This is a genomic window from Deltaproteobacteria bacterium (assembly GCA_019310525.1).
GTDB lineage: Bacteria > Desulfobacterota > DSM-4660 > Desulfatiglandales > HGW-15 > JAFDEE01.
In genome coordinates this window covers 1-88,407 of sequence record JAFDEE010000001.1, presented here as the reverse complement: position 1 = coordinate 88,407, position 88,407 = coordinate 1, and the positions used below count along the sequence as shown (strand labels likewise).

The window sequence follows — 88,407 nt, the reverse complement described above, 5'->3', positions numbered from 1 at the left end:
TAATGTCAGCATCTTGAATCTCCAATTTGCGCATAGCTGCTGCCCTCCTTATTTTTTCAGTATAGGATAACATAAATCAATACTATGCGCAAATATTTATGGCGTTATGTATAGAAAAGCAAATCTGCTGGTAAAGGCTTTAAGACGATGAAAACAAAGGGCAAACGAGGACTGGTCGCCGTTCTCTTGAACCCGGATCATGCATGACAAATTTTGAAAGAAGTCATTTATTTAATGATTGTAGGTTTTTGGACATCTTTCCGGGTCAGATTACATTCACCAAAAAGACGCCGTCAGGAAACATTGAATCTATTCAAAATTTATCACCCTGGGGGATTGCCGATTTTGCCGAATCTGCTGCGTTGTAAGGCGCTTGAAGTACTGAAAGTACGTCTTCGCACCTTGCGGCCTTGCATCTTCGGCAAACTTGGCAATTGCATAATCCGGGTTGAATTTTGACACAAAATTTAATCTTCTTGTGAAACAGGGCTTGCAAATAAGGGGAAAATATACTATGAAACTACCGCAGAATGTTCTCCTCTCAGAATCTTCCCGGTAAGCCGGGCTGAGGGGTTTTTGCCAGTAAAGAAAATGCTTCTCCATTATTGGGGATATACCGTAGGTATACGATATAAAACCATTTCCCCGTTTTTGAAAACGTGCTTCCTAAACAGTTGGCGCCCATCCATAACCAGGCTTATATTCAAGGCCATCCGGAAATTTTAACTACAAGGCTACATTAAGTATTTCGAGGGTTGTTTTTTTTGATGGGCACGAGTTAAGAACGCACGAGTACTTTTTTCAAGCTTTTCTTCTCTCCGTATAATGAAGTGATAAAGAAAAAGAACCGGAATATCCGGGAAGGGGGTGGTATATTCCCTGGAGCCGATCTTGGAGAAATGCTTGAGGGCCTTCCCAAAAGTGCGGGTGCTGTTATGACGTGCAGATTACGGCTTGGGCCTGCGGGTAGGTTTCCCGTTTTCATTTAACGACCGCGGCCGTTTCCAAAGGGTGGAGCATGGGCGATGAACCGACAAATGAAGAACCGGAGCAGAGGTAGAATAAATTGAACGAAAATGGCACTTTTTTCAAAGAAACTGATGCCGGCATTTTTTTTGAGAAAATCGGCCTTAAGGCCATACTAAATACTATAGATGATGGAATCGATGTTGTAACGGAAAAATTCCAGGTCCTGTACGCCAATGACAATCTGAAAAAGATGGTGGGGAGGCAGGAGCTGGAAGGCAGCATCTGCTACGAGGCCTTCCTGGGGAAAAAAGGACCCTGCCGGAATTGCCCTGTCCAAAGGGCACTTGCCAGCGGAAGGACCGAGAGCACCGAAATCAGGCTCCGGAGCGGCCTAATTCTCGAAATCCGTTCATCCCCCATAAACCTGCCGTCAGGGGAAAAGGGGGCCATCGAGATCTCAAGGGACATTTCTCTTCAGAAGGCCGCCGAAGAGGCCCTTCATAAAGAAAAGGAAAGATTCCAGATTCTAGTGGAAAAGGCCCCCTTCGGGGTGGTTCTCGTGGGAGAGGACGGAAGGTATCACTATGTCAATCCCAAGTTTACGGAGATCTTCGGTTATGATCTGGGAGATGTCCCTTCAGGACGGGAGTGGTTCCGCAAGGCCTTTCCGGATCCCGATTACAGGAAAAGGGTCATCGGCCTTTGGATCAAGGATCACCAGAAAGCCCGGCCTGGAGAGGCCCATCCACAAGTGCTCAAGATCATCTGTAAGGATGGCTCCAGGAAAATCATCCACACCCGCTCAGTGACCCTTGAGGGCGGCGAAGCTCTGGTGACCTTTGAGGACATTACAAAGAGAAAACGTCTGGAGGCCCAGCTGCTGCGGGCCCAACGCATGGAGGCCACCGGAACACTGGCCGGCGGAATCGCCCATGATTTCAATAACCTGCTAATGGGCATCCAGGGAAATATTTCGTTGATGCTTTTTGATCTCGACCCTACTCATCCTTACTACGAAAGATTGAAACAGATCGAGAATTATGTCCAGAGCGGAGCGGAACTCACCAAACAGCTTCTAGGTTTCGCAAAGGGCGGGAAATACGAAGTAAAGGCCAGCGACCTGAACCAGATACTCGGGAAGGCGGCCCGGATGTTCGGCAGGACAAAAAAGGAGATTTCTCTCCACATGGATCTGGAGAAGAATTTGCCCGCGGTCGAAGTCGACCGGGCCCAGATCGAGCAGGTGTTCATGAATCTTTTTGTCAATGCCTGGCAAGCGATGCCCGATGGAGGGGACCTTTATCTCTCCACGGAAAACGTGTTGCTGGATGAGGCCTATGTAAAGCCTTACGGCGTTCATGCGGGCCGCTACGTCAAGGTTTCAGTGACCGATACCGGGATCGGTATGGATGAGGAGATAAAACAAAGAATCTTTGATCCCTTTTTCACCACAAAGGGAATGGGAAAGGGAACCGGCCTCGGACTCGCTTCTGCTTACGGCATCATCAAGAATCACGGCGGCATCATCAACGTATACAGCGAGAAGGGAGAAGGAAGCACTTTCAACATCTATCTTCCCGTATCGGAGAAAAGAGTGGAAGAGGACGGGAGCGCCCCCGATGGGATCCTGCTGGGAGAGGAGACCCTCCTCCTTGTGGACGACGAGGAGGCCATTCTCCAGGTGGGGAAGGCCCTCCTGGAAACCCTGGGGTACGTGATCCTTGATATGATCATGCCTGAGATGGGCGGGGCAGCCACCTATGATGCCCTCCGCTCCATCGATCCGAACGTGAAAGTGCTTCTCTCCAGCGGATACAGCATGAACGGCCAGGCCATGGAGATACTGGAGAAGGGGTGCAAGGGGTTTATCCAGAAGCCCTTCAATCTCCAGCAGATATCCCACGAGATCCGCAAGATCCTTGACGAGGAGTGAAGACAGGGGACGAGGCGGTCCTTACGGAGGTTTCTCAATCCACTATTACCCGGACATCCAATACCTCTGTTTCTCCCCTATGGACAAGGACGGGGTTGATGTCTATCTCTCTGACCTTTGAAAGGCTTTCCATTATTCCCGACAGCTTGAGGAGCAATCTCTCCAGGGACTTGAAGGTCGCCGGGGACGCTCCACCAGCCTCTCGAAGAAGATTGTAGCCTCTAATGGCCCGGACCATCTGAGAGGCCTCCTCCGGGGACACCGGAACGACCCGCCATACCACGTCCCCCAAAAGTTCCACAAAGCGGCCTCCCAGTCCGAATAGGATGATGGAGCCGAATACCGGGTCCCGCTTGCCTCCAAGGATCACCTCCAGCCCTTCCTGCCTCATGGGCTGCACCAAGACTTCCACGTCCTTGCCGGTTCCGGTCTGGAGTTCTCTGAAGGCCTCGGTGATCTGCCTTCGGGAATCGAGGTTCAACCGGAGGGCATTGCCTCGGGCCTTGTGGTTGACATGGGGGCGATTGATCTTCATCGCAACCGGCGCCCCGAGTGATTTCCAAGCCGCGAGGGCCTGAGTTCGATTTTGTACGAGCCGATAGGGGGAAATGGGAAATCCAAAGGCTTGCAAAAGATCCATGCCTTCACTCAGGAGAAGATGACCCCTCTCGCCGGCCGATCGGACTATTTCTTCCGCCCTGCTCCCGCCTCTGCCCTTGAGCCGATAGGTTGCCGGGGGAGCGGGAAGGGTGTGCTTGCTCCAACGGTAGGAGAACTGGAGGGCCCGCATGGCATTCTCGGGGGCCCAGAAGATGGGGAGGCTGAGGTTTCTCCTCAGGTATTCTCTTTCACGGGTCTCGGTCAGGATCACGGGAACCACCGGTTTTTGGTATTGATCGACCAGTTGCTCCACGCGTTTGAGAAGCATCCTGGAAGGCTCCTGCTCTTTGCCCCGGAAATATGCGTGTCCAAGTAGAATGCCGTCCACGTTGCGTCTCTTGAGTAACTCTTCAAGAATGTAGACGTAGAAATCCAGATCGAACAGGTCCCCGAGATCCAGCGGGTTCTGCAATCGAATCACGTGGGCACGAAAACGGGTTTCGAATTTTTTGAGGAGCCCTTTGGGGAGACGGGCGAACTCGAAGCCGTAATAGGTGCAGGCGTCCGCAGCGATCACGGCATGCCCGCCCGAGCGCGATACGATGGCCAGGCGATTTCCTCTCAGGGGAGGAAGGGTGCGGGACTTGATATAGTCCATAGCGTCTTGAAGGGTATTGATTCGGATACACCCCGCCTGAGCCAGGGCGTGGTCTACAAGCTGGTCGTCCGCAAAAAGGGCCGCGGTATGGGAATGGGCGATGGATGCGCTTTCCTTGAAGCGGTTGGCCTTGTAAACCAGGATGGGCTTGCTCGACATTCTCGCCGTTTCGATGAACCGCCTGCCGTCGGAGAAACCTTCCAGGTATACCAGTATGATTCTCGTCCCCTCGTCCCGGATCAGGTAAGCAAGGAGATCGGTTTCATTTACGTTCAGCTTGTTGCCCATGGAGACGAACTTGTTGAGTCCGATATGCTCGTCTGCGAGGAATCCGATATAAGTAAGCCCCACCCCCCCGCTCTGGGCCAGCACGGAAACCGGACCCGGGAAGAGCCCTTTTTGTAACGCCATAAAGGACAGGGCCAGACCGTTTTCCATGTTGGTAACCCCGATGCAATTGGGACCGATGAACCGGATACCGTATCTTTGGGCCTTTTCTATGCAGGCCCTTTCCATCGCTTTCCCTTCCTCGCCGAGCTCGGAGAAACCTCCCGATTCGATGACCACGTTCCGAATCCCTTTGCGGCCGCACTGCTCCAGGATGCCCGGAATAGTCCGGGCCGGGGTCAGGATAACGGCCAGATCGATCTTTCCATCGATGACCTCGACGGACGGATATATCCTCTGGCCGAAAGCCACCCCGCCTTTCAACCCTACGGGCAGGATTTCCCCCTTGTACCCGAGAGTCAGGCAATTCAGGATGATGTTTTTTGCAAGATTATTTTCCTCGGGGGATACCCCGATTACAGCAATGCTATCAGGGTAGAAAAAACAGGAAAGATCTCCAGGACTATTTTGGTTCATTTCGTGATACCTCCTCTTGAAGCAGCGGGAAAGAAGAGCGAAGCATGCCTGAAAAAGGAAGAAGAAGCAAAAGGAAATCACTTAGTGCCCATCCATAAATGGCCAATTTCCGCAATCTTCCGTCTTCGCTATGGCTACGGCGTGACAAGTCCGTTTTTTATAAGGTTCAAGGATTCAAGGGGCCCAGGGTTCGAGTGAGAAACCGGGATTTAAGGTAAAGATGATTTTCACTTGACCCCTTGAACCCTCGACCCCTTGACCCCTAAGCTTACGGCTTCAGCCTCGGCGGGGCTCGATAACGGCTGAAAGATTCACCTCGAACCCGGAACGATGCAAAGCATACCCCAGCGATTTATTCCAAAGATGCCTGAATTCCTTTTACCCGTTTTTTCACCTTTTGTACATAGACCTTGATGTTCATCTCTTGGTCCATTAGAATCCCTTTGATCGGCCACCGAAGAAGGTTCGTTTCCATCCACAACGAAACGGTGACGGTGTTGTTCGACTGGAATGGGAGATAAAAAATGACCCAAGAAGAGACGATCAATAGATATGCAGAACGAGTCGGATACACCCATTCAGAAACAAAACAATTTTATGAAGGTGGACATCGGGTCCGTCAAGTAGTGCGCCTGTCCGAAGCGGCACCGTTATATTCCATAGAGGCGGAAGTCGTAAGGGCGAAACACTGCAACTCCGGGTACAAGGAGGGGGACAAATTCGTGCTTGATGTGGACGGGAATCTCATCGGAAAGCTTTGTCCCAGGCGTCTGTGTGTCTACCTCATTTCACAGTTGACGGTTCCGGTCGCCCTGATAAACGAAAGGTTGAGTGAAGGGTTGGATCCCAATGACTTTCACTTCATGCGGTATGTCCGATGTCCCGATACTGGTGTGGAGTGTCTGGGGTATGGCGAAGTAATGCTTCGCATTACTGTAGTTCCTCGAATAAAATCTACTGATCCAAGAGAAGAACTCAACACCGCCTGACCCCGGGAGCGTGTCACAACAGGCCCCTGAGGGGCAAACCCGTCGGTTGAAAGAAGCGCTTGCAGCGGGGAGCTTCATTATCAAGGAGGAATTTATCGTGAAGGATATCGTCATCATGGTTAGGGGGGCGGGAGAGCAGGCGAGCGGGGTCGCCCACAGGCTTTACGGGGCCCATTTCAAGGTTTTCATGACGGAAATTCCCAATCCCCTTTGTATTAGGCGGATGGTCTCTTTTTGCGAGTGTATTATCGAGGGCTCCTGGGAGGTGGAGGGGGTCCGGGCCAGACATGTTCCGTCTCCGGATGGAGTATGGACCGCCTGGGAGGAGAAAACAATCCCGGTGCTCATCGACCCTGAGGGAAAGTCCAGGGAAGCCATCAAACCGCACGTGATCGTCGACGCCATCCTTGCAAAGCGTAATACCGGCACGAGACGCGGTGATGCGCCCCTTGTGATTGGCCTTGGGCCGGGGTTTTGGGCCGGGAAGGATGTTGATATCGTGATCGAGACCAACCGGGGCCACAACCTTGGAAGAATCATCAGGGAGGGTCCGGCCGAGGCCGATACAGGGATCCCTGGTGTGATCGGGGGGGTGGGAGCCCAACGGGTCCTGCGGGCCCCTGCCGACGGGATATTTCATCCGGTAAAAGGTATCGGGGATCTAGTTCATGCAGGAGAGGTGGTGGCCCGGGTCGATGGAGAACCGATGGTAACTTCCATAGACGGCGTGATAAGAGGTTTGTTACGGGAAAACACCAAGGTCCATGCGGGGCTCAAGGCCGGAGACGTGGACCCCAGAGGTATTCTCGGTTATTGCCATACGATTTCAGACAAGGCAAGGGCCCTGGGAGGGGCCGTCTTGGAGGCGATCCTCAATCGTTACAACGTGTGAGATCCCATGGAAGGAAATTCCGACAAGGAAAAAACGTCCCCTTCACCAATCAGGGACGTTTCCTGCGCAGTTTTCTCGCCTCTTCCTTCCAACCCTTTCTCTTCTTGCCCTTGGTACGCCTCCCTGTGGCAGGATCCCTTCCTTCCTCAAGGACGAAGGTGCCCGCGAGAAAATCCGGCATCCTTTCCTGCAACTTCGCCGGTTCTGGAACCGGACTCTTGGGCGGCTTCTTGGGTAGGGGTGGGCCTTTGATGTAACGGGAGGGGATTTCCGCGGCCAGGAAGAGCCGGCCGAAGGCATAGAAAGGGAGTCCTTCGGTGGTTGCCATGCCTGAAAGGATTTCCAGAAGCACGGGCTCCCGGTCGCGGCGCCTTCCGATCCTGAGGGCCATGTCCTTTTCCGGGCTTAGAAGAAGGTATGGGCCTTGGGCGGCCCGAAGGCCTTTTTCCAGAGCGTGGGAATGGGCACGCCTCCTCACGGCGATATAGAGCAGCTTGGGAAGGGTTTCAGCAGGATGTTCAAAATCCATGCGCCAGCGTCTCTCAAGGGTCCTGATCCGGTTGTCATCCACCTCGAAAAGGTCCCTGTCTTTTCCGAGAAGTACTTCCTGGATATGTGAAATCCTCACGTAACCCCATCCGGGTTCCTCGTGCACTGCCCATAGCAGTTCCTTGAAGCCCACGAACCCCTCAGGGTCCGGGAGGAGTCCGAATTCATCGGGACTGTGCCCAAGGACATAGACCAGGAAGCGGGTGAAATTCTCGATCCTGATCCTCGACCTTCTACTCGTCATCCTTATCCTTTAAGACCTTTGAACCTGAATCTTGCAAGGCCATCCTGAACCCGCTGAAAAATTAATCCTCGAAACACTTAGCAGGATGTTTATCACTTTTAACCGTGCCCGGGGAAGCCGCCACTAATCCAAGGACCGGAAAAAAGGTCGAGACCTTTGAAAAACGCTCCCTTTTGCCCAATCTCGGCGTCAGGCTCAAATTTTAATCCTCGAAATACTTCAATGTATTCCTGTGGTTGAAATTTTCGCCTTCCTTGACCTTGAACAAAATTGAACGTTTTTCAAAGGTCTCAAAAGGTCCGCGGTGCCAAATAATCCAGTAGAGAAATCCCTCCCATATTGATTCATTAGGGAAGTGATGTCAAATGAAGGCAAGAAGGGGATACAAGGAGGGGAAAAGATCTGGTATAATTTTATTGATGAAACTGTCTTTGTTTCCTTGAAGAAACCGGCCCCAAACCATTAAAGGGAGAAACAACCCATGAAGATACGATGCCCGGAGTGCGATGCCGAGTACACGGTTCCCGATCAGAAGATCTTGGGAAAGGAAGTGAGGGCGACATGCAAAAAATGCGGTGCGAGGATGGCGATCCGTGGTGAGACGGGCGAGGTGAGGTTGACGGGAGAGGCCCCTGAACCCCGGAAGGACCCGGCACCTACCGTTCCCGGAGAAAAAGACACCCCTATACCGCCGCCTGACGCCAAAGAGAAAACTCCGTCGGTGATTTCCATGTCACCGGAGTATCCGCGATATCGGGATCCATTGATCTTCGGGGCCGCCGCCCTCCTCCTGGTAATCATTTTGGCTGCCGGATTCATCCTGCTGAAGGGAAGCTCCCTCCCCTCATTAAAAAACGCGGGGGGAAATCCCGTCGCTTCCCTGTTCAGGCTGTTTACGGGAGGGGCGGTCTACGATGCTTGCGGGGCCTTTGTCCGGGACAATGAAAGGCTTTTTAGCCCCCTGGGGAAGGATATCCGCCTCTCCCTCATTCGGCAGGAAGTAAGGTTCGTGAGCGGAAGGAAAACGGCGAGGGTTGTGGCGCGGGCCGAGGGGAAAAGGACGAGCGGCCAGATCTATTTCAGGCTCAGGAAAGAGGGAGAGACCTGGAGCGTTGTTTCCGCTGCCCTAAGGGTCGGAAAAGGAAAATTCGTAGCTGTTTACCCTCCATAGGATGCCCCCCCGGCGCCACTGATCCTCAAAGGTTTTCCATCAAAGGCCGGAGGCGATTTCCTCCGCCACCTTCCTGGCCGCCTCCTTTGGAGATTGTGCATCCCTGATAGGGCGTCCAACGACGATGTAATCTGCTCCGGATTGAACAGCTTTGCGTGGGGTTACAATACGCCGCTGATCGTCCCGATCCACCAAGGACCAGGCGGGACGAATACCCGGAGTCACGGCAATCAGGTCGGGGCATTCTCTTTTGACCAGGGAAACCTCGTGCCCGGAGCATACGATCCCCTGGCAGCCGGCATCCTGTGCGATCCGGGCCCGCAACAACACCAATCGCGAGGGATCCGACACATAGGCCTCTTTGTAACCCATTGTCTTGATGTCTTTAGTGTCGAGGCTTGTGAGCAGGGTCACGGCGAGGATCTTGGTGTTTCCCGGGTTTCGCTCCGCGATCTCCCGCAGGCTTCCTTCTCCCTGATCGCAATGGACGGTGATGAACTCCGGGCCGTATGAACTGGCGATCCGGAAGGCCCTTTTTACCGTGGCCGGTATATCGTGAAGCTTGAGGTCCAGGAAGATCTTGTTCCCGGCGATTTCCCTGATGGCCTGGAGAATCCCGGGGCCTTGGCTGATGAAGAGTTCAAGCCCCACCTTGAACAGCCCCACGTCATCCTTCAGGAGCATTACATACTTCAGGGCCTCGTCTCGCGTGGGAACGTCCAGTGGGAAGATGATGTAATCTTTAGGTTGCTTCATGGGTCGTCCTCGATGATGAAATTTTTCCGTATGATAGGGGAGATGGAGAACAAGGGCAAGACCTTTCCTTCTTCCGCGGGCAATGGAATTTAGTGGCAGGCCCCAAAATCCCTGCCCTATGAAACCGGCTATGGGGATCACCTGGATCAGCAGAAAAAAAGATGGACAGGGAATAAAAAAATAACTATATTGTGTGGCCTCATGGATGTGGGCCACCGTAGCTCAGCTGGCAGAGCACCTCACTCGTAATGAGGATGTCCGCGGTTCGATTCCGCGCGGTGGCTCCAAGAAATCTGAGACCTTTGAAAAACGCTCCCTTTTGCCCAATCTCGGCGTCAGGCTCAAATTTCAATCCTCGAAATACTCAATGTATGGATGCCTGTCCCGCTTAGCATTCTAAGCGGGATGGTTGAAATTTTCGTCTTCCTTGATCTTGAACAAAATTGAACGTTTTTCAAAGGTCTCTATGCAACTCAGGGGATGGGAGAAAAAACCTCGCCTTCAGGCAAAGACATTAAAAACACAGGGGCCGGGGATCCGGGGAAAGGGTAATGGCAGCACTGATTGGCTCTCCAAAGAAAATATTGATCGTTAAGCCGAGTTCCATGGGCGACGTGGTTCACACCCTGCCTGTACTGGATGTCCTGCGGACAAATCTGCCTAAGGCTCAAATCCATTGGGTGATCGCTAAGGGTCTTGAGCCGCTCCTGGAAAACCACCCCCAAGTGGATAGGCTATGGGTTATCGCCAAGGACGAATGGAAGAAACCGGGCCGCTTCCTGGAAACGGCCGGGGAAATAAGAAGGCTTTTCAGGGCATTGAAGGCGGAGTCCTTTGACCTGGTGATCGATCTCCAGGGATTGCTTCGAAGCAGCCTGATCTCGTGGGCCACACGGGCTCCCGTAAGGATCGGTTTCGGGGAGTCCAAAGAGGGAAGTCCCTATTTTTACACCCACAGGGTGGAATGCGGAATGGAGATGCATGCCGTGGAGCGGAACCTCAAGCTTCTCTCACCGTTGCGCCTCACAACCGGCTCCGTTCGTTTCCCCTTCCCCCCCTTAAACGGGAAGTCTTCAGTCCTGGGAGACCTCCCGGAAAATTACGCGGTTATAGCCCCTTCGGCGGGGAAACCGGCCAATCGCTGGTTCCCGGAGAGATTCGGGGAACTGGCCGCGCGCTTGCCTTGTCCCAGCGTGGTGGTGACGGGGCGGGGAGACGCTCAACTGGGGCAGGAAGTGGCCAGGGCATCCCAGGGCAGGGCCGTTTCTTTAGGCGGAAAGACCGGCCTTCACGAACTCATCCACATCGTGAAAAAGGCAAGGTTCATGGTATGTAACGATACGGGACCGATGCATATCGCCGCAGCCTTCAACGTGCCGGTGGCCGCCGTCTTCGGTCCCTCCAATCCTGTTCGTACCGGTCCCTACGGCCGCATTCACACCGTCGTGCAGGAGCAGTTGGACTGCTCACCATGTTACCGGAAAAAGCGGTGCAGGGAGTGGCGGTGCATGGAAGCTGTGACCGTGGACAGGGTCTACGAGGCGATCGAGAAAAACATCTTGAACAGGGGCGGCGCGGCATAAAAATTTCTTCTTCTGTTTGTTGCGCGGTTGATGCCTTGCCTCTTTGGGCAAACGCGACACTTGTAAGATTCAGGTCAAAGCCTCATACTCCCTGGGAGGCCGTCTTCAGCTTTACGGCCCTTAACGGAGTCAGGACGGTATCTGAAATGACTTCTCCCTTTCTGACCCTGGCTCCATCCCAGAGAATGCTTCTTCTTACCGTCGCGTGCTCTTCGATGAAGCAATCCGCCCCGATTACGGCCCAGCCCTCCAGTCTTGCCGTGGGATGGACCTGAGCGCGCGGTCCCGTATGTATGGATTTTCCGGAAAGGTCCCGGTTGGCACGAAGATAATCGTCGGGAGTGCCGATGTCGTACCAGTAGTGGTCCCTTGCCACAAAGGACTGGATCGTTTCCCCTGCCTGTATCAATCCCCTGTAACAATCGATGATATCTGAAAAGACCTCTCCGGGCAGATGGTTCAATAAACCCGGCCGGAGGATATGGATACCCGTGAAGGCCAGGCCGGAGGTTCCGTAAGTCCTGGGGATGTCCTTTACAGGGCCCCGGGAGTCGATACGGATCTTGTTGAAGGGTGGGTGGTCATGAAGGATCATGGTTGCAGGAGCCCCGGAGTCCACGTGGTGGGCATAAGCTTGATCCAGGGGGATGTTCGTAAGGATGTCGCCGTTTAGAACGATAAAGGATTCGTCATCCCAGAAATCCTCTGTATTTTTAATGCCTCCACCCGTCCCCAGTATTTCGGGTTCTACCCGGACACGGATTTCAACTCCTAGGGCCGAGTTCTTATCGAAGAATTCCAGGATCTGCTCATAGTGATGGTGGGCATTAAGGATGATGTTCGTTACGCCGTATCGCTTGAGATATTCGATGTTCCAAAGTATTGCGGGCTTGCCGACCACAGGCACGAGGGCCTTGGGTTTCTCATCCGTCAAGGGCCTGAGCCTCGTTCCCATGCCTGCTGCAAGGATCATGGCTTTCATGATTTGGATAACCCTGCCTCCAAACTGCTGCTTCTTTTCACCTTTATCCCGGACCTTTTCACCATGAAAGCATGGATATGACTCTACGTGTTCGTCAGGCGGTCGGCCAGGACCAGCAGGGCCTTCTCCTTCATGTTGTCGGTCTGGATCTCGTTGAAGGGAATCGCGTATTCCCTCCCGGACTGCACCGCCGGCATGAGGCGGGAGGTCCCCGCCTTGAGGTAGGAGGCCACGTTGAAGGCCATTCGCTGGGCAAGGGAGATATCCATATTGTTCGGGGCGGCGCCCCGAATGTCCCTGGAAAATGGCTCGCAGACGACCCGGCGCTTGATTTCAAGGCCTGTTTGGAGAAGTTCTTTGTAAAAGTATTCGGCCGCGTTCTCTGAACTTCCTTCCGCCTCCCTCTCCATTTTTTTGTACCCTTCTGCCACCACTATCACGCAGGAGTCCCTCTGATTAAGAGCTTCTACCACTTTGCGGTGATCGATGACGCTGTTGGGGAGCACAGCAAGATGGGCCCGGGCACCAAGGCAGGAATGGAGGGCATGAAAACCGCTGTTCGCCCCCATCATTTCTACGATGTAAGTCCTTTTGTGGGTCCTGGCATCGGCCATGTAACACCGGATCCTCTCAGCCCCCATTTCGACCCCCGTGTGCTGGCCGATACATTCCGTACCGGCCACGTCGCTGTCAATTGTGACCGGGATGAAGAAGGCCTGAATGGAAGTGGACAGCATTTCGCAAAGGGTCCGGATGCCCCGAAAGGTCCCGTTCCCTCCGATGGCGATGACGGCCTTGACCTTCCTCCTCCGGATCGTGGCCACGGCCTTCTTTTGGATTTCGGGCTTCAGGAAATCCCGGTAACGCTCGCTTCGGAGCTGGGCGCCGCGCCATTCACTCAAAGGCGCCGCGTGAAAAACACCCGGAATGTGATCCAGTCTCTTGTAAAGTTCAGGGTCGTAGACAAGCCTGAGGAAATCCTCGTTCTTCCCGGAAACCAGGGATTTAAACCCTTCCCTCGTGGCGAAGATTTCCCTTCCGATGGCCTCCAGGTGGTAGGTGATAAAGGCCGTAACCGGATTGTACCCGGGAGCGCAGCCCCCTTCCTGGATCAAGAGGACATCCATCTCCTGGAACATCCTCCGTGATTCCATCTCTGTCTTTCGCATCAGACCGACGATTCTCTGGGCCACTTTTGCCCGGGCCAGGAGTTCATCAGGTCGAACGGGTTTCAGGAGGTGATCATCCGCGCCGGCGTCGATGAGTCTCACCCGGTCCACCCCCTTTTCGCCTGAACTGATCACGACCACATAGGCACCGGCAGGCGTCGTATTCCCTTCGCCCTTGAGGCGGTTGCAAAGGGCGATACCCTCCATGTCAGGGAGATCCTGATCGCAGATCAGGAGATCGGGAGGCGTTTTCCCAGCCTTTCTAAGGGCTTCCTCTCCACTGCCCGCTTCATCGATCTGGAAAGCGCGGTCCTGTTCCAGGATTTCCCGGTAGTTTTTCCTTGTGGCAGGATGGGGATCCACGATCATGATTTTAAATTTTTCTTTCATTTCTCCCTCCTGAAAAGGAATCCCGCAGATTTACCCACCTTTGGCGGGTTGACGCCGCTTGTCACGCCGCAGCCGTGTCGAAGGCGGAAGATTGCATAAAAAGGCCACTTATGGATGGAAATCAGTTTAGAAGATCAACACGATGTAGGCAATGGAATTTTCAACTAATGCCCGTCCAAAAAATGGCCCTCTTTGCGCTCGCGTAACAACGACTCTCCACCCTTCGGGTCGTTGACTTTACCCGTCCCAGACGCCGGGGCGGGTGTATTGCTCTTCCAGCTTCCATTCCTTGATTTCATTGATCACGGGTGATTCATATCCGTAAATTTTGCTGTGCCCCCAGTTTAGTTTCTTCTTCAGACCAACCAGGAACTCGAGATATTTAAGGGGCGCCAGAACCGCATCAATGACCGGCACCCCCAGTTCCTGCTGTAATTGATCATAAAAACCGAATTCAATGGTGCATCCCAGGATGATCACCTCGGCGCGATCATGTTCTATCGCCTCCCGGGCGGCCGCTTTCAGCCTTTGTTTGGTTTCTGCCGGGTCTTTCTGGAAGTCCAACACGTTCATCTCGACCGGCTTGATAGAGGCCAGTTGGTCTTTGAACCCATAATGAAATACATTTCCGCGCATCTTTGGGATCCATTTTTTACGACCAACAATAATGGAAAAGGTGTTTCCCAGGGTAGTGGCTATGTGCATGGCCGCCTCAGCCGGCGCGGTCACAGCCAAACGAGTAGTTATCTCCCGTGCCTCCAGCAGGCCGGGGTCGTAAAAACAACCTATAACAGCCCCGTCAACACCCTGGTTTTCCGCTTTTTTTATTGCATGCAGGGTGTCGATTAGAACCAGGGCGTCATAATAGTGATACTCCAAATGATGCGGCCCTCTCTTGAGGGAAATCACCTCTACCTCGGTGCCGGCCTCCTTGGCCCCATTCAGGAAATCCTGGATGGGCTTGTCAAACAGATCGTGTCCCACAGGATTGATCCACAATATCCTGATTTTAGTCATTCCAACCCCCTCCTTTTACATAAAGGTTCAACTTTTCCTCCCGTTTATCGCCATACCCTGATCAGGACGACTATAACCACACCGACCACAACCCTTACGATGGCAAATCGAATATTACAAATAGTAAAATTTTTTTACCTTGACAAATAAATTTTGACTCTATAGAAAAAATTATCAACACAGTAAATCATTTATACTGTTGTTTTCTCCAGGTTGACAGCTCAAATTCAAACCAAAGGAAATGTTCATGTCCGCGAAGAAAAATGGGTCTGATACAAAAAAAATGAAGCCAGGGGTCAACATCGGGTCGGCTATAAGGGCCCGGAGGCGTCAGTTAAACCTTACCCTAAAGGAGGTAGGGGAAAAGGCCGGATTGTCCGTGGGCTTTCTGTCCCAGTTGGAACGCAATTTGGCCACCCCGTCGTTGTCTTCGCTTGTCAGTATCGCCAATGCGATAGACGTGGGCCTTGAGTATTTTTTAACCACCCCCCAGACGACGGGATTGGTCGCCAGGGCGGAAAACCGGAATTTTTTTTCGATCGACGGCTCGCCGGTACGATACGCCCGCCTGAGCAACGATCTGCCCAACTGCCGAATCAACGGCGTAATGACGATCGTCCCTCCCGGTTGGGACTCTGAAGTTGTTTCCCATGAAGGTGAGGACTTCGCCTTTGTGATAAGCGGGGTCTTGTACATCAAAGTCGGCGATGAAGAGTACACCCTCACTGAAGGCGACGCCATCCATTTTGATGCCACCATCCCCCACAAATACGGTAATCCCACAGACCAAGAGTGCGTTTGTCTGAACGTCGGCACCCAACCGTTGTTCGCCAAGGTCCACAGGGCCTCAGGCGAGAGTGACAAAGTTGAAGAAGACTGAGAGGAAAGGTTCATACATGGAAGTAATCGATGTCGCTGATGTTGAGGCCGAAAATAAACCCAAAGTGATCCTGAAAACACTATTCGAGGATGCCCTGGGCAACATGACCAGGTTTTCTTTTGGAACGGTGATCTTCGAACCTCAGTCCAGGGTGCCTGAGAGCGGGGATGGAGCCCACTCTGGAGATGAATATACCATCGTTGTTCGAGGCCGTATTCGAACCGTGAGTGGAGGGAAGGAATATCTTCTTTCCGAAGGACAGGCGGCATTTATACCGGCTGGCGAAAGGCATTATGCAATAAACGATTCGGACTCGGTCTGTGAAATAGTCTGGCTCCTGATTGAGCCTTAGCAAAGTTAGACAAGGCACTGAAAAATTCACGAGCACTTCGGAGGTTGAGTAGTATCTGCGAAAAAGCACGGCCGTTTTCAGGCAGTAAATGAGCATTTCGAGCCGAATAAAAACAATCCGTATGCGTAGCAGTTTTTCAACAGCCTGAAAGGGTGGCATCGGCCTTATAGGGTTCTTTGCCCGGCCCTTTCCGAGACGATGAAAAGAGGTTGAGGTTTGGGCGCCGGATATTCCTGCTGGGTTGAGGAGGAATGACCGGCCTCTTTAGAACCTTTAATTGCAAAAGGAGCAGGAGAAATGAAAACAGTAATCAAATTACTGGCATGCATCGGAATCATCGTCTTGGTCTCTTCAGGATCGGCCTTGGCCGCGGAAAGACCGCTACGAACTTCATGGGCCTGGCCGACTTACATCGACCCTGCAGTAGGCTCGGATTATTCCAGCACACACGCACTGGTGAATATTTACGACACCTTGGCCTTTCCCGACACCAACGGAGATCCTCAGCCACACGTAGCCACCAGTTGGAGCCTCTCCGATGACAATCTGGTCTGGACTTTCAAGCTTCGGCCGGGGATCAAATTTCACGACGGCTCGGAGCTGACCGCCGAGGACGTAAAGTTCTCCATGGAGCGACTTTTGGCCATAGGCCAGGGATACGCCCATATTTTCGTCGGGACCGTGGACAGGGTAGAGGCCCCGGATAAATACACCGTCGTTTTCCATCTGAAAAAGCCCTTCGGCCCATTCCTGTCCGCCTTGTATCGGCTCTACATCCTCAATAAAGACTTGGTAATGGCCCACATCAAGAAGCCGGGGCCTTACGGTGAGATGGGGGATTACGGAAAAAAATGGCTGGTCACCCACGACGCCGGCTCCGGCCCTTATAAAGTTAAGAAGTTCAAGGTTGAGGAGCGGTTGGTCCTGGAGTTGGTGCCCGACTACTGGCTGCCTCTTGATCCCAATGTCCCCGATGAATTCATCATGCTCGGGACCACAGAGGCGGCCACCGTACGGACCCTGATGTCCCGGCGGGAACTGGAGGTTTCCGACCAGTGGCAGACCGACGAGGCCTTGCAGGCCCTGGACAAGATCAAGGGAGTTGATGTCTTTCAAGGCTTCTCAGGCGGTGAATTCTACTTCATGATCCATACCAAAAAGCCCCCCACAGACTGCATCCATTTCCGCAAGGCCATGGCATACGCCTTTGATTACGAGACAGTGCCCAAGTACCTCTTCCCCGGCAGTGTTGTTTCACGGGGGCCGATTCCCCACGTGGTCCCCGGTTTCAACCCGAACGTCTACCAGTACAAGCGTGACCTTGCCAAGGCCAAGGAAGAGCTGAAGAAGTCCAAGTATTACGGCAAGCTCGACCAATACCCGATCGAGGTCCACTGGGTGGCCGAGGTGCCGGACGAAGAAAAAGTGGCCCTGATGTTCATGTCCAACATGGCAGAGATCGGCATCAATGTTAAAGTGGTCAAGGTCCCTTGGATGTCGGTCGTGGAGGAGACCGCGGCCATCGACACCAGTCCGCATATCGTGACCATCTTTGATCAGCCGCATTACCCGGAGGCGATTTCACTGCTGGAAGCCAGATACGGCTCTTCCTCGGCCGCCACCTGGGAGCAGAACGAGTGGTTGATGGACAAGAAATTCGACGAGATGATCAAGGACGCCCTGGAGACGGTGGATCGCAAAAAACGGTTTGAAAAATGCTATAAAATCCAGGACTACATAGTCGATCTTTGCCCTACCCTGTTCATCTTCGACCAGGCCCTCCGCCAGGCCTACCAGTCGGCCTATGTCGACTGGCCTGAGGCCAAAGGAGAGCGTATTCCCATTATGGGCTATTCATTGGTCGGTCGCCTGATGAAGGTCTTTCCTGAAAAACGGGCCGAGCTCTTGAAGTAAACAGGAGTGGATGGAAGGAGGCAAGGCCTCCTTCCAAAATTAGGATATGACTCTGCTTAAGTTCATCGCCAAGCGTCTGGGTTACGCCGCCGGGGTGCTGATCGGCCTGTCCATCCTGCTGTTCATGATCGCCCGGGTCATGCCGGGCAATCCGGCCCGGATGGCGCTCGGCCCAAGGGCACCTCAATGGGCCATTGAGAGACTTCAGGAAGAAATGCATTTGAACGCCCCAATCTATATTCAATATTACTACTGGATCAAGGGGGCGGTTCGCGGGGATTTCGGTGAATCCCTGATCAGCCGGCGGGATGTGGCCGAGGATATCAAGGAGTATTTCCCGGCCAGTCTTGAACTGGCCCTTTATGCGGCCGTTATCATGGGAGTGATGGGGGTCTTTTTCGGCGTCATCTCCGGCTGGTTCGCCAATACCTGGATAGACAATGTGGTCAGGGTGTTCGCCTACATTGGGGTGGTAACTCCTTCTTTTGTTTTCGCCATATTTTTTGTTCTTATTTTCAGTTATTGGCTGGAAATTCTGCCTACCATAGGCAGGCTTAGTTCAGGCATTGCCCCTCCGCCGGAAATTACCGGCATGTTGACAATAGATTCCCTGCTGAGCGGCAACTTCCAGGCCTTCTGGGACGGCCTGAAGCACGTCATTCTACCCGCCGTAAGCCTGGCCATGGGCCCCATGGCCCAGGAGGCTCGGATCACCCGCTCCTCGATGAGTGATAACGCCCAAAAGGACTTCATCGCCCTTGAGCGGACCTGCGGTATTCCAGAGAAGGTGATCATGTTCAAGTACCTGCTCAAGCCCTCCCTCATCCCGACCATATCCATCTACGGATTGGACATCGCCGGCTTGATGGGCAATGCTTTCCTGATTGAATTGATTTTCAACTGGCCGGGATTGTCCCGTTACGGCATGAACGCCATTCTTCAAAAAGATCTGAACGCCATGGTCGCATCGATATTGGTCTTCGGCCTGGTATTCATAACGCTCAATATTATCGTCGATCTGATCGTCGATTTTCTTGACCCCAGAATGCGTCACCGTGCCTGAAAGGATCCTGCCATGGGCCTGACAGATACAACCACCATCGATATCGATCAAGTGATGTCTCGGGCGAAAAGCGTCCGCTGGGAGAACATGCGCCGTTACTGGCACAGATTCTCTAAAAACCCGCTGTCCATCATCGGCATCATCACTGTGCTCGTCCTGGTCCTGTCCGCCGTATTCGCACCCCTGGTCGCCCCCCACCCGCCGTCGGCCGGCAAGTTCCTTAATTTTCCCGAGGCCAAGAAGCCGCCAAGCCTGAAGCATCTGTGCGGCACCGATATTTACGGACGCGATATCCTCAGCCGTATCTTTTTCGGGTTCCGGTACTCCCTGGCCATGGCCGGCATGGTCTTGACGCTGGTCGTTCCGGTCGGTGTCGTTTTGGGGCTGCTGGCCGGGTATTACCGACACAGTTGGATAGATACGGTGATAATGCGGCTCACCGACATCTTCATCGCCGTCCCGGCCCTGGTCCTGGCTCTAGCCATTTGCTCGGTCCTGACGCCCAGTCTTTTCAACGCCATGATCGCCGTCTGTCTTATGTGGTGGCCCTGGTACACCCGGATGATTTACAACGTCACCGCTTCGCTCAAAGGAGAGTATTTCGTTCAGGCTGCAGAACTTACCGGGGCCGGTAAGTTCCACATATTGTTCCGGGAGATCCTGCCCAACTGCTTGTCTCCCATTCTGACCAAGATGAGCCTGGACGCCGGCTGGGTCATTCTCATAGGCGCCTCCTTGAGTTACGTCGGACTTGGTGCCCAGGCACCCACTCCGGACCTGGGAAGCATGGTCGCCGAGGGCGGCAAATACCTGCCCGATCAGTGGTGGATTTCCATATTCCCGGCCTTTGCGATCATGCTGCTGGTGTTGTCTTTCAATCTGCTGGGAGACGGAATCAGGGATATGTTCGGTTCTGAAAGGGGATAGAGATCATTGGCTGATCCACTACTCGACATAAGGGATCTCAAGATCTGGTTCAAGGTTTTTGAAGGCCAGCTCAAGGTGATCAATGGGGTGAATCTGAAGATCTGGCCCGGAGAGAAGGTCGGCCTGATCGGCGAGATGGGCTGCGGCAAAACCACCACCATGAAGGCCGTGACAAAACTTCTATCACAACCTCCGGCCCGAATCGTTGGCGGCGAAATCCTCTTCAAGGGAAAAAACATATTGAAGATGGGTCGGCGCGAATTCCAGCAAATAAGACAAAGAGAAATATCAATGATCTTCGAGGATCCGACCGCAGCGCTGAATCCGGTCTTCACCGTCGGCACCCAGATAAGGGATGCGGTCAGATATTCAGGCGTTTTGGGTGAGAAGACAGGTAAGGAGGCGGTTATGGCCAAGGCCATACAGGCCCTGGAAGAGGTCTCCCTGCCTGATCCGGAAAGGGTGCTCAAAAACTATCCAATCCAGCTCTCCGGGGGTATGCGCCAAAGAATCTGCATCGCCCTTGCCCTGTTAAGCGCCAATACTCTGCTCATAGCCGATGAGCCCGATACATCCCTGGACGTTACCATCAAGGATCAGATTCTACGGCTGCTTAATGAAGTGGTCGAAAAAAAGGGGACTTCCGTTATCCTCATCACCCATTCCTTAGGGGCGGTCCGGAAAATGACAGACAGATTGTACGTCATGTACGCCGGGACTATGATCGAGAACGCCAGAACCAATGACTTCTTCTCTGATCCAAAACACCCCTATTCCCAGGTACTGCTGGCCGCCGCACCCCGCCTGACAGGAGGCGGCATCGGCCAGGGCATACAAGGGCGCATCCCCGAGTACCTCAACCCTCCGCCCGGCTGTCGTTTCCATTCGAGGTGTGAAAAGGCAACGCCCATTTGCAGGGAAAAAAAGCCTCCCAACATCCAGGTGGGTCCGGAGCACGAGGTGGCTTGTCATCTTTACTCCTGAAGGTATGCCACTTTGAAGAGCATTTTCGAAAATCGAGCAAGTGACGGTTGATCATGAGTATACTGGTCCTTGAAGACTTGAAAAAACATTTCCCCACCCAACAAGGCCTGGTCAAGGCCGCTGACGGCATCAGCTTCTCCATCAACAAGGGGGAAACTTTCGGGCTGGTCGGAGAATCCGGTTCAGGCAAAAGCACGGTCGCTTACACCCTGGTCGGCGCCTACCGGCCTACTTCCGGCAGGATCACTTTTGAAGGTGAGGATATCAGCCGGGAAAGCGCCAAGCGGACGTTGACCCAGAAGAAGAGGCTGCAGATCGTTTTTCAGGACCCGGGCTCTTCCTTGAACCCCGCCCGAACTGTGCAGCAGACCCTGGACATGCCCCTCAAGGTTCACAAGATAGGCAGAAACCGTAAGGAGCGCATCGAGAAGATCATCGAACTGCTTGAACTGGTTCAATTGCCGCCGGACTATATCTACAAATATCCTCCTATGCTTTCAGGAGGAGAGAAGCAGATGATCGGTATCGCCCGGGCCCTGGCAACGAGCCCTTCATTCATCATTCTGGACGAACCGACCTCGGCCCTCGACGTCTCGGTTCAGGCAAAAATCATCAACATGTTGAGGGACTTTCAAAAAAGGTTCCAACTGTCATATCTCTTCATCACACATGATCTGAGCCTGATGCGCAATGTCGCTTCCAGGGTGGCGATCATGTATCTGGGAAAGCTTTGCGAAATCGCGCCAACCAGGGAATTTTTTCGAAATCCTCAGCATCCCTACACTCAACTGCTTCTCTCTTCAATCCCGGTCATCACCGAAGAGGAAGAAGCGCTCAAGCCGGCCCAGGTCATCTCAAAAGGAGAAATCCCGAGTCCGGTCAACATGCCTCCCGGTTGCGGGTTTCATTTGCGGTGCCACAAAAAAATGGATGTGTGCTCGAAAGTGGATCCAGTGATCAAGGATCTTGGCGAGGGACATCTGGTGCGATGCCATCTCTACGAGTAGAGATTCCTGACAAGAAAAAAGTCGGGAGAGGGGAAAGAGTCGATCGTATTCGTTTGAATGTAATCGTTGACAAAGCCGAGATTTTTCAGGAAATGCATCACCAGAAAGACAATATGGAGGTAAACAGATGAGTTCCGGGGGAATTCTTCGTGTCGCCACCGATGTGGGCGGTACATTTACTGATCTGGTCTATCTTCAAAAAGACGAGGATGGAACACAGCGGATTGGAACGGCCAAATCGGACACCACTCCGCCGCACTTTGAGCAAGGGGTGATGGACGTACTGGATCAAAGCGGCCTGGATGTTTCGGCCATCGATTTTCTGGCACACGGTACTACAGTCATCATAAACGCTCTTACCGAGCGAAAGGGGGCCAAAACCGCACTGATCACCACCGAGGGATTCCGGGATATCCTGGAGATCGCCCGCGGCAACCGTCCCGACTTTTTCAATCTTAACTATCGCAAACCCAAGCCTTTTGTCCCCCGCTATCTTCGCCGGGAAGTGCCCGGCCGTATCTCTTATAAGGGTGAGGAGTTGAAGCCGCTGGACCTCTCCGGACTTCCAGCTATCCTCGACGACTTCAGGACGGAAGGAGTCGAGGCCATCGCCATCTGCTTCATCAATTCTTACGCCAACCCGGTCCATGAGCAGGCCGCTTCGGCCAGGATAAAGGAACTCTGGCCGGAGGTGGCGGTGGTGGCCTCTTACAAGATAACCCGCGAGTGGCGGGAATACGAACGGACCAATACAGCCGTTCTGTCGGCTTACGTTCAGCCGGTTGCCAGCCGTTATCTGGATCGGCTGATCGAGCGTCTGAACCGGGCCGGGTTCAATGGAAGCCCGTACATTATGCAGTCCAACTGCGGTGTAGACACGGTCGACAATGCCCGCCAGGTGCCGATTACCATGGTCGAATCCGGGCCGGCCTCGGGTGTTTGGGGTGCAGCGGCCCTGGGTCGGATCATCGGCGAGGAAAACGTTATCGCCCTGGACATCGGAGGCACCACCGCCAAATGCGGCCTGATCACCAATGGTCAGGCCAAGATCAACACCGATTACATGATCGAACGCACGCCGACTTCGGCTGGCTATCCGATCATGGTTCCGGTGGTAGACCTGGTTGAAATCGGCAACGGAGGAGGTTCAATCGCCTGGGTGGACGAATTCGGGAAATTGCACGTCGGCCCCCAGAGTGCCGGTGCAGTGCCAGGCCCTGTGGCTTACGGTAAGGGAGGAGTAGAAGTAACCACCACTGATGCAAACCTGGCCCTGGGCCGAATCAACCCCGATTACTTCTGCGGGGGAGCCCTTGTCGCAGACATGCCCGGGGTCAATAAAGCCCTGGACGGATTGGCCGCAAAGCTGGGGCTTGAGCGCCAAGAGGCGGCCCGGGGAGTCATCCGCATCGCCAATAACAATATGGTCAACGCCCTCAAGCTGGTCTCGGTCAACCGGGGACACGACCCGCGCGACTTCACGCTGATAGCCTTCGGCGGGGGCGGCGGCCTGCATGCCTGTGCTTTGGCCCTCGAGCTGGGCATCAAGAAGGTCATCATCCCGAAACAGTCGGCCGTTTTTTCCGCCTGGGGCATGCTCATGACCGACATCCGGCGGGATTATATCCTGACCCAAATCATCGAACTCTCCAGCGCCGATCCAGCCGGCCGGTTGGCGGCCGTCTTGAAGCAGATGGAGGAAAACGCTCTGGCGGACTTCGAGAAAGAATCAATCGACCGAAATAAGATCAGTTTCATCCGTTACGGCCGCTTCCGCTACCAGAATCAGGAGCACACCGTCGAAGTCGAATTGCCTCAGGGAGAGATCAGCCCTGACTTGATCAAGGAGATCGAGGAGAACTTCCACACCGATTACGAACGCGAATACACCTATCGGCTTGAAGCACCGGTGGAACTGGTAAGCTTTCACCTGGTCGCAGTGGCAGAGGTCGGCCGGCTCAACCCCCAGAAGATCGAGCCTACCGGACGCTCGCTCGCCGAGGCGGAGAAGGGTCGCCGACAAGTCGACTTCACCGAGGCCGGTATTCACGAAGCAGTCATTTACGACGGTGACCTCCTGGAACCGGGGATGAAGTTCACAGGTCCGGCCGTAATCGAAGAAGAGGGATTAGCCATGGAAAAAAGCTCCTTTGATCCGATAACCACTGAAATTATTCAGAGTTCACTCCAGGCGGCCGCCGACGAGATGTTCGCCGCCATGCGCCGGACGGCCATGAGCCCTATCATATACGAAGTCCTGGACATGGGCACAGCCATCTGCGGACCTGATGGCGAGTTGGCCAGCGCCGGAGCCGGCATCCCGGCCTTTGTGGGCATGCTTGACAAGGCGGTCAAAAAGATAATCGAAAAGCACAACAGCCCGGGCGCCATCGAGCCTGGGGATATCTTCACCACCAATGATCCTTTTTATGGCGGGGTGACTCACTTGAACGACGTCATCGTGGCCATGCCCGTCTTTGCTGAGGGCGAAATTATCGCCTGGACGGCGGACGGCCAACATGGCCCACTGGAACGACGTTGGCGGCATGGCCCCGGGCAGCATGTCAACCGATGCGACTGAGATTTTCCAGGAAGGCATCCAGTTGCCGGCAATCAAGCTCTTTTCCAGGGGGAAACCCATCCAGCCTGTGTTTGAAATTTTAAAGGCCAACAGTCGAATGCCCGATTTCCTGACCGGCGACCTCTGGGCCGGTGTGGCATCGATCAGGGTTGGCGAAAGACGTATCCGGGAGGTGGCCGACAAGTATGGCAAGCACTCCTTCCTCCATGCCGTTGAAGCTTACATGGACTATGGTGAGCGGGTCACCCTGGAGGCCCTGAAAAAATTGCCCCATGGCCGGTTCACCTGCGTCGAGGAGCAGGATGACGGCAAAATTTACAAAGTAACCGTTGAGATCACTGACGATCAGTTCATCGTCGACCTGAGGGACAATCCGGATCAAGACCCGGGACCGTTTAACATCAGCCGGGACGGAGCGGTCGTCGCCGCCCAAATGGTGATGAAATCGATCACCTCGGCCGACCGGATCTGTAACGGCGGCACCTTCCGGCCGCTGAAGGTACTGACCAGAAAGGGCAGCATTTTCGATCCGGAGAGGCCGGCCGCCATGGGCATCTATTATGAGAACGACGTCCGCTTGTATGATCTTATCTGGCGGACCCTGGCTGAAGCCATGCCCGAGAAGTTGCCCGCCGGCCATTTTGCCTCGATCTGCGGAACCCTTTTCGGCGGCATCCATCCCGATACCGGCCGGCACTACAGCGTGATCGAGCCGGAGCTGGGCGGCTGGGGCGAATCAGTATCCGGTGACGGCAATCCGGCAATGTTCTCCGGTTTCCATGGCGAGACCTATAACTGCCCGGCCGAGGTGGCCGAAGCCCGTTATGGGGTGACCGTCGACCGGTTCAGTTTCCACGACGAGGAAGGGGGAGAAGGCAAATACCGAGGCGGAAAGGGCGTCTGCATAGAATACCGCATCCGTTCGGACAACGCCTGGTTGACGGTGGCATACACCCGATCCAAGTTTCCACCCTGGCCCTTGAAGGGCGGCCGCAAAGGCTCACCGAATTACATCGAGGTGGTCCGCAACGACGGCACCATCGAGCGCTACTCGGTCGTCTCCGGCCTGAGCCTGGCCAAAGGTGAGGTGATTCGGATCAAGACCGCCACAGGGGCCGGATGGGGAGATCCGAATGAACGCGATGTGGAGCTTGTCCTGGAAGACCTGAAGAACGGCTACATCAGCCGGGAGCAGGCCGAAAAATATTACGCCCTGAGTCAACGCTCCGGCGATTGACATAAACACCAACGACCCCTGAGTCTGCCCAAGGGGATGGGCGGATTTGAAGAATGGATTTTAATCCTTTAGAGCAGGCGGGGCGAATCTACGGATTTTCGGCTCCGCTTGAGACACAGGAAAGAAAAGCCCCATGTTTCCAGTAGAAACCTATCAGAAAAGACGTAGCGGATTAAGAAAAGCATTATCCGGAGGCCTGGTCCTTTTTTTGGGGAATCTGGAATCGCCCATCAATTACCCGGCCAATGTTTATCCCTTCCGCCAGGACAGTTCCTTCCTTTATTTTTTCGGTTTGGATCGTCCGGGGCTGGTAGGATTGTTGGATCTGGATGAGGGCAGGGATTTTGTCTTCGGCGACGACTGTGATCTGGAAGAGATCGTCTGGAGTGGACCCAAAACCCCTCTCGCCGTGGAGGCCCATAGGGCCGGTGTGAACGGGGTGAGACCGTTTTCAGATCTGGCTGATTTTTTGAAAGATGCCGTCGAAAAAGGCCGCCGCCTGCGACTTCTACCGCCTTACCGGGCCGACCACCGCCTGACCTTGGCAGGCATGTTGTCGGTTCCGCCAGCGGCTGTGGATGGTTTCGTATCAAAGGAATTGATTCGGGCGGTGGTCTCGCTCCGTTCCATCAAGGGGGAGGAGGAGATCGCAGAAATTGAAAAAGCGGTGGCCATCGCGGGCGAGATGTTCCAGGCGGCCGTGGGACGGGCAGAACCCGGCGTGACCGAGCGGGAGCTTGCCTCTCTTATTCGGGAAATCGCCGCCATTCGAGGTGGGGGAAACCCATTTAACGCCATAGTGACCACCGACGGTCAGATACTCCATCTTTTTCCCAGGGATGTTGTGTTGGGCCAGGGCCGGCTGTTGCTCATCGACGCCGGGGCGGAGAGCGAACTTCACTATGCCAGCGACATTACCCGGACTTATCCAATCGGCGGTCGATTCACCACCCGTCAAAGGGAAATCTACGACATTGTTTATCAGGCCAACACCTATGCCGTGGAAACGGCCAGACCGGGCCTCACTTACCGGGAGGTTCATCTTGGGGCGGCAAAGGTCATCGCCTCGGGGCTCACGGATTTGGGGCTGATGAAGGGCGATCCCGAGGAAGCGGTGAAAGCCGGCGCCCACGCCCTTTTCTTTCCCCACGGGCTGGGGCATCTCCTTGGCCTGGACGTGCATGATATGGAGGGCTTAGGTGAGGACAACGTCGGTTACGACGACCTGGTTTCCCGGAGCGACCAGTTCGGTTTGTCTTATCTTCGTTTCGGTCGCAGTCTGGCACCGGGGATGGTGCTGACTGTTGAGCCGGGTTGTTATTTCATCCCACCCTTGATCTACCGATGGCAGAGCGAGAAGAGATTCGTCGAGTTCATCGATTACGATCAGGTGTCGGGCTACTTGGATTTCGGGGGAATCCGCCTGGAGGACGATATATTGATCACCGGAGAGGGATGTCGGGTGTTGAGCCTGACTATTCCCAAGGCGGCGGCCGAGGTTGAGGAACTCATGACCTCGAGGTCGTAAGCTGTTCGGCTCATTCCTGAAAGTCCTGCGTCCCTTGCACCCGCCCCAGCAGGCATGTCTTCACCAAACTTGAGATCCGTTTAACAAAGGCCCCAGAAAGTGCTTTACATTTTTCCCCGAGTTTTATAACGGTTAGACCATCTCGAAGGGGACAGACTCCCTTGAGGAAAGTGCGATGGATGAGAGGAGAAACAGGGATGCTTGGAAGCAGTGCCCATCTCACCCCAATGGATGAAGAAGGATGATCAAGTATGGAAACGAGGAGGATTACGAAACACCCAATCCTTGATGTCCCCCGGAAGCGGGAAGTGGTTTTTTCCTGGAACGGGGAAGAGCTCCATGGATACGAGGGCGAGATGCTTTCCTCGGCCCTCATGGCCAACGGGATACATGTCTTCGGCCACCATTACAAGGACCAGAGTCCCCAGGGGATTTTTTGCGCCAACGGCCAGTGTTCCCAGTGCCTTGTGGTGGCTGATGGGCGGCCGGTCAAATCCTGCATGACTCCTCTTCGGGAGGGGATGAGGGTGGAGAGCGTGGAAGGGCTCCCCAGGCTGCCGGAGGAAGATGCCGTTCCCCCGATCAAGGAGGCACCCGTAAGAGAGGTGGAGGTGCTGATTATCGGCGGGGGTCCCGCCGGGATGTCAGCGGCCATCGAACTGGGGAAACTCGGGGTGGATACCCTCATCGTAGACGATAAGTCGACCCTCGGAGGCAAGCTGGTCCTCCAGACCCACAAGTTTTTCGGTTCCGTAGAAGACTCCCACGCTGGGACACGGGGATTCGAGATCGGACGGATAATGGAGGCGAAGATCCGGGAGTTGGAGAGCGTGGAGTGCTGGTTGAACACTACGGCCGTAGGCGTTTTCTCCGATGGGATCGTGGGGGTCGTAAGGAGGAACCTGTACCGGAGAATCCGCCCGGAAAAACTGCTCGTGGCAACCGGAGCCCGCGAAAAAATGCTCTCCTTTCCGGGCAACACCCTGCCGGGAGTATACGGGGCAGGGGCTTTCCAGACCTTGGTGAACCGGGACCTGGTGAGATCCTCAGACAGGGTCCTGATCGTAGGGGGAGGGAACGTGGGCCTGATCGCCGGCTACCATGCCATCCAGGCAGGGATCCATGTGGCGGCCCTCATCGAGGCCCTCCCAAAGGTCGGTGGGTACAAGGTGCATGCCGATAAGCTCCGAAGACTCGGTGTGCCCATCTATACGAGCCATACAGTGGTGTCGGCCCGGGGGAGGGAGCGGGTAAGCTCTGTGACAATCGGGGAACTGGACGGAAGCTGGAACGTTATACCGGGCACTTACAAGACCTTCGAGGTTGACACGGTTCTTATCGCGGTGGGATTGGCCGAGGTGGACGAATTCTACTTGAAGGCCAAGGAATGGGGAATGGATGTTTACAGCGCGGGAGACGCCCGGGAAATCGCTGAGGCCTCGGCGGCCATGTTCGCGGGAAAGATCGAGGGGCTCAGGATCGCCAGGTCCCTTGGCCTTTACAAAGGTGAGATCCCAGAGGAATGGGACGAGAAGGCCGCAATCCTGAAATCCAAGCCAGGCCCCGTCCACCATCGGGAACAGACCGACAGAGAAGAAGGAGTATTCCCCGTTTTTCACTGCTACGAAGAAGTTCCTTGCAATCCCTGCACCTCGGTCTGCCCCCAGGGAGCCATCCGGACCGAAGGGGACAGGCTCACAGGACTCCCCTATATGGAGGACCTGTCCCTTTGCAAGGGCTGCCTGAACTGCGTGGCCGTCTGTCCCGGGCTTGCCGTGACCTTGGTAGACTACCGGGAGGATCCGGAAAACCCCATCGTGACCCTTCCTTACGAGGTTTGGAGGGAACGGGTGGAGGAAGGGAGTCAGGTTCCTGTTATGGATGAAGATGGGGCGCTCCTGGGGCATTACTCGGTGGTGAAGGTCCGATCCATGAAGAAGTATCCCGGGACCCTCCTGGTACAGGTCAGCATGGACCGGAAGACCGCCAAGCAGGCGGCGGGGATCCAGGTCCTGGAGAAACAGATTGAACCTTCTGATATCTACGAGAAGGAATCTCCGCCTGACGAAGCGGTGGTGTGCCGCTGCGAGCGGGTCACCGCGGGAGAGATCCGGGCCGCCATCCGGGAGGGCGTCAGGGACATGAACCAGTTGAAGGCCCTGACCCGGGCGGGGATGGGCGCCTGTGGATCCAAGACGTGCAGGCCCATGATCTGGCGCATATTCCAGGAAGAAGGAATCGATCTTACCGAGGTGACGGACAGGATCGATCGGCCCCTTTTCACGGAGGTCCCCATGGGGCTGCTGGCTGGTGTAAGGGAGGTGGACGACCATGAGTAACTGGGACGTGATTATCGTGGGAGCCGGGTCTATCGGCGTACCCGCTTCCATGGCCCTGGGGGAGATGGGTGTGAAGACCCTGGTCCTGGACAAGCACCCTTCACCGGGGCAAGGAGAAAACAAACATGCCATCGGGGGAGCCCGGGCGACCCATTCGGATCCAGCCAAGATTCTGACCTGTCTGAGGTCTCTGGAGATCTTCTCTACCTGGGAAGATCGGTACGGGGATTTCATCGAGTGGCTCCAAGGCGGATACACCTTTCCGGTTTACCGGCAAAAGGAGGAAGACCTCCTGAAAGGGATTCTCCCCATCCAAAAGCAGTACGGGCTCCATATCGACTGGGTGGGACCGGACCGGATCCGTGAAATCGTACCCGGAATCGTCACGGAGGGGCTCAGGGGCGGGACCTATTCTCCTGAGGACGGATCGGTTTCACCCCTCCTTGCATTGAACGCTTTTTACCGCAGGGCCCTTGCCCTGGGCGTCCGCTTCGTCTTTAAAGAAAAGGTTCGGGAGATCTTGGCCGAGAAGGGGAAAGTTGTAGGCGTGGCCACGGAAAAGGCGACCTACAGGGCGCCGGTCGTGCTGGATGCCGCGGGACCCTATTCCAGGGATCTCTGCCGCACGGTGGGCGTGGACATGCCTGTGGTTCCCGATTCCCATGAGGGGGCTATTACTGAGCCTGTTGAGCCTTTCTTCAGGTGCATGGTCGTGGACCTCAGGCCCGCCCCCGGCACCAAGAACTACTACTTCTACCAAAACAGCCGGGGCCAGGTGATCTTCTGCATCACCCCGGATCCTCCCATCGTGGGGACCGACAAACGGGAGACCTCCACCTTCCTCCCCCAGGTGAGCGCCCGGATGGTGAAACTCCTCCCGAGGCTCAAGAACCTGAGGGTGCGGCGGGTCTGGAGAGGACTCTACCCCATGTCTCCGGACGGATCTCCCCTGGTGGGATGGAACCGGGAGGTTGAAGGGCTGCTTCATGCCACGGGGATGTGCGGCCAGGGCTTTATGTTGGGGCCGGGGCTGGGGGAGGTCCTTGCCAGAATGATCACAGGGAGTACGAACGATAAGGATCGCATCATTCTGGAGGGGTTCGACCCCTACAGGGAATTCAAAGGCGCTGAGGCCCTAAAGTAGGGGAAGGAAGTCGGGGAGAACCCCAGTAAGGGGTTCTCGGTCCGGCAATAGAGAAAAATAAAGATGATCAAGGTTAACAGGGGGGTGAACATGTCGGGATTCCAGGTAAAAGAGATCAAGTCCTTTGGGTACAAGAGACCTACCATTGAACGGGGTTATGCCAATCAGACCCTTCACGTGAACCTGACAGATGCCGAAATTTCGATAAAACCGGTGTCCGACACCATGAAAAGAGTTTTCATCGGCGGAAAGGGTTTTGATTTGTGGTTGTTGTGGAATGCCGTCAAGGGCACAACGAAATGGAACGATCCCGAGAATGCCCTGTGTATCGCCAGCGGTCCCCTGGGTGGCACCCCTGTCTATCCCGGTTCGGGCAAAAGCATTGTGACTGCTCTGTCTCCAACGACGGGGTCGGTGATGGATTCCAACGTGGGAGGATACTTTGGGCCCTACTTGAAGTTCTCGGGGTTTGATGCGATGGAAGTGCAGGGAAAATCATCCCGGGAAGTGGTGGTCTATATCGATGGGGTGGAACAGAAAATCCGGATCCTTGAAGTCTCAGGGTTGGCAGACAATGCATACGAGATTTCCTCCACCCTGACAGAATACTTTGCTCAAGGAAAACCGAGAAGTGTCTCCGTGGTTTCAACGGGACCCGGGGCGAAACACACCCTGATCGGATGCCTCAATTTTTCCTGGTATGACCCGAAGCGGAAGAGGGTCAGGTACAAACAAGCGGGGCGTGGAGGGCTCGGCACCGTCTTCGCGGACAAGGGCCTCAAGGCCATCGTGGCTCGATGGGAGGAGGTCTCGGTGGACGTGAACGGGCCGGCCGACAAAGAGACCCTTGTCCGGGGCGGAAAAAGGTATTCCCGCGAGATCAGGGAACTCGACCCGAAGCAGAATGAGATGGCAAGTATCGGTACGACCCATCTCGTTCCCATCATGAACGACTTCGATCTCCTCCCAACACATAATTTCCAGTACGGTCGGCATCCCGGGGCCAACAATATAGGCAAGGATGTGTATCGGAACATCTTTGACCCGGGCTTCGACGGTTGTTGGATGGGATGCACAGTGGCCTGTGCCCACGGGGTGAAGGATTTTGTCCCTTTGACAGGGGCGTTCAAGGGAACCAGGGTATTCGTGGACGGACCGGAATACGAAACCATCGCCGGTTGCGGGTCGAATATCGGGATCTTCGATCCCTATACGATTCTCGAGATCAATTTTTACTGCGATGCCTATGGGCTGGATACCATCTCGGTTGGGACTTCCCTGGCATTCGCCATGGAATGCTTCGAGCGGGGGTTGATCAATAAAAAGCACACAGGGGGCATGGACCTTTCCTTTGGGAACCGGGAGAGCGCCCTCATGGTGATTCATCAAATGGCTCGTGGTGAGGGTTTCGGAAAGCTGGTGGGACAGGGAATCCGAAAAATGAAAAGCGTGTTCGCCGAAGAATTCGGTGCTGATGCGGCATTTCTCCAGGATATCGGGATGGAGGCCAAGGGACTCGAATTCTCCGAGTACATGACCAAGGAATCCCTCGCCCAACAGGGGGGGTATGGCCTGGCACTGAAAGGTCCCCAGCATGACGAGGCATGGTTGATCTTCCTGGACATGGTGCACAATTTTATGCCCACCTTCGAGCAAAAGGCCGAAGCCCTTCACTGGTTCCCGTGTTTCCGAACATGGTTCGGACTGTGCGGACTGTGCAAACTTCCCTGGAACGATATAGTGCCGGAAGACAACAAGGAAACACCGGAGCCTGCGAAGGTCATGAAACACGTGGAATGGTACGCAGAGTATTTCTCTGCGGTCACGGGCCGCCGGGTGACCCCGGGGGACCTTATCTCCATGAGTGAGGCGGTTTACAATTTCCAGCGTATCTTCAACCTTAAAATGGGGTTCGGCCGCAGGGAGCATGATGATATCCCTTACCGGGCGATGGGACCCGTGACCGTGGAGGAATATGAATCCAGGGCCCAGCGTTACGATGAGCAGCTCAAAGAAAATCACGGAGTGGATATAGCGGGAAAAAGCACGGCTGAAAAGGTCGCTTTGTTGCGCAGGTTCCGGGAGGAGAGGTACGAGAAACTCAAGGATGCCGTATATAAGCGCAGGGGCTGGACCAAGGACGGTATCCCCACGGTCCAAACCGTCAAGCGCCTGGGAATTGATTTCCCTGAAGTCTTGGAACTGCTGAAGGCGTCGGGAGTTGAAGAGTGATCAGGATCAGGGACAGGATGATCCCGTGGCGAAAAGGTATGACGGTCGCGGATCTCCTAAGGGAACTCGATGACCCCTATCCCTATGCCGTGGTCATTATCGACGGAAGGACGGTGACCAGGCCCAACTTTGAAAACACGCCCGTGCCCGACGACTCCGAGGTTCGTCTGATTCCCATGGTGGCGGGCGGTTGATCTTAGGCCTTTTTCCCGGTCCATTGATCACCCGGGCCTTCTCGCCCGATCGCTGCCTGCATCTACTTGGCCGCAGGCGGAAGAAAAGAGAACAAGAAACCAATGGGAGGTGCGTAATAGACTTGACGCACCTCTGTTTTTTTGATAGAAGAGCATCCCCGAGATATAGCCCCGCCTCAAGGGAGAAGCCGTTTCCGAGGGCCGCGCGGAACCCTTGAAATGGCAAGGGATTCAGAGGCTTTCATAGCCGGAGATCTTTTACGTTCAATTTTGTCCAAGATCAAGCCTCCGGCCCCTAGGGCCTGCGCCCCGGAGGGGAAGACAAAAATTTCAACCAGAAGAATACATCGAGTATTTCGTTGATTGAAATTTGAGTCTTGCCTGTCTGCGTGCAATGCACAGACAGGGCCTGAGATCGGGCAAAATTAGGCGTTTTATAAAGGTCTCAGTCGGTTTCCATCCAGAAACGGCCCATTTGTCAGTCATGGAATCGGCTTTCGAGATCCCTTGTGCGACCTGCCCCAATCCATTCCACGGAAGACCAACCCGGGTTTTCGCCTCATACGCGGAACGGGGTTCCATGGGTGGGCAGGGGGGTTTTAGCCTTGCCGAGGAAGATGGATTCTTACCATGGAAACCTGCCGGCCCCTTGAAATCAAAGCCTTTTGCGAATGGGGTGGAAATGGCCCGGCTTGTTTCTTTATACCCCGGGTGTCCTGTTCCAGCAGCTCCCCTGGAGGGGAATCCCCTTGGACGTCCTTGATCATTGGGCGGCACATTTTCATCGGACCTATGCAATGAAAGAAAGGTGTCCAAAAAGAGTCACCTTTCTTTTTTCCATATATTCTTTTTCCCAGGTCGGAAGAGGTTTTCCGATTGCGGGAAAAGAGATTTTCCAGGGGTGAAATTAAGTCTAAGGGGGCTATCCATTCTCATGGCGGACTTAATCTCTATTATTAACTCATATTAAGGAGGAACGAATATGGCTTACAATGCGGTAAAGATGAAGGACTGGCAGATCTCGGAAGCGGCAGAGAAAAATATGCCGACGCCGGATGAGTGGCGGGAAAAACTGGGGCTGGAGAAGGATGAAGTCATTCCTTACGGCAGGCTCCTCAAGCTGGACTTCATGAAGATCATGAAGCGGCTCGAAAAAAAGAAAGACGGAAAGTATATCGAGGTGACTGCTATCACTCCGACCCCCTTGGGGGAGGGAAAGAGTACCACCTCTTGCGGACTCATGGAGGGACTGGGGAAACTCGGGCTCAACGTGGGCGGCGCGCTTCGCCAGCCCTCCGGTGGACCTACCATGAACATCAAGGGAACTGCTGCAGGCGGTGGAAACTCACTGCTCATCCCCATGACGGAGTTTTCCATGGGCCTTACGGGCGATATCAACGATATCATGAACGCCCACAACCTGGCCATGGTCGCCCTCACAGCCAGGATGCAGCACGAGCGGAATTACAACGATGAACAGTTAAGAAGACTCACCAAGATGAAAAGGCTCAATATCGATCCCACCCGGGTGGAATTCGGATGGATTATCGATTTCTGCGCTCAGGCACTCCGGAACATCATCATCGGGATCGGCGGCAGGTACGACGGCTTCACCATGCAGTCCAGGTTCGGGATCGCTGTATCCTCCGAGTTGATGGCCATCCTTTCCATCGTGACGGACCTGGCCGACCTCAGGAAACGGCTTGATGAAATCACTCTGGCCTTCGACAAATCGGGAAAGCCTGTTACGACCAAAGACCTGCAGGTTGGCGGCGCCATGACCGCATGGATGAGAAACACCATCAATCCGACTCTGATGTGCACGGCCGAGTATCAGCCCTGCATGGTCCATGCGGGCCCCTTCGCTAACATCGCAGTGGGTCAATCCTCCATCATCGCCGACCGGATCGGCCTTAAGCTTTTCGATTACCACGTAACCGAGAGCGGTTTCGGCGCTGATATCGGTTTCGAAAAGTTCTGGAACGTCAAGTGCCGCTACAGCGGATTGAAACCCCATGTCTCGGTACTTACCACCACCATCCGCGCCCTCAAGATGCACGGTGGCGGACCCAAGGTCGTGGCCGGAATTCCTCTGGATCCCGCCTATACAAAGGAAAATTTGAAGCTGGTGGAGGCCGGTATTCCCAACATGGTTCACCATATCAACACCATCCGGAAGTCAGGCATCAATCCGGTGGTCTGTATCAATGCCTTCCATACCGATACCAAGGCCGAGATAGCCGCCGTGAGAAGGGCTGCGGAGGCGGCCGGGGCCCGTTGCGCGGTATCCACCCACTGGGCGGATGGCGGGGACGGGGCCATCGAATTCGCAGAGGCGGTGAAGGAGGCCTGTGAAGAGAAGACCCGGTTCAAGTTCCTCTACCCCATGGAGATGAAGCTGCGGGACAGGGTGGAAAAGATCGCTAAGGTCGTATACGGGGCAAAGGGCGTTACATGGACTCCCGAAGCGGAGGCCAAGGCAAAGATGCTCGAGAGTGATCCGAAGTACGATGATTACGCCACCATGATGGTCAAGACCCACTTGAGCCTTTCCCACGACCCCGCCCTAAAGGGTGTCCCCAAGGGTTGGGTCTTGCCTATCCGCGACGTGCTTATTTATTCCGGCGCCAAGTTCCTCTGCCCCTGCGCCGGGACCATCAGCCTGATGCCGGGGACCAGTTCCAATCCGGCCTTCAGGCGGGTAGACGTTGATGTGAAGACCGGGAAGGTCAAGGGATTGTTCTAAGAATAACGCTGAATGGTTTCACTGTTTCCGGCACCCGGCCCGAAGCCGGGTGCCGGTTTTTTTTGGCGGGGCATGGAGCCGTCAAATAGCCCAGGGGGCGGGAGAAACTGTGGTTAAAAGAAAACTCCCATCTTCTTCTCGCTGGACCTGGAGCCCGTACATCCGGATGGTTTCCGTAAGCGGCCTGCCGAAGAGAAAGTCCATCTCAAGGGGATGAACCGGGAGTTTTTCCGGGATGAGAAGCCGAAAATGGTAGTCAAAACGAAGCAGTTCCAGGACATCCCTGACCGCCTTTTCCCCTTCGGATTCGATACATCGTACACGGTCTTCAAGCAGGGAGTAGTCGCAACGCCTTTCGTGCTCTCTTATCAGGGCCAGGAGAGTGCCGTCCTTTACGATCATTTCGCGCGTAATTTTCCGTTCCCGTAAAAGGGTCTCCAGTTCCCGCGTATCCCAGCATTTGAGGACGGAACATTGAAGAGGCCTGTGATCATAGATGCGGCAGCTCCGGGTTTCCTCCTGGTAAAAACAGCATCCCCCCTTGATCCCTTCCTTCTCCCGGATCTTGACCATTTCATGGGAGGTGATGGTGACCTTTTCGTGGATATTGTCGAATACCGCCTCGCCCTTTCTGATGGTGAAGAGATCCCGCATTCCAAGGAGGCCGTCCCTGAGGAGTCCAAGATCCTTCCGGTGAAGCGAAGGGCTGGAGGCAAGACAGCATTTCCCGCACCGGATACAGTGATCCCTCGGTTGGGGATCCCGGGGGAGCATATCCTATCTGACTCCTGCAATGGCCTGGGCGATGTTGTAACAGTAATCACCCATTTTTTCAAAGGCAGTGAGCATGTCGACCAGGATCAACCCCGGGTCCACGGTACAAACACCGCTCTGCATTCGGACCAAATAGTTCCCCCGCATCTCCTCCCGCATGCGGTTGATTGTCTCTTCCATTCTCTGGGCGTCCTCCATGATCCCCTTGTCCTCCATCTCAATCGCCTTAATAACGCGATCGATGAATTTGCCGACCTCGAGGGAAATGGTCTTGTAGTCCTGGAGGCCCCCCTCGGATAGGTGAAGATTTTGTTCGATCAATTCTTCGATCAATTCCGCGATGTTCTCGATGGCATCCCCGATCCTCTCGAGGTTGTTCGTCATCCGCAAAAGGGATGCGACCTCCTTTGACTCCTCGGGGCTGATGGGCTTCTGGGCCACCTGGACGAGGAAATGGGTGATCTCCTTCTGGAGGATGTCCAGGGCGTCCTCCCTTTTGCGCCACTTGATTAACTCCTTGACCCTCCGTTCTTCCAAGGAGTAGACCACCTCGGAATACATTACCTGGACGGCTTCGCCCATGCGGAGGATTTCCGCCTTGGCCTGGCCTAAGGCGACGGAAGGAGTATCGATGAACCTGGAGTCCAGGTGTCGGACGTGATGGATTTCCTCAAGGTCTTTTTCTTTGTCCCCCGCTGGTGTCAACCAGGTCGCCACCTTGATGAGATAAGGGAGAAAAAGGAGGAAAAACGAGGCGTTGATCACGTTAAAAGCCGTATGGGCATTGGCGATGTATCGGGCGATATTGGGTTTTTCCCCTCCCACCAGAAGGTCCGGCGGCCCCAGGTGTAGAAAGGTGGAAGTGCTCCAGGTCACCAGCTTGATGAACAAAGGGAAGACTATAATGATGTTGATCACTCCTATGACGTTGAACAGGGTATGGGCCCTGGCTGTCCGATGGGCGTTCAGGTTCCCGCCTATGCTCGCCAATTCTGCGGTGATCGTGGTTCCGATATTGTCTCCCAGGATCAGGGCGACACTCGCCTCATAGGTGAGAAGTCCCTGGGATGCCAGCGCCATTGTGATTCCCACGGTGGCACTTGAACTTTGCAGGAACATGGTCAGCCCGGTCCCTGCCAGGATACAAAGGAGAAGGCTCGGAAGGTTATCGGCGCTGAAGCGCGTGAAAAAGGCCACGAAGGAGGGGTCGTGTTTGAGGGGCGAAAAACCGGCCTTCATGGTGGCCAACCCGTAAAAGACCAAACCGAATCCCAGGAACACATCACCGACATATACCCACTTGCGACGGCCGATGAAGAATTTCAGGAAAACACCCAGGGCGATGGCGGGAAGGGCGTAGTCCTGAATCTTGAAAGCAATGAGCTGAGCCGTCACGGTGGTACCGATATTGGCTCCGAGGATGACCCCGATGGCCTGGGTCAAAGACATCAATCCCGCATCTACAAAACCTACCAACATGACCGTCGTGGCGCTGGAACTCTGAATAACGCTGGTTACCAGGGTCCCAACGGCACACCCGACCAAACGGTTGTTGGAGACCATGTTGAGGATCTTTCTCATCCTCGTCCCGGCCACCTTCTGAAGCCCCTCGGACATGATTTTCATCCCGAAAAGGAAGAGGCCGAGACCTCCCAAGGCCTTGAAAAGTATTTCCATTATGTCTTTGCCTATGGATTGAGAGTAAAGGTTCCGTCGAAAGCCCCTTGCCTGAGGGGAAAGTTATCTCCAAGCAATTTTTTCAAACTTTTTCGCATGGATGCGTTTTAAACTCTTGGGTCGAAATTGGTCATTCGGCCCAATGGAAGATAGTAAATCCTGGAACGTTCGTCAATACGTCATGTACATCAGAATGCCGTCTTAGATACGAGGAGAAATGATAGGCGGGAAGAGCTGCCGGCAGGTCTTTCATGACTTTACCGGATCTTTCGCAGCAAAAAAGCGTTGACACCTTCAGGGAAGACTGGTAAAAAAACGCCCTCAATCGAGGAACATAGACCGGGTCTATCCAAATATGCCGGGGTTTTTGCCCCGGCATATTTGGGCGGGGTTTCAACCCAAGTTATGCGTGAACGCTTGCCCGCTGGCTGTTTGGCGGGAAGTACCGGAGGGAACATCCTTTTACCCTTCACCCATCGGGTGCTGTCAGAATGCTTTAACATATTGCAATAAAGATCAATTTCATTTTTAACGCATAGTTTGGGTTCAAAAAACGACCCCGACACCATGAGTCGAAGGTGATCCGGTATGAATGAAGCTGTTTTTCAGACTGGATCCGCACGGATTGGATCCAGCATCGATAGAGGAGGTCAAGGAAATGGGAAATTATAATGCCTGCGTCATTGCAGGAGGTCAATGCAAGTGGGGCGTCAGGGAGGCCAGTTACGTGGATCTGGTACAGGAAGCGGCCAAGGCCTGCCTGGACGATCTCCCCGGCCTCAAGCCGTCCCATATCGACGGCCTGATTTTCGCCTCCACTTTCGTGGGAAGGCGCTCCACCCAGGTCAACACCGCCCCTGTTGTAGCGGAAAGAATCGGTTTGAAACCCACATCCATCTGCACCCGGGTGGACGTTCTTTGCGCCGGTGGAAGCACGGGAATCCTTCTCGCTCAGGGACTCGTTGAGAGCGGTATGGCCGAGGTCGTCATGGTGCTTGGGAGCGAGAAACTCTATACACCCGAGCGATGGCAGATCCAGTACGATGAAATGGCCGCCGTGGACCACGACTGGGACGGACCCAACGGGATCGGTCCTCCACCGGTTTGGTTCGCCGTCCAGGCCAAGGAGCACATGAAGGCCTATGGTACGACCAAGGAACAGCTCGCGTCCGTATCGATCACGAATTACAAGCATGGACTGAACAATCCCAAGGGCCATTTCCAGAAGGAACTCACCCTCCAGGATATCCAGGAAGCCCCCGTAATCGCCGATCCTCTCGGGCTCTTCGATTGCTGTCCCTTCTCAGACGGGGCCGCGGCCATAGTGGTCGCCAGGGAAGAAAGGGCCAAGGATCTTACGGATCGGCCCCTGGTCTACCTCCGGGGCGGGGCGCAGGTTTCCCTTCACAGCGTCGGCGGGAACTGGCCGGGGGAGCACCTCGGGGATTGGCCTCACCTGAGACTGGCCGCCCGGAAGGCCTATGAGAGGTCCGGCCTCAAACCGAAGGATATCGATGTGGCCCAGACCCATGATTGTTTCAGTATCTCGGAGATTATCGAGGTCGAGGAGTTGGGCTTCTGTGAAAAGGGAGAAGGGGGACCCTTTTGTGAATCGGGAGAGATCACAATCGGAGGAAAAATCCCGATCAACACGGATGGCGGGTTGATTTCCAGCGGACATCCCTTCGGGGCCACCGGCGTCCGGATGGGGATCGAAATCATGAAACAACTCCAGGGCAGAGCCATCAACCAGGTGCAAGGAGCTACATTCGGATTGACCCACAACCTGAGCGGCGGCAACGTGGAACATACCATCGTGACCTACGGCCTTGAGCCGAGGTAGCGGAAGGAGAAGGCAAATGAAGGGAATACCGTTCTTGGAAGGAAAATATTCTCCTACTCTGGACCTGTATCCCATTGAGTGCAAGGAGTTCAACAGGATCTACCCATTTTACGACAACCTGAGAGAAGGGAGATTTACCACGACGAAATGTAAAGGATGTGGAAAGGTCTCTTTCCCGCCTCGAGTGATTTGCCCCGAGTGTTACTCGGAGGATCTGGAGTATATCGACCTGCCGACAAGGGGCAAGGTCGTCACCCTCGTGGAAAAGTGGGGAGGAGTGCCCATTCAGTACACCCCTCCCATGATAGGGGCCTGGATCGAATTCCCGGAGGACAGCCCTGTGCGGCACTATTTCAGCCTCCTTTACAATTGCGGCGTAGGCGAGGTGAAGGAAGGGGACGAGGTTCAGCTCTATGTCTTCGATGTGGCTCCCCATCCCATCGACAAGGGCAAGGAGTCCATCATGAAGGAGCGGGTTTACTTTGGATTTGAACCCGTAAAGAAAAAATAATTTTCAGAACCGGGGGCAGATCCGGTAGCCCTCACGAACATCAAAACGCCCGGACAGGTTCACCTGCCCGGGCGTTTTAATCGAGATTCGCAAATCCAGGGCCGAAAACCCTTGACTTACAACCACCGCTTCCTGCGCTTGTAAGCCTTTACGTCCCGGTATGACTTCAAAGTCCCGGTAGAGGCCGTTCCGAGGTAAAACTCTTTGACGTCCGGGTTTTCCCTGAGTTCGGAGGCCGTGCTCTCCAAAACGATCTTGCCGTTTTCCATGACGTAGCCGTAGTGGGCGATCTGAAGCGCCATGTTGGCGTTCTGTTCCACGACCAGCAAGGTCGTGCCCTGCTCCTTGTTGATTCGCTTGATGATCTGGAAAATCTCTTTAACCAGCAACGGAGCAAGCCCCAGGGACGGTTCATCCAGGAGCAGGAGTTTCGGATGGGCCATGAGGGCCCTCCCGATCACGAGCATCTGCAGTTCTCCGCCGCTGCAATATCCTGCAAGACCTTTCTTGCGGGCCACCAGCGCGGGAAAGTAATGGTAAACGAGTTCAAGATCCTTCTGGTAAGGTTTTCCCCAGCGGGTCGCCGTTCCTACCCTCAGGTTCTCTTCGATCGTCAGGTACTTGAACTCCTGACGGCCTTCCAGCACCTGGATGATCCCTTTCCTGGTGATTTTCTCCGGAGAAGAATTCTGGATCGGCTTTCCGTCGTAGTAAATAACTCCTTCCGTCACCTTCCCGTTTTCCGGCTTGAGAAGTCCGGAAACGGCCTTCAGGGTGGTCGTCTTCCCCGCCCCATTGCTCCCGAGTAAGGAGACGATCTGCCCCTTGCGTACAGTCAGGGAAACCCCCTTCAGTACTTGGATGACATCCGAATACACCACGCTGATATTGTTCAGCAGTAGTCTTACATCTTTTTCCATGTATTGATCGCTCCCGCCGGCTGCATCGTTTTGACCGGAAAGCCTTACTGCGTTGCAGCGATGCTGTTATGTCTCATAAAAAATATTAAGGTGCTCCGGTATCCAGGCCTCAAAACCCACAAAATTTTGCCTTAAAAAACAGGCAAGGAGTCGAATTGCCTCCGTTTCCCAAGAGGATTCTCAATATGAGAAAGGCCATAGTCTGAAACTGGATCGAACGATCCGCCATACTTCGGCGATACCCTTTGGCTCGAAAATGATGAAAAGAATGATCACCAGGCCGAATACAAATTCCCGCAAGGGCGCGATGGTGATGGCAGCGCCGGCTGAGACCCCCACGTTCATCAAATATTCCGTCAAATGACTCAGCACCTCGTTGAGGGTGACTATGAATACCGCTCCGAAGACGGATCCGGGTATGCTTCCAAGGCCCCCGATAATGATCATTGCGATGAATTCGATGGACAACCAAAGGTTAAAAGGTTCCGGCGTGATACTCATCATGTAATAGGCGAAAAGGGCACCGGCCAGACCGGCGTAAAAGGAACTGATTGCAAAGGAGAGCAACTTGTAACCAAATACAGGAATACCCATACCCTCGGCGGCACGATCGTTGTCCCGGATGGCGATAAAGGCCCGGCCGTAACGGGTGCGGATCAGGTTGACGGCCACCCAGGTCATGAATGTAAAAAGGGCGAAAACGACGAAATAGAAGCGTCTGTCCGTTCCCAGGTCGAACCCGAAAAGTCCCACATTGAAAACCACGATACCCATTGCGCCTCCGGTCATGCTCTCCCAGTGAACGAAAACATATTCCAGGATGAACTGTCCTGCCAAGGTGGCAATCAGGAGGTAAAGGTGCTTCAGCCTGGAAGACGGCAGTCCGAATACCAATCCCACCCCTGCCGTGATAAGGCTTGCAGCGGGAAGAGCCAGGATAAAAGGGAACCCTGCCTTGTTGGCCAGTATGGCCGCCGAGTAAGCTCCGACGCCGAAAAAGGCCCCGTGTCCCAGGGAGATCTGGCCGGTATAACCGATCAGCAGATTGAGACCGATGGCGGCTATGGAATAGATCCCGATCGTATTCAACACGTAAATCAAATAGGGACTGCACACGAACGGGATGACACAAAAGAGGAGCACGAGCCCCACCAACATCCATAATCTCCCGAAGTCGGTCTCAAAGATGGTGAGTTCCTGGAGATAGGATTCCTTGAAGTTTCCACAGGGATGAAATCGGAGTTTCCGCATGCCGACCTTCCTATGAAAGAATTATACCCGCTCGATTTCCACAAGGCCGAATAGGCCGTAAGGCTTGACCATGAGAATGATGACCAGAACGATATAAGGAACCACTTCGCGGAGAGAGGTTGAAATGTACCCTCCGGTAAAAGTTTCGATCAGGCCTATGATAACGCCGCCCAGGATAGCACCGCCTATGCTGTCCAGTCCGCCGAGAATGACCACCGGAAAGACCTTTAGTCCGATCGCGCTGAGTTCGTGCACGTTGATGCCGTTCAGGATTCCGAGCACGATCCCGCTCATGGCCGCTACGATGAAGGCGATGGCCCAGGAAAGGGCGAAGACCCGGCGCACGTGTACACCCAGGGACAGGGCCGCCGGCTGATTGTCCGCGACGGACCTCATGTAAATGCCCTGAGAGGAATACTTGAAGAAAAGGCCGAAGATGATCAGGAAAAGGATTCCGATAATGAAAGTGGCCACATATACGGATGGAATTTTAATGACGCCCCATTCGATGGAAAGCCCCTCGGGCAGAAAATCTGGATAATCGTGGATATCCCCCCCGAAGATGAAGAGGAGGAGTCCCCGAAACATGATACCTATCCCGAGGGTCATCATGATTACTTCGATCAGATTTTCACCGATCAGGGGTCGCAGGAACAACCGTTCCACCACAAAACCGAGGAAGAAGACACCCACAAGGGTCAAGAAAAAGGCCAAAATCAGAGGGAGCTTCAGCCAGGCGGCAAGGACCAGGAAAAGAAAGGCCCCAATAGCCAGCAGTTCTCCATGGGCCAGGTTCAAGACACTGCTTGATTTGAATATCATCACGAACCCAAGGGCGGAGAGGGCATACAAGAACCCAAGGGAGAGACCGTTGACCAGGAGTTGAAAGAAAAAATCCATGGCAGTTTACGCCTCCTCGGACCAATGAGTGTTAAACCGTGAGGATCCGGACCGTGGTTTCAATGGTTCCCACGTGGCCGTCCCGGTATAGGACCTTTCCCTTAACCGGCAATTCGGTTTTGTCAGCATATATAGCGTCGATCAATTCCTTGTACTGTTCAAAGACAAACCGTCTCCGGACCTTCCCGGTCCGGGTCAATTCTTCGTCGTCGGCATCCAGCAGTTTGTACAGCAAGATGATCTTTATTAGTTGCATGGGCTTCGGGAGTTGCTTGTTGACTTCGGCGACCTCTCCCCTGATGAGATCCTCCACCGCCGGTTGCTGGGAGAGGTCGGTATAGGTCGTGTAAGGGATTTGCCGCTCTTCGGCCCAGTTGCCTACGTTGCCGAAATCGATGTTGATAAAGGCTGAGATATATGGCTGACCCTCGCCCCAAATGACGGCTTCCTTGATGTATGGGCTGAACTTGAGACGGGTCTCTATGAAATCCGGAGAAAAGGCCTCTCCTTCCCGGGTCCGCATGATGTCCGCCTTTCGTCCGATTATCAGGAGATGCCCGTCTTCGTCGAAGTACCCGGCATCACCGGTGTAGAACCATCCGTCCCGCAAGGCCTCGGCCGTGGCCTCAGGGTCCTGATAATAACCTACAAAGATGGAAGCGCTCTTCACCAGGACCTCTTGATCCTCGGTGATGATCACCTCGGTTCGTGGCAGGGGCTTCCCGACCGTCTCCGGTTTAACCTCGTTGTCCGGTTGGACCTGAAAGATACCGGTCGCTTCCGTGAGACCGTAACACTGCTTGAGGTTGAGGCCGTTGGCCCTGAAAAAACGGATGACATCCGGACTGATGGGGTGGCCGCCGGTATAAGCCGCCCGGAACTGGAGGCATCCTATCCGGTCGAGGAGAGGTTGGGAGACAAGCCGATTGGTGATCCGCCGGCGAATTCGCAGGGAGAGAGGAACTTTTTGGCCCGTGGATTCGAGGTCTACGACGGCCATGCCGATCTTCTGAGTCCACTGGTAAAGGGCCTTCTTTATGAACCCGGCATCATTGATCTTGACCCGGATTTTGGATGCGAGGTCTTCCCAGAACCGGGAAGAGGAGATCATTACGGTAGGTCCGATTTCCCGGAAATCTTCCACCGCCGTCTCTATATCTTCAGGGAAATTCATACAAAGACCGCCGCAAAGGGTGACTCCCACCCCCCACATTTGGTCGACGATCCAGGCCGTGGGGGTAATGGAAATCCAGTTATCACCGATGCCGATTGGCGCGGTCTCCAGCCATTTCCTGGCCATCTCGGTAAAATTCCGGTGGCTGAGCATGACGAGCTTGGGGAATCCGGTGGTGCCGGAGGTCATCAGCATCAGGGCCACTTCTTGCGGCTTCCCTTCCCAGAGTTCCCTGTTGAAGCGATCCGGTTCCGCCTTTTCCATCTCTTCCCCCAGCTCCAGAAGTTGTTCGAAGCTGAGGAGCCAGGGATTGTCCCTGTAATTTCGCATCCCCGTCCGGTCAAGGTAGATGAGACAACGGACGTGCTCCAGGTCTTTTTTGCAAGCCAGGAGCTTGTCCACCTGTTCCTGGTCTTGAACAAAGACATAGGCCGCTTCCACACGCTGGAGCCCCCGGGCCAGTTCATCGGCCACGGCAGATGTGAAAAGGGGAATGGTGACCGCTCCCAAGGCTTGGGAACCCAGCTCTGCAAAGAGCCACTCCGGTTCATTTTCCAGGACCAAACCCACCATCTCCCCCCGCTTTATACCCAGAGAGAGCAATCCAAGGGCCACGCGGCGGGTGTAAAGGAAATAGTCTTCCCATCCAAAGGTCTGCCAGATGCCGTAAGCCTTCTGGCGGATAGCGGTCTTCTCGTTCCCGAACCTCTCGGCCTGCCTGGAAAGGATCTGGGGCAGGGTGTACTGGTCCAGGGACGAGAGGGTCTCTGGATCGATACGGTCTACTTTCAGACGCTTTTCTGCCATATTTTATCCGACCGTTAGATTAATCAATGGTAGAAGTGTCCCCAAGATAGGCTTTGATGACCTGCGGATGGTTCTGCACAAATTCGGGAGATCCTTCGGCGATTTTCACCCCGAAATCGAAAACGGCGACCCTCTTGGAGATGCTCATCACGATGGACATGTCATGTTCCACCAGGATTATTGTCTGGTTCCAGGCCTCGTTTAACTCCAGGAGGAAACGAACCATGTCCTCCTTTTCCTCAAGGGTCATCCCGGCAAAGGGTTCGTCGAGAATCAGGAGCTTGGGTTCCAGGGCGAGGGCCCGACCCAGTTCCACCCGTTTTCTCATACCGTATGGCAGAGAGCCGACCAGTTGTTTTCGGATGGGCTGCATCTCGAGAAAATCGATCAACTCTTCAAGAACCTTCCGGTGACGGACCTCTTCTGCCTTGACTCCTTTGGAAAAGAGGGCCGCTGCTCCCACGCTGTACCGGCAGTGAATATGCCTGGCAAGCAACATGTTGGCCAGCACCGTCATCCCGGGGAAAAGCTCGATATTCTGGTAGGTCCTGCCGATCCCGAGTCCGGTTAGGTGGTGGGGTGGCAGGTGCGTGATGTCTTTGCCATTGAAAAGGATCTGTCCTTCCTGAGGTTTGTAATACCCTGTGATGGAATTGAGGAAGCTGGTCTTGCCGGCGCCGTTAGGACCGATGATTGCCACCAGTTCCCCCGTATGCACGGACAAATCCACCCGGTTCAGGGCTGTGATCCCACCGAACTTCAGGGTCAGGTGCTTCACTTCCAGCTCAGCCCGCCGATCCTCGGGCTGGCTGGAAGCGAAGATGCTGGGTTCTCCGCGGAAGGCCTTCATTTAAGAAGCCTGACTTTTTCTTTGGATGGTTCCCAAAAATTGGTAAGGGGTGTGTAAGTGCCGTTCTCGTTCACCTTGACAATACGAGCGATGAAAGAGGCACTGTGGTCCGTGGAGGTGTAAGTTATGTTCGGAACGACCCCGCCGAAATTCTCATTGCGAAATGTTTCCAGGGCCTTGTTGACGGTTTCACTGTTGATCTTTTTAAATTTTTCATAAGCTTTCTGGAAGGCCCGCTCCATAATCATGGCGATGGTGACCCCTTCCCAGTAAGAGCCGTCGAACTGGGTGATGTTGTGGTAGCGTTTCATCAGCACGTCGAAGATCTTCATGCCCGGGGTCCCGTCGGAGGGGAGTCCTGCGGGGAACTGCATAAACATTCGATCCCGGATCAGCCCCTTGCCTCTCTTGAAGAAGTCCGGGTCGGTGGAAGTCCAGGTCCCGAAGAAGGGGGCCTTGAATCCAACCCGATCCGCGGCCTGAAGCGCCATAATGATCGCCGAAGGGAGACACTGAACAAAGACATACTCCGCTCCCGCCTTCTTCAAGCGAAGTACTTCCGTATTCAGGTCCAGGGCCTTCGGTGGGAATTCCTCGATCGCCACGATATTCACGTTGTGCTTCTCGGCGTACTCCCGGCTGGGTTTGTGGATCGATTTCCCGTAAGCGTTATTGTAAGTGAGAAGCCCCACTTTCGGCGGGCTGCTGCCCTTGTGGATCGCCATGATGTATTCCAAGACCGCGTAAGAATCCATCACGTAACTCCCGAAGGGCAGGTAGGCATAATCGACAGGGGGTTTCAGGATCCCCTGGTAGGTGGAATAGTTGATATTCGGGGTCTTGTATTTTTGAATGATGGGTTTGGCCATGATCCCGGACCCGGCGTCCCAGGTGGCGATCATGTCCATCTTGTCTTGCGTGCAGAACTTCTTGACGTATTTGATGGCTTCAGGGACTTTGTAGGCGTGGTCAACAATGGTGAGTTTGATTTTGTGTCCAGCGACTCCCCCCTTGACTTCATTGACGTAGCGGAAGTAGTCCTGATGCCCTTTCGCATGAAATTGGCCCCAGGTGGAAGCAGGTCCCGTCAAGTTGATAATGGCACCGACCTTGATGTCCTTTGCCTGGACCGCCGGGGTGCCCAAACCAATCAATCCCGCCACTGCCGCGGAGACTACTACCGTAAGCAATGCCTTGCGCATAATCGTTTCCTCCTTGGTCAAACGGTTATGTTCTCTCGCCTCTCCTTTGACGGGGCCGCAGAAGGTGCCACGGTGCTTCTTGCCTTCGAGTTTTCCTCCCGGTATTAACGGAAGATTCCTCTACCAGCTTATGCCCTGCACCTCTTTACTGGGCCGTCCCTTTCATGGTTTTTCATTAGAATCTTTCAGTATCGTCCGCCGAAAACGTTATCACCCGCCTTTCTTCAGATTAAATTTACAAATCATCGTCTGGCCTTTAGTCTTAAAGGATTTGATCCTCGGTTGTCAAGAGGGAGTATATGGGAAACGACTGATCCCTCGAATTATGCCTTCACGTCGACTTTGAAAACCATGGCCCCTCCGGTATCGCCGGCGGCGCAACCCGCCCAAAGGCCATACCCTCCGCCAAGGATCGTCAGCTCTTCAAGGAGTTCACAGATGTTTCTTCCCGCCGTAGGACCCTGGGGGTGCCCATAGATGAGGGAACTCCCGTAATTGTTCATCCACATCACGTCGAATCCCATCTTCGTGGACATGTAAATATCGTTTACGGCGAAAGGATTGTGGGTCTTGATGGCCTTGAGATCCGATACCTTGAGCCCGGCGTCCTTCAAGGCCATCTCGGCGGCAGGCACCGGGGCTGAGGCCATGAGGCCCTTCCCAACGCGGGAAAAACCGTATGAAATGATCTGAATCTCCACGTTTGGATCGGCGCTGAGTTCCTTGGCTATTTCCCTCTGAGTCACGATGAAACCGCAGTTACCGTCGGCGGGGTGGGTCTGGCTTCCAAAACTATGGATTCCTTCTGGCTCCACGGGTTTCAATTTCGCAAGACCTTCCTTTGTGGTCGGAGTGACACCCTCGTCGGCCTCGACGAGCACGGTCTTCTTTTTAGAGATTCTCGCCTCTACAGGGAACATGTAACGCTTCTGAAAGGCCCGGTCATCCGCCAGGGCATCCTGGTACTGCTCGTATCTCCTCAATGTGACTTCGTCCGCCTGCTCCTTGGTGGCACCGATAAGTTTCGCCACGTTTTCCGCGGTCTGAACCATTTTGAGGCCGACGTTGGGATCCCTGTTGAAGTTGTCCATCATCCAGTTTTCGCTGATTACCTCTCCTCCCGGGCCCATGGGGTTCGGCCATATCGTATGGGGGCCGTTGGAGGCACGGTCTGACATCAAGGCGAAACCGGTCTTGTAAAGGCCGCATTCAATATTGGAGGCCACCAGATTCAGGCAGACGGTAGAGGTAGTGCAGGCCTGGTTGACCATCGTGCCCGGCAATGGGAGTTCATTGTCCACCATCATGGCCGCGGCCCAGTTGTGGCTGTAAAACATGCATGGTTGGGCGATTGTAGTGCCGTAATACATGGTGTTTAAGATATTGAAAGGGATTCCCTTGGATTTAAGCCACCGATTTGCAGTCTTGGCGCCCAGAACGATGGAGTTTTCATTTTGCAGGGTGCCTTGCCAGCGGCAAAAAGGACTCGAATAGTAACCCCTGAATGGGATGAAAGCCTTGGTGAACATGTCTTGCTCCTCCTTTTATTGAGCGGAATCAGGAATGTATCTTGGCTGCTAGCCCGTCCGTAAACGCGATTGTTGGTGATAAACTGGCCTCCGGTTTAAAAGGACCATTTTCCATCTACTCAGGGAGGCTCAAAAAAACCTCTCACTAAAATTCAGGAAGGGAATCCCGCCGCCAAGGCGAAACCCAACAGGCGGCTAGGGTTTTCTAGGGTAACAGTAACGGGACCTCCTTTCAACTAATATCTCTCCTGCAACCCCCCCTTTCATTACAAGGCGCATGGGCTGAATTCTGTGACGGAATGACCCTTATAAGTTCCCGCCGCCTGCCTCCAAAAAGGCGGCGGGTCTGGTGCAATTTAGGCTTCCTCGGCCCAGGTGCCGTATCGTTCCCTCAGGATCCGGTGGAGGATCTTTCCTGTGGCAGTCCTAGGCATTTCTTCGTCCTTGATGAAGTCGACGGATTTCGGACGCTTGAAACCCGCCAGTTTCCCCTTGGTGTAGTTCATGATGTCCTTTGCCAGTTCATCGCTGGCTTCATATCCATCGTGGAGGACCACGACGGCCTTGATGGCTTCGCCCCATTTCGGATCCGGCACCCCTATGATGGCCACATCCTTGACGGCTTCATGGGAAGCCACGCATTCCTCCACCTCGGAGGGATAGACGTTCTCTCCACCGGTGATAATCATATTGGCTTTACGGTCCACCAGGGTATAGTATCCGTCTTCATCCCTTTTCACCATGTCACCGGCCGAGGACCATTCACCGAAAAAGGCCTCCTTGGTCTTTTCGGGTTCCTTGAGATATTCGGTGAAGAGCATGGGGGTGCGGTAGAAGAGTTCTCCCACTTCTCCGTCGGGAACTTCCTTCTTGTTTTCATCAAGGACCTTGATCCGGTCTGTACCGAAGATCTCCTTTCCTATGGATCCCAGCTTCTTGAACTGGTCTTCCGGCCTGAGCAGGGTCACCAGCCCGCCTTCCGTACTGCCGTATGCCTCCCACAGTTCAGCGTTTTTGAAATAATCCATAATGGCCAGCTTGAGGTCTTTACGGGCGGGAGCGGAAGATATCAGGAGCTGGCGGATGGATGAGACATCGTACTTGTTTTTCACCTCATCGGGAAGTGCCAGCATCATCACGTAATGGGTGGGCACCAGGGAAGTAAAGGTGATTTTGTATTCGGCGATGGTCTTCAGGAGGTCCTCGGGGTCGAAGCTGACCATGTTATATATGAAAACGGGAGCGGTGACGAGGGTGTAAGGGAAGGAATAGAAGATTGAATTCACGTGGCTCATGGGCATGACCAGCATCACCTTATCCGTGGGACGCACGCCCATGTTGATGTTGTTGAGAAGATACTGGGCATGGTAGCTTTCATGGGTTTTCATGACCCCTTTCGGTCTTCCCGTGGTCCCCGAGGTATACATGATGGTCCAGAAGTCGTCTCCGTATACCATGTAGTCCGGCTCCTCGTTGGAAGAGGCGGCCAGCCAGTCTTCGTAACCGATATACCCCTCGGGAACCGGTCCGTCGCCCATGTAAACATAAGCGTCCTTCGGGACGGGAAGCTTGTCCTTGATACCGTTGATCATCTCCACGAAGGGTTCTTCCACGATGAAAACCTTGCACTCCGCGTGGTTCACGATGTATTGGATGTTTTCGGGAGTCAACCTGAACAGGATGGGAACGACGATCTGGCCCCCTTTGGCGCACCCGGCGTAAACGTCCATCCATTCGCCCCGGTTGTAAGCAATGCAGGCGAAGGTGTCTTTATACCCGCAGCCCAGCCTGCTGAGCCCATTGGCGAGGCGGCAGGCCCTGTCATTCCATTCCTTGAAGGTGAACTCCTTGCTCTTGTCCTGCCACCCAAGTTTGTCAGGATAATTATAGGCGTTCATCTTCAGGACCGTTCCGGCGTGCATCCATCTGCTTCTCTGTGTCATTTTTGAACCTCCCGCTGTTTTTTGATTCTAAAGGTTAGCAAAGGGATCGGCACACAAGGCTTTTCTTATCTCGAGACCTTTGAAAAACGCTTCCTTTTGCCCAATCTCGGCGTCAGGCTCAAACCGGGGACCCGCCCGAAGGGTGGGGAGTCCAAGCGTAACGCGGACAAATTTTAATCCTCGAAATACTTCAATGTATTCCTGTGGTTAAAATTTTCGCCTTCCTTGACCTTGAACAAAATTGAACGTTTTTCAAAGGTCTCATCTCATTCGCCCGCATTTTCCTCTCCCGCATTCCTCCGGCGCAGGAACGAGCAGCGGGAGCAGAAATGTTCAGGCCCGATCCCTGAATGGATCCAGGCCCATGGTCTATTCCATGTTTGATGCCAGGATTTCCGTAATATCCATGACCTTGATCTTGCCCCTCTCCTGTTTGGGGATGGCCTTGGCGCCCTTTCTCAGGTTGTCCTTGCAAGCGGCGCAGCCCGAGACGATGATTTCAGCGCCTACAGCCAGGGCGTCCCGGACCCGTTCTTCAGCCATCTGGACGGAGAGTTCCGGAGAAATGGCGGAAACACCCCCGCCCCCTCCGCAACAACGGGCCTGGAGCCGGTTTCTGGCCATCTCAACGTACTCGAGTCCGGGAATAGCTTTAAGAATGTTTCTCGGCTCTTCGAAGATCTTGAAACTCCGGCCCAGGTCGCAGGGATCATGGTAAGTGACTTTCTTGCCCAGATCCCCCTTGAATTTGATTTTGCCTTCTGCGACCAGTTTCTCAAAGTAAGTCACTGAGTGGTATACCTCGAGTCCAAGGTCGCCGTATTCCGGGTAGAGCTTCTTGAAGGTCTTGTAACACCCGGCACAGGGGGTGATCAGTTCCCCGGCCCCCGTGGCCCGGATCTTCTCGATCATTTTCTTGGCGTGCTCTTCAAATTCGTCACTTCCCATCAGGAACAGCGGAAATCCGCAACAGACCTCGTCCTTGGCCAGCGTAGTGTAATCAACCCCCGCGGCGTCAAGGATCTTGATGAAGCTCGGGACCATTTTCATGTCGAGGTAACTGGGCACACAACCCATGAAGAGAAGGGTTTCTGCTTGGGGTTTGAGTTCGCCCCGTTCCGCTTTTTCCTTGAGTTCTTTGGGATATATTTCGATTCGTTCCTCCTGGGGGCTGGCATATACATTGCCGTTTACCAGGATATTTTCCCTTACAGCCAGGGTTTCCGCAGGAGTGAACCCTGCCTTGTAAAGCCTTTTCCGCATGGCTTCCACGATTTCGTCCACCTTTACCTGGGCCGGACAGAAATAGGTGCAGGCCTGGCAGGTGGTGCAGCTGTAAAGGGCTTCGGCAAGCTCCTTGGAAGGTTCGATGGTTCCGTTGAGGAAGTTGAAGGCCAGGACGTTCCTTCCGCGGGCGTTCCTGGATTCCCTCTGGGTCACGCTGAAGGTGGGGCATCCGAGGCGGCAGAACCCGCAGGCGATACAGGCCAGGATCTCGTTGTCTATATTCTCTCCAAGGGAATTGAGGCCTTCGGGGTGTTCGAGGAAAGTCTTGAAAGCGAAATAGTCATAGATATCATATTTTTTCCTCTCCAGGCCGAATTTTCCCGGGTTGAGAATGTTGTTGGGATCCAGGGCCTGCTTGATGGACCGCATGACCTCGAGGGCCGGACCCAGTTGTTTTTCGATGTAAGGAGCCCGGGCCAACCCGGTACCATGCTCGGCCGTCACCACGCCTCCCATCTCGATGGCGATGTCGGCCAGTTCGTCGGCGGCCGGTTTCAGTCTGTCCCACTGCTCCTTGCTCCTCATATCCGTTACAAAGGTGGTATGGACATTACCATCTCCGATATGGCCGAAAGTGGTGATGAGCAGGTCGTATTTGTCGGAGATCTCCTGGGCCTTCTTAATCACCTCAGGGATCCTGGAGGGCGGGATGCCGAGGTCCTCGGAGATGGCCACGAGCCTGTTCCCCGGCTTGATCCTGGAAAGGGTGGGCACCAGCTTCCCCCGGGCTTCCATGATTTCGCCCGCTTTGGCCGGGTCGTCGCTCCAGGTGAAATCCTTCACCTTGTGTTTTTTGCAGATTTCCTCCATCTTGTTCATGTCCCGGACGACCACTTCCTTGGCCCCGTCCGCCTCGATGATCAGCATGGCCTCGATCCCGCTGATATCCCGCTCGATCACATTCTCGACGACCTTGAGGCTGTATTTATCCATGATTTCGCAGGCCGCGAGCTGGATACCCGAGCCGATGATTTCGCTCACCGCGCTCCCTGCCGAGAAAAGATCCTCGAAGACGGCCAGTGCCAGGGCATTGTATTCGGGCTTGGGTTGAATCTTGACGGTGATCTCTGTGATGACCCCCAGGGTCCCCTCGGCACTGCAAAAAACGTGGTTCAGGTCGTAGCCAAAGGATGCCTTCGGCGTCTTGAACCCGGTATTAATGACGGTCCCGTCGGCCAGGACCACCTTCAGGGCCTTCACGTAGTCCCGGGCCGTTCCGTACTTGACGGCCTTGTGGCCGCTGGCGTTGGTGGACATCATCCCGCCGATGGTGGCGATCATTTCACTACCGGGGTTGGGGGGGAACATGAGGTTATCCTGGGCCAGGCGCCTGTTCAGGTCCATGCAGATGACACCGGGCTCCACCCTGGCGAAGAAGTTCTGGGTGTCCACTTCCAGGATCTTGTTCATCTTGTGCACATCCAAGAGGATGCCCCCGTAAACGGGAAGGGAGGCACCTGTGGTCGCCGTGCCGGACCCCTGGACCGTTACCGGGACCTTTTCCTTGTTGGCCAGTTTCAGGATAGCGGAGATTTGTTCCGTGGTGTATGCGAACACGACGGCATCAGGGATCCCCTCATGAACGGAAAGGTCCCTCGAGTAGGGAATACATTCCACCGGGCCCGTAAATACGTTTTCAGACCCGACAATTTGTCTGATTTCATCGTAAATATCCATAAAATGACCTCCATCTAGGTGTTCAGACAACGCCGCTTACGGTTCAGGGGTACGGTGGTGCGGCTATGTTGTAGCTGGCTTGGTATCTAAAGGAAAAAGTCTTGAAATGTCAAGCATAAATATGAGGGGGATCCGGTCCGGGATGAATTATAAATCAAGAGATGTCAAAGAGTTGGCGATATTCGGCACCTCCGACGAAGCCCGGGGGAGCATGGGATGACAGATTCCTCGCCGAGGGGCCACGCACGGGTTTTCCTCCGGCTTTTCCCGTAACCCATCGAACCCGTGAATCCTTACTTTCAGGCCGACTTTTCCCGGAGATGATCCAGTTTCTATGGGCGAGGCCGTTTTCATGGTAAGATAAAAAAACATTAATTCCGGGAAGACTTCCATCACCGGGTCTCCCGGGGACCGACCCATCGCAGGAGGACTTTATGAGGCGCTACGAGGTGATCATCATAGGTGCGGGACCAGCGGGAATCTTTACGGCCCTGACCCTGGGAGATCTCGGGGTGGAACCGGTACTCCTGCTGGAGCAAGGGAAGGATTTGTCGCTTCGAAGCCGAAGAGATCCGGGGGATATCCTTTGCGGTTGGGGTGGTGCCGGTGCTTTCAGCGACGGTAAGTTGACGCTGTCGGCCGAGGTGGGAGGATTCCTGGGGGATCTGATGGATCGCGGAACCCTGTCAGAGCTTTTGAGTAAGGCGGATGCCCTCTACGTATCATCAGGCGCCCCTGATCGACTATACGGAGAAGACCCCCTGGATCTTCAGGACTTGGCCGACAGGGCCCGACTGGCCGATCTCGAACTCATTCCGTCCAGGATCAGGCATATCGGAACGGAGAATTGCCCGAAGGTGCTGGGAGAATTCCGCCGTTCCCTGGAGGGAAGGGTAGAGGTGTGGTGCGGTTGCAAGGTGCAAAGACTCCTCACCCGGGAAGGCGGGATAGAGGGAGTGGAACTGGAAGACGGAAAAACCGTCGAGGGACGTTTCGTGGTGGCGGCTCCGGGCCGCTCCGGAGCCGGGTGGATGAAGGAGCAGGCCGATGCCCTGGGACTTCACACCGTGGCCAGCCCCGTGGATATCGGGGTCAGGGTGGAGCTGCCGGCCGCTGTTCTCAAGGAAATCACGGACCGGGTCTATGAATCCAAGTTGATTTACTATTCCAAGACCTTTGACGACAAGGTACGCACCTTTTGTATGAATCCCCATGGTGAAGTGGTTCTTGAGAGGGGTGAAAATGTAATCACGGTGAACGGGCACAGTTATACCAGCAAGAGAACGGAGAACACCAATTTCGCCATCCTGGTAAGCAGCGCTTTCACCGACCCTTTTGACGATCCCATCGCCTACGGCCTCTATATTGCGAGGTTGGCCAACCTTCTGAGCGGAGGCGCCATCATCCAGAGGCTCGGTGACCTTCTTGCAGGTCGGCGCAGCACCCAGTCCCGCATCGACCGCTGCCTAACGCGGCCAACATTAAGGGAGGCCGTTGCAGGAGACTTGAGCTTCGTGTTTCCTTACCGCCACCTGGTGGATATCCTGGAGATGCTTCAGGCCCTGGAGAAAATAGCCCCTGGGGTCTATTCCCGCCATACCCTGCTCTATGGGGTGGAGGTCAAATTTTACAGCAACAGGATCCGCGTCACCCCGGAGATGGAGACCCAGGTGCGCAATCTTTTCGCGGTAGGGGACGGCGCGGGCATCACACGGGGTCTGCTCCAGGCCTCCGTAAGCGGGATTCTGGCGGCTAAGGCCATTTCGAGACGGCTGGAGGGGAAGTCCCCTTCGTGATCGGCTGAGGAAGAAGGAAGGATTGTTGTGTCCCGTGGAGGACAGCGCCGGCCTAACGGCCGCGGGAGAAGAGGTTCCTGAATTCGGTTTTCTCGAACCACCGGAGAGATCTCCGGAGATGTCCCAACCATGTGGAAGTATAAATGTAGTTGACCATCAGGCCGCAGGAATCCCTCAGACCCCTGGGAGTAGGGTTGGCCAGAAAATTGACGTTTTTCTGGGAGACGGTGGCCCCGTTTCCCAGGTGAAATCCGGCAACGGGATTCAGGGGTTTACCCTGGGGGTTCTTTTCACGGGCGATGTAGTGATAGGCCGTCTTGACGAGGGCGGTCCGGAGGCTTTTCTTCAATTCTTCGTCCCGTATCCAGTCCTCCCCGGAGAGGACCGTCAGCAGCGCCCCTGGAAGGTCTTCCGCCCGTTGGCCGCTGGAGCGGGCCTTTGCAAGAATTTGTTGGGCCTGCTTTTTGGAAAAGAAGGAAAGGAACTCTGACTGCTTTAGGGAGAAGTTTTCATCCTTTCCTTCGAGGAGGGGCCTCAGGTAATATTTCCAGAAACCGGTGATGGGGCTCAGGGTCGCAAAGGTCTGGATCTCGGGCCGGTCTTTTTTGAGGTAGTCGACCACTTGGCCGATGAGCATCTTTCCGAGCCCCAGCCCGGAGAGTCCTTGCTGGGTGCTGTTGATGGAGTAGAAGACCGCCGTGTCCTTCTCTCCTTCTTCGGCCTGGTTTCCCTCGTTCTCGATTATATCGGCGATGCGCCTCACGAGGCCGTTGCTCAAAGCCACCTCGATGAAGACTATGGGTTCGTAAGGGATGAGTCGGTGGTAGAGAGCAAAACACCGCCGGTCCCTGCCTAAGCGAAGACCCATCTCCTCGATGGTCATCATGGGATGCACGAGGTCGCTGTTCTTGATCAACTCGATTTGCCGGTATGAGGAATCATGGGTGATCTCTTCGAGATAAAGGAATCCTTCCTGGAACCACAATTCGAAGAGAAGAACAATATCAAAATCCAGGGCCTTGAGATCGATTCCCGAAAAGCGTTGCGCAGAGAGCAGGTCCCGCCTGAAATCCAGCAGAAAGCGGAGTCCGCCGGGGGCGTGGGAAATTTTCCGGAAAATGAGAAGACGGGGTGAGTAAAGGCGGGAACGGAGCCCGGCAAGTCTGCGAGGCCAATCGGGGTCATCCGGGTCCATCGTGTTCAATTCATTCAAAAGGGGCGAAATCTTCTCGGGCAGGATTTCCACCTTTTCAATGAGCTCGAGGAACAGGGCCTCCTTCTCCGGATCCTCCAGGGAGCCATAGCGTTCCCTGATTTGCGCGAAGATTTCTTCTTCCCTGGCCCCTTCATCGAGAAGGGTCTGAAAAAGTCCGATCAAGGATTTTTCGCCCTTGCCTCTATTCTTTCCCGGCCGGGTTCCGATGCGAGGGACCTTTTTCATTGCTCTGGGTGCCTTTTAAAACCTTCTTTTTTCAGGTGTCCAGGGGCCGCGCTTCATCCACGAGCATAACAGGGATATCGTCCTTGATCTCGTAAAGCAGCCTGCATCTTTCGCAAATGAGGCCGTCTCCGGTATCGTTGAGCCGGATCTCTCCTTTGCATTTCGGACAGGCCAGTATTTCGAGCAAATCCTTGCTGATGGTCATCATGTCCTCCTTGCCCCGTGGAATGGGCCTCGGATAAAAGAATGGGTGGGTCCCCGGCACCTGGTTCCCTGGTTCCTCTTCCCCCCGGAAGAACATCTCAGATTCCGGAACAAACATAAAGAGAGGCATCGTGATCGGGGCCGTATTACTGAAAAATAGAGTAATGGAAACGGGTGAGAGTTTCAAGGGGTTCCTGCACCGCCACCCTTTGTCACCCTTGGAGGAGGAAAAAGCCGGACCGCGGTTCGATTCCCCGGGGACTCCTTTGGTGGGAAGGTCTCCGCCCGGTGTCGGCCCGTTGACAAAGAGAAGGGGCTTTTCTATAGTCCCGTGAAGCGAAGAAGACCTTCCAAGCCCTGGGAAAACGAGACCTCCAGGGAACACCCTCCGGATAAGGAGGAGGAAGGAAGCGACTCATAAGAGCCCCCTGGGCGGCGACTTTTAGTCTGTTTTTAGGAAAGGGAGAAGAGAGGATGGGCACCTTTTCAGGCCTGCTGTCTCTGATCTGGCTGATCGGGATTTCGGCCCTGAGCGTGGGCGACAAGGCCCCGTCCCTGGAGGGCACCCTGTGGCTTCAGGGCCAAGAGGTAACCTTTGAGAAACCATACACTGTCCTGGAGTTCTGGGCGACCTGGTGCCCTGCTTGCCGTTCCGAGATCCCCCACCTGGCCAGGATCCAGTCTTTTTATGAGGATCAGGTCCGCGTGGTGGGCTTAAGCGATGAACCTTCCAACGATCTCGCCCGGTTCCTGAAAGGGGAAGGAAAGGAGATTTCTTACGGGGTGGGGAAGGTCACCCATGAGGTGCGGCGACGGTACATGGACGGAACACCAGGAGTCCCATACGCCTTCCTTGTGGACAAGACCAGAACGGTGATATGGGAAGGGCACCCATCGGACCTTGATGAAGTCCTGGATAAGGCCTTGGCGGGCAGGCTGGACATCGAGCGGGTCAAACGGATTTCTTCCCTGGAAAAGGCCCTTCGGGAGACCCTCAAAACGAATGACATGGAGATTGTCGCTCAGGCGGCCGACGCACTCCTTGCCCTGGATCCGGCGAACGAGAGGGGCCTGCGTGTGCGTACGGTGGTGGCTAAGAAACAGAAGGATCCGGCGGCCCTTCGTGCCATGTATGACCGCCTGGATCCAAAGATCCTGAAGGGGGCCAAGGCCAACCGCCTCGCCCGGGACCTGATAACGGAGAAGGAGCTTCCTTTCCGGTATGTAGGCGCAGCCTTGAAACTTGCCGCCCGGGCGGTGGAAATGGAACCGGAAAACGGGCTCTTCGCCCATACTTACGCCCGGGTCCAGTACTGCCTTGGAAACCTGGACAAGGCCATCGCCTGGGAGAGGAGGGCCCTCAAACTCGACCCGGGCGAAAAAAAGTACAGGGACGACCTCGATTATTACCTCTCCGTGAAAAAGCTGCGGGAAGGCTGTACTCCCCGGGATCCCTCTTTATCCCAGGGGCCCTTTCCGGACTCCCCGTGAGTTTCGGCTTACCCCTCCCTTTTCAATACCCATTGAACGGCCTGGAGCAGGTCATCCGCAATGTAACAGGGTCGAAGGGGTCTTTGGGGGAAGATGTACGTGAGATCCCCCAACCCGTAACCAGTCTTGACCAGGATTCCCTTGAGTCCGGCCCTTTCCGCCGTTTCGATATCAAGGTAACGGTCCCCGATCAAATAAGAGCGGGTCTTGTCGATTTCGAAGCTGCGACAGGCCAGGTCCACCATACCGGTGCCGGGCTTTCGGCAATCGCATTTCTTCTTGAACTCGGGTACCACTCCCTGGGGGTGGTGGGGACAAAAAAAGATCCCGTCGATCCGGGCCCCTTGCTTTTCGAGTGCCGATTCCATCAGACGGTGCACCTCGTGGACAAGCTCGATGGGAAAGTAGCCCCGGGCGACTCCTGACTGGTTGGAGACGATGATGGCGAGGATCCGATTCCGGTTCAGCAACCGGATGGCTTCGGCTGCCCCCGGTAAAAGCTTGAACCGGTTGGGATGGTTGATATATCCCATCTGTTCATTCACCGTGCCGTCCCTGTCTATGAAAACAGCGGGTCTTTTCATTGGAATTCCCCTCTCAGCTCCTCCATCACTTTCCAGACGTCCCCGGGGTGGATGGCGAGCATACATCTAAAATCCTTGGGGCACACGGCCTTAAGGCAGGGTGCGCAGTCCGTCGGCTTCTTGACCACCCGGGTGTGGGGGCCCCTCGGCCCCGTGGCCGCGGGATCCGTGGAGCCGAAAATCGCAACAGTGGGTACCTCCAGGGCGGCGGCCACGTGCATGAGACCGGAATCATTGGTGAGGAAAAGCCTGCAGCGTTTGATCAGGGCCACCGCTTCCCCCAGGCTCGTTTCTCCGCACAGGTTCCATGCCCGGTTTTTCATGGAAGCCTTGACTTCCCGGCCGAGATCCCGGTCAGTCGCGCTCCCGAAGATCAACACCCTCGCTCCCCACTGCTCGACGGCCTGGTCGGCGAGGGCTGCAAAGCGCTCTGGAGGCCACCTTTTGGCAGGGCCAAAGGCCGCTCCGGGCGCGATGCCCAAGAAGAAACCCTCCTGCTCGATTTCTTCCAGGGAAAAGAGCCGGAGGGCGGATGTCTCGCTTCCCGGAGCAACGTGAAGCCTGGGGTCTTTCAGGGGGGCCTCCCACCCGATGGCCCTGAGCATGGCCAGGTAGTATTCCACCTGGTGGCCTTGCGGGGCCGTCCTTTTCCTTGAGACAGGATGGGTCAGGAGAAGACCCCGACCGTCCGTGTCATAGCCGACCCTGAGGGGAACGCCGCCAAGCCGGGAGAGAAGGGCCGCCTCGAAGGCGTTTTGAAAGAGGACGGCGAGATCAAAACCCATGCTCCGGATCTTCCCGGCGGTCTTGAGGAGGCTGAGAAGGTCGGCTGGAAAGCGCTCCGCCTTTTCAAACAGCAAGACCCTGTCCACCGCAGGGTGATGTTCGAATAGGGGGGCCACCCAGGGCTTGACGAGCGCGGTGATTTCGCTGTCTGGAAAGTTCAACTTCACGGCCTCGAGGGCCGGGAGGACCATGACGGTGTCACCGATCCAGTTGGTAATCCGCACAAGGATGCGGCGAATCCCGGATGCATCGATCGGTTTGAGGTACGTTTGCTTTCCCATATTTCTTTTGGCCCCGTAGTTTCAAAGGCCGGTGCCCCCAAGCTATATTTACTCCAAGGCGCGATGTCAACCGGGGAGATCCGTCAGGCTAGAGCCCCTTTAAAAACGTTCGATTTTGTTTAAGATCAAGACCCCGTCCCTACAACATCCCTACAACATCCTCTCCAGTTCCTTCCTCTTCATTTCCAACCGCTTTTCCGAAACGGGATAGGGGGTCTTGAGTTCCTGAGCGAAAACAGAGACCTTATACTCCTCGATCATCCAACGGAAGGCCTCAACCCCTTCCCTCTTTTCCCTGGAGGCATGGGGGGGAAGTTCCGCGACCATGGATTCCATGGCCTTGACAAACCCCGCCACCCGGGCTTCCTTGGTCCGGTCTTTTTCCGGATGATTGGCACCCCTTTCCGCCCTGATCTCCAGGGCCTTTAAATAGCGGGGGAGATGGGCCAGGCGCTCAGGGGGGTAACATTCGATGAAATCGCGGGGGACAAGTGCATCCAATTCCCTCCGGACCCGGCCGCAGAGTTCCTGAACGGCGCGATTCGACGGGGCCGCACCCTCCAGGGTATGCAAAATCGAGCGGGTCTCCTGGTAGGCCAGGAGAACCTCGATCACCCGATTCCTCAGTTGCCGGGCCTCCTCGAACATCGTCTGCTCCAGATGACGGGCATAGGATTCGAATTCCCCGCGGGTGCGGATATCTTTCCGAAAGAACCGGCCCAGGAGACTCCGGTAGAGAGATTTCTCGATCTCCTTTCCGCCTCCGAAATAGGCCGCGGCCCGAGCGGCCTCTCCGGGCAGGGTCCAGTTCCGCTTCAGGAACTTGAGGTCCTTGGCCAGGCGGAGTTCCAAAAGCCTTGAAACACCCTCCATGTGGGAAGCAAGGGCCTCGTCGGGGTCCCGGAAGATCTTGATATTTACCCCCTCCGCGGTGCTCTCAAGTGCGGGATAAGCCTCCCCGCGGGGGGGCAATGGCACCCTCGCGGGCAGGAAATCGAAATCCCAGTCCTTGAGGTTTTCCCGTTCCCACTGGTCCCTCACCCGTTTCAGGGTGGAGTCGTCGGAAGCGAGGGGTGCGCCCTTGGGGCCCCTCATCAGCTTGTGGATGTCCCTTCCCGACTCTATCTCCTTCCCTTCCGAATCGGTAATGGATACCCTTGTCTGGAGATGCATGGGAATCTCCACAGAAGTCCACACGGATGCGGGGATGTCCACGCCGAACCGGCGGTAAACGAAGCGGGCCAAGGCCGTCAAAAGGGGTTCATCGGTCCGTTCCATCTCCTTCATGACCGTTTCCACCGTGCCTGAAACCGGCACCAACTGCTTCCGGTACCGCTTGGGAAGGCCCTTGATGAAGGCCGTGATCTTCTCCCTGAGAAGACCCGGCACGCCCCAATCCAGGGGCGCCGACGAGATACGGGAAGCGATCGAAGAGGGGACCTGGACGGTCAGCCCGTCTTCCTCCCTTCCGGGAGCGAACTTGTAAGAGGTCTTGAGCCTGGTTTCCCCCACCTTTACCTCGTCCGGGAAAAGGGCCAGTTCGGATTCCTCGGGCAGGTACCGGAGCAGGTCATCCTTTTTCATCCGCAGGAAACCGTCTCCTCCCCTTTCCCGGATACGCCTCCGGAGGGTACGCACATCATAGACGCCCGCCAGTCTCCGGGAATAAAAGTCGGCCAAGGCCTCTTCCCCGATCAGGATGTCCCGGCGGCGGAGTTTGTCTTCCATTGTTTCAAGGGATCGGATCAGGTTGCGGTTGTGTCTTAGAAAAGGGGGAAGGGGCGGCTTGAGATCTCCCTCCACCAGGGCGTGGCGCACGAAGATCCGATGGGACTCCTCCGGATCGATGGGGCCGTATGAGACCGGCCGCCGGGATACGATGGGGAGCCCGTAAAGGGTCACCTGTTCATAGGCCCTGACCTCCCCGCGGTTCTTTTCCCAGTGGGGCTCGGAGTAACTGGAGCGACACAGCCCTTCCCCGAGGGATTCCAGCCAGCCCGGATCGATCTTGGCTGCGGTCCTGGCGAACAGGCGCGAGGTCTTGACCATCTCCGCCGCAACGATCCACGGGGCCTTCTTGTTGAAGAGGGTGGAGCCGGGAAAAACCATCACCTCCCTTCCCCGGGCCGCCCGGTAAATATTCTTGTCTTTCAAAAGGGCGATATTGGATAAAAACCCCGCAAGTACGGAGCGGTGGATGCCCGCGTACCGGGATGCGGGATCGGCTGGGGGAGGAGGCGAATTCTTCATGACGGCGTGTTCCCTGAAAATATCCATGATCTGATCATGGGTATCGATCCATTCGCGCATCCTGGAGAAGGACAGGAAATGGGCCTTGCAGAACTTTCGGATCCTGTTCTGGGTCTTTAGGGCCTTCCACTCTTTGTGAAAGCGGTCCCAGATATTGAGCAAGGTCAAAAAATCCGATTCAGGATCCCTGAAGGTTCCATGGATCTGGTCGGCCTGGAAGGTCTTGTCGGCCGGCCGCTCCCGCGGATCCTGGATGCTCAGGGCAGCGGCTATGACAGCCACCTCCTTCACGCACCCCTCCCTTGCGGCCTCCAGCATCATCCGGGAAATCCTGGGATCAAGGGGCATCCGGGCCATGACGCGGCCCCTCTCCGTGAGGAGAACCCGTCCACCCCGCCTCTCAACAGCTCCCAGTTCCTCCAGGATGTCGAATCCGTCCTTGATGCTCCTGGGGTTGGGAGGATCGATGAAGGGAAAGGTATGGGGATCCCCCAGCTTCAGGTCCACCATGCGGAGAAGAACCTCGGCCAGGTTGGAACGCAAGATCTCGGGAGGTGTAAACTCGGGCCGGGACTCGTAATCCTCCTCGGAATAAAGCCTGATACAGATCCCGTCTCGGACCCGACCGCAGCGTCCTTTTCGCTGGTCCGCGCTGCTGCGGGAAATGGGGCTCACGGGAAGGCTGTTTGTGCGGGTGCGGGGGAGATACCGGGCGATACGGGCCAAACCGGTATCGATCACGTAAGTGATCCCCGGGATCGTGAGGGAGGTTTCGGCCACGTTCGTGGCAACGACGATCTTCCTCCCCTTCACCGAATAAACCCGCCCCTGCTGAGAGGCCGGGAGCCTCGCATAGAGGGGCAGGACCGAGGTTCCCGGGAAATTCCTGCCCGAAAGGCGCTCGCAGGTTTCCAGGACATCCCGCTCCGTGGGCATGAAGACGAGGATGTCTCCCGGTCGCTTCTTCCGGTAAATCTCCTCCACAGCCTCCACGGCCGTGTCCACCCAGGTGACCTCGCTTTCCCCCCCGGGAACCGACTCCTGGGGCCGGTACACGGTCTCCACGGGATAAAGACGACCCTTTATCTCGATGACCGGGGCATTTCCAAAGGCCTCGGAGAATTTGCGGGTGTCCAGGGTGGCTGATGTGATGATCACCCTGAGTTCGGGTCGCCGAGGGATAAGGGTCCTCAGGATTCCCAGGATGAAGTCGATGTTGAGGCTCCGCTCGTGGGCCTCATCAACGATCAAGGTATCGTACTCATGGAGTCCGGGATCCCCCCGGGTCTCCGCCAGGAGGATCCCGTCGGTCATGACCTTGATATAGGCACTTCGAGGAGTGCGGTCCCTGAAGCGGATCTTGTAGCCAACGGATTTCCCCAACTTCTCCCCCAGTTCTTCGGCGATTCGGCGGGAGATCGTCGCCGCGGCGATCCGCCGGGGCTGGGTGCACCCGATCTTTCCCGCGATTCCCCGTCCCGCCTCCAGACACATCTTGGGGAGTTGGGTACTCTTTCCCGAACCCGTGTCTCCCGAAACCACGACCACCTGATGCTCCCGGACGGCCCGAATGATGTCATCCCTCATGGAGGTAATGGGAAGTTCCTCCGGGTACTCGATCCGGGGAATGTTTTCCGCCCTTTTCTCCATCTCCAGGGCAGACGCCTCGGCCCGTTTCTCCATGGCCTCAAGCTGGGCCTCGAAGTCCTTCTTCCCGGGAGTCCTTCCCTTCCGGGCGGTCAGAAGCCGCTCAAGGCGGCGTGAAAGCACAGCCCTGTCCCGGAGCATGGTCCGGGGGAGGAGATCTCGGAGCTTCGCTATGTTTTCTGAAATGGGCATGTCCGGTGAAACACAAGCAGCAGGGAGAAAAGAAAGACCCGATCGGGTTACGAACGGGTGAAAGGAATCATATTCGAACAGGATGATCGAGGCAAGGGAAAGATCCGGGGGACGAAGATCCCGCCTGAGGCCCGGCATTTTTGGGGCCGAAATCCCCCCCTGAAGGTCTCAAGGGCACCAACAGGGGCTTGGAAGGAGAAGAGGCGGCTTCGCCCCCTTTAGAAATTCCACCCGTGTTAATGCCCCGGGCCGGATGTGCCGATAGGACATAATGTGCGGGTATCTGAAACCCCTTCCCCCTGTTTAATAAGATTACTAAATGGTGCCCGTCCATAAATAAGAAAACTTGTATAGGTCAAGGAAGGCGAAAATTGGCTATTTATAGATGGGCGCAAAATAATTCGGGGAGAATGGATCATGCTCACAGAGGAACGAATGGAATATTTCAAACATATCCTTCGCCAGAGGCTTGATCAACTCCTGGGAGAGGCCACCAAGACGGTAAACGGCATGGTCGGTATGAACGAGAAGTTCCCGGACCCGTCGGATCGGGCCACGATGGAATCCGACCGAGCTTTTTCCCTCAGGATAAAGGACAGGGAAAGGAAACTGATCGCTAAGATCAAAGAGGCCCTCGAAAGGATCGATAACGGCACTTACGGCATTTGCGAGGAATGCGAGGAGGAGATTTCGGAGAAAAGGCTTGAGGCCCGACCCGTGACGACCCTCTGCATCGAGTGCAAGAAAAGACAGGAGACTGAAGAAAGACTCCGGGGAATCTGACCTCTTCCCCGATGCACCTCCCTTTCCAATTGAAAGTGCGGATTCTTTTGGAAGCCTTTCCAACCGAAGATTCATCGTCCCGACCCCATCCTTCGACATCCAGTTGTCAACGAGACATAAACCCGGATTATGCAATTGCCAAGTTTGCCGAAGATGCAAGGCTTAAGGTGTGAAGACGTACTTTTAGTACGTACTTCGAGCGCCTTACAACGCAGCAGATTCGGCAAAATCGGCATACGCCTCTCTATCCCTCGGGCTCCGGCTTGCTTTTCTTTGACATTCCTTTTCAGGCGAACTATCATGCCTGCCATGGACAAGTACTTGGCGACATATTCCCTTCTGGCCACAGCCTTTTTCGTCACCGTCATGTACCCCTCCATAAACGGGGCGAACTGGATCTATGTCATACCTTTGATCTTTCTGTTCGGCATCATTATTTCGATGCCCTTATGGCTGGATTGGTTTGAATAAATCCGGGTGCCCGGGATCTTCCCCACCACGGCGGACGGAGTCAATCAGCCCCCCTGGTTCTCTCCACCGCTCTACCCTGGGGATAGAACCCCTCCATATCCGCTCAAGCCGGGATTTCCCCGTAACATTGCTCCGGGCATACCTCTCACTGCCGGACCTCCGGCAAGGATCCATGATGTCCCTTTTGACGGTCAGGGGAGAAGAATACGCCAAGATCATGACGATTCGGCATGAAATTCCTCCACCTTCAGGGAGACATCCGACCCGGGAGATGTTTCGAGACATTTGAAAGACCTTATGTTATCGACCACTTGCAACAGGAGATTACAATCGGGCGATCGAGGCTTTGCATCTTCGGCAAACTCGACACTCGGAAGATTTCAGGCTCAAAGGTCCCGTTTCTTTATTCACCCCAGGGATTCCATCCTGAGCTTTTTCTTGCACTTTGATCGATACGGGAAAGAAAAAATGGAAGTGAAAAAGGAGAAATGCCTTTCATTGCGGGATACGGAAGGACGCGGTCTCAAGTCGGCCCCGCAATAAAGGCACCTTTCCTTTTCCTTGGCCGTGAACATCCCGCATTGATCACAATAGTGGTATCGCAACATGGCATAGGCCTCCTTGCATTCCCCGGCGGAGATTTGCCAAGATTCAGAAAGACACCCCGCTGAGGGTTTTGCCAGCCTTTTCAGGGATCAAAGGACTGCAAAGGATATGCCACGTGCGGGCCCATTTTTCCCACCTGGACCCCACCCCCTTTCCGGCTTGACACCGAAGGTCCCCGCTGGCATGTTCCGAGGTAGGCGCGCAGGGGGACGTTCCCTGGGAAAGGGAAGCCGAGGCGATCTGTCCTCCCTGGCTTATCAAAGAAGTGGGGGCCCTTTGGTGGGAAACCCTGAACCGCCGTTTCGAGGCTGTCCGGAGCGAGTTTTTGCTTACCAGCCGCCGGGCGGTTCGATCCCTGTGTTTCTTGGGAGCTCTGAACAAGGCAATGCCCGTTGATCAATTGGAAAAACAAATTATGACGGTCCTGGACGCCATCCGGAAGCACCCTTCCAGGAGGCGTCAAATCCTGTCCGGGTATGCGTCCAATTTCTTTGAAGCCGTCAAAGAAACCATTAAAAAACAGGGAACCGCAGCTCCGCTCTTTATCGTCATCGCGGATCCACCCGTCCTCGGTATTCCACCTCTCACCGAAGAAGTCCTAACCCGGGCGAAGGAAGCAGGGGCCGAAGCGATATTGAGCGTGGAGGGATTCCAGGCATACACCGACATTTCGGACGTGATCTATCACGTGAGCCTCTCCGCTCCCTGCATCGGGGTCATGGGATGGGTGCTGAAGGTCAAGCTGGGTGACGGATGGGTGGAATTCCTTCGTGAATTGCCCTATTACTTCGAATCAGGCGAGAAGATGAAAACCTTAGGAGAACTGATCGAAGAGATGGAAAGATGAAACCATCGAATCACCCTCACGATGACAGGCGATTTTGAGGACCGGGCTCATCAGAGCCCACCCCTTTTTTCCCGACCGGACCGCACTTCTTCTCCTCTCCTCTCCCATTCTTCTTTGGAAAGGATCCGGCCGGTTGGAGTAAAAAACCAGGAATCGATACGCTTTCCGAGGTATAGGTATAATTCTTCCGGCTCCAGGCCCTGCCGCTCGATTTCCACCCAAAAACCTTCCCCTGAAAAGCGCCAAAGCTTATCCGCGTCCTTTACGATCGCATCTTCAACGGATGATACCGAAAGAGACGAATCGTGCCGTTCGATGATACGCCGTATCGTCTCGATCAACTTGGGGTCGTATCCATGCTTTGTGAGAATACGAGCCGCGATCTCGGCCCCTTCCCTCTCGTGTATCCGGTTCAACCTCTTGGCCTCCGCCCCGACAGCCCGCGCCCCGTAAGCATGGGATAGTTCTTCGGGACTCAAGCATGACCATCCCACATCATGCAGCAGAACGGCGGGCTCGATGATACGCTTGTCCCCGCCCTCCTTTTCCATCAGCATGAGAGCATAACGGTGGGAAACACGGACATGAAGAAGATCCCCCCTGACCTTCAAATAAGGCTCCGCTTCTTCGAGGAGTACCGAAAGGAAGCCGGACCAATCCTCATATGAATTTCTTTCCTTCATGTTTTCTTCTCCGATTTTTAAAAACTACTTCCTTTGTTGGCAAGGGCCATGACGGGAAGATCTTCAAGCATCTTTTTCCCTGGCCAGTTCCAGGAAGGCCTGGGCGGGGGGGAGAGGTTTACATCCTTGGGATAGACGATATCGGTCTGGATGTAAATGGGACCCTCCTTAAGGCACACGCAATGGAGCAGTCCTTGCATTGCCTCCTTCTCAACTTCCGGTTTGTATAGAAAAGAGACGCCCTTCCCCTTGATGACGTATTCCTTGATGAATTCCACACTACCCGCCTCAACAAGCACTGATGGCGTGATACCGTGGGTTTCAAGAAGTGAAAGCATGGCGTACCGTGAACCGGAGCCATTTTCCCGGATGATGATCGGCTCGTCCTTCAGGTCTTTGAGGGAGACGGACTTCATCCCGGCGAACCGATGTTGCGGTGGCGTGATCAGACAGAACTCCTCCCGGGTATAGGGGATGACCTTGAGCTTGTCGCTGTGAGGGAGGCGGCCGATGATGCCCAGATCATATTCAAAGGCCATGAGGCCGTCGGCTATTTCTTGACTGCTTCCCACCTTGAGCGAAATCTTGACGCCGGGATAGCGTTCCTGGAACCTCGAGAGAAGACGGGGCATAAGGTGTCGGGCAAAGCTTCGGGTCGTTCCCAGGACGAGGGATCCCCTGGACAGGTCGGAGTAACGCTTCAGGACGAATTCCATCTCATCCACGATCTCGAAGATCTTCTCGACATAATCGAAAAGGACGTGCCCGACCTCGGTCAGCCGGAGATCCTTCCCGTATTTCCTGAAAAGCTTGATATCGAGGGCCTGCTCAAGGGATTTGACCTGCATGGTGACTGCAGGCTGGGTGATACAGAGGATATCCGCGGCCCGGGTGATGCTCCTTTCCCTTGCCGCAAGGTAGAATGCCCTGAGTTGATTGAGATTGATTTGCATCTCGGAAGGCCCATAAGGAACGCTTATGGCACTATAAAAACAATTGTTTTGACAAGTCAACTGAAAAGCCGAACACTGAAAGGCACGTACCACGTCTGCTTTCGTCGAAAAGGAGGATGCCATGGCTGAATACGATGGAATTGTCATAGGTGCCGGACCCAACGGTCTCCTGGTCGCTGCCTACCTCGCAAAAGCAGGCCAGAGAATCCTCTTGCTGGAACGGCGGTTCGAGATGGGAGGGGGGTTGTGCTCGGAACACATAACGATTCCGACCTTCATCCACAACACCCACGCCATTTATATCCCCATGGTGGACTATGCCCCCTTTTTCCAGGACTTCAAGTACGAGATGGAAACCCTCTACGACCTGAAATTCATCTTCCCGGACCCGGTGATGTCACTGTCCCTCCTGGACGGCCGTTCGCTTTGCATTCATCAGGATCCCGAACGAACTGCCAAATCCATAGCCCAGTTCTCCGAGAAAGACGCCCGGACCTACGTGAAGGCCGCGGCACGGTTCAAGGAATACATGGACCTCTTCATCGCCCCTGCGACTTACTCTCCGCCACATCCGGCCATGGAGGCCATGACCAAGATGCAAAACCACGAGATCGGACGAGATCTCCAGGCGTTACAGGCCATGTCTCCCAAGAGCATCGTGGAGGAACTCTTCGAAAACGAACATGTCCGGACCCTCTTTCTGTACGCCTCTACCATGTGGGGCCTCGACTACGACCTGGAGGGCCTGGGCTTTCTCGTTCCGCTCTATATCAATCGAGCGGCCAACTACCGCCTGGTGGTGGGCGGCAGCCACCACTTGGCCCATCTCATGAGCAAGGTCATTTACAGGAACGGAGGCATGATCATCGGGCCCAAGCCGGTGACCCGGATCGTCCTGGAGAACGGCCGGGCCAAGGGCGTGGAGACTGAGGACGGCTACTATTACGAGGCCGAAAAATTCATCGTCAGCACCCTGAATCCCCACCAGACCTTCCTGGATCTCGTGGGAGAGGAAAACCTTGAAGCGGCCCTGGTGACCCGGATCAAGGACTGGAAGTGGGAAAAATCCAGCTTTTTCCATGTGCACACGGCCCTGTTCGAGGCCCCCCGGTTCAAGGCCGCCGATAAGAACCCTGAGGTGGCGGGTTCGTTCATCCACCTGTTCGGCTACGAATCCTATGAAGAACTCATCGCCCATCAGGATGCCATCAAGCGAGGCGAATTGAGGGATTCCGGGTTCAACAGCTGCTTCCCGACACTCCATGATCCCTCCCAGGCCCCTCCGGGGAAACACACGGGTCTCATTTCCTGCCATGCCCCCTACCATTTGGCCGACGGCGGAGCGGACCGGTGGTACGACATCCGGGACGAAATCGCAGAGCGTTGCCTCGCCAAGCTCCGGCAGTACGTCCCGAACGTGAACGAAGAGACTATCATGTGGCGTTACATTACCACCCCGAAGGATATCCACAACAAGTTCGTGGATATGCGGGAAGGTTCCTACAAGCAGGGGGCCTACCTTCCCCTCCAGATGGGATACCTCAGGCCCAATGAGCACTGCGCGGAATATGCCACGCCGATCAAGGACCTCTACATTTGCGGATCCTGCACCTACCCGGGAGGGACAGTGCTGCTGGCCAACGGTTACAACGCCGCCAACCGAATCGCCGAGGACTACGGCATCGAGAAGTGGTGGAAAAAGCCGGAATCCATCATCCGGGCCGAGGAACTCGGCCTGCTTTAGGGAGGATCATTCATGAAGGTCCAATCCACGGGTCTGGGCAAGACGGTGATGGTGGCCGACCTGAAGGAACTTTTCAAGACCCGCTTTGACGGTGAACAGGTCCTTCAAGTGACCATGGAGGCCACCCAGCCCTTGCACTGGACCATCAAAGTGTACATGGGACCAAAGGACATGCGCAAGGCGATCCTCATCGGGCTCAAGCCTTCGGTGATCTGGAAGGCATTGATGGCCTTGATATTCGGGAGGTACTCGCTCTTTCCGAAGGCCCCTGGGGAACCGGTCTCTGAAACGGCACCGGGGGAAAAGGCGAAACCAGCCGTACCACCGAAACCCGAACCCGCTCCCGCCGCCAATGAGGCCGTCAACCCGCTGGCGCGCCTGAAGGGTTGACGGGAGAATGTTCGGATTTTCAATTCTGTTCTACGTCCATTAATCGTTCAAGGATTCCAAGAATCCATTATCGAACAAGGAGTTGCTGCCATGGCCGACATGAGTTTCGATGCTGTCGTGATCGGAGGGGGGCATCACGCCACCATTATCGCCAACTACCTGCAAAACGCCGGCCTGGAAACAGCCGTCTTCGAGAGGCTCCACGAACTCGGGGGCGGGGCCTGCGGTGACGAACTGCCTGCGCCAGCATTCGTGCAGAATCCATGTGCCCACTTTACCCGGATGTTCGGCAACCCGGCCTACCATGACTTCAATCTCCGGAAATTCGGCCTCCATTACGTCTTTCCCGAAGGAAACGAGGCCATGGTCTATCCGGACGAAACCTGCTTCGTGGGGTATACCGCCTTTCGGGTGGTGGATCCCGAAACGGGCAAGGAGGAATTCTCCAACGAGAATTTCAGGAAGACGTACGACCAAATCGCCCGCTTCTCCAAGAGAGACGCCGACACTTACGAGTGGATCACGGAGCGGTATGAGAAAAAGTGGCGCAAGGCCTTCAGGAAATACCGCTACAGCCCGCCCACTCCCTGGGGGGTTCCCAACGCCCTGGAGGAACTGTTCACGGACGAAAAATACGGGTTCGATCCCCGCTGGCATTTCATGAACGGCATCCAGTTCGCCCGGGACCTCTTCGAGAGCCCGGAAATGCGCGTCCTTTTCATGAGGGCGATCGAAACCTCCTCCGGGTGTTTCCCGGTGGACGTAATGGGGGCCTATCTGGCCATCCACACCCTTGGACTCATGCTCTCCCTTGAATCAGCTTCCATCGTCTCAGGAGGCACCCACGCCATCACCCACGCCCTTCAGAGGTCCTTCAGTTCCATGGGTGGACAATTCTTCGTGGAAAGCGAGGTGGACAGGGTTCTGTTCGAAGGGGGGAGGGCCGTGGGGATCGAGCTGGTCAACGGCACCCAAATCGAGGCCAGAAAACTGGTGGTGAGCGACCTGGGGGTACCTCAAACCATGCTCCGGATTCTCAGGGATACCAAACTCTCCGACCAGCTCGCCCATCGCATCAAAAACATCGACTACGACCGATCCCAGATATTCTGGGGTAACGTGGCCCTCCATGAGCTTCCCGATTACAAGGCCAAGAGCTTCAACCCCGACCTGGGGGAGCAGCCCCGCCTTTACATGGGCCCCAAGGACGAAGACTACATGGCCTACAATTACATGTCGGATATCTTCACGCAGGGAATCCCCAGGCCCGGGCATATGTACCTGCTCACGGCGCCGGACAGCATCTGGGACAAGAACAGGGCTCCTGAGGGCAAGCATACCATTCTCATTGAGGAATTCGCCCCACCTTACCGTTTCTTTTCCGAGCGTGAATGGCTCAAGCTGAAACGGGAAATCGTGGACCGGGCCCTCAAGGACTGGCAGATCTATGCCCCCAACATGACCTGGGACAATGTCATCTCCCACAACATTCAAACGCCCCTGGACGTCACCTATCGCCACCCCGACATGAAGGAGGGCGGCTGGGTGGAGGGCGCCATGATGCTTTCCCAGCAGGACCGGTTTCGCCCCTTGGCCGAGATCTCCAACTACCGTATCCCCGGAGTTGAGAATATGTACATCTGCTCTTCCAATCTCCACTCTTGCGGGGGCATCGGGCGCGGCAGTTCCTACAACTGTTTTAAGGTGATAGTGGAGGATTTCAACCTGCCCAGGATCTGGGAGGAAAAGGGGAGAGAGTATTAGAGGAGAGGAGGAAAGCATGCGGCTCAAGGACAGAACGGCCATAGTGACCGGGGGCGCGAAGGGGCTCGGCAGGGCCTTCGCCCTTGAAATGGCCCGGGAAGGCGCCCGCGTGATGGTGGTCACCCGAAGGGATCTGGACAATCTCCGGGAGACCGTGAGGCTGATCCGGGAAATGGGTGGTGACGCCGTGGACTTCCAGGCCGATGTTTCCCGCGAAGAGGATACCCTGGCCATGGCCAGAGCCGCCTATGAAGCCTTCGGGCGGATCGATATTCTGATCAACAACGCGGCCGTCTACGACGGCATCCGCAGGAGACCCTTCCAGGAAATCGACCTTGAAGAATGGAACCTGGTCATGGCGGTCAACGTCAAGGGGGCCTTTCTGTGCGCCAGGGCGGTCTTTCCCTACATGAAAGAACAGGGATACGGGAAGATCGTGAACCTGGCCTCCGAGGTCTTCTTTACAGGATCCCACGGTTTCGCCCACTACGTGGCCTCCAAGGGAGGCATCATCGGGTTGACCCGGGCCCTTGCAGTCGAACTGGGACCCCACAACATCTGTATCAACTGTATAGCCCCCGGATTTACGGATACCGAAGCGAGCCGCGGCCTGGCCGACGTGGCCAAGTACGATACCTCCAAGACCCCCTTGCGGAGGCTGGAACGTCCCGAGGACCTTACGGGCGCCGCCGTTTTCCTGGCCTCCCCCGAGAGCGATTTCATCACCGGCCAGACCATTCTGGTGGACGGCGGGCGGGCCATGCATTGATAAAAGCTGCCGAGACCTTTGAAGAACGCTTCCTTTTGCCCAATCTCGGCGTCAGGCTCAAATTTTAATCCTCGAAATACTTCAGTGTATTCCTGTGGTTAAAATTTTCGCCTTCCTTGACCTTGAACAAAATTGAACGTTTTTCAAAGGTCTCGGTTGCATGAGCCCTGGCCTTATGACGAGGTGGAGCCATGACCGTCAAATTCATCCAGTACTGCGATGTCCTCTCAGAACACCGGGAGGAATTCGGGGATTTCCTCTCCAAGAACTATATCCCGGGGATCAACGACACCGGTCTTCTGAAAATCCTCGGCTCCTGGTACGCAGTATCCGGGGAAGGCCCTTTCCACATCCTGGAAGGCGTGGCGGACTCTATGGCCCAGGTCCATGCCTTGCTGGAACAGGAAGAGTTCATCAAGCTCAACCGGCTTATGCACTTCGTTTCCACCAATTACCGCACCAAGATCCTGGTCCCGACGGGCCGCGTGGAAAGCCTCCTTCCCGAACATACCAATTTCCGGTTCAACCACCACTACGATGTCATCACGGACAGATACGACACTTACGAAGCCTTCATGGAAAATGAATATATCCCCGCCCTTGAAGGTCTGGGCATCAAGATGATCGGGTCCTGGTACGTCGCTATCGGGCCGGGTCCGAACATCGTAACCGAGGGATCCTGCACCGATCCCAAGCGAATCCTGGAGGCCATCGGCAGCGAGACTTACAGGCGTCTCACCGCCAAGCTCCTACCCATGGTAAATGGATTCGGGAGCAAGATCCTCATGCCTTCGGGGCTGCTCCCCTGATGGGAGACAATGACCCCGAAAACCGTGAATTCCCCGAAATTCCTTCTTCCGGGAGATTCTCATCCCTGAAGGGGAAAATTCAGGGAAGGGAGGCATCCATGCCGGTAAAATTGGTTCAGTACTGGGATGTCCTGAAGGGAAAAGACGGTCCTTTTGACGACTTTTTTTCCTCAGAATTCGTCCCCCGGATCAACGATACGGGACTCATGATGCTCACCGGATCCTGGCGGGTGGCCTCCGGGGAAGGCCCCACCTTCATCACCGAAGGGGTCTCCAGGGCCATAAAGGATGTGGAGAAACTCATCACTGCTCCATCTTTCATTCAACTCCGCCGAAAACTCCTGAGCCTTGTGGAGAACTATCATTCAAAACTGCTCGTACCGACCGGAGTCATCCCCGCAAAGCCCGTTGAGATCGAACACGGATACAAATTCAATCAGCATTACAACGTCAATCCACAGGACTTCTATGCCTTCAAGGACTTCGAGCGAGAAGAGCAGATGCCTGGGCTGGAATCCTTCGGCCTGGAAATGCTGGGAGGATGGTACGTGGCCGTGGGTTCCACTCCCCATATCATCGCCGAAGGCCGCGTAGAAGAAATCACCACCATCGGTAAAATGCTCCAGGATCCGGCGTACCGGGAAATGACCCTCAAACTGCTGGGATTGGTCTCCTGTTACGGGTGCAAGATCCTTGTTCCATCCGGGCATATCAACCGATGAAACCCGCACCAAACGATATTCCAAAGGCGGCGAAACCCGGAAGGCCGGATCGCGGCGGGTAAAAACGTCGATCAAGGTGAGAAAGAGATGAGCACATTCGCAGGAAAACTGCTGAGGATCAACCTGTCGGCATCCACCTTCAAGGAAGAAGAAATTCCATCGCGACATCTCGAGAAATACCTGTCGGCAAGGGGGCTAGGCTCTAAATACCTTTACGACGAAATCGCCCCCGGAATCGATCCACTCGGCCCGAGGAACAAGCTCATCATGTCCATAGGCGTCCTGGGCTGCACGGGGATCCAGGGTTTCTCAAAATGGGCCGTGAGTTCGAAGAGCCCCCTCACGGGGACCATCTTCCGGTCCATCGCGGGCGGAAATTTCGGGCCCTGGATGAAGCATGCAGGCTACGACCTGATGATCATCGAGGGAGCGGCGGAGAAGGCCACTTACCTCTTCATCGACGAGAGCGGCCCTCGGTTCATGGACGCCCGGGACCTGGCGGGACTGGACACCAGGCGCACCCAGCTCCTGCTTAAGAAAAGGCACGGGCCGGGCACCGAGTCCGCCTGTATCGGACCAGCAGGGGAGAAAGGGATCCGCTACGCCGTGATCGCATCGGGGGAGCGCACCGCCTCCCGTGGAGGCCTTGGAACCGTCATGGGAGCCAAAAACCTGAAGGCCGTGGCCATCAAAGTGCCTGCAAAAAGATACGTTCCCCATGATGCGGACCGCTTCCGAATCCTTCTGGAGAAGCAGATAGAAATTCTGAAAAGGCACCCCAGAAGAGAAAACATGAATACCCTAGGGACCCCTTACATCACGACCGTCGTGGATAATCTGGGAATTCTGCCGGTTAGAAACTTCCAGGAGGGAAGCATTGAGAACATCGAAGAAATCTCGGGGCAGAAGTTCTTCCGGTTGAAAAAGGCCAAGGCGGGCTGTTACCTCTGCATGACCCGTTGCGGCGGAATGAGGGATGTCGCCACCGGCCCCTTGGAGGGAACCCGGATCGACGGACCGGAATACGAATCCATTTACGCCTTCGGGCCTCTGTTGGGCATCACGGACAAGTCCTTCATCATAGACGCCAATGCCCTTTGTGATTACTACGGCATTGATACTATCAGCACCGGTGTCTGCCTGGCCTTCGCCTTCGAACTCTTTGAAAGAGGCATCCTCACTCCCCTGCAGACCGGCGGCCTGACCCTCACCTGGGGGGACCGGAGGGCGGCCTTCACCTTGATTGAACGGATCGGCAAGGGGGAGGGAATCGGACAAATCCTGGGACAAGGGGTCCTGAGGGCCGCCGTTGAGCTCGGAGAGGGAGCCGAACCCTTTGCCATGCACATCAAGGGCCTGGAGCTTCCGGGGTACGATCCAAGGGGTGTCAAGGGATACGCCCTCAGCATGGCCACATCCAATATCGGAGGCAGTCACATGTACGGCCGGCCCAGGGATGAACTCTCCGGAAAGGTCGACCCTTACACGGAAAAAGGAAAGGGAGCGGATATCGCAAGGGTCCAGATGGAACAGGCCGTCGAGGACTCCCTTATCGCCTGCACCTTTGGAAACACGGGGTTGAACCTCGAGATGTACGCCGAATACCTCGAGGCCGCTACAGGCCTTGAATCCCTTGGGGATCCGGAAAATCTCCTTCGGGCGGGGGAGCGGATTCTATGTATCGAGAGGTGCTTCAACGTGCGGGAAGGGTTCAGGAGGAGGGACGACACCCTTCCTGAACGGATGACGGCCGAGCCCTTAAAGAACGCCGGACCGGCGACGGGCCAGAGGGTGGAAAATCTTGAGGGCCTGCTCGATGAATATTACCGAGACCTCGGTTACACTCGAGAAGGGATACCTTCCAAAGAACGGCTTGAAGCCCTGGGAATTCCCGAAGTCCTGGCAGACATGGAAAAGGCCCTTTGACGAGGGGCGACATGCCGGAAAGACAAGATCCTGTGGATCCTCTTAAAGGGGGGAGATCCACGGCGAGTGTTTTCAGTAAACCCAAATTATACATTAATTAATAATGAAATTTATCTTTATTACAATATGTTAAAGCATCCTGGCAGCACCCGATAGATGAAGGGTAAAAGGATATTTCCTCCGCTACGTTCCCGCCAGACAGCAGCGGGCAAGCGCTACGCCGTCCATGGCTCCGCTCACTGCCTATTTTGGCTCTTCCGCTCTCCCTGCCTGCGGCAGGCAGGCTGCTCCAGAGCCAAAATAGGCCGCTTCGGAAAAATCCCTTTACCCTTCCTTGGACAGGCCGCGCCCGAGACAGGCAAGACCGCCAAACAGCCAGCGGGCAAGCATTCACGCATAATTTGGGTTCAATAAAACCCTTTTGTTTCCATGGCGCCGCACCCCGCTGGGTGAAAAACCGAAGGGGTTTCCGAGGGAGCCCCCATCGGAGAAACGAATCTTTTGGAGGCTGCCGGTAAATGCCCATTCCGATACCGTTCAAGGCCACTCCCATGGGAAATAGATCCTCCCCATCCACGCACTCCCCGGAGGGATGGAAAGACAATGGGCCGGGTGGGCGTATTCTTGCGGTTTCCAGGAAAGGAGGTGACAATCCAATCCGTTTCGAGGTCCCCGGTTGGGGACCAGGTTCTGGCGCTGTTCCTCCACGTTGAGGAAGAAAAGGATCCTAAGACTGCATCCAGGCTGCGGCTGAAAGAGGTTCCATCGACCCTCGAACCCGCGATCACGCACCCTATATCCGGCGGCCGGGTGGTTTTTGCCCGTCGCCTGCCGCCCGCCTGAATCTCCTCCGATTTCAACCCTCGCCTCTTCCCGGAGCGCCTGGTCTCCCAGTTTTAAACCAACGCCGGATGATCGAGAAAGCAGTCTGGCCGCGTCCTTTTTCTTTTAACCCCATGCAAGTAAGGAGGGAAACATGAAGGTTTACGATGTGGTCCCGGGCTTGGAATTTGATCCCGAAAACGATTTCGAGCAATCTCCGGCCTGGTTCCTGGACGGCACTCATTCCGTGCCGCCCTGGACGCCCATGTTCGGATGGTTCTGGATCAATTTCTGCCGTCATGGCATGCAATACGGCGCCGAGAAGTTGAGCCTCCCCACCGTGAAGGGATGGGATTGGCGCTTTCACAATGGAGGGGGATACCTGACGCTCCTGCTGGTCAAAAGCGAAGAGGAGCGGCAGAGGAGAGAAGCCAAGTTCCGCGAAGCCATTCTTCCCTTCATCGAAGACTATGATGGGCTGTGGCAGGGTTTCCTGAAGGAAATCCTCGAAAGATACGAGAACCTAAAAAAATTGGATCTTGAGAAGGCGAGCAACATCGAATTGCTGGAAAACTTCGAGGAGACCATCAATACCTGCCGCCGAATGTGGGAAATTCACATGTACATGATGTACGGGACCTACACGGCCTATATCCTCTTCGAAAACATGTGCCGCGACCTTGCGGGAATCGATGACACTTCCCCGGTGTTTCACAAGCTTGTCTCTGGCTTCGACAACAAGGTCTTCCAGGTGGATCGGCGCTTGTGGGAGTTCTCGAAGCGTGCGAGAGAAGAAGGCCTGACGGAAGAGTTCCTGCAAAGCGAACCGGAACAGATCCAAGAACGACTCGAGAGTACGGAGAAGGGCCGGGCCTTCATGGAAGACTTCATGGCCTTCATGAACGAGGACGGCTGGAGGATGCAACGCATGTCGGAGATCAACCTGCCCACGTGGGTGGAAGACCCCGCCCCGGCCCTTGCGAATGTGAAGCAGTTTTTGCTGAAGGGCGGAGACTTCAACCTGGATGAAGAACGCAAAAAGCTTACCGAGGAGCGGGAAGCGGCCGAAAGGGAAGTCCTCGAAAAGGTATCGCCTGAACAACGCGGGTGGTTCGAACAATTGATGCGTTTGGCCCAGAAGAGCGGGGTGTTCAGCGAGGAACACGATCATTACCTGGACCTTTACACCCATGCCATGATGAGAAGAAGCGCCCTGGGTATCGGGCGGCGGTTCGTTTCGGCGGGTACCATCGATCATCACGAGGATATCTTTTTCCTCATTCCCGACGAGGTTCGAAGGGCCGCCATCAATCCCGACCAGTTCAACCTGCGCTATATCGTGGACCGCCGCAAGGCCGAATGGGAGGAATGGAAAAAGAACCCCAATCCCCCGGCCTTTCTCAAGGAAGGATTCGATCTGGACCAGGCCATGGGGGTACTCGTCCAATCCAACGATCCCATCGCCCTGAAGGTCGTGGTGGGCTCCATGCCCCAGGTTCGCCCGGAACTCAAGGCCGACCTTTACGGAACCTGCGGATCCCCGGGAGTGGCGGAGGGACCGGCCCGGGTCATCATGAACGAGGACGAACTTCACCTCGTCAAGGAAGGCGACATTCTGGTGGCCGCCAGCACCTCTCCCAGTTGGACTCCCATCTTTTCGATGATCAAGGGCGTGGTGGTGGACCGTGGGGCCAGCCTTTCCCACGCGGCCATCGTGGGCAGGGAATATGGTATCCCCGTGGTCATGAACGTTTTCGAGGGAACGGTGAAGATCAAATCGGGGCAGAGAATCAAGGTGGATGCCAACCTGGGAACCGTCTATATTCTTGACAAGGAAAAGTAACTCGTATCCTGGCCGGGCGCCCGGACCACCGGGCCTCGGGCGCCGGTCCTTTTGGGAGCATGGATATGGGACAGAAATGGCTCTATCGGCTAAGTGAACTCCGAAGCGAACACAACGATCTTGTCGGCAAAAAATGCGCCAACCTGGGAGAGATGACCCACTTGGGGATGAAGGTACCCCCGGGATTCGCCGTCTCCGTAGACGGATATGAGCGTTTTATGGAGGAAACCGGGGCCGGGGACGAGATCAGGCGGTACGTCACCGAAAACCAGGGAAAATTGAACAAGGTGGAAAAGCAAATCGAGGCCAGCCGATTCATCAGGGGGGTTATTGAATCCAAGAAGATGCCCGAAGATATGAAACGGGAACTCTGGGACTACTATGACGAACTCTGCGAACAGGTCGGCCAGGAAAATACAGCCGTCGCTACCCGTTCGAGCGGCGCGGTGAGCATGCCGGGGCAGATGGAAACCTACCTGAACGTGAGGGGCAAGGGCCAACTCGCGCGGAAGGTGATCCAGGTCTGGGGAAGTGCTTTCACCACCCGGGCCATCGCCTTCCGGATCGAAAAGGGCATGGAGATGGAGAAGGCGCCCATCGGGGTGGCCGTCCTCAAAATGGTCAACGCCAAGTCCGCCGGGGTCGCGCTCACGGTCCAGCCCACCACAGGGGATCTTTCCAAGATCGTGGTGGAGGGGAACTGGGGCCTCGGGGAGAGCGTGGTAAGCGGGGAGATCACCCCTGACACCTTTATCATCGACAAGGAGACGGGCCGGGTCCACAGTACCATTAACCGGAAGACCAAGATGGTGGTCTATACCCAGGACGGAACCGGCACGGCAAGGGTGCCGGCGGAAATGGTCGAGAAGCCCTGCCTGGAAAAAGAAGAACTGGAAGAGATCGCACGTATCGCGAAAAGGGTCGAGGCCCATTTCGGCGTTCCCCAGGACATGGAATGGGTCATTGACCTCGATCTTCCCTTCCCGGATAATCTCTTCTGGGTCCAGACGCGGCCCGCGAAGTATTCGAAGAAAAAAGAAAAGAACTCCGAATACCTGGCGGAACTCATGACGCGTGTATTCAAGATGGGATGACGCCGGGAAACCACCCATTTTTCACCCGAACGGGACCTTGGAGGAAAACATGCCCATTCTTTTTTCCCAATACTGGGATGTGATGCCCAATAAGTTCGACGATTATTCCACCTTCATTCTCGAGAAATACAACCCCACCCTGGAAGGTCTGGGGCTCCGGTTGGTCGGGGGGTATTACGTGGCGGTCGGTATGGGCCCCCGCATCGTAGCGGTGGCCGAGGTGGAAAATGTGGACAATCTGAAGAAAACCCTATCGGGGAAGGAATATCGAACGATCTTCAACAATCTTCTCCAGTATGTGTGGAAGTACGACAGCAGGGTCTGGGCCCCATCCGGACGGATCCAGGAAGGCCCCTACCGAATCCAGACCGGCGTGTGGAAGTTCAACCAGTATTACAACGTCCTGCCCGGCATGGAAGAGGAGCACTATCATTTTGTCAAGGAAGAGTGTCTCCCGGCCATGAAGGAACTGGGGGTTCCCATCACCGGGGGCTGGAGGCTCATCATCGGTTCAGGCCCCAGGGTGCTGGCGGAGGGCACGGCGAGCAATATTGTGGACATAGCCAAGGCGATCGACACCTCGGAGTTCAGGCGCCTGGTCCGCAAGCTGAAAACAAGATACGCAACGGATTACAGCAGCCGGATCCTGGCCCCGACCGGGAGGATCGAGGTGCCCTATCTGATGAGGGAGATGCTCAAAACTTTCTAAGGGCCACCCGCCCCGGTCCAACCCCGACGATCGTCTCTATCACCCACCGGCAGGATCCTTAGGAAAAAGGGTGTCTTTCCCGGATGCTCGACGATGAAAAGGGCGTTTGCCTTAAGCCTGGGCGGAAGATTACGAAACGCCTCCGGGCGTAACCCCAACCCGGTGCAGTGCATCGGAAGAACCCAAGGATCGGGAGATTTTCCATGCTTATCAAGCCGGATTGCATCCCCTGTGTGTTGCGGATGTCCGTAACGGCGATGAGAGCCCTCAAGCTGGATGAAACCAGGATGCGGAGCCTTTACCGGAGAATCGCGGAACTTCCCGGACTCCGGGGTGAAGACTGGAACGTGGTCAGTCCCGCCCTCATCGAAGGGGTGATGAAGATCATCATGAAGGCTGCGGACAGCCCGGATCCCTTTTCCTTGCTCAAGTGGAAGCAAAACAAGCGGGTACTCGAGGTAGAGCCCCATATCAGGTCCCTTATTCATGAGGATGCGGATCCCCTCTTCGGGGCCATCAAGCTTGCCATCCTGGGAAACAGGATCGACCTCATGGTTTCGGAAAACCCCACGGATTTCCTGGACTGGATCAAGGCCCAACTCCAGGTCCCCGTCTCCCGGCAGGCCTATGCCGACTTCAAGGAACGCCTCGGAAGATCGGAACTCCTGGTCTACCTCGGGGACAACTCGGGGGAAATCGTTTTCGACAAGCTTCTCATCGAGATCCTCCGGGCCCAGTATCCCCTTGAAGTGATCTTCGTCGTGAGAAGCATCCCCACGATGAACGACGTGACCCTAACCGAGGCGGAAGATGCGGGAATCACGGTTGTCGCACAGGTGGTGGAAAACGGAATTATGGGCCCCTTTCCCGGAACCTCCCTCAAGCGGTGTTCCGGCGAGCTGAGGGATCTCCTTGAGCGTGCCGATATCATCGTGTCCAAGGGAGGGGGCAACTTCGATTCCCTGGGAGAAGAAACCGCGTCCGTCACCGAAAAAACCACGTTCATGCTCCTCTCCAAATGCCTGCCCTATTGCAACCTATTCGGCACGGGCCTCTTTGATCCCGTACTCTTTCACATCCCCTGACTCGACCGGCTCCAAACCGGGTGGGGTGATCCCCTTGGGAGGTCCTCCTCCCTTCTCATTCGGACTGTAAACCCGATGGGGAGGAAAAACGTCAAAATATAACAGACTGTCCCGCCCGGCCGTCGGATGGACATAATAACATTATCTTACGACCTTTCTCTATGTCCGCTGGTGAGTGATTGCCGCTAATGGGAAAGGGAATTCCGTCAATTCCGCATGTCTCCATATTCCCGGGGGCTCCTGGACGCCATGAATCGATTCGTCTTCTTCCGTACGCGATTGGATCCGGGGGGCTGACAGACCTCCGGGCGGGCTTGAAAATTCCCTGATCATGCTTAGTGTAAGGAGATAAGCCATGAAAAGTCGGGAGGAACAGGAATGAAAAAACTTTGGACCCTCGTGATCGTGCTCTCTGTTGTTTTCATCCTTACAGGCTGCGCCACCGTACCTCAGGATCGGTACAATACCCAGAAGGGCGCGGCCATCGGCGCGGGTGTCGGCGCTATCGGCGGGCAGATCATCGGGGGGAATACGGAATCGACCCTTATCGGAGCGGCCGTGGGCACCTTGCTCGGCGCCATCGTGGGTAATGCCGTGGACCAATCATACCAGGCGAGCCGGGAAGCCGCCCTGACCAACAAGAGAGTCGTTTATTACGACAATCAGGGCGGGGCCGTGGAGGCCATCCCCGGCCCGGTGAATCAAAGCACCAAGTGCCGGAAGGTCACAAAGAGGGTTTGGAAAAACGGAAAGCTGATCAGTGAAACGGTCGAGGAAATCTGCGAAGGGCAGAAAACCACGACAGAGTATTGATCCTGGGAACACGGAGATTCAAGATCCTTGTAAAGGCAAGCCGCCCGGGTGCGGGCCGTTAGGGAGAGGCCTGGGAGAGGAGTCTGCTCGTCTGAGCCAATCGGCGGATAAGGGTGCCGGTGAAGACCTTGTAGAAGCGGAGCTGTGTGGCCATGGGGGTCTTGTCGATGATGGAGGCGTTTATCTTCATCAGGATGGTGTCTGTGAGCGCCTCGATGGAAGCGGTCCTCCGGACCTTTCCCAGGCAAGCCATTTCCCCGAAACAGTCTCCCTGCTTGAGAACGGCGATGGCCTTGCCCATCTTTCTTACCACCACTTCTCCAGCCACGATGATATAGAAGGCGTCCTCCTTTTCCCCCTCGGTGAGGATCGTGGAAGATGCGCCGTATTCGAGCCACTGGGTATCTTTCAGGATCTCACTCAATTCCATGGAATTGAAGTCCCTGAAAAAATCAATCCTTTTTAAGGCATTGAATTTTTTCTCGAGATTTACCCCTTCCTCTGGGAGACGGATGTGTTTGAAGGCATTTCCCAGGTCCGTAGCGATCTCTCCTGCCGTGGCGTACCTCTCCTTCAAGTCCTTCTCCAAGGCACGGTGGACGATGGCCTCCAGAGTCCCGGGGATATCGGGCCGCAGAGATCTGAGGGGTTGAGGATCGTCATGGGTAATACGATAGACGGTCGCCACGTCTGAATCCGCTTCAAAGGGATTCTTTCCCGCCAGAAGTTCAAACATCACCACACCAAGAGAGAAGAGATCCGCCTGGGGGGTGATGACCTCATCGCGGAGTTGCTCCGGGGAGGTATAGGAGGCCGATCCGGTCAGGCTTCCTGAACTGTTCAGGTCGGCGGGATCCCCGATCAATGCGATTCCGAAGTCAGCGATTTTGACCTCGCCCCGGCTGGAGAGCATGATGTTTCCGGGCTTGATATCCCGGTGTATGACCCCGTTCTCGTGGGCATAGTCCAGGGCCTTTGCACACTGGTAGGAAATCTTGACAACCTCTTCGATGGGAAGCAAGGTGTCCTTGCGGCAGAATTTCTTGAGGGTAGGGCCATCCACGTATTCCATGACTAGGTAACAACGGTTGTTCTCCACCGCCGCATCATAGACGGATACGATGTGGGGATGAAGCAATTTTCCGGCCGCCCTGGCCTCGTTCAGGAATTCCCTCCGGAACTCTTCCAGTCGGCTTTCGTCCTGGACACTAACCGTAGAGGCCACCTTGACCGCCACCATCCGGTCAATAAAGGGATCATAGGCCAGGTAAACAATACCCATACCCCCCCTTCCCAGTTTCTGGGTCACCTGGTACCTGCCTATACTGTAAGGCAATTCCGATGAATTCATAGGAAACCTGACCGCCTGGAGGAGCACTTTGGACAAGTAAAAGAAGTATATAAGGGGCTGGTTGGGGGTGTCAAGGAGCATATTCCGCCCCCCGGACTCGGTCAACCCTGGATCCAGGGGACCGCTTGGGGCGATGTTTGGGTTGGACAGTGGCCCCAAGGGACCAGAATACAGGTGAGGCGCCAAGATCCAGCGTCATAATTTTGACAAAACCCCAGGAATCTTTTGGGTCTTCTCGGGAAATCGAGCCACACTCCAAAGGGCCTGGGAGAGCATGGTACCCTGGCACAATAATTGCTTTTTTACTACTTTCAAGGGCATAGAGGAAAGGCTTACAGGCCTGCTCCCGGCCGATGAAAAACAGAAAGCGGATCCAAGAGCGCAGATGCAAAATCCAGGGTTGAAACAAAGGTAAGGAGGGTTTTTCCATGGTCTACAAAGTTCAGAGGGGGGATACCATCAAAAAGGTGACCGGCCTGATGAACATGAACTGGCAGACCCTTCGCAAATTGAACCCCGGGGCCGTGGGCCGTTCTTCCAGGACTGGTCGCTGGTTTTTGAAAGAAGGCGCCGTCATAAGGGGAGAGAAGGACTTTCAGGCCATTGTGCACCGAAAAAAAGAGGATTTCACCACCTTTCCCGTTCCTGAACCGAAAGTCAGAGAGAAAACGGAGGATTGGATCGAATACACCATAAAGCCGGGGGACACCCTCTGGGCCTTGGCCGTGAAACGATTTCACGTCAATGTTCAAGATCTTATTCGCGACAACGGAATCCAGGATCCCAGGAAAATCCGGCCCGGACAGACCCTCAGGATCCGCAGGCCGGCCTATCCGAAGGAACAGGTCGTGATTGCGAGCTGGTACGGGAAGAGCCATCACGGAAAGGTCATGGCCAACGGAGAATTTTTCAACATGTATGGAAACACCATCGCCCACAAGAAACTGCCCCTGGGAACCCGGGTCGAACTGGTGAATCCTCTTACAGGTGAACGGGCCAGGGCCGTGGTTACGGACCGGGGGCCCTATGTAAAGGGCCGCGACGTTGATCTCTCTTATGCACTGGCCCGGAAATTGTCCCTTCTAAAAAAGGGGGTCGGCAAGCTCACTATGAGGATCATCGGGTAAAGGCTCTCCACCCGAGCAGGTTTTCAGCCACGGGATCCTATCACCCCGTCACCCAGACCGGGCAAACAGGTGGAAGCCCACGGCTAACCACCCGTTCCAAGAACTTTTTCGAGAGGAGACCTGAATCATGAGAAGGCATGGCAAGGACAATGATATCAGGGATCTGATCCAGATCCTGGTTTCCCTGATAGAAGAAAAGGATCCCTTCCTTAAAGGGCATTCCGAGCGGGTGGCGCGAATCTGTGTCTCCTTTGGAAAAAAGCTCAGTCTCCCTGAAATGGAGATAGATAACCTCTACCTTGCGGGTCTCCTTCATGACCTCGGAATGGTTCATTTGCCCCAGGGTCTCCTCCGGAAGCCCGTTGATTTGACCATGGAAGAAAAGTCCCTTCTAAGGCAGCATCCCGTCGTGGCCGAGCGAATCCTTTCAAAAAACCGCCACCTGAAAGAAATACTTCCCATCATCCGCCAGCACCACGAGGCCTTTGACGGCACAGGATACCCCGACGGGCTCAAGGGTGGAGCGATTCATCTGGGTGCCCGAATCCTGAGACTGGCCGACACTTACGACGCCTTGATCTCGACCCGCCCCCAGCGCCCCAGAATGAGCCCCTCAGACGCCATCGAAGAGATGAAAAGGGGGGCTGGAAAGGCCTTTGATCCCGATCTTCTCAAGGAATTTATCTCCCACCTGAAAACCCTTTCCGGGATGACTGAAGGCGGCGGAGCCGCAGAAGACGAGGAAGATCTTCGCGGCATGGTAATGGATCTCGTGGAAAAATTCAGGGAAGGCAAAATCGAACTCCCCCACCTGCCCCGGGTCGTTCAGGAAATCCAGAAAGTGGCCCATGATCCCTCCTCTGGTGTTGACGATCTGGTCAAAGTCATTGAAAGGGACGGGGTGATTTCCTTGAAACTGATTTCCCTGGCCAACTCTTCCTGGTACCGCAGGCTCGAAGAGATATATTCCGTGCGAAGGGCCATTCCCCTCTTGGGATTTCGGGAAACTCAGGGGATTATCATGGCGATCGCTTACAGGGACCTCTATGAGGTGAAGGGGGTGGAATACAGGGTGGTGATGGAAAACCTATGGCTTCACTCCCTTGCCAGCGCCTTTGCCGCCAAGGCCATCGCCGAAGACCGGAAATTCAAAGACAGCGATAGATTCTTCCTGATGGGTCTTATACATGACATCGGAAAGGTGCCTCTCCTGAAGGCCCTCTCAGAGACCGCACCTGCTGAATCCTTCGACCTGTCCGATGTCCTCTCCCACGTCGCGGAAGCATACCCTCTGGTCAGCGAAGAAACCCTGAAACGCTGGAATTTCTCCGATGAATTCATCCACATGGCCCGCCGACAGGCCACCCTCCAGACCGATTCCCCCCTTGATCAAGCCTGCCTGGTCATCAACCTGGCCAGCCACATGGCCTCTTGGATCGGGTACGGGGACGGAATCGACCACGGGGAAACAGAGCTTCAGGATCTCGAAGCGTCCAAACTCCTGGGATTCACCCCTGAAACCATCGCGAAAATCGGAAAAGAAGTCGAGGAAAGCGTCCGACATTCCGCCCATTTCATCTAGGAGCCCGCCGGGGGAGGCCGTCTCAATCGGCCTCTCCATCCTTCCCATCCAGCACAAGCCCCCCGTGACCACCATTCTCCAGGGCACAATCTCATCTCCCAGGTTGATCCACCAGGACTTCACAGGTTGTTGAAAACGCAACAAGCGAAGCACTTATTCAACAGCCCGTTCAACTAACCACCCCAAGGAGCACGCCGAACTCGAAAGAAACAAATTTTCAAGGGAAAAGAACCCGGATGTCTCCCCGGTTCGTTATCGATAATTCCCTTCCCAACTCCCGGCCAACAATGATACCTTTCACGGGTGACCTTCGGGATGCCCTGTCCCGAAGACTCGAAGCGAAAAAAGGCTTCACTCGTGTGAATGTTTTGATACACCATAGACCATTGCTGTCTAGAATAGAATTGTTTTGCTATTCATTAATAATAAAATCAGATAGATAGTCATACATAACGGTTTCTTTCAAATTCAGGTTCTTTTGCAGGCCGGCAGAAAGCAGAGGCTGCGGATGTTCTCCTCGCTAACGTTCCCACCAGAAAGCCGGCGGGCAGGCGCTCCGCCGTCCATGGCTCCGCTCCCGCCAGACACCGGCGGACAGGCACT

General features: G+C 55.2%; 67 protein-coding genes and 1 tRNA gene. 42 read left to right on the top strand and 26 right to left on the bottom strand.

Annotated elements, in window-relative coordinates:
- Positions 1–1,066: 1,066 nt before the first annotated feature.
- Entirely contained in the window at positions 1,067–2,902 is a 1,836-nt protein-coding gene (locus tag JRF57_00340) for a PAS domain S-box protein (protein ID MBW2302138.1), read from the top strand.
- Between the two features lie 34 nt (positions 2,903–2,936).
- On the opposite strand, the gene JRF57_00335 is transcribed toward JRF57_00340, so the two are convergent.
- Positions 2,937–5,024 carry an acetate--CoA ligase family protein gene (locus JRF57_00335; GenBank protein ID MBW2302137.1) on the bottom strand — a complete coding sequence of 696 codons (2,088 nt, stop codon included), beginning with the start codon at positions 5,022–5,024 and terminating at the stop codon, positions 2,937–2,939.
- 524 nt (positions 5,025–5,548) lie between these two features.
- Between JRF57_00335 and JRF57_00330 the strand changes: the two genes are divergently transcribed.
- Together JRF57_00330 and JRF57_00325 are read left to right on the top strand one after the other, a co-directional pair.
- Positions 5,549–6,013 carry a hypothetical protein gene (locus JRF57_00330; GenBank protein MBW2302136.1) on the top strand — a complete coding sequence of 155 codons (465 nt, stop codon included), beginning with the start codon at positions 5,549–5,551 and terminating at the stop codon, positions 6,011–6,013.
- 115 nt (positions 6,014–6,128) lie between these two features.
- Positions 6,129–6,905 (top strand): EF2563 family selenium-dependent molybdenum hydroxylase system protein, encoded by a 777-nt coding sequence (locus JRF57_00325; GenBank protein MBW2302135.1) that lies wholly within the window; start codon positions 6,129–6,131, stop codon positions 6,903–6,905.
- Between the two features lie 49 nt (positions 6,906–6,954).
- Here JRF57_00325 and JRF57_00320 read toward each other — a convergent pair whose 3' ends face one another.
- Positions 6,955–7,698 (bottom strand): RNA 2'-phosphotransferase, encoded by a 744-nt coding sequence (locus JRF57_00320; GenBank protein MBW2302134.1) that lies wholly within the window; start codon positions 7,696–7,698, stop codon positions 6,955–6,957.
- A 481-nt stretch (positions 7,699–8,179) separates the two neighbouring features.
- Here JRF57_00320 and JRF57_00315 point away from each other — a divergent pair, with 481 nt between their 5' ends.
- Positions 8,180–8,869 (top strand): zinc-ribbon domain-containing protein, encoded by a 690-nt coding sequence (locus JRF57_00315; protein MBW2302133.1) that lies wholly within the window; start codon positions 8,180–8,182, stop codon positions 8,867–8,869.
- 39 nt (positions 8,870–8,908) lie between these two features.
- Here JRF57_00315 and pyrF read toward each other — a convergent pair whose 3' ends face one another.
- A complete protein-coding gene (gene pyrF, locus JRF57_00310) occupies positions 8,909–9,625 on the bottom strand; it encodes an orotidine-5'-phosphate decarboxylase (protein MBW2302132.1) in 717 nt (238 codons plus the stop codon).
- A gap of 211 nt (positions 9,626–9,836) precedes the next feature.
- On the opposite strand from pyrF, the gene JRF57_00305 reads away from it, so the two are divergent.
- Positions 9,837–9,912, top strand: a tRNA-Thr gene (locus JRF57_00305).
- A gap of 396 nt (positions 9,913–10,308) precedes the next feature.
- The gene (locus JRF57_00300; GenBank protein ID MBW2302131.1) at positions 10,309–11,208 is read left to right on the top strand and encodes a glycosyltransferase family 9 protein; all 900 of its coding nucleotides are present in this window, start codon (positions 10,309–10,311) and stop codon (positions 11,206–11,208) included.
- An 82-nt stretch (positions 11,209–11,290) separates the two neighbouring features.
- Here JRF57_00300 and JRF57_00295 read toward each other — a convergent pair whose 3' ends face one another.
- The 3 genes from JRF57_00295 to JRF57_00285 form a co-directional block, all read right to left on the bottom strand.
- The gene (locus tag JRF57_00295; GenBank protein MBW2302130.1) at positions 11,291–12,190 is read right to left on the bottom strand and encodes an NDP-sugar synthase; all 900 of its coding nucleotides are present in this window, start codon (positions 12,188–12,190) and stop codon (positions 11,291–11,293) included.
- Between the two features lie 83 nt (positions 12,191–12,273).
- Positions 12,274–13,749, bottom strand: coding sequence for a 6-phosphofructokinase (locus tag JRF57_00290; GenBank protein ID MBW2302129.1), 1,476 nt, complete (start codon positions 13,747–13,749; stop codon positions 12,274–12,276).
- Between the two features lie 237 nt (positions 13,750–13,986).
- Complete coding sequence (locus JRF57_00285) at positions 13,987–14,766, bottom strand: hydantoin racemase (GenBank protein MBW2302128.1); 780 nt, start codon at positions 14,764–14,766, stop codon at positions 13,987–13,989.
- 247 nt (positions 14,767–15,013) lie between these two features.
- Here JRF57_00285 and JRF57_00280 point away from each other — a divergent pair, with 247 nt between their 5' ends.
- From JRF57_00280 to JRF57_00210, 15 genes are all read left to right on the top strand, one after another.
- A complete protein-coding gene (locus JRF57_00280) occupies positions 15,014–15,646 on the top strand; it encodes a cupin domain-containing protein (GenBank protein ID MBW2302127.1) in 633 nt (210 codons plus the stop codon).
- Between the two features lie 16 nt (positions 15,647–15,662).
- Positions 15,663–15,998 carry a cupin domain-containing protein gene (locus JRF57_00275; protein ID MBW2302126.1) on the top strand — a complete coding sequence of 112 codons (336 nt, stop codon included), beginning with the start codon at positions 15,663–15,665 and terminating at the stop codon, positions 15,996–15,998.
- Positions 15,999–16,295: 297 nt separating this feature from the next.
- Entirely contained in the window at positions 16,296–17,912 is a 1,617-nt protein-coding gene (locus JRF57_00270; GenBank protein MBW2302125.1) for an ABC transporter substrate-binding protein, read from the top strand.
- 46 nt (positions 17,913–17,958) lie between these two features.
- Complete coding sequence (locus JRF57_00265; protein ID MBW2302124.1) at positions 17,959–18,975, top strand: ABC transporter permease; 1,017 nt, start codon at positions 17,959–17,961, stop codon at positions 18,973–18,975.
- A gap of 12 nt (positions 18,976–18,987) precedes the next feature.
- Positions 18,988–19,902, top strand: coding sequence for an ABC transporter permease (locus tag JRF57_00260; GenBank protein MBW2302123.1), 915 nt, complete (start codon positions 18,988–18,990; stop codon positions 19,900–19,902).
- A 6-nt stretch (positions 19,903–19,908) separates the two neighbouring features.
- Positions 19,909–20,886 (top strand): ABC transporter ATP-binding protein, encoded by a 978-nt coding sequence (locus tag JRF57_00255; protein ID MBW2302122.1) that lies wholly within the window; start codon positions 19,909–19,911, stop codon positions 20,884–20,886.
- A 53-nt stretch (positions 20,887–20,939) separates the two neighbouring features.
- Positions 20,940–21,893, top strand: coding sequence for an ABC transporter ATP-binding protein (locus JRF57_00250; GenBank protein MBW2302121.1), 954 nt, complete (start codon positions 20,940–20,942; stop codon positions 21,891–21,893).
- Between the two features lie 127 nt (positions 21,894–22,020).
- Positions 22,021–24,474: a hydantoinase B/oxoprolinase family protein gene (locus tag JRF57_00245; protein ID MBW2302120.1), complete on the top strand. Its 2,454-nt coding sequence runs from the start codon at positions 22,021–22,023 to the stop codon at positions 24,472–24,474.
- Complete coding sequence (locus JRF57_00240; GenBank protein ID MBW2302119.1) at positions 24,413–25,711, top strand: hydantoinase B/oxoprolinase family protein; 1,299 nt, start codon at positions 24,413–24,415, stop codon at positions 25,709–25,711. Before JRF57_00245 ends, JRF57_00240 begins: the two co-directional genes overlap by 62 nt.
- Before the next feature lie 133 nt (positions 25,712–25,844).
- Positions 25,845–27,239, top strand: a complete 1,395-nt coding sequence (locus JRF57_00235; protein MBW2302118.1) for an aminopeptidase P family protein — start codon at positions 25,845–25,847, stop codon at positions 27,237–27,239.
- Positions 27,240–27,490: 251 nt separating this feature from the next.
- Positions 27,491–29,578, top strand: coding sequence for an FAD-dependent oxidoreductase (locus JRF57_00230; protein MBW2302117.1), 2,088 nt, complete (start codon positions 27,491–27,493; stop codon positions 29,576–29,578).
- Entirely contained in the window at positions 29,571–30,722 is a 1,152-nt protein-coding gene (locus JRF57_00225; protein ID MBW2302116.1) for an FAD-binding oxidoreductase, read from the top strand. The genes JRF57_00230 and JRF57_00225 overlap by 8 nt, the downstream gene beginning before the upstream one ends.
- Before the next feature lie 90 nt (positions 30,723–30,812).
- The gene (locus tag JRF57_00220) at positions 30,813–32,954 is read left to right on the top strand and encodes an aldehyde:ferredoxin oxidoreductase (protein MBW2302115.1); all 2,142 of its coding nucleotides are present in this window, start codon (positions 30,813–30,815) and stop codon (positions 32,952–32,954) included.
- A complete protein-coding gene (locus JRF57_00215) occupies positions 32,951–33,148 on the top strand; it encodes a MoaD/ThiS family protein (GenBank protein MBW2302114.1) in 198 nt (65 codons plus the stop codon). Before JRF57_00220 ends, JRF57_00215 begins: the two co-directional genes overlap by 4 nt.
- A 982-nt stretch (positions 33,149–34,130) precedes the next feature.
- Positions 34,131–35,894 carry a formate--tetrahydrofolate ligase gene (locus JRF57_00210; GenBank protein MBW2302113.1) on the top strand — a complete coding sequence of 588 codons (1,764 nt, stop codon included), beginning with the start codon at positions 34,131–34,133 and terminating at the stop codon, positions 35,892–35,894.
- A gap of 81 nt (positions 35,895–35,975) precedes the next feature.
- Here JRF57_00210 and JRF57_00205 read toward each other — a convergent pair whose 3' ends face one another.
- Together JRF57_00205 and JRF57_00200 are read right to left on the bottom strand one after the other, a co-directional pair.
- Positions 35,976–36,668: a YkgJ family cysteine cluster protein gene (locus JRF57_00205; GenBank protein ID MBW2302112.1), complete on the bottom strand. Its 693-nt coding sequence runs from the start codon at positions 36,666–36,668 to the stop codon at positions 35,976–35,978.
- A gap of 3 nt (positions 36,669–36,671) precedes the next feature.
- Positions 36,672–38,348, bottom strand: coding sequence for a Na/Pi cotransporter family protein (locus tag JRF57_00200; GenBank protein ID MBW2302111.1), 1,677 nt, complete (start codon positions 38,346–38,348; stop codon positions 36,672–36,674).
- Between the two features lie 655 nt (positions 38,349–39,003).
- On the opposite strand from JRF57_00200, the gene JRF57_00195 reads away from it, so the two are divergent.
- Positions 39,004–40,188, top strand: coding sequence for a thiolase family protein (locus JRF57_00195; GenBank protein MBW2302110.1), 1,185 nt, complete (start codon positions 39,004–39,006; stop codon positions 40,186–40,188).
- A gap of 16 nt (positions 40,189–40,204) precedes the next feature.
- The gene (locus JRF57_00190) at positions 40,205–40,699 is read left to right on the top strand and encodes a hypothetical protein (protein MBW2302109.1); all 495 of its coding nucleotides are present in this window, start codon (positions 40,205–40,207) and stop codon (positions 40,697–40,699) included.
- Positions 40,700–40,815: 116 nt separating this feature from the next.
- Here JRF57_00190 and JRF57_00185 read toward each other — a convergent pair whose 3' ends face one another.
- From JRF57_00185 to JRF57_00145, 9 genes are all read right to left on the bottom strand, one after another.
- Positions 40,816–41,619 carry an ABC transporter ATP-binding protein gene (locus JRF57_00185; GenBank protein ID MBW2302108.1) on the bottom strand — a complete coding sequence of 268 codons (804 nt, stop codon included), beginning with the start codon at positions 41,617–41,619 and terminating at the stop codon, positions 40,816–40,818.
- A 180-nt stretch (positions 41,620–41,799) separates the two neighbouring features.
- Positions 41,800–42,870 carry a branched-chain amino acid ABC transporter permease gene (locus JRF57_00180; GenBank protein MBW2302107.1) on the bottom strand — a complete coding sequence of 357 codons (1,071 nt, stop codon included), beginning with the start codon at positions 42,868–42,870 and terminating at the stop codon, positions 41,800–41,802.
- A 21-nt stretch (positions 42,871–42,891) separates the two neighbouring features.
- Positions 42,892–43,770, bottom strand: a complete 879-nt coding sequence (locus JRF57_00175) for a branched-chain amino acid ABC transporter permease (protein MBW2302106.1) — start codon at positions 43,768–43,770, stop codon at positions 42,892–42,894.
- A gap of 31 nt (positions 43,771–43,801) precedes the next feature.
- A complete protein-coding gene (locus tag JRF57_00170) occupies positions 43,802–45,751 on the bottom strand; it encodes an AMP-binding protein (protein MBW2302105.1) in 1,950 nt (649 codons plus the stop codon).
- 19 nt (positions 45,752–45,770) lie between these two features.
- Positions 45,771–46,601 carry an ABC transporter ATP-binding protein gene (locus JRF57_00165; GenBank protein ID MBW2302104.1) on the bottom strand — a complete coding sequence of 277 codons (831 nt, stop codon included), beginning with the start codon at positions 46,599–46,601 and terminating at the stop codon, positions 45,771–45,773.
- Entirely contained in the window at positions 46,598–47,803 is a 1,206-nt protein-coding gene (locus JRF57_00160; GenBank protein MBW2302103.1) for an ABC transporter substrate-binding protein, read from the bottom strand. The genes JRF57_00165 and JRF57_00160 overlap by 4 nt, the downstream gene beginning before the upstream one ends.
- A gap of 323 nt (positions 47,804–48,126) precedes the next feature.
- Positions 48,127–49,332, bottom strand: a complete 1,206-nt coding sequence (locus JRF57_00155; GenBank protein MBW2302102.1) for a thiolase family protein — start codon at positions 49,330–49,332, stop codon at positions 48,127–48,129.
- 356 nt (positions 49,333–49,688) lie between these two features.
- On the bottom strand, positions 49,689–51,275 hold the full coding sequence (locus JRF57_00150) for an AMP-binding protein (protein MBW2302101.1): 1,587 nt from the start codon (positions 51,273–51,275) through the stop codon (positions 49,689–49,691).
- 369 nt (positions 51,276–51,644) lie between these two features.
- Complete coding sequence (locus JRF57_00145; protein ID MBW2302100.1) at positions 51,645–54,239, bottom strand: FAD-binding protein; 2,595 nt, start codon at positions 54,237–54,239, stop codon at positions 51,645–51,647.
- A 434-nt stretch (positions 54,240–54,673) separates the two neighbouring features.
- Between JRF57_00145 and JRF57_00140 the strand changes: the two genes are divergently transcribed.
- Positions 54,674–56,035 (top strand): FAD-dependent oxidoreductase, encoded by a 1,362-nt coding sequence (locus JRF57_00140; protein ID MBW2302099.1) that lies wholly within the window; start codon positions 54,674–54,676, stop codon positions 56,033–56,035.
- A gap of 52 nt (positions 56,036–56,087) precedes the next feature.
- Here the strand turns inward: JRF57_00140 and JRF57_00135 are convergent, their stop codons facing one another.
- Together JRF57_00135 and JRF57_00130 are read right to left on the bottom strand one after the other, a co-directional pair.
- On the bottom strand, positions 56,088–57,413 hold the full coding sequence (locus tag JRF57_00135; GenBank protein MBW2302098.1) for a malonyl-CoA decarboxylase family protein: 1,326 nt from the start codon (positions 57,411–57,413) through the stop codon (positions 56,088–56,090).
- A gap of 94 nt (positions 57,414–57,507) precedes the next feature.
- Positions 57,508–57,681, bottom strand: a complete 174-nt coding sequence (locus JRF57_00130; protein ID MBW2302097.1) for a Trm112 family protein — start codon at positions 57,679–57,681, stop codon at positions 57,508–57,510.
- 473 nt (positions 57,682–58,154) lie between these two features.
- Here JRF57_00130 and JRF57_00125 point away from each other — a divergent pair, with 473 nt between their 5' ends.
- A complete protein-coding gene (locus tag JRF57_00125) occupies positions 58,155–59,171 on the top strand; it encodes a redoxin domain-containing protein (protein MBW2302096.1) in 1,017 nt (338 codons plus the stop codon).
- Positions 59,172–59,179: 8 nt separating this feature from the next.
- On the opposite strand, the gene JRF57_00120 is transcribed toward JRF57_00125, so the two are convergent.
- From JRF57_00120 to hrpA, 3 genes are all read right to left on the bottom strand, one after another.
- A complete protein-coding gene (locus JRF57_00120; protein MBW2302095.1) occupies positions 59,180–59,755 on the bottom strand; it encodes an HAD family hydrolase in 576 nt (191 codons plus the stop codon).
- Entirely contained in the window at positions 59,752–60,822 is a 1,071-nt protein-coding gene (waaF, locus tag JRF57_00115; GenBank protein ID MBW2302094.1) for a lipopolysaccharide heptosyltransferase II, read from the bottom strand. The genes JRF57_00120 and waaF overlap by 4 nt, the downstream gene beginning before the upstream one ends.
- 150 nt (positions 60,823–60,972) lie before the next feature.
- Positions 60,973–64,860 (bottom strand): ATP-dependent RNA helicase HrpA, encoded by a 3,888-nt coding sequence (gene hrpA, locus JRF57_00110; protein ID MBW2302093.1) that lies wholly within the window; start codon positions 64,858–64,860, stop codon positions 60,973–60,975.
- A gap of 468 nt (positions 64,861–65,328) precedes the next feature.
- On the opposite strand from hrpA, the gene dksA reads away from it, so the two are divergent.
- Positions 65,329–65,694, top strand: coding sequence for an RNA polymerase-binding protein DksA (dksA, locus tag JRF57_00105; GenBank protein MBW2302092.1), 366 nt, complete (start codon positions 65,329–65,331; stop codon positions 65,692–65,694).
- A 300-nt stretch (positions 65,695–65,994) separates the two neighbouring features.
- A complete protein-coding gene (locus tag JRF57_00100; protein MBW2302091.1) occupies positions 65,995–66,165 on the top strand; it encodes a hypothetical protein in 171 nt (56 codons plus the stop codon).
- Between the two features lie 407 nt (positions 66,166–66,572).
- Here the strand turns inward: JRF57_00100 and JRF57_00095 are convergent, their stop codons facing one another.
- Positions 66,573–66,773, bottom strand: coding sequence for a hypothetical protein (locus JRF57_00095; GenBank protein MBW2302090.1), 201 nt, complete (start codon positions 66,771–66,773; stop codon positions 66,573–66,575).
- Between the two features lie 383 nt (positions 66,774–67,156).
- On the opposite strand from JRF57_00095, the gene JRF57_00090 reads away from it, so the two are divergent.
- Positions 67,157–67,618 carry a hypothetical protein gene (locus JRF57_00090; protein MBW2302089.1) on the top strand — a complete coding sequence of 154 codons (462 nt, stop codon included), beginning with the start codon at positions 67,157–67,159 and terminating at the stop codon, positions 67,616–67,618.
- Between the two features lie 50 nt (positions 67,619–67,668).
- Here JRF57_00090 and JRF57_00085 read toward each other — a convergent pair whose 3' ends face one another.
- Together JRF57_00085 and JRF57_00080 are read right to left on the bottom strand one after the other, a co-directional pair.
- A complete protein-coding gene (locus JRF57_00085; GenBank protein ID MBW2302088.1) occupies positions 67,669–68,301 on the bottom strand; it encodes an HD domain-containing protein in 633 nt (210 codons plus the stop codon).
- Positions 68,302–68,318: 17 nt separating this feature from the next.
- Complete coding sequence (locus JRF57_00080) at positions 68,319–69,254, bottom strand: LysR family transcriptional regulator (GenBank protein MBW2302087.1); 936 nt, start codon at positions 69,252–69,254, stop codon at positions 68,319–68,321.
- 121 nt (positions 69,255–69,375) lie between these two features.
- Here JRF57_00080 and JRF57_00075 point away from each other — a divergent pair, with 121 nt between their 5' ends.
- The 12 genes from JRF57_00075 (at position 69,376) to JRF57_00020 (ending at position 83,744) form a co-directional block, all read left to right on the top strand.
- Positions 69,376–70,998 carry an NAD(P)/FAD-dependent oxidoreductase gene (locus tag JRF57_00075; protein MBW2302086.1) on the top strand — a complete coding sequence of 541 codons (1,623 nt, stop codon included), beginning with the start codon at positions 69,376–69,378 and terminating at the stop codon, positions 70,996–70,998.
- A gap of 12 nt (positions 70,999–71,010) precedes the next feature.
- On the top strand, positions 71,011–71,388 hold the full coding sequence (locus JRF57_00070; protein ID MBW2302085.1) for a hypothetical protein: 378 nt from the start codon (positions 71,011–71,013) through the stop codon (positions 71,386–71,388).
- 90 nt (positions 71,389–71,478) lie between these two features.
- A complete protein-coding gene (locus tag JRF57_00065; protein ID MBW2302084.1) occupies positions 71,479–73,152 on the top strand; it encodes an NAD(P)/FAD-dependent oxidoreductase in 1,674 nt (557 codons plus the stop codon).
- 16 nt (positions 73,153–73,168) lie between these two features.
- On the top strand, positions 73,169–73,921 hold the full coding sequence (locus JRF57_00060) for a 3-oxoacyl-ACP reductase FabG (GenBank protein ID MBW2302083.1): 753 nt from the start codon (positions 73,169–73,171) through the stop codon (positions 73,919–73,921).
- A 191-nt stretch (positions 73,922–74,112) separates the two neighbouring features.
- Entirely contained in the window at positions 74,113–74,730 is a 618-nt protein-coding gene (locus JRF57_00055; GenBank protein MBW2302082.1) for a hypothetical protein, read from the top strand.
- A 98-nt stretch (positions 74,731–74,828) separates the two neighbouring features.
- Positions 74,829–75,452: a hypothetical protein gene (locus JRF57_00050; GenBank protein ID MBW2302081.1), complete on the top strand. Its 624-nt coding sequence runs from the start codon at positions 74,829–74,831 to the stop codon at positions 75,450–75,452.
- A gap of 87 nt (positions 75,453–75,539) precedes the next feature.
- Positions 75,540–77,378, top strand: a complete 1,839-nt coding sequence (locus JRF57_00045; GenBank protein MBW2302080.1) for an aldehyde ferredoxin oxidoreductase family protein — start codon at positions 75,540–75,542, stop codon at positions 77,376–77,378.
- Between the two features lie 976 nt (positions 77,379–78,354).
- The gene (locus JRF57_00040; protein ID MBW2302079.1) at positions 78,355–80,043 is read left to right on the top strand and encodes a phosphoenolpyruvate-utilizing protein; all 1,689 of its coding nucleotides are present in this window, start codon (positions 78,355–78,357) and stop codon (positions 80,041–80,043) included.
- 65 nt (positions 80,044–80,108) lie between these two features.
- Positions 80,109–81,137, top strand: coding sequence for a PEP/pyruvate-binding domain-containing protein (locus JRF57_00035; GenBank protein ID MBW2302078.1), 1,029 nt, complete (start codon positions 80,109–80,111; stop codon positions 81,135–81,137).
- A 49-nt stretch (positions 81,138–81,186) separates the two neighbouring features.
- Positions 81,187–81,846: a hypothetical protein gene (locus tag JRF57_00030; protein ID MBW2302077.1), complete on the top strand. Its 660-nt coding sequence runs from the start codon at positions 81,187–81,189 to the stop codon at positions 81,844–81,846.
- Between the two features lie 203 nt (positions 81,847–82,049).
- Entirely contained in the window at positions 82,050–82,931 is an 882-nt protein-coding gene (locus JRF57_00025; protein ID MBW2302076.1) for a DUF89 family protein, read from the top strand.
- A gap of 378 nt (positions 82,932–83,309) precedes the next feature.
- The gene (locus JRF57_00020) at positions 83,310–83,744 is read left to right on the top strand and encodes a glycine zipper 2TM domain-containing protein (GenBank protein MBW2302075.1); all 435 of its coding nucleotides are present in this window, start codon (positions 83,310–83,312) and stop codon (positions 83,742–83,744) included.
- A 58-nt stretch (positions 83,745–83,802) separates the two neighbouring features.
- On the opposite strand, the gene JRF57_00015 is transcribed toward JRF57_00020, so the two are convergent.
- Positions 83,803–85,095 (bottom strand): protein kinase, encoded by a 1,293-nt coding sequence (locus tag JRF57_00015; protein MBW2302074.1) that lies wholly within the window; start codon positions 85,093–85,095, stop codon positions 83,803–83,805.
- Between the two features lie 428 nt (positions 85,096–85,523).
- Between JRF57_00015 and JRF57_00010 the strand changes: the two genes are divergently transcribed.
- Positions 85,524–86,222 (top strand): septal ring lytic transglycosylase RlpA family protein, encoded by a 699-nt coding sequence (locus JRF57_00010; GenBank protein MBW2302073.1) that lies wholly within the window; start codon positions 85,524–85,526, stop codon positions 86,220–86,222.
- Between the two features lie 127 nt (positions 86,223–86,349).
- A complete protein-coding gene (locus JRF57_00005; protein ID MBW2302072.1) occupies positions 86,350–87,804 on the top strand; it encodes an HDOD domain-containing protein in 1,455 nt (484 codons plus the stop codon).
- Positions 87,805–88,407: the final 603 nt, after the last annotated feature.

Coding starts and splice junctions, on each gene's coding strand:
- JRF57_00335 (MBW2302137.1), bottom strand. CDS start 5,024: ATGAACCAAAATAGTCCTGGAGATCTTTCCTGTTTTTTCTACCCTGAT.
- JRF57_00330 (MBW2302136.1), top strand. CDS start 5,549: ATGACCCAAGAAGAGACGATCAATAGATATGCAGAACGAGTCGGATAC.
- JRF57_00325 (MBW2302135.1), top strand. CDS start 6,129: ATGGTTAGGGGGGCGGGAGAGCAGGCGAGCGGGGTCGCCCACAGGCTT.
- JRF57_00320 (MBW2302134.1), bottom strand. CDS start 7,698: ATGACGAGTAGAAGGTCGAGGATCAGGATCGAGAATTTCACCCGCTTC.
- JRF57_00315 (MBW2302133.1), top strand. CDS start 8,180: ATGAAGATACGATGCCCGGAGTGCGATGCCGAGTACACGGTTCCCGAT.
- pyrF (MBW2302132.1), bottom strand. CDS start 9,625: ATGAAGCAACCTAAAGATTACATCATCTTCCCACTGGACGTTCCCACG.
- JRF57_00295 (MBW2302130.1), bottom strand. CDS start 12,190: ATGAAAGCCATGATCCTTGCAGCAGGCATGGGAACGAGGCTCAGGCCC.
- JRF57_00290 (MBW2302129.1), bottom strand. CDS start 13,749: ATGAAAGAAAAATTTAAAATCATGATCGTGGATCCCCATCCTGCCACA.
- JRF57_00285 (MBW2302128.1), bottom strand. CDS start 14,766: ATGACTAAAATCAGGATATTGTGGATCAATCCTGTGGGACACGATCTG.
- JRF57_00280 (MBW2302127.1), top strand. CDS start 15,014: ATGTCCGCGAAGAAAAATGGGTCTGATACAAAAAAAATGAAGCCAGGG.
- JRF57_00275 (MBW2302126.1), top strand. CDS start 15,663: ATGGAAGTAATCGATGTCGCTGATGTTGAGGCCGAAAATAAACCCAAA.
- JRF57_00270 (MBW2302125.1), top strand. CDS start 16,296: ATGAAAACAGTAATCAAATTACTGGCATGCATCGGAATCATCGTCTTG.
- JRF57_00265 (MBW2302124.1), top strand. CDS start 17,959: ATGACTCTGCTTAAGTTCATCGCCAAGCGTCTGGGTTACGCCGCCGGG.
- JRF57_00260 (MBW2302123.1), top strand. CDS start 18,988: ATGGGCCTGACAGATACAACCACCATCGATATCGATCAAGTGATGTCT.
- JRF57_00250 (MBW2302121.1), top strand. CDS start 20,940: ATGAGTATACTGGTCCTTGAAGACTTGAAAAAACATTTCCCCACCCAA.
- JRF57_00245 (MBW2302120.1), top strand. CDS start 22,021: ATGAGTTCCGGGGGAATTCTTCGTGTCGCCACCGATGTGGGCGGTACA.
- JRF57_00240 (MBW2302119.1), top strand. CDS start 24,413: ATGGCCCACTGGAACGACGTTGGCGGCATGGCCCCGGGCAGCATGTCA.
- JRF57_00235 (MBW2302118.1), top strand. CDS start 25,845: ATGTTTCCAGTAGAAACCTATCAGAAAAGACGTAGCGGATTAAGAAAA.
- JRF57_00230 (MBW2302117.1), top strand. CDS start 27,491: ATGGAAACGAGGAGGATTACGAAACACCCAATCCTTGATGTCCCCCGG.
- JRF57_00225 (MBW2302116.1), top strand. CDS start 29,571: ATGAGTAACTGGGACGTGATTATCGTGGGAGCCGGGTCTATCGGCGTA.
- JRF57_00220 (MBW2302115.1), top strand. CDS start 30,813: ATGTCGGGATTCCAGGTAAAAGAGATCAAGTCCTTTGGGTACAAGAGA.
- JRF57_00210 (MBW2302113.1), top strand. CDS start 34,131: ATGGCTTACAATGCGGTAAAGATGAAGGACTGGCAGATCTCGGAAGCG.
- JRF57_00205 (MBW2302112.1), bottom strand. CDS start 36,668: ATGCTCCCCCGGGATCCCCAACCGAGGGATCACTGTATCCGGTGCGGG.
- JRF57_00195 (MBW2302110.1), top strand. CDS start 39,004: ATGGGAAATTATAATGCCTGCGTCATTGCAGGAGGTCAATGCAAGTGG.
- JRF57_00190 (MBW2302109.1), top strand. CDS start 40,205: ATGAAGGGAATACCGTTCTTGGAAGGAAAATATTCTCCTACTCTGGAC.
- JRF57_00185 (MBW2302108.1), bottom strand. CDS start 41,619: ATGGAAAAAGATGTAAGACTACTGCTGAACAATATCAGCGTGGTGTAT.
- JRF57_00180 (MBW2302107.1), bottom strand. CDS start 42,870: ATGCGGAAACTCCGATTTCATCCCTGTGGAAACTTCAAGGAATCCTAT.
- JRF57_00175 (MBW2302106.1), bottom strand. CDS start 43,770: ATGGATTTTTTCTTTCAACTCCTGGTCAACGGTCTCTCCCTTGGGTTC.
- JRF57_00170 (MBW2302105.1), bottom strand. CDS start 45,751: ATGGCAGAAAAGCGTCTGAAAGTAGACCGTATCGATCCAGAGACCCTC.
- JRF57_00165 (MBW2302104.1), bottom strand. CDS start 46,601: ATGAAGGCCTTCCGCGGAGAACCCAGCATCTTCGCTTCCAGCCAGCCC.
- JRF57_00160 (MBW2302103.1), bottom strand. CDS start 47,803: ATGCGCAAGGCATTGCTTACGGTAGTAGTCTCCGCGGCAGTGGCGGGA.
- JRF57_00155 (MBW2302102.1), bottom strand. CDS start 49,332: ATGTTCACCAAGGCTTTCATCCCATTCAGGGGTTACTATTCGAGTCCT.
- JRF57_00150 (MBW2302101.1), bottom strand. CDS start 51,275: ATGACACAGAGAAGCAGATGGATGCACGCCGGAACGGTCCTGAAGATG.
- JRF57_00145 (MBW2302100.1), bottom strand. CDS start 54,239: ATGGATATTTACGATGAAATCAGACAAATTGTCGGGTCTGAAAACGTA.
- JRF57_00140 (MBW2302099.1), top strand. CDS start 54,674: ATGAGGCGCTACGAGGTGATCATCATAGGTGCGGGACCAGCGGGAATC.
- JRF57_00130 (MBW2302097.1), bottom strand. CDS start 57,681: ATGACCATCAGCAAGGATTTGCTCGAAATACTGGCCTGTCCGAAATGC.
- JRF57_00125 (MBW2302096.1), top strand. CDS start 58,155: ATGGGCACCTTTTCAGGCCTGCTGTCTCTGATCTGGCTGATCGGGATT.
- JRF57_00120 (MBW2302095.1), bottom strand. CDS start 59,755: ATGAAAAGACCCGCTGTTTTCATAGACAGGGACGGCACGGTGAATGAA.
- waaF (MBW2302094.1), bottom strand. CDS start 60,822: ATGGGAAAGCAAACGTACCTCAAACCGATCGATGCATCCGGGATTCGC.
- hrpA (MBW2302093.1), bottom strand. CDS start 64,860: ATGCTCCGGGACAGGGCTGTGCTTTCACGCCGCCTTGAGCGGCTTCTG.
- dksA (MBW2302092.1), top strand. CDS start 65,329: ATGCTCACAGAGGAACGAATGGAATATTTCAAACATATCCTTCGCCAG.
- JRF57_00100 (MBW2302091.1), top strand. CDS start 65,995: ATGCCTGCCATGGACAAGTACTTGGCGACATATTCCCTTCTGGCCACA.
- JRF57_00095 (MBW2302090.1), bottom strand. CDS start 66,773: ATGTTGCGATACCACTATTGTGATCAATGCGGGATGTTCACGGCCAAG.
- JRF57_00090 (MBW2302089.1), top strand. CDS start 67,157: ATGCCCGTTGATCAATTGGAAAAACAAATTATGACGGTCCTGGACGCC.
- JRF57_00085 (MBW2302088.1), bottom strand. CDS start 68,301: ATGAAGGAAAGAAATTCATATGAGGATTGGTCCGGCTTCCTTTCGGTA.
- JRF57_00080 (MBW2302087.1), bottom strand. CDS start 69,254: ATGCAAATCAATCTCAATCAACTCAGGGCATTCTACCTTGCGGCAAGG.
- JRF57_00075 (MBW2302086.1), top strand. CDS start 69,376: ATGGCTGAATACGATGGAATTGTCATAGGTGCCGGACCCAACGGTCTC.
- JRF57_00070 (MBW2302085.1), top strand. CDS start 71,011: ATGAAGGTCCAATCCACGGGTCTGGGCAAGACGGTGATGGTGGCCGAC.
- JRF57_00065 (MBW2302084.1), top strand. CDS start 71,479: ATGGCCGACATGAGTTTCGATGCTGTCGTGATCGGAGGGGGGCATCAC.
- JRF57_00060 (MBW2302083.1), top strand. CDS start 73,169: ATGCGGCTCAAGGACAGAACGGCCATAGTGACCGGGGGCGCGAAGGGG.
- JRF57_00055 (MBW2302082.1), top strand. CDS start 74,113: ATGACCGTCAAATTCATCCAGTACTGCGATGTCCTCTCAGAACACCGG.
- JRF57_00050 (MBW2302081.1), top strand. CDS start 74,829: ATGCCGGTAAAATTGGTTCAGTACTGGGATGTCCTGAAGGGAAAAGAC.
- JRF57_00045 (MBW2302080.1), top strand. CDS start 75,540: ATGAGCACATTCGCAGGAAAACTGCTGAGGATCAACCTGTCGGCATCC.
- JRF57_00040 (MBW2302079.1), top strand. CDS start 78,355: ATGAAGGTTTACGATGTGGTCCCGGGCTTGGAATTTGATCCCGAAAAC.
- JRF57_00035 (MBW2302078.1), top strand. CDS start 80,109: ATGGGACAGAAATGGCTCTATCGGCTAAGTGAACTCCGAAGCGAACAC.
- JRF57_00030 (MBW2302077.1), top strand. CDS start 81,187: ATGCCCATTCTTTTTTCCCAATACTGGGATGTGATGCCCAATAAGTTC.
- JRF57_00025 (MBW2302076.1), top strand. CDS start 82,050: ATGCTTATCAAGCCGGATTGCATCCCCTGTGTGTTGCGGATGTCCGTA.
- JRF57_00020 (MBW2302075.1), top strand. CDS start 83,310: ATGAAAAAACTTTGGACCCTCGTGATCGTGCTCTCTGTTGTTTTCATC.
- JRF57_00015 (MBW2302074.1), bottom strand. CDS start 85,095: ATGAATTCATCGGAATTGCCTTACAGTATAGGCAGGTACCAGGTGACC.
- JRF57_00010 (MBW2302073.1), top strand. CDS start 85,524: ATGGTCTACAAAGTTCAGAGGGGGGATACCATCAAAAAGGTGACCGGC.
- JRF57_00005 (MBW2302072.1), top strand. CDS start 86,350: ATGAGAAGGCATGGCAAGGACAATGATATCAGGGATCTGATCCAGATC.